At 48.3% G+C, this 112,418-nt stretch carries 114 protein-coding genes, 1 riboswitch and 1 other annotated feature; of the genes, 29 read left to right on the top strand and 85 right to left on the bottom strand.

Annotation, left to right across the window (positions count from 1 at the left end; genetic code table 11):
* Positions 1-247: 247 nt before the first annotated feature.
* Positions 248-943 carry a metal-dependent hydrolase gene (locus tag AB1L17_RS21630; RefSeq protein ID WP_412847069.1) on the bottom strand — a complete coding sequence of 232 codons (696 nt, stop codon included), beginning with the start codon at positions 941-943 and terminating at the stop codon, positions 248-250.
* Between the two features lie 134 nt (positions 944-1,077).
* Positions 1,078-1,272, bottom strand: a complete 195-nt coding sequence (locus AB1L17_RS21625) for a hypothetical protein (RefSeq protein WP_412847070.1) — start codon at positions 1,270-1,272, stop codon at positions 1,078-1,080.
* Between the two features lie 284 nt (positions 1,273-1,556).
* Here AB1L17_RS21625 and AB1L17_RS21620 point away from each other — a divergent pair, with 284 nt between their 5' ends.
* The 6 genes from AB1L17_RS21620 (at position 1,557) to AB1L17_RS21595 (ending at position 6,211) form a co-directional block, all read left to right on the top strand.
* Positions 1,557-2,144: a MerR family transcriptional regulator gene (locus AB1L17_RS21620; RefSeq protein ID WP_412847071.1), complete on the top strand. Its 588-nt coding sequence runs from the start codon at positions 1,557-1,559 to the stop codon at positions 2,142-2,144.
* A gap of 256 nt (positions 2,145-2,400) precedes the next feature.
* The gene (locus AB1L17_RS21615) at positions 2,401-3,414 is read left to right on the top strand and encodes a helical backbone metal receptor (protein WP_412847072.1); all 1,014 of its coding nucleotides are present in this window, start codon (positions 2,401-2,403) and stop codon (positions 3,412-3,414) included.
* A 12-nt stretch (positions 3,415-3,426) separates the two neighbouring features.
* Positions 3,427-4,422, top strand: coding sequence for a FecCD family ABC transporter permease (locus AB1L17_RS21610; RefSeq protein WP_412847074.1), 996 nt, complete (start codon positions 3,427-3,429; stop codon positions 4,420-4,422).
* Between the two features lies 1 nt (position 4,423).
* The gene (locus AB1L17_RS21605) at positions 4,424-5,224 is read left to right on the top strand and encodes an ABC transporter ATP-binding protein (RefSeq protein WP_412847075.1); all 801 of its coding nucleotides are present in this window, start codon (positions 4,424-4,426) and stop codon (positions 5,222-5,224) included.
* Positions 5,221-5,724, top strand: a complete 504-nt coding sequence (locus AB1L17_RS21600) for a HugZ family pyridoxamine 5'-phosphate oxidase (RefSeq protein ID WP_412847076.1) — start codon at positions 5,221-5,223, stop codon at positions 5,722-5,724. Before AB1L17_RS21605 ends, AB1L17_RS21600 begins: the two co-directional genes overlap by 4 nt.
* Positions 5,725-5,740: 16 nt before the next feature.
* A complete protein-coding gene (locus tag AB1L17_RS21595; protein ID WP_412847077.1) occupies positions 5,741-6,211 on the top strand; it encodes a DinB family protein in 471 nt (156 codons plus the stop codon).
* Positions 6,212-6,289: 78 nt separating this feature from the next.
* On the opposite strand, the gene AB1L17_RS21590 is transcribed toward AB1L17_RS21595, so the two are convergent.
* The 7 genes from AB1L17_RS21590 to AB1L17_RS21560 all read right to left on the bottom strand — a co-directional run bounded on the left by AB1L17_RS21590 (position 6,290) and on the right by AB1L17_RS21560 (position 14,202).
* A complete protein-coding gene (locus tag AB1L17_RS21590; protein ID WP_412847078.1) occupies positions 6,290-7,474 on the bottom strand; it encodes a M20 family metallopeptidase in 1,185 nt (394 codons plus the stop codon).
* A gap of 51 nt (positions 7,475-7,525) precedes the next feature.
* Complete coding sequence (locus AB1L17_RS21585; protein ID WP_412847079.1) at positions 7,526-8,749, bottom strand: Zn-dependent hydrolase; 1,224 nt, start codon at positions 8,747-8,749, stop codon at positions 7,526-7,528.
* Positions 8,750-8,850: 101 nt separating this feature from the next.
* Positions 8,851-9,807, bottom strand: a complete 957-nt coding sequence (locus AB1L17_RS21580) for an aminoglycoside phosphotransferase family protein (RefSeq protein ID WP_412847080.1) — start codon at positions 9,805-9,807, stop codon at positions 8,851-8,853.
* A 138-nt stretch (positions 9,808-9,945) separates the two neighbouring features.
* Positions 9,946-11,532 carry a M4 family metallopeptidase gene (locus AB1L17_RS21575; protein ID WP_412847081.1) on the bottom strand — a complete coding sequence of 529 codons (1,587 nt, stop codon included), beginning with the start codon at positions 11,530-11,532 and terminating at the stop codon, positions 9,946-9,948.
* Between the two features lie 157 nt (positions 11,533-11,689).
* The gene (locus AB1L17_RS21570) at positions 11,690-13,012 is read right to left on the bottom strand and encodes a helix-turn-helix domain-containing protein (protein WP_412847082.1); all 1,323 of its coding nucleotides are present in this window, start codon (positions 13,010-13,012) and stop codon (positions 11,690-11,692) included.
* A gap of 45 nt (positions 13,013-13,057) precedes the next feature.
* Entirely contained in the window at positions 13,058-13,594 is a 537-nt protein-coding gene (locus AB1L17_RS21565) for an HXXEE domain-containing protein (protein ID WP_412847083.1), read from the bottom strand.
* A 17-nt stretch (positions 13,595-13,611) separates the two neighbouring features.
* A complete protein-coding gene (locus AB1L17_RS21560) occupies positions 13,612-14,202 on the bottom strand; it encodes a TetR/AcrR family transcriptional regulator (protein WP_412847084.1) in 591 nt (196 codons plus the stop codon).
* A gap of 131 nt (positions 14,203-14,333) precedes the next feature.
* Positions 14,334-14,619: a binding site (T-box leader), on the top strand.
* 138 nt (positions 14,620-14,757) lie between these two features.
* On the opposite strand from AB1L17_RS21560, the gene trpS reads away from it, so the two are divergent.
* Complete coding sequence (gene trpS, locus AB1L17_RS21555) at positions 14,758-15,744, top strand: tryptophan--tRNA ligase (protein WP_412847085.1); 987 nt, start codon at positions 14,758-14,760, stop codon at positions 15,742-15,744.
* An 81-nt stretch (positions 15,745-15,825) separates the two neighbouring features.
* Here the strand turns inward: trpS and AB1L17_RS21550 are convergent, their stop codons facing one another.
* From AB1L17_RS21550 to AB1L17_RS21535, 4 genes are all read right to left on the bottom strand, one after another.
* Entirely contained in the window at positions 15,826-21,303 is a 5,478-nt protein-coding gene (locus tag AB1L17_RS21550; protein ID WP_412847086.1) for a DUF8508 domain-containing protein, read from the bottom strand.
* Between the two features lie 173 nt (positions 21,304-21,476).
* Positions 21,477-22,157, bottom strand: coding sequence for a queuosine precursor transporter (locus tag AB1L17_RS21545; protein WP_412847087.1), 681 nt, complete (start codon positions 22,155-22,157; stop codon positions 21,477-21,479).
* Between the two features lie 91 nt (positions 22,158-22,248).
* Positions 22,249-22,875: a Crp/Fnr family transcriptional regulator gene (locus tag AB1L17_RS21540; RefSeq protein WP_412847088.1), complete on the bottom strand. Its 627-nt coding sequence runs from the start codon at positions 22,873-22,875 to the stop codon at positions 22,249-22,251.
* A 140-nt stretch (positions 22,876-23,015) separates the two neighbouring features.
* Positions 23,016-23,543, bottom strand: a complete 528-nt coding sequence (locus AB1L17_RS21535) for an HPP family protein (protein ID WP_412847089.1) — start codon at positions 23,541-23,543, stop codon at positions 23,016-23,018.
* A gap of 137 nt (positions 23,544-23,680) precedes the next feature.
* On the opposite strand from AB1L17_RS21535, the gene AB1L17_RS21530 reads away from it, so the two are divergent.
* From AB1L17_RS21530 to AB1L17_RS21520, 3 genes are all read left to right on the top strand, one after another.
* The gene (locus tag AB1L17_RS21530; RefSeq protein WP_412847090.1) at positions 23,681-24,637 is read left to right on the top strand and encodes a GntR family transcriptional regulator; all 957 of its coding nucleotides are present in this window, start codon (positions 23,681-23,683) and stop codon (positions 24,635-24,637) included.
* A gap of 161 nt (positions 24,638-24,798) precedes the next feature.
* A complete protein-coding gene (locus AB1L17_RS21525; RefSeq protein ID WP_412847091.1) occupies positions 24,799-25,860 on the top strand; it encodes a YybI family spore inner coat protein in 1,062 nt (353 codons plus the stop codon).
* Positions 25,861-26,129: 269 nt separating this feature from the next.
* On the top strand, positions 26,130-27,131 hold the full coding sequence (locus AB1L17_RS21520) for a phosphotransferase enzyme family protein (RefSeq protein WP_412847092.1): 1,002 nt from the start codon (positions 26,130-26,132) through the stop codon (positions 27,129-27,131).
* A gap of 67 nt (positions 27,132-27,198) precedes the next feature.
* On the opposite strand, the gene AB1L17_RS21515 is transcribed toward AB1L17_RS21520, so the two are convergent.
* Entirely contained in the window at positions 27,199-27,588 is a 390-nt protein-coding gene (locus AB1L17_RS21515; RefSeq protein ID WP_412847093.1) for a VOC family protein, read from the bottom strand.
* Positions 27,589-27,698: 110 nt separating this feature from the next.
* Positions 27,699-28,979 carry an NCS2 family permease gene (locus AB1L17_RS21510; protein WP_412847182.1) on the bottom strand — a complete coding sequence of 427 codons (1,281 nt, stop codon included), beginning with the start codon at positions 28,977-28,979 and terminating at the stop codon, positions 27,699-27,701.
* Between the two features lie 167 nt (positions 28,980-29,146).
* On the opposite strand from AB1L17_RS21510, the gene AB1L17_RS21505 reads away from it, so the two are divergent.
* The 3 genes from AB1L17_RS21505 to AB1L17_RS21495 all read left to right on the top strand — a co-directional run bounded on the left by AB1L17_RS21505 (position 29,147) and on the right by AB1L17_RS21495 (position 32,255).
* Entirely contained in the window at positions 29,147-30,016 is an 870-nt protein-coding gene (locus AB1L17_RS21505) for a LysR family transcriptional regulator (protein WP_412847094.1), read from the top strand.
* A 93-nt stretch (positions 30,017-30,109) separates the two neighbouring features.
* A complete protein-coding gene (locus AB1L17_RS21500; protein ID WP_412847095.1) occupies positions 30,110-31,633 on the top strand; it encodes a glycine betaine uptake BCCT transporter in 1,524 nt (507 codons plus the stop codon).
* Between the two features lie 91 nt (positions 31,634-31,724).
* A complete protein-coding gene (locus AB1L17_RS21495) occupies positions 31,725-32,255 on the top strand; it encodes a hypothetical protein (RefSeq protein WP_412847096.1) in 531 nt (176 codons plus the stop codon).
* Positions 32,256-32,286: 31 nt separating this feature from the next.
* On the opposite strand, the gene AB1L17_RS21490 is transcribed toward AB1L17_RS21495, so the two are convergent.
* From AB1L17_RS21490 to AB1L17_RS21405, 18 genes are all read right to left on the bottom strand, one after another.
* Positions 32,287-32,739, bottom strand: coding sequence for a 2-thiouracil desulfurase family protein (locus AB1L17_RS21490; RefSeq protein ID WP_412847097.1), 453 nt, complete (start codon positions 32,737-32,739; stop codon positions 32,287-32,289).
* Between the two features lie 24 nt (positions 32,740-32,763).
* Positions 32,764-33,702, bottom strand: coding sequence for a type I pantothenate kinase (coaA, locus tag AB1L17_RS21485; protein ID WP_412847098.1), 939 nt, complete (start codon positions 33,700-33,702; stop codon positions 32,764-32,766).
* Between the two features lie 191 nt (positions 33,703-33,893).
* A complete protein-coding gene (locus tag AB1L17_RS21480; RefSeq protein WP_412847099.1) occupies positions 33,894-34,346 on the bottom strand; it encodes a Dps family protein in 453 nt (150 codons plus the stop codon).
* 88 nt (positions 34,347-34,434) lie between these two features.
* Positions 34,435-34,881 (bottom strand): SUKH-3 domain-containing protein, encoded by a 447-nt coding sequence (locus AB1L17_RS21475; protein ID WP_412847100.1) that lies wholly within the window; start codon positions 34,879-34,881, stop codon positions 34,435-34,437.
* Positions 34,882-34,922: 41 nt separating this feature from the next.
* The gene (locus AB1L17_RS21470) at positions 34,923-35,504 is read right to left on the bottom strand and encodes a suppressor of fused domain protein (protein ID WP_412847101.1); all 582 of its coding nucleotides are present in this window, start codon (positions 35,502-35,504) and stop codon (positions 34,923-34,925) included.
* A 60-nt stretch (positions 35,505-35,564) separates the two neighbouring features.
* Positions 35,565-35,981 (bottom strand): hypothetical protein, encoded by a 417-nt coding sequence (locus AB1L17_RS21465; protein WP_412847102.1) that lies wholly within the window; start codon positions 35,979-35,981, stop codon positions 35,565-35,567.
* Between the two features lie 104 nt (positions 35,982-36,085).
* Positions 36,086-36,880, bottom strand: coding sequence for an Imm47 family immunity protein (imm47, locus tag AB1L17_RS21460; RefSeq protein WP_412847103.1), 795 nt, complete (start codon positions 36,878-36,880; stop codon positions 36,086-36,088).
* A gap of 71 nt (positions 36,881-36,951) precedes the next feature.
* Entirely contained in the window at positions 36,952-37,476 is a 525-nt protein-coding gene (locus tag AB1L17_RS21455; protein ID WP_412847104.1) for a hypothetical protein, read from the bottom strand.
* 214 nt (positions 37,477-37,690) lie between these two features.
* Positions 37,691-38,011 carry a hypothetical protein gene (locus tag AB1L17_RS21450; protein WP_412847105.1) on the bottom strand — a complete coding sequence of 107 codons (321 nt, stop codon included), beginning with the start codon at positions 38,009-38,011 and terminating at the stop codon, positions 37,691-37,693.
* Positions 38,012-38,134: 123 nt separating this feature from the next.
* Positions 38,135-39,028, bottom strand: a complete 894-nt coding sequence (locus tag AB1L17_RS21445; protein ID WP_412847106.1) for a nucleotidyl transferase AbiEii/AbiGii toxin family protein — start codon at positions 39,026-39,028, stop codon at positions 38,135-38,137.
* Between the two features lie 21 nt (positions 39,029-39,049).
* On the bottom strand, positions 39,050-39,634 hold the full coding sequence (locus AB1L17_RS21440) for a hypothetical protein (RefSeq protein ID WP_412847107.1): 585 nt from the start codon (positions 39,632-39,634) through the stop codon (positions 39,050-39,052).
* A gap of 433 nt (positions 39,635-40,067) precedes the next feature.
* Positions 40,068-40,691 carry a hypothetical protein gene (locus tag AB1L17_RS21435; RefSeq protein ID WP_412847109.1) on the bottom strand — a complete coding sequence of 208 codons (624 nt, stop codon included), beginning with the start codon at positions 40,689-40,691 and terminating at the stop codon, positions 40,068-40,070.
* Between the two features lie 128 nt (positions 40,692-40,819).
* Entirely contained in the window at positions 40,820-41,146 is a 327-nt protein-coding gene (cdiI, locus tag AB1L17_RS21430; protein ID WP_412847110.1) for a ribonuclease toxin immunity protein CdiI, read from the bottom strand.
* The gene (locus AB1L17_RS21425) at positions 41,146-41,580 is read right to left on the bottom strand and encodes a hypothetical protein (RefSeq protein ID WP_412847111.1); all 435 of its coding nucleotides are present in this window, start codon (positions 41,578-41,580) and stop codon (positions 41,146-41,148) included. The genes cdiI and AB1L17_RS21425 overlap by 1 nt, the downstream gene beginning before the upstream one ends.
* Positions 41,581-41,600: 20 nt before the next feature.
* Positions 41,601-41,756 carry a hypothetical protein gene (locus AB1L17_RS21420; protein ID WP_412847112.1) on the bottom strand — a complete coding sequence of 52 codons (156 nt, stop codon included), beginning with the start codon at positions 41,754-41,756 and terminating at the stop codon, positions 41,601-41,603.
* Between the two features lie 80 nt (positions 41,757-41,836).
* Positions 41,837-44,563 (bottom strand): S-layer homology domain-containing protein, encoded by a 2,727-nt coding sequence (locus tag AB1L17_RS21415; RefSeq protein WP_412847113.1) that lies wholly within the window; start codon positions 44,561-44,563, stop codon positions 41,837-41,839.
* Between the two features lie 179 nt (positions 44,564-44,742).
* A complete protein-coding gene (locus AB1L17_RS21410) occupies positions 44,743-46,551 on the bottom strand; it encodes a response regulator (protein ID WP_412847115.1) in 1,809 nt (602 codons plus the stop codon).
* A 4-nt stretch (positions 46,552-46,555) separates the two neighbouring features.
* Complete coding sequence (locus AB1L17_RS21405) at positions 46,556-47,143, bottom strand: sensor domain-containing protein (RefSeq protein ID WP_412847117.1); 588 nt, start codon at positions 47,141-47,143, stop codon at positions 46,556-46,558.
* A gap of 269 nt (positions 47,144-47,412) precedes the next feature.
* Between AB1L17_RS21405 and AB1L17_RS21400 the strand changes: the two genes are divergently transcribed.
* The gene (locus AB1L17_RS21400; protein WP_412847118.1) at positions 47,413-47,565 is read left to right on the top strand and encodes a hypothetical protein; all 153 of its coding nucleotides are present in this window, start codon (positions 47,413-47,415) and stop codon (positions 47,563-47,565) included.
* A 147-nt stretch (positions 47,566-47,712) separates the two neighbouring features.
* On the opposite strand, the gene AB1L17_RS21395 is transcribed toward AB1L17_RS21400, so the two are convergent.
* From AB1L17_RS21395 to AB1L17_RS21380, 4 genes are read right to left on the bottom strand one after another with little or no spacing between them, the layout of a single operon-like run.
* Positions 47,713-48,642, bottom strand: coding sequence for a S66 peptidase family protein (locus tag AB1L17_RS21395; protein ID WP_412847119.1), 930 nt, complete (start codon positions 48,640-48,642; stop codon positions 47,713-47,715).
* A gap of 49 nt (positions 48,643-48,691) precedes the next feature.
* The gene (locus AB1L17_RS21390; protein ID WP_412847120.1) at positions 48,692-50,059 is read right to left on the bottom strand and encodes a sigma-54 interaction domain-containing protein; all 1,368 of its coding nucleotides are present in this window, start codon (positions 50,057-50,059) and stop codon (positions 48,692-48,694) included.
* Positions 50,046-50,813 carry a response regulator gene (locus AB1L17_RS21385; protein ID WP_412847121.1) on the bottom strand — a complete coding sequence of 256 codons (768 nt, stop codon included), beginning with the start codon at positions 50,811-50,813 and terminating at the stop codon, positions 50,046-50,048. Before AB1L17_RS21385 ends, AB1L17_RS21390 begins: the two co-directional genes overlap by 14 nt.
* Positions 50,737-52,371 (bottom strand): ATP-binding protein, encoded by a 1,635-nt coding sequence (locus AB1L17_RS21380; RefSeq protein WP_412847183.1) that lies wholly within the window; start codon positions 52,369-52,371, stop codon positions 50,737-50,739. The genes AB1L17_RS21385 and AB1L17_RS21380 overlap by 77 nt, the downstream gene beginning before the upstream one ends.
* A 92-nt stretch (positions 52,372-52,463) precedes the next feature.
* On the opposite strand from AB1L17_RS21380, the gene AB1L17_RS21375 reads away from it, so the two are divergent.
* Positions 52,464-53,513, top strand: coding sequence for a DctP family TRAP transporter solute-binding subunit (locus AB1L17_RS21375; RefSeq protein ID WP_412847122.1), 1,050 nt, complete (start codon positions 52,464-52,466; stop codon positions 53,511-53,513).
* A gap of 5 nt (positions 53,514-53,518) precedes the next feature.
* Here AB1L17_RS21375 and AB1L17_RS21370 read toward each other — a convergent pair whose 3' ends face one another.
* The 3 genes from AB1L17_RS21370 to AB1L17_RS21360 all read right to left on the bottom strand — a co-directional run bounded on the left by AB1L17_RS21370 (position 53,519) and on the right by AB1L17_RS21360 (position 56,580).
* Positions 53,519-54,973, bottom strand: coding sequence for a HAMP domain-containing sensor histidine kinase (locus AB1L17_RS21370; protein ID WP_412847123.1), 1,455 nt, complete (start codon positions 54,971-54,973; stop codon positions 53,519-53,521).
* Positions 54,939-55,628: a response regulator transcription factor gene (locus AB1L17_RS21365; protein ID WP_412847124.1), complete on the bottom strand. Its 690-nt coding sequence runs from the start codon at positions 55,626-55,628 to the stop codon at positions 54,939-54,941. The genes AB1L17_RS21370 and AB1L17_RS21365 overlap by 35 nt, the downstream gene beginning before the upstream one ends.
* 214 nt (positions 55,629-55,842) lie before the next feature.
* On the bottom strand, positions 55,843-56,580 hold the full coding sequence (locus AB1L17_RS21360; RefSeq protein WP_412847125.1) for a stalk domain-containing protein: 738 nt from the start codon (positions 56,578-56,580) through the stop codon (positions 55,843-55,845).
* Between the two features lie 247 nt (positions 56,581-56,827).
* Here AB1L17_RS21360 and AB1L17_RS21355 point away from each other — a divergent pair, with 247 nt between their 5' ends.
* A complete protein-coding gene (locus AB1L17_RS21355; RefSeq protein ID WP_412847126.1) occupies positions 56,828-58,120 on the top strand; it encodes a dicarboxylate/amino acid:cation symporter in 1,293 nt (430 codons plus the stop codon).
* Between the two features lie 56 nt (positions 58,121-58,176).
* On the opposite strand, the gene AB1L17_RS21350 is transcribed toward AB1L17_RS21355, so the two are convergent.
* Complete coding sequence (locus tag AB1L17_RS21350) at positions 58,177-58,431, bottom strand: hypothetical protein (RefSeq protein ID WP_412847127.1); 255 nt, start codon at positions 58,429-58,431, stop codon at positions 58,177-58,179.
* A gap of 329 nt (positions 58,432-58,760) precedes the next feature.
* Between AB1L17_RS21350 and AB1L17_RS21345 the strand changes: the two genes are divergently transcribed.
* Both AB1L17_RS21345 and AB1L17_RS21340 read left to right on the top strand, forming a co-directional pair.
* Positions 58,761-59,258 (top strand): cation:proton antiporter regulatory subunit, encoded by a 498-nt coding sequence (locus AB1L17_RS21345; RefSeq protein WP_069846275.1) that lies wholly within the window; start codon positions 58,761-58,763, stop codon positions 59,256-59,258.
* A 2-nt stretch (positions 59,259-59,260) separates the two neighbouring features.
* The gene (locus AB1L17_RS21340; RefSeq protein ID WP_412847128.1) at positions 59,261-60,493 is read left to right on the top strand and encodes a cation:proton antiporter; all 1,233 of its coding nucleotides are present in this window, start codon (positions 59,261-59,263) and stop codon (positions 60,491-60,493) included.
* A gap of 48 nt (positions 60,494-60,541) precedes the next feature.
* Here the strand turns inward: AB1L17_RS21340 and AB1L17_RS21335 are convergent, their stop codons facing one another.
* Together AB1L17_RS21335 and AB1L17_RS21330 are read right to left on the bottom strand one after the other, a co-directional pair.
* A complete protein-coding gene (locus AB1L17_RS21335; RefSeq protein ID WP_412847130.1) occupies positions 60,542-61,096 on the bottom strand; it encodes a peroxiredoxin family protein in 555 nt (184 codons plus the stop codon).
* Complete coding sequence (locus tag AB1L17_RS21330) at positions 61,083-61,775, bottom strand: hypothetical protein (protein ID WP_412847131.1); 693 nt, start codon at positions 61,773-61,775, stop codon at positions 61,083-61,085. Before AB1L17_RS21330 ends, AB1L17_RS21335 begins: the two co-directional genes overlap by 14 nt.
* A gap of 92 nt (positions 61,776-61,867) precedes the next feature.
* Between AB1L17_RS21330 and AB1L17_RS21325 the strand changes: the two genes are divergently transcribed.
* The gene (locus tag AB1L17_RS21325; RefSeq protein WP_412847132.1) at positions 61,868-62,650 is read left to right on the top strand and encodes a GNAT family N-acetyltransferase; all 783 of its coding nucleotides are present in this window, start codon (positions 61,868-61,870) and stop codon (positions 62,648-62,650) included.
* Positions 62,651-62,671: 21 nt separating this feature from the next.
* Here the strand turns inward: AB1L17_RS21325 and AB1L17_RS21320 are convergent, their stop codons facing one another.
* From AB1L17_RS21320 to cobO, 20 genes are read right to left on the bottom strand one after another with little or no spacing between them, the layout of a single operon-like run.
* The gene (locus tag AB1L17_RS21320) at positions 62,672-63,334 is read right to left on the bottom strand and encodes a precorrin-2 dehydrogenase/sirohydrochlorin ferrochelatase family protein (RefSeq protein ID WP_412847133.1); all 663 of its coding nucleotides are present in this window, start codon (positions 63,332-63,334) and stop codon (positions 62,672-62,674) included.
* 27 nt (positions 63,335-63,361) lie between these two features.
* The gene (gene cobA, locus AB1L17_RS21315) at positions 63,362-64,141 is read right to left on the bottom strand and encodes a uroporphyrinogen-III C-methyltransferase (RefSeq protein ID WP_412847134.1); all 780 of its coding nucleotides are present in this window, start codon (positions 64,139-64,141) and stop codon (positions 63,362-63,364) included.
* Positions 64,138-65,178 (bottom strand): nicotinate-nucleotide--dimethylbenzimidazole phosphoribosyltransferase, encoded by a 1,041-nt coding sequence (gene cobT, locus AB1L17_RS21310; protein WP_412847135.1) that lies wholly within the window; start codon positions 65,176-65,178, stop codon positions 64,138-64,140. Before cobT ends, cobA begins: the two co-directional genes overlap by 4 nt.
* Complete coding sequence (locus AB1L17_RS21305) at positions 65,178-66,695, bottom strand: cobyric acid synthase (RefSeq protein WP_412847137.1); 1,518 nt, start codon at positions 66,693-66,695, stop codon at positions 65,178-65,180. Before AB1L17_RS21305 ends, cobT begins: the two co-directional genes overlap by 1 nt.
* Positions 66,688-68,064, bottom strand: coding sequence for a cobyrinic acid a,c-diamide synthase CobB (locus AB1L17_RS21300; protein WP_412847138.1), 1,377 nt, complete (start codon positions 68,062-68,064; stop codon positions 66,688-66,690). Before AB1L17_RS21300 ends, AB1L17_RS21305 begins: the two co-directional genes overlap by 8 nt.
* Positions 68,061-69,206 carry a cobalt-precorrin 5A hydrolase gene (locus AB1L17_RS21295; RefSeq protein WP_412847139.1) on the bottom strand — a complete coding sequence of 382 codons (1,146 nt, stop codon included), beginning with the start codon at positions 69,204-69,206 and terminating at the stop codon, positions 68,061-68,063. Before AB1L17_RS21295 ends, AB1L17_RS21300 begins: the two co-directional genes overlap by 4 nt.
* A complete protein-coding gene (gene cobM / locus AB1L17_RS21290) occupies positions 69,206-69,985 on the bottom strand; it encodes a precorrin-4 C(11)-methyltransferase (RefSeq protein WP_412847140.1) in 780 nt (259 codons plus the stop codon). Before cobM ends, AB1L17_RS21295 begins: the two co-directional genes overlap by 1 nt.
* Positions 69,985-70,695, bottom strand: coding sequence for a precorrin-2 C(20)-methyltransferase (cobI, locus tag AB1L17_RS21285; RefSeq protein ID WP_412847141.1), 711 nt, complete (start codon positions 70,693-70,695; stop codon positions 69,985-69,987). Before cobI ends, cobM begins: the two co-directional genes overlap by 1 nt.
* Complete coding sequence (gene cbiE / locus AB1L17_RS21280) at positions 70,692-71,918, bottom strand: precorrin-6y C5,15-methyltransferase (decarboxylating) subunit CbiE (RefSeq protein WP_412847143.1); 1,227 nt, start codon at positions 71,916-71,918, stop codon at positions 70,692-70,694. The genes cobI and cbiE overlap by 4 nt, the downstream gene beginning before the upstream one ends.
* Positions 71,881-73,017, bottom strand: coding sequence for a cobalt-precorrin-5B (C(1))-methyltransferase (locus AB1L17_RS21275; protein ID WP_412847184.1), 1,137 nt, complete (start codon positions 73,015-73,017; stop codon positions 71,881-71,883). The genes cbiE and AB1L17_RS21275 overlap by 38 nt, the downstream gene beginning before the upstream one ends.
* A 4-nt stretch (positions 73,018-73,021) precedes the next feature.
* Positions 73,022-73,672 carry a precorrin-8X methylmutase gene (locus AB1L17_RS21270; protein ID WP_412847144.1) on the bottom strand — a complete coding sequence of 217 codons (651 nt, stop codon included), beginning with the start codon at positions 73,670-73,672 and terminating at the stop codon, positions 73,022-73,024.
* Positions 73,673-73,674: 2 nt separating this feature from the next.
* Positions 73,675-74,448, bottom strand: a complete 774-nt coding sequence (cobK, locus tag AB1L17_RS21265; RefSeq protein ID WP_412847145.1) for a precorrin-6A reductase — start codon at positions 74,446-74,448, stop codon at positions 73,675-73,677.
* 12 nt (positions 74,449-74,460) lie between these two features.
* Positions 74,461-75,399, bottom strand: a complete 939-nt coding sequence (locus tag AB1L17_RS21260) for a sirohydrochlorin chelatase (protein WP_412847146.1) — start codon at positions 75,397-75,399, stop codon at positions 74,461-74,463.
* 36 nt (positions 75,400-75,435) lie between these two features.
* The gene (cobJ, locus tag AB1L17_RS21255; RefSeq protein WP_412847147.1) at positions 75,436-77,199 is read right to left on the bottom strand and encodes a precorrin-3B C(17)-methyltransferase; all 1,764 of its coding nucleotides are present in this window, start codon (positions 77,197-77,199) and stop codon (positions 75,436-75,438) included.
* A gap of 29 nt (positions 77,200-77,228) precedes the next feature.
* Positions 77,229-78,179 carry an adenosylcobinamide-phosphate synthase CbiB gene (gene cbiB, locus AB1L17_RS21250; RefSeq protein WP_412847148.1) on the bottom strand — a complete coding sequence of 317 codons (951 nt, stop codon included), beginning with the start codon at positions 78,177-78,179 and terminating at the stop codon, positions 77,229-77,231.
* Complete coding sequence (locus tag AB1L17_RS21245) at positions 78,176-78,799, bottom strand: histidine phosphatase family protein (protein WP_412847149.1); 624 nt, start codon at positions 78,797-78,799, stop codon at positions 78,176-78,178. Before AB1L17_RS21245 ends, cbiB begins: the two co-directional genes overlap by 4 nt.
* Positions 78,796-79,536, bottom strand: a complete 741-nt coding sequence (gene cobS / locus AB1L17_RS21240) for an adenosylcobinamide-GDP ribazoletransferase (RefSeq protein WP_412847150.1) — start codon at positions 79,534-79,536, stop codon at positions 78,796-78,798. The genes AB1L17_RS21245 and cobS overlap by 4 nt, the downstream gene beginning before the upstream one ends.
* Positions 79,533-80,072: a bifunctional adenosylcobinamide kinase/adenosylcobinamide-phosphate guanylyltransferase gene (cobU, locus tag AB1L17_RS21235; RefSeq protein ID WP_412847151.1), complete on the bottom strand. Its 540-nt coding sequence runs from the start codon at positions 80,070-80,072 to the stop codon at positions 79,533-79,535. Before cobU ends, cobS begins: the two co-directional genes overlap by 4 nt.
* Positions 80,069-81,184: a threonine-phosphate decarboxylase CobD gene (gene cobD / locus AB1L17_RS21230; protein ID WP_412847152.1), complete on the bottom strand. Its 1,116-nt coding sequence runs from the start codon at positions 81,182-81,184 to the stop codon at positions 80,069-80,071. The genes cobU and cobD overlap by 4 nt, the downstream gene beginning before the upstream one ends.
* On the bottom strand, positions 81,181-81,729 hold the full coding sequence (gene cobO, locus AB1L17_RS21225) for a cob(I)yrinic acid a,c-diamide adenosyltransferase (protein WP_412847153.1): 549 nt from the start codon (positions 81,727-81,729) through the stop codon (positions 81,181-81,183). Before cobO ends, cobD begins: the two co-directional genes overlap by 4 nt.
* Positions 81,730-81,895: 166 nt before the next feature.
* Positions 81,896-82,111, bottom strand: a riboswitch (cobalamin riboswitch).
* Between the two features lie 200 nt (positions 82,112-82,311).
* Between cobO and AB1L17_RS21220 the strand changes: the two genes are divergently transcribed.
* On the top strand, positions 82,312-83,004 hold the full coding sequence (locus AB1L17_RS21220) for a M15 family metallopeptidase (protein ID WP_412847154.1): 693 nt from the start codon (positions 82,312-82,314) through the stop codon (positions 83,002-83,004).
* 70 nt (positions 83,005-83,074) lie between these two features.
* Here the strand turns inward: AB1L17_RS21220 and AB1L17_RS21215 are convergent, their stop codons facing one another.
* Positions 83,075-85,162: a TerD family protein gene (locus AB1L17_RS21215; protein ID WP_412847155.1), complete on the bottom strand. Its 2,088-nt coding sequence runs from the start codon at positions 85,160-85,162 to the stop codon at positions 83,075-83,077.
* Positions 85,163-85,442: 280 nt separating this feature from the next.
* Between AB1L17_RS21215 and AB1L17_RS21210 the strand changes: the two genes are divergently transcribed.
* Positions 85,443-86,300: a hypothetical protein gene (locus AB1L17_RS21210; protein ID WP_412847156.1), complete on the top strand. Its 858-nt coding sequence runs from the start codon at positions 85,443-85,445 to the stop codon at positions 86,298-86,300.
* A 75-nt stretch (positions 86,301-86,375) separates the two neighbouring features.
* Entirely contained in the window at positions 86,376-86,906 is a 531-nt protein-coding gene (locus AB1L17_RS21205; RefSeq protein ID WP_412847157.1) for a peroxiredoxin, read from the top strand.
* Between the two features lie 179 nt (positions 86,907-87,085).
* On the opposite strand, the gene AB1L17_RS21200 is transcribed toward AB1L17_RS21205, so the two are convergent.
* The gene (locus tag AB1L17_RS21200; RefSeq protein ID WP_412847158.1) at positions 87,086-88,660 is read right to left on the bottom strand and encodes a glutamate synthase-related protein; all 1,575 of its coding nucleotides are present in this window, start codon (positions 88,658-88,660) and stop codon (positions 87,086-87,088) included.
* Positions 88,661-88,733: 73 nt separating this feature from the next.
* Complete coding sequence (locus AB1L17_RS21195) at positions 88,734-89,045, bottom strand: hypothetical protein (protein WP_412847159.1); 312 nt, start codon at positions 89,043-89,045, stop codon at positions 88,734-88,736.
* 368 nt (positions 89,046-89,413) lie between these two features.
* On the opposite strand from AB1L17_RS21195, the gene AB1L17_RS21190 reads away from it, so the two are divergent.
* Genes AB1L17_RS21190 through AB1L17_RS21175 form a run of 4 tightly spaced genes read left to right on the top strand, consistent with a single transcriptional unit; the run spans position 89,414 to position 92,838 of the window.
* Positions 89,414-90,706: a right-handed parallel beta-helix repeat-containing protein gene (locus AB1L17_RS21190; RefSeq protein WP_412847186.1), complete on the top strand. Its 1,293-nt coding sequence runs from the start codon at positions 89,414-89,416 to the stop codon at positions 90,704-90,706.
* A complete protein-coding gene (locus AB1L17_RS21185) occupies positions 90,703-91,284 on the top strand; it encodes a nitrous oxide reductase accessory protein NosL (RefSeq protein ID WP_412847160.1) in 582 nt (193 codons plus the stop codon). The genes AB1L17_RS21190 and AB1L17_RS21185 overlap by 4 nt, the downstream gene beginning before the upstream one ends.
* A gap of 17 nt (positions 91,285-91,301) precedes the next feature.
* Positions 91,302-92,108 carry an ABC transporter permease gene (locus AB1L17_RS21180; protein WP_106841432.1) on the top strand — a complete coding sequence of 269 codons (807 nt, stop codon included), beginning with the start codon at positions 91,302-91,304 and terminating at the stop codon, positions 92,106-92,108.
* Positions 92,109-92,112: 4 nt separating this feature from the next.
* Positions 92,113-92,838: an ABC transporter ATP-binding protein gene (locus AB1L17_RS21175; RefSeq protein ID WP_412847161.1), complete on the top strand. Its 726-nt coding sequence runs from the start codon at positions 92,113-92,115 to the stop codon at positions 92,836-92,838.
* Positions 92,839-92,883: 45 nt separating this feature from the next.
* Here the strand turns inward: AB1L17_RS21175 and AB1L17_RS21170 are convergent, their stop codons facing one another.
* The 7 genes from AB1L17_RS21170 to AB1L17_RS21140 all read right to left on the bottom strand — a co-directional run bounded on the left by AB1L17_RS21170 (position 92,884) and on the right by AB1L17_RS21140 (position 98,993).
* Positions 92,884-93,801, bottom strand: coding sequence for a response regulator (locus tag AB1L17_RS21170; RefSeq protein ID WP_412847162.1), 918 nt, complete (start codon positions 93,799-93,801; stop codon positions 92,884-92,886).
* A gap of 3 nt (positions 93,802-93,804) precedes the next feature.
* The gene (locus AB1L17_RS21165) at positions 93,805-95,073 is read right to left on the bottom strand and encodes an ATP-binding protein (protein WP_412847187.1); all 1,269 of its coding nucleotides are present in this window, start codon (positions 95,071-95,073) and stop codon (positions 93,805-93,807) included.
* Between the two features lie 76 nt (positions 95,074-95,149).
* On the bottom strand, positions 95,150-95,800 hold the full coding sequence (locus AB1L17_RS21160) for an amino acid ABC transporter permease (protein ID WP_412847163.1): 651 nt from the start codon (positions 95,798-95,800) through the stop codon (positions 95,150-95,152).
* Positions 95,801-95,815: 15 nt separating this feature from the next.
* Positions 95,816-96,469, bottom strand: coding sequence for an amino acid ABC transporter permease (locus tag AB1L17_RS21155; protein ID WP_412847164.1), 654 nt, complete (start codon positions 96,467-96,469; stop codon positions 95,816-95,818).
* An 84-nt stretch (positions 96,470-96,553) separates the two neighbouring features.
* Positions 96,554-97,396, bottom strand: coding sequence for a transporter substrate-binding domain-containing protein (locus AB1L17_RS21150; RefSeq protein WP_412847165.1), 843 nt, complete (start codon positions 97,394-97,396; stop codon positions 96,554-96,556).
* A 33-nt stretch (positions 97,397-97,429) separates the two neighbouring features.
* Positions 97,430-98,158, bottom strand: coding sequence for an amino acid ABC transporter ATP-binding protein (locus tag AB1L17_RS21145; protein WP_412847166.1), 729 nt, complete (start codon positions 98,156-98,158; stop codon positions 97,430-97,432).
* Between the two features lie 316 nt (positions 98,159-98,474).
* On the bottom strand, positions 98,475-98,993 hold the full coding sequence (locus tag AB1L17_RS21140) for a DUF2179 domain-containing protein (RefSeq protein WP_412847167.1): 519 nt from the start codon (positions 98,991-98,993) through the stop codon (positions 98,475-98,477).
* Between the two features lie 456 nt (positions 98,994-99,449).
* Between AB1L17_RS21140 and AB1L17_RS21135 the strand changes: the two genes are divergently transcribed.
* Complete coding sequence (locus tag AB1L17_RS21135) at positions 99,450-99,968, top strand: DUF3231 family protein (protein WP_412847188.1); 519 nt, start codon at positions 99,450-99,452, stop codon at positions 99,966-99,968.
* Between the two features lie 184 nt (positions 99,969-100,152).
* Here AB1L17_RS21135 and AB1L17_RS21130 read toward each other — a convergent pair whose 3' ends face one another.
* The 11 genes from AB1L17_RS21130 to AB1L17_RS21080 form a co-directional block, all read right to left on the bottom strand.
* Positions 100,153-101,079 (bottom strand): ADP-ribosylglycohydrolase family protein, encoded by a 927-nt coding sequence (locus tag AB1L17_RS21130; RefSeq protein WP_412847168.1) that lies wholly within the window; start codon positions 101,077-101,079, stop codon positions 100,153-100,155.
* 37 nt (positions 101,080-101,116) lie between these two features.
* Positions 101,117-101,314, bottom strand: coding sequence for a hypothetical protein (locus AB1L17_RS21125; RefSeq protein WP_412847169.1), 198 nt, complete (start codon positions 101,312-101,314; stop codon positions 101,117-101,119).
* A 96-nt stretch (positions 101,315-101,410) separates the two neighbouring features.
* Positions 101,411-101,701, bottom strand: coding sequence for a DUF3817 domain-containing protein (locus tag AB1L17_RS21120; RefSeq protein WP_412847170.1), 291 nt, complete (start codon positions 101,699-101,701; stop codon positions 101,411-101,413).
* A gap of 185 nt (positions 101,702-101,886) precedes the next feature.
* Positions 101,887-102,414, bottom strand: coding sequence for a PadR family transcriptional regulator (locus AB1L17_RS21115; RefSeq protein ID WP_412847171.1), 528 nt, complete (start codon positions 102,412-102,414; stop codon positions 101,887-101,889).
* Positions 102,415-102,426: 12 nt separating this feature from the next.
* The gene (locus AB1L17_RS21110) at positions 102,427-103,950 is read right to left on the bottom strand and encodes an MDR family MFS transporter (RefSeq protein WP_412847172.1); all 1,524 of its coding nucleotides are present in this window, start codon (positions 103,948-103,950) and stop codon (positions 102,427-102,429) included.
* 137 nt (positions 103,951-104,087) lie between these two features.
* Positions 104,088-104,729 (bottom strand): hypothetical protein, encoded by a 642-nt coding sequence (locus AB1L17_RS21105; RefSeq protein ID WP_412847173.1) that lies wholly within the window; start codon positions 104,727-104,729, stop codon positions 104,088-104,090.
* A 204-nt stretch (positions 104,730-104,933) separates the two neighbouring features.
* On the bottom strand, positions 104,934-105,617 hold the full coding sequence (locus AB1L17_RS21100) for an FHA domain-containing protein (protein ID WP_412847174.1): 684 nt from the start codon (positions 105,615-105,617) through the stop codon (positions 104,934-104,936).
* A 25-nt stretch (positions 105,618-105,642) separates the two neighbouring features.
* Positions 105,643-106,557: a BBI family class A beta-lactamase gene (gene blaBBI / locus AB1L17_RS21095; RefSeq protein ID WP_412847175.1), complete on the bottom strand. Its 915-nt coding sequence runs from the start codon at positions 106,555-106,557 to the stop codon at positions 105,643-105,645.
* Between the two features lie 233 nt (positions 106,558-106,790).
* Positions 106,791-107,189, bottom strand: coding sequence for a penicillinase repressor BlaI (gene blaI / locus AB1L17_RS21090; protein ID WP_412847176.1), 399 nt, complete (start codon positions 107,187-107,189; stop codon positions 106,791-106,793).
* Positions 107,190-107,232: 43 nt separating this feature from the next.
* Complete coding sequence (locus AB1L17_RS21085) at positions 107,233-109,002, bottom strand: BlaR1 family beta-lactam sensor/signal transducer (protein ID WP_412847177.1); 1,770 nt, start codon at positions 109,000-109,002, stop codon at positions 107,233-107,235.
* Positions 109,003-109,249: 247 nt separating this feature from the next.
* Positions 109,250-109,819: an FAD-dependent oxidoreductase gene (locus AB1L17_RS21080; RefSeq protein WP_412847178.1), complete on the bottom strand. Its 570-nt coding sequence runs from the start codon at positions 109,817-109,819 to the stop codon at positions 109,250-109,252.
* Positions 109,820-110,121: 302 nt separating this feature from the next.
* On the opposite strand from AB1L17_RS21080, the gene AB1L17_RS21075 reads away from it, so the two are divergent.
* Together AB1L17_RS21075 and AB1L17_RS21070 are read left to right on the top strand one after the other, a co-directional pair.
* Positions 110,122-111,000 (top strand): YpjP family protein, encoded by an 879-nt coding sequence (locus tag AB1L17_RS21075; RefSeq protein WP_412847179.1) that lies wholly within the window; start codon positions 110,122-110,124, stop codon positions 110,998-111,000.
* Between the two features lie 41 nt (positions 111,001-111,041).
* Complete coding sequence (locus AB1L17_RS21070; RefSeq protein ID WP_412847180.1) at positions 111,042-111,578, top strand: hypothetical protein; 537 nt, start codon at positions 111,042-111,044, stop codon at positions 111,576-111,578.
* Between the two features lie 54 nt (positions 111,579-111,632).
* Here the strand turns inward: AB1L17_RS21070 and AB1L17_RS21065 are convergent, their stop codons facing one another.
* Positions 111,633-112,163 carry a GNAT family N-acetyltransferase gene (locus tag AB1L17_RS21065; protein WP_412847181.1) on the bottom strand — a complete coding sequence of 177 codons (531 nt, stop codon included), beginning with the start codon at positions 112,161-112,163 and terminating at the stop codon, positions 111,633-111,635.
* Between the last annotated feature and the right edge of the window lie 255 nt (positions 112,164-112,418).

Here is a 112,418-nt window from a genome sequence, read left to right as displayed (position 1 = left end):
TTTATCTTAACATATATAAACCAAAAAATAATCCGGAAAACCTTGACGGAGTATTAGCTGGTTTTGCGTTTCCCCGCGAATCCCTTCGGAGCGGACAGTCCAATCCTCCCCGTGGGACGGAGCACTGAGCCTAGTCTGGAAATATTCTTCTCCCCACCGCAGCCACATAACAGAAACCACAATAAAAAAACCGCTAATCTTAACATCCGAAGATTAGCGGTGAAGATTAGCGGTCTTATGTATAGAGTTATGGCAAACGCAATGTCTCCCCTGGCTTCAATGCTTTGCCTCTGATGTCTTTCTCAGCCAGCTCGGCTACGAACGCTTCCCCATCCTGTTTGATCGGTGGGAACGTATCGTAATGAATCGGGACGACAAAATCTGCTTGCACCCACTCGGCAGCTACGAGCGCATCCTCTGGGCCCATTGTGAACACATCTCCGATCGGCAGGAACGCCAGATCGATATCATGACATTCTCCGATCAACTTCATGTCCCCGAACAATCCCGTATCCCCTGCGTGATAAATCGTTTTTCCACCCAGCTCGATAACGAAGCCGCCTGGCATACCCATGTACACGATTTGTTGCTCTTCATCCAGCACGACACCGGAGCTGTGGAACGCCTGTGTCATTTTTACCTTTCCGAATGGCAGCTTTACTGAGCCTCCCAGATTCATCGAGATGGTCTTCACTCCCTGCCACCCTAAATAGGTAGCCAGTTCATGGGTTGCAACGATGGTCGCATCGTTTTGCTTGGCCAACTCCACTGCATCGAGAATATGATCTTGGTGCCCGTGTGTCAGAAGGATGTACTGGACAGAGATGTCTTCCAGTTTGGTTGCTGCCACTGGGCTTCCAGAAATAAATGGATCAATCATGATCGAATGCCCTTCACTCGTTACCTGCACAGAAGAATGTCCGTGAAAACGGATATCTACCATAGTGGTACCCCCTCTTTTCCCAACGTTTTTTCATACCCTTCCATGTTACCATGCCGTGGGGTACAAAGAATAGGAAAGGCCGTCGATCACTCGACAGCCTCAAGAAATAACTCCTGCATTTCTACAGCCAATTGTTAGCAATCACCGTCATGTTCTGTAACGGCAACGATTTTCGAATTCCGAATAATGGTACGGTTGTTACCATTATGTTCACGCAGAATAATGGTGGACGATTTTACGTCTATCAATCTGCCGAAAAAAGTACCGTCCACAGTTTCAACCTTAACATTTTTACCTTCGAACTTTCTCACCTGGTCTCTGAATGCCATGGTCAATCCCTCCTTCTCTTGCATCCTATGTACATTTGGCATAGCCCTAATGAGCAAATGCGGAGTCAACGAGAAAATGTACTTGTACCCTTCCGTCATTTGTCCCCATGAACCTCGCGTTCTTCTCACCAACTTTGTCGTCTGATGGCAAAATCACGTCGAACTACCGTGCCCATTACGAACACTGTGAGATTTTGTCGCACGATTCCAAAAGGAAATCCATTTTCGCGTACAGAAACGGTATAGGAAGAGATGAGCGGACTTTTACAGAGGAGGGATATCCAATGGGTGAGGTTATCGAGTTATTGGCACGAGAAAGAACGTACAGTGGCAAAGACGTTGCGGGGCTGTTAGGAATTGGGGCAAGCACCTTGCGCAAGTGGAGCATGCTCTTGGAACAGCACGGCTACTGGTTTTTGCGGGATAGTCAGAATCGTCGGGAGTACAGACAGGTAGATATCGCGTGCCTTCAGCGGTTTTATAGCTTAACGAAGGATCAACTCATTCCCCAAGATGAGGCTGCCAGGATGGTTGCTACTCAAAGTTCGCCTGAGCCTGCCCGCAAGGAGACGGCCGTTGCCGTTGCATTCCCCCCTGTTTCACCACCAGCAATGAATAACGCTGCCATAGAAGAACTGGATGAGAAGCTGCATGTGCTGGCTGCCCATGTCCAGCAACAGGACGCCGCGTACTTAGCGCTGTTAGCACGTGTAGAAAAGCAGGAGACTTACATTACCAACAACCTGAAGGAACGTGACCGCCGCTTGACCAAAGCGATGAATGATATTATGGACGCCAAGATCGAGCTGGCCAAAATCAGGGACGCCGAACGAAAAACATCCATTTGGCAAAAGCTGTTTCGGATACACTAGTAGGATTTTCCATTCCCCCTTATCTGCCCGGGCGTCACGAACTCCCGATCCAGTGGCACCGGGCAGCCTTCGTTTAGGTCAGGGCCGCTTTCCTCCCCCAATGTGAATCTACTTTTTTTATTTTTCCGCTATATTCCTCCTGTTTTCGTCATATTTTCTATTCAAAATTCTTATTGATAATAGTAATCATTCTCTATATAATCATCCCAAAAGAGATTGATTCTCATTATCATACATATTCAGGAGGCTACTCACTTTGAAACACGCAGGATGGAAAACCGGGATGATTGCTTTGCTACTGACAAGCGTGGTCGGTTGCAGCAATTCTGCGTCCCCCGACCAAGCAGCCACACAACAATCCAGCACCACACAACAACAGACCACTAACACTCAGTCGGACTCGTCGACATCAAGCCAACAAGCCGCTAATACAATCAGCGTAGATGAAAAAAAAGCAGCACAACTCCTGGCCCAATTTAAAAATCACCCCACCAAAGTCGTGACCGTATCCGTAGCCATTACCGAGATATTGAACGAGCTGGGTGTCACTCCGGTTGGCGTACCGACGACGAGCAGCAAGCTGCCAGCAGCTCTCGACAATGTTCCACGGATCGGTACTTCTCACCAGCCTGATCTGGAGCAAGTCGCCAAGCTGCAGCCTGACGTCATTCTCGGTCCTACCTCGATCAAAGCGAGCATTGATAAAAAATTCAAGCCCGCCTCACTACCTACCGCGTACTTGCCCGTAGACTCACTCGATGAGCTCAAGCTGTCTACTGTCGTACTCGGACGTCTGTTCAAGCAGGAAGAAAAGGCGACGGCATTTCTCCAATCCATCGCGGATAAAGAAAAAACGATCATCGAAGGGATCAAAGGGAAAACCGCACCCAAAGTATTGTTCTTGTTCGGATCAGCTGAGGCCCTTATGGTCATGAATGAAAATACGTTTGTCGGTAGTCTCGCCCGCAATCTCGGAGCATCCAACGTCGCCGCTGACGTTCTGCATCAAACCGAAACATATGTACCGCTTAACATGGAATCGATTGTTGCTGCCAATCCTGATGTCATTTTACTAGTAGCGCATGGCGATCCAAGCGCGGTTACCAAAAAATTCGAAGAAGACGTGAAGAAAAACGGCGCTTGGGAAAAAATGAACGCATTCAAAAACGGCAAAATGAAGGCGCTCGATTACAGTACATTCGGGATCGCCTCTCTCGTAAAAGCACCGACCGCCTACGAAGAGCTCGCACAAATCCTGTATAACGAATAAGGAGTTTTTCCAGTGACCCCGAACATTCAGAACAGGAAGGCAGCTCTCTTGATGGCAGCTTGCATCATGCTGGCTGTAGCTGTACTGCTCTCCATTGGTCTGGGGAGCGTGCGCCTCTCTCTTTCCGAAACGATTGAGACAGTACTCGGGAACGGCGATGCCGCCAGTCAAACCATTCTGTGGGATATCCGGATTCCGCGTGTACTTCTCGCGCTTTTGATCGGAGCCAATCTCGCAGCTTCCGGTGCCCTGCTACAAGCTGTCATGCAAAACCCACTTGCCGATCCTGGCCTAACAGGCGTATCCAGCGGAGCAGCTGTAACGGTGTTGTTCATCATGCTGGTCATGCCTGACTATTCTTACTTGATCCCACTGGCTGCCATCATCGGCGGAGGCGTAGCAGCTGGCATGGTCTATTCCATGGCTTGGAAAAAGCAAGGCGGCTTAACACCCGTACGTATCATTTTATCTGGCGTGGCCGTCAATGCTGTCTTTGGCGGAGCAATTGGATTATTGTCCATATTGTACAGCGACAAGCTGCCGGGAGCACTGCAATGGATGAATGGCAGTCTGTCCGGTAAGGGCATGGGCGATGTCTTGGTAATGCTCCCCTACTCCATCGTCGGGTGGATTGCCGCTCTGTTATCGATCAGGCAAGCCAACATTTTACGCCTCGGAGAACAAGTCGCTCATAATTTAGGGCAAAACTTGCATCGACTGCGCCTCTCCCTTTCTATTATCGCGGTCTATCTGGCAGCCGTTTCCGTATCGACTGTCGGTCTTGTTGGATTTATCGGACTGGTCGTGCCGCATATGTCCCGCATGCTCGTCGGCTCTGATTATCGTCTGAGCTTGCCGTTTGGCCTCGTACTTGGCTCACTTGTATTGCTTGTTGCCGATACGTTTGGCAGAACGGCATTCGCTCCTTTGGAGATTCCTGCCGGGATTGTCATGGCAATCGTGGGAGGCCCTTATTTCCTTTACTTGATGCGAAAAGGGGGCTTGTGACATGCTACAGGTACAATCGTTGAAAATCAGCTACGGCCCAAAGACAATCGTCCATGACTTTTCCCTCGATATCCTAGAAGGTGAGGTTGTTTCGATTATCGGGCCAAACGGTTCAGGAAAATCGTCGATCCTCAAAGCCATTTCACGGCTGATCCCTTGTGAGGGCGGCCGCGTCTGTATTGCCGATCAAGATCTGAACAGCCTGAGTATGAAGCAAGTCTCTCGCATCATGTGCATGCTCTGTCAGTCCAACTCGTGCCCGTCAGACATAACCGTAGGAGAACTCGTCGGATATGGTCGCGTTCCCCATAAAAAATGGTATGAGCGATTGAGTGGCGAAGACTTTGAGATCGTCACATGGGCTCTGGAACAAACCGGTATGCTAAGCTACAAGGATCGCTACCTCGTCTCTCTGTCTGGCGGGGAAGCACAGCGCGCCTGGATCGCGATGGCTTTGGCTCAACGGCCGAAAATTTTGTTGCTCGATGAGCCGACTACGTATTTGGACATCGCCCATCAACTGGATGTTCTTGAACTGGTACGCAAGCTGAATCGGGATTTGAAGCTGACGGTTGTTATGGTGCTGCATGATTTGAACCACGCCAGCGCCTACAGCGATAAAATTTGTGTGATCAAAGACGGAAGTATGCGTGTTTTTGGAAAACCTCAAGATGTGCTTACGATGGAGCTGATTCGCAGCGTGTACGGTGTCGAAACCGAAATTCAGTACACACCAGACAGCGCCAGCCCCAGGATTCACATTCTGAAAAAAGCAAACAAAACAAGTGAGGTGCTCGTATGAAAGCGATGGATAAGGAAGCAATGAAGTCCCAGTACCAATCGTTTGCTGCGAACATGAAAACACTCATGTTAAGCACAGTCGACGAGCATGGAAAACCGTTTCTCTCCTATGCACCGTTCGTCAAATACGATGGAAAGTTCTACATCTACATTAGTAAAATTGCGAATCACTATCGCTACATGGAAGAAAATCCGGCAGTCGATGTCATGCTCATTGAAGACGAGTCGAAATCAACCAATCTATTCGCTCGGCAGCGCGCCCGTTTCGTGTGTTCGGCCCAGAATCTGGGTAATGCAGGTTACGATGAGATCTTTGAGCTGTTTGCACAGGTATTTGGAAAAAGCATGATGGATATGCTGCGCGGCCTTGATTTTTCCTTGTTCGAATTGACGCCGTCAGAGGGACGCTATGTAGCTGGCTTCGGTCAGGCTTATGACATCGACCTGACAGCCGATAAATTTGTCCATGTCAACCGAGATGGTCACACATCCAAAAAATAACGGAGGGACTTTATTCATGACCTATTCAACAGCATTGACGCTCTGGCTCACTATCCAGGAGCGGTTTCACAAAACGGCGAAAAGCTTGCCCGAACAAGATTTGAGTCTGAGCCTGGGCACAGCCTCCATCGGGTACATGCTGCGCCACAACGCCGAGGTCGAGTACATGTTTGCCGAATGGTTTTTCGGTCGGAGAATCCCGGCAGACGTGGAGCTTTTGACGAAAAACGGTCCTGTCGGCACCAAAGTTTCTTTTACAAATCTGCAAGAGCTCGCTGATTTCATGACCGCTTCCAACCAGTACTTGATCGATGCCATGCGTGATTTGCCACAGGAAGCGTGGCATACGCCTGTCGAGACGCCTTTGGGCTCTTCTACTCCATTAGAGGCATTGGGTCGCCTCATGTATCACACAGGCATTCATGCCGGACAAATTTCTCAAATCCAAAAAGCCTTTCAAAACAAAGAAAAAGAGCTCACACATTGAGCCGAAACTAGTGGTTACGCACACAAAAAGAGCTTCCCGTCTTCGGACAGGAAGCTCTTTAGCATGTATGCTCACTCGTTACATCACGATTTTTCTTGCCGCATTCACGAACATTTTCACGCCGACTTCGAGTGCATCCTCGTCAATCGTAAAGCGTGGATGGTGGTGTGGATACGTGATACCTTTTTCTTTGTTACCGGCAGCGACGTAGAAGAAGCAGCCTGGCGCTTTTTGCTGGAAGGCAGAGAAATCCTCGCCACCCATAGTTGGACGCATATGCTCCACCCATTCTGCTCCCAGCGATTCTACGACGACCTCTTCCATCAATTTCGTTACATCGGCATCGTTAATGACGGGACGATAGCCGAATTCGTACTTGAATTGGTATTCCGCACCGTGCGCTTCCGTAATGCCTTTGATCACGCGCTCCATCAGTCCTGGAACAGACTCGCGCAGATCTTTGTCAAAGCTGCGGACAGTCCCGCATATCTCTACGGTCCCTGGAATGACATTGTGTGTCGTCCCGCCCACAAATTGTGTGACAGAAAGAACCAGATTATCGAGTGGATCGGCATTGCGGGATACGACGTGCTGGAGATTGGTAACCACTTGTGCCGCAATCGCGATGCTATCGATCGTTTCATGCGGGAGGGCCGCATGTCCGCCTTTTCCAAGAACGGTGATCCAGAACGTATCAGGAGCTGCCATCATTGGACCTGGGCAGATACCCACTGTCCCTAACTCCATGGTCGCCCACAGATGCGTACCAATGACCATGTCTACGTCGTCCATGACGCCTGCCTGTACCATTTCCTCTGCACCGCCGGGGAATACTTCCTCCGCGTGTTGAAAAAGAAAACGAACCTCTCCCTTGATCTGGTCCTTCATCCCGGACAGCAGCTTTGCCGTACCTAGCAGCATGGAAGTATGCCCGTCGTGTCCGCACGCATGCATGACTCCAGGATTTTTGGATACGAATTCGAATGTGTTCTCTTCGGTAATCGGCAATGCGTCCATGTCTGCGCGCATAGCGAGCACTTTTCCGGGCTCGGAGCCGATCAGTCTGGCCATCACACTGTTTTTCGTCGGTCTCGTTACTTCCAGATTGCCAAAGGTAAGCAGTGTCTCGTATACAAACTGTGCTGTTTTTTCTTCATGAAAGGATAATTCAGGATTCTCGTGCAAATACCGTCTCCATGCGACTACCTGATCCTTGATTTCTTCGACTGCCTTATTAAGCGTTACCACTGCTGTTGCTGTCATCGCCGCTCTCCTCCTGATTTACGTGGCTCCCCCACTTACTAACTCTTATGCCTATTTCGCCAATGATAAGACGGTGCGGTACAGTACTTGCGCTCCGTTCGCACAATCCTCTTTTGTCGTGAACTCTGCCGGGTTGTGGCTAATGCCATCCTTGGAACGAGCGAAGATCATTCCAACCGGGCAAAGATCAACCAGCTGCATGCAATCATGCCCTGCGCCACTCGGCAGTCTAAATGCCTCCAAGCCTTCTGCCTCGCACGCTTCTGCTACAGCGTTCTGGATATCGTCCGAGCATACAGCAGGAGCTATGCGTTGCAGCAGCTCTACTTTCAATGTCACGTTACGTTCAGCGCAGATGGATTTTGCCCGATCGTAGATGCGCTGTTCGACTTCATCGCGGATCGCTTCGTCGACATCACGCAAGTCGAGCGAAAACTCGACTCGCCCCGGAATGACATTCACTCCGCCAGGAAACGCTTGCAGCCTGCCGACCGTCCCTACACTGGTTCCCGTACGTCCCGCTTCTTCCTCGATGACAAGCATCACCTGAGCGGCTGCTGCCATCGGATCACGGCGCAAATTCATCGGCGTTGCCCCGGCATGACCGGCTTCTCCCTCCAGCACGAAGTTCAACCAGAGTGGACCCGCCACTCCTGTCACGATTCCGACCGATAGCCCACGACTCTCCAGTACCTTGCCCTGCTCAATATGTAGTTCTACATACGCCTTCACACTGCCGGGAGTTCTCGCTGCAAGACTGGTGCTGTCCGGATCTATGCCGCTTTGGCGCATCGCTTCGGCAATCGTGACCCCATTCTTGTCCGCTTGTTCCAGCTCTTCACGCTTGATCAGACCCGCGATGCCGCGACTGCCGATCATCCCGTAACCAAAACGCGTTCCTTCTTCATCCGTGAACGCGATGACTTCAATCGGATGCTCTGTTTCGATCCCCTGCTCCTGCATCGTCTGTAAAATTTCTACGCCTGCCAGTACGCCAAGCGGCCCGTCATAATCGCCGCCATTTGGTACGGAGTCGATATGCGAGCCAACCAAAACGACTGGAGCAGCAGGATTTTTCCCATCTTTTCGCCCAATCAGGTTCCCGACCGCATCTTCGCGAACACAGAGACCTGCCTCCTTCATAAAACCTGCAACGAGGTCTTTTGCCGCTCGTTCTTCAGGCGTAAACGACAGCCGTGTAATACCGCCTGCCTCTTGCTTTCCAATGTTGCCAAGCTGTTCCAAGCGATCCCACAATCGATCCGAATTGATCATGACGCGCCACTCCTCCTTCTATGCAGAGCCAATAACGGTTGATTTACGGTTATGTCCTTAATTATATAATAGTCTGTCTATTTTGAAAAGACGAATGTCCATTACCCTACATCCTGTACCTCCATTTCTTTCAATTCTTTCTTTAGATAGCCTATTGTCTCTAGCCGATCTTGTTCCTCTTGCTCGTCAAACAAGAGTTGCTCTAGCAGTTCACCTATATCTTCCAAAGTACGTCGGGTCTGATAGAACGCTAACGCTGTTGGATTGATCTCGTAATTTGCATGTGTTTCCCGATAGATAGCCATAAACTCCTCAAAATAAGGCATATCTACCAAAAACATAAGATTTGCTTCTACCGGGGCCAGCTTCAAGCCTTCCCAATCAATGAGAATGAGTCGCTGATCGGATTGCATCATATTCCAGTTATGAAGATCGGTGTGGCAGAGTCTCATTTTGATCTCACTGCCTCGTAATTGCTCTGCAATCATCTCCAAATGACAGATGCGGTCAGCCAGTCTTTTTACATTTAGTCTCACGATTTCATTCACATCTTCAGGAAGACGGTGGATATCTTCCTTCAGCATTGTTCTTAATGGTTCAGCAAATGGAAGGCTGAAATCTTCCTTGATCGCCTCTGTATTTAGCGGGATTTCTTCCCCGTAAAGATGCAGCTCCGATACGATTGCTGAAAGCTGACGAATTTGCATCGTATCTAGCTCTTGGTTCCCGATCGTTTTCCCTTCCATGTATTCAAAGAGCTGATAGATACCCATATCATCTTCATGCTTATACGCTGCGTTTCTTGTCAGAAGCGGAACTGGAATTTTGCCTTGTAGTCTAGTATGGCGTGAAAGCCACTGGATAATAGGAACATACTTGTCGATCAGCGCTGTCCACTTGGGCGTAGATGCTCTACTTTTTTCATAGACCTTCAAGAAATAGGAGTCTTGGTCGCTGATGACTTTATAAGCAAGCGCGGACCATCCCCCCTGCTGAGGGATAACATCAGTAGCATCTACATCATAGTGGTGTCTTAAGAGGGTTTTGAATTGATCCATGAGGTTCTCCTTTCCTAGTCATTCACACACGTGATTAATTACCACCAACATACAAAAAATTGCCTTGCCCCACAATAGGAGCAAAGCAATTTTTCAAATAGTATGACAAATATTTCGGATGACGAAATAGATTATTGATTATTGCACGCCAATTGCATCATAAGCATCGGTCACAGACTGAACCTGCTGGGAATTAGCTCCGAACAGCACTGTCGCGGATTGAATTGCTGCTTGTCGCATAGCGGAGAAGTTAGAGTTTGGATTGAGGTAGTTTGTAAGCGCGTAGTAATAGATTTTTGCCGTGTCATTGCGGCCGATACCTGTGACAGATACACCATGGTGTGAGCCACCCTCTGCGAGGAGATATGCGGCTTTGTTGTTGATTCCGCTGTTAATGTGTACGCCACCGTTGTCATTTGGCCCTGTGTATCGATCGCTGTAGTGGTCGGGATCGCCAGCCACTGTCGGATCTTCGAGAGAGCGCAGTGCATCTCCAGGCGTTCCTGGTGTGTATACATCTTCGCCCATCAGCCAATCATCGTTGTCAATCATTGCCCCGAAGATGTCAGACATGGATTCATTTAACGCACCGGACTCGTTTTGATAGATTAGATTGGCTGTTTTTTCTGTAACGGCATGTGTCAGCTCATGAGCGACGACATCCAGGCCAGCAGACAGTGGACGGAATACGCTTCCATCTCCATCCCCGTACACCATTTGCACACCGTTCCAGAATGCATTGTTGTAGTTGCTGCCGTAATGGACAGTAGAAATTATTTTTGCACCCTTGTTGTCAAAGCTGTTGCGGTTATGTGCGCTTTTGAAGTAATCGTAGGTTGTCTGTGCATAGGCATGTGCGTCAACGAGTGCTCCATCTGTCCAATTGTTATCCGTGTCAGCGCCAAGAGTGCCAGGGAGGGTGTATCTGTTGCGTGCATTGTACGTCTCAATTCCTTTTCCGCGCGTCGTATCTTTCGCCGTATAGTTGGTATTGCTTACTTTCGTTACTTCAAAAGACTTGGAGTCACCCAGTACACCCGTACCTGTTCCTGTAATTTCTTTGAGCATATTGTATTTGTTGATTACATCACCAGAATGTGCATCGATGAAATACTTCCAACGACCTGGTACTGGATCGAGGAAATTCAGTTCCACTTCGTACGCCAAATACGATTCATCTTCGTGGATGTAGACGTAGAGATTTCCTTTTGGCTTCACCTCGAACTTCTCTACTTCTTCGTCGATCTCATCCTCCAAATCCTTGATAGCCTCTTTGACTGCCTTATCTGCCTTGAGCTTTGGCTTTTTCGTCAGCTTCTCATTGTCTGACAGGTCAGGCGCGTAGTTTCCGAGGAAGGCCGTTACGTTTCCATCCTCATTTACGTGAATGGTCTGCTGATAACCATAGACCGGGATGCCCTCGTACATTTCTTGTACGCGGTAGTGAGTCATGTCTGTCTTTCTGTTTTTCACTTCATCAAGCACTTTAAAGTGGTCTCTCACATCTCCATCAATGCGGAAGGAATCTTGGTACTGCTCCAGGAATCCCCAAACTTTGTCTTCGCCATCCAGATCCTCTGCCTCGAACTCTTCTCCGATAAATTCGGGGGTATCCCACTCAGCACTGTAGACGATGCTTTCGGATTCAGCCTGCGCAGCCAGCGGCAGGAAGGTGGACGTACCCAATGCGAAGCTGAGTGTTACTGCAAAAACAGATTTTTTCATGCTTTCTAATTCCTCCTTGGTAAAAAATGGTTTTTATGTAAGTTCATAGTTGTTTATATTTCTTATTATTTGTTATTTATTTGAATTTGAGAACTATTTTTTAACGACAAAAAAATCATTTCCCGAAAGAAATGATTAATTGGTAAATTTATTACATTCATGGTTGCCATACGATCCGATACACCTTGCGTGGTCTGCCCCGCGGGTGCGGGTTCTCTTCCCTGATCACCTGTGCGAGTCCCTTTGACTCTAGTTCAATCAGGATGCGTCTGGCACTTCTCGGCAAAATTTGCAGATGGGAAGCCAATTCGTGGGCATGAATTTCTTGTGAGCCCCGCTTTTTCAGGATGGAGTCGAGCTTTGCCAGCGTCATGACACTGAGTGAGGTCAGCTGGCTGAGCGCTTGCAGCTTCTCTGAGTCGTACCGATACGTGAGCTGTTCGTCGCGTCCGAGCGGCCCTACAATGCTTTTGTCGTCAAAAAAGACCATCCAGTTGCCTGTCCCGCGCTCTTTGGCGTGCAACAGAGCCGCGCCACCATGGATTTCCGCTTCATAGGCGGTCTTGCCGATCCCGATTCCGCACGTCACCAGGTCAGCGCGAATGCCGAACATCCCTTCCAAATCGGGCATAGTCGCATAGTCGCGAGTCACTTCCTGCAGATTTCCCCGCGTAGTAAAAATGACGTAGCGTCCGGGACCTGCTGTTTTTAACGAGCCTTGCAAATGCTTCGCGTAGCGCAACAGCTTTTCCATCGTCTTGATCTCGGCATTCTGCCATTCATCCGTGGAAAAGTTGCCACGAGCAAGCTCGCGAAACGGATCGATCTCCATCATTTGCACGGCGATTTGGGTATCTTTGAAATGGAGCATTTCATGCGTTCGCAGTAGCATGTGAATGACAGCTAGCACTCCTGCACGAGTCGGCACGATCCGATGTACAGGGACACCTCGACGCGTCAGCTCCACATCCGCCGTCCGCAAACAGGTGACTGCTGCCTTCGTCTTCCCTTCCTTCCAGAGCTGCTCATGGTAATCCGCCAGTTCCTCCGCTGATATGGCTCCTTCATAGTACTTGAGCCATTTGTAGCCACCCGCGATTCCCGCTTCGTCCAGAAAATGCTCCAGTTCTTCTGGCGAAAAAGTATCAAAGCTCACCTCATCAACCCGGATTCCCAGCTGATGGGACAAATGGAGCAAGGTTCTGTACAAGCTCGCGCCGAGATGAGGCACGTAAGCCATCGGCACCTGGACCTTGCCTGATTCGCTAGCCATAGCGTAAGGGACCTGACCGGAGAAAAGCCACATATCCACCTCGTCCACATGTGGCAGAAGCAAATCGATTATCTCTTCTTCTCGCCAATATACGATGGGCACATATTCGATTTCGGGAAACTCTCGCATGACTGATTCGATGATGGCAAGTGAATCATCCGCGCCTATGACGCCTAGTCGCAGCTTCAACAAAACTCCCTCTTTCACACCAATCTCTTCCTACTAGGATAGCATACTCACACTCTCTTTTTCTCATCGGGGGATCAGTTTACCTGCTGCCTCTCCAATCCGATGGGCCATGTACAAAACAGGGATGATCAACAAGCTGTAGGGCAACGTGCTCCAAATCATCGGCCACGTAACCAGCCCTGCCTCAAGCAAGCGAAAATAAGTATACAAACTATAGGGCAAAACAAGCGCTACTGCCGTCACCACTCCAGGTGTATACGTGCGAAGGACAACTGTATGACCGACATGCATGAAGACATGAAGAAACATGACGTGCAGACAGACCAGAAAAAACGGGAGATACGTTCCCGTCGAGAATGTTGTGACAGTCAGGATGACAGCCGCTGATAAAACAGCAAAAATACAAGAGACAGCGACGGCAAATTGCGCCGTGTTCATCGCAAACGAAGGCTCCATCAGCTTCATAAGCCGTGCTGGTACGGTCTGTCTGATCAACTCTTTCTTCGCTCGCACCCAGCCTTCTACCATCACGATCTCCTCAAAATCATGAAACATGAAAACCACTAAAAACAGCCATATCAGATGTGACAGCTCCAGCATGCTGCACCCTCCTCCTCCTATTCGTTTGACTGCAAAATTCCAAATGCCAAAAAAGATACCGCGGCGTCCGCAAGCTGCTCCGCTGTTTTTTCGCCCGTCAGCAAATACCGCGACGTCAGACGGTCTACCACCGCTATCATTGCTTCTGCCGCCACCTCCACAGACAAGTCTGTACGAACGTGACCAGCAGCCTGATTTTGCCGCAGATTGACTGCGACCATAGAAGCCAGCTTGCGATACAGCGCTTCGCCCTCTTCTGCCTGATACAGCACGATCCGGGTCAAGTCAGGCTGTTCTTGAAAAAACCGGAACAAGGAGAGAAGGTTTTCCCGTACCTGTCCAAAGACGTTTCCCGTCGTTAAGGCCGTCACCTTTTGACCACTGTCCGCCAGTTCTTGCAGCCTGGCAACAAACGTGCTTGTCAGCTGCTGATACAAGCCTTCCTTGCTATCGAAATACTGGTAAAAGGAAGCCTGTGTCAAGCCTGCTGCGCTCACGATGTCACTCACCCGCGTGCGATGAAAGCCTTTCTCTGCGAATTCAGAAGCTGCCGCCGTAAGTAGCCGACTGCGACTCAGCTCTCCTTTTGACAATTTGCTACTGGTCATCATTTCACCCCGAAAGTAACTCTATAGTTATATAACTACTGAGTTACTTTTACAACTTTTGGATTTTCTTGTCAATACCTACTTGCTTTTCTGTTCCACTCTATGTAAAATGTTTGCTCAAAGGGTATCATTTGATGGCAATGAGGAAGAAGAGTAGTCATTTTTCGAGACTTCAGAGAGCTGATGGTTGGTGCGAATCAGTGTTAAGGGAATGATGAATGGGCTTCCGAGCTCCAAACCGAACCCGCTCTTATGGCGGCAGTAGGCTTTGGCGTTACGTCCGTACGTTACAATGGACACCGTATCTACACCGCTTATGCACGCTATTGCGGACGGTACGGAATAAAGAGATTTTGCGCAAGAAATCGTTCTTGCGTGAAATAACAAGGGTGGCACCACGGTTCATTCGTCCCTGTCCAGGGCGGATGGACCTTTTTGTATTTTAAAGCGGATGTTCAAAAAATCGACTTTTGATCACGAAGTAGTCCTGAAAAGTCGACTTTTTGAACTCAACTTTTTAAACTCGCATCTAACATTGAAAGGAGCAACCTTCTCATGAAAACCATTTTTTCCGGCATTCAACCGAGCGGCATCCTGACACTCGGCAACTACTTGGGCGCGATGAAGCACTTCGTTCCGCTTCAAGATCAGTTCAACTGCTTTTACTGCATCGTAGACCAACACGCGATCACCGTACCACAGGAGCCTGCTGTCCTGCGCGAAAACATTCGTCGTCTCGCGGCTCTCTATTTGTCGGTTGGCCTCGATCCGAACAAAATGACATTGTTCGTCCAATCCGAAGTACCTGCCCATGCCAAGCTCGGCTGGATTATGCTGTGTACCTCCTACTTAGGCGAATTGGAGCGTATGACCCAATTCAAGGACAAATCCGATGGTCGCGGCGAATCCATTCCAGGCGGTCTCTTGGCTTATCCTCCATTGATGGCTGCAGATATTTTGCTGTATGGCACTGATTTCGTCCCTGTGGGCGAGGACCAGAAGCAGCACCTGGAGCTGACTCGTGATTTAGCCACTCGTTTTAACAACCGTTATGGCGACATTTTCACCATTCCAGAGGTTCGCCTGCCGGAGACTGGCGCACGTATCATGTCTCTTGCTGAAGGCACCAAGAAAATGAGCAAATCCGATCCAAACCAAGGCGCATTCATCTCCATGCTGGATGATGCGGACACCATCACGAAAAAAATCAAGCGCGCGCAAACGGATTCCGACAGCGTTGTGCGTTATGACAAAGCAGAAAAGCCTGCGGTGTCCAACCTCATGACCATCTACTCACTCTGCTCCGGCAAAACGCTGGAAGAGATCGAGGCGATGTACGAGGGCAAGGGCTACGGCGCATTCAAAACCGAGCTGGCTGAGGTCGTTGTAGAAACACTGCGTCCGATTCAAGAACGCTTCGAGCAGCTGTTCCACTCCTCCGAGCTGGATGATATCCTGACTGCCGGGGCAGAGAAAGCGAATAAAGTCGCGAATGAAATGCTGCATAAAGTTGAAAAAGCGATGGGTATGGCACGTATTTAATCTATTGCCAAAACAAAAAACGGGCTGGGGAGCTTCTCCCAACCCGTTTTTCACATGTACCGTGTCTAGATCCTACTTGAATTAGTCTTTTGTGACAAAAACGCTCACCTTTGCCGTTTTACCGCCATACGTGATTGTAATAGTCACTTTGGTTCGTGGCTCTGCGTCATCGGAGACGAAGACACGTCCTGTCTCGTCTACCTCTACCTGTTCAGGCTTACTCGATTCATACTCGATTCCTTCTGCTTGGGTAACGTCTTCGGTAGTCCCATCTTCGAATTTAGCCTGAACCTCGAGCTCATCATCCTCTCCCTGCTCCAGCCTTAGTGATTTCGGTTTGACCTCGATTGATTTAACCGCTGCATTCCCAGCATCACCGACAACATAGGAATCCGCTGCGTATACGGTAAAGGTCGCCAGCTTTTCTTCTTTTGTCACCTTGATCAGCTTGCCTTTTCCCCCTGTAACTGGTTTCCACGAGTTGCCTCGGTACGAGTAGACCTGCAGCTTCTCACTTGCTCCATCAGCAATCGGCAGACCGAGCGTAAAGCCCGTTTTTCCTAGGCTATTCAGCTTCTTATCATTGTTCCACGCTTTCAATTGATAAGCTTCCCCTGGATTCGGCACGCCTTTATAGCCGTCCCCTTTTACTTCGTTCAGTGAGAGAGCGAACTGTTTTGCACGCTCATCAACAAAGTAGTCACCGGGCACTTCTACCCATGCTCCGTCTGATAACGTTAACCGAATCCCTACCTCTTTTTTCTTCAGCAACTCTACTAGCTTCTGATCCAAAATCACCGTTGGGTCATCGGATTCCTTCTTGTGAGAACGTGCTTCCTTCGAGCCATGATCGCTTTTTTCTATTTGTATGAATAGCACCGGGGAGAAGCCGACCTTTTCTTTCACTGGCTCGATCGCTTCCATGAATTCACCAAGTATGTGAAGTAATTCTTCCACTTGCTCATCTGATGATTTGATCTCATCTCCATCATCGATGACTACTGTGCCCGCCTCTTTCAAAAGTGCTTCTGCCAATAAACGGACATGCTTGGCTACATCCTTAGACATATCTTCTTCATCGAGCTGCTCCAGTGTCGTTTTCGCCAAACTGGTCAATGAAGCAAGTCCCAAACGGGCAAGCTCCTCATCCTTGATTCCGTCCTTCACAAGAGGATCAAACGCTTCTTCCAAAAAGCTCTTGATTACATCGTTTAGCGTCTCTTCGCTAATGGCATCTTCCTCGGTCTGCTCGGCTACCGCTGCGAGTACGGTCGTGATCGTATGCGAAACCGTTTCCCATTTCTCAGCTGATGTCCATTGTTCCGACTCGAGCAATTTTTCAAGACTGCTGAGCACCTGACCTACCTGGTCCAGAATGATTTTCTCTTCGGTACTTGATGAGATGATCTGTTCTGCTTGTTTGTTTAACTGTCGTTGTGTGTCTGGGGTTGGGGTTGGTATCGTCTCCGGCTTAGCTGGAACCTGTGCGGTCAATACTTGGGTCACTGCTGTCGATTGATCTGATGTGCGCGTGATCTCCAGAATCAGGTCTACATTCGTCTGACGTTGGGGCGGTGTAATCTTGCCGTCCAATGCGATGACATCTCGATCACTGGACGACTTGATCGCAATGGTGAAGCCTGTAGGTACTTCTGGCAGCGTCAAGCGTGTAGCACCTGCTGTTGGCTGTGCGAGCTGCGTGATGCTTTCTGCCACCGCTTGTGCTGTTTTTTCCGGCTCGCCCCGATCCTTCAGGTCTAACTGCACAAGGACAGGGTTATGATCGCTTACACGTCCCTCGCTCTCGGTCAACCCTGCGTTGATGTGGACGATATCGACCTTTGTGTCATCCTCCAGATGGTTGCTGACCAAGATTTGATCCAAGACTTGTGAGTTCCCTTGGTACACATACGTATACTGCTGCCCCTTCGGCAGTTTCTCCACCATATTGATCAAAACGCCATCTGCCAAAGTCTGCACCGGATTGGAAAACGGAAAATCGTTGAGATCGCCCAGCACGACGACATTTGCTTTCGCTTCCGCCGCATGGATGTCTTTCACAAAGTCATTCAAGACACGGGCTATTTTCATTCGTTGGACCTCGCTCACCAGCTGTGGCGGCTGATCTTTTCCAAACAGCGCTTGATCTCCACCCTTGGAATTGAAATGGTTGGCGATCACAATGACAGGCTCTCCCTGGAAAATAAACTCCGCTGCCAGCGGCTTACGGCTCGAAGCAAACGCCTCGTTGGTTGGATCAACCCGTCCCGGATTGTGCGAGAGATGCGCTACGCCATCTCGTGTCTCGATTTGCACCGAATCAGTTGCGCCTCCCGCCGTTCCTTCTGCCAGCTGTACCCGATCTGGGTTGTAGAAGAAGCCGACACGAATGTTACCTCCTGACTGTCCGCCATCTTGACCGTTTTCTGGCGCGATGTCGGTGTATCGATAGGTAGGGCCATTTTTATTTTCAATGGCTTTGATCAATGCGTCCGCTGACTGAGTAGCATCCGTTTCCCCGTCATTCGTCGGACCATTGTTGTCCTGCATTTCCACCACACCAATAATATCTGGCCCCTTCATGTTTTCCACGATTGTCTCTGCGATGCGAGAGATTTTGGCGGAATCGGTCTTGGCAGAGAAATTCTCGATGTTGTACGTTGCGATCGTCAGCTTGTCCTCTTTTGGAGAAATACTGGTCACTGGCGGCTCATAATGGCTTGCCTGAACGGTAAAAGGACTCGTATGGAACAGCTTGTAATTCGCAAAGCTGTAGTCAATGATGCCTACCAGCGGTCCATCAAATTTGTCGCCGACTTTCACCTCTCCGGTAATCGATTCGAGTTTGTCCGATACCGTGATACGTTCTGGGTGAAAATTATCGGCTTCCAGCAACACACCGCCGGCTGGGGTACGCGGCTGATTCGGATGGGCTTGATCATCCATGACGACAAATTCCGTTGCGGGTGGATTGGTAAACTTCTTGATTTCGCCGACCACGATCGGATTGTTGATTTGCACCAGCATACCCTCGAGACTCTCCCAGAAATCAATGCCATCTTGATCTGGATCGAATTTGCCCAGACTGTCGTTGTCGATGATGCCTTTTGGATATTCATAGTTGTCTTTGCCCAGGATGAGTGGGTCAGGCAGTGATTGGCCGGGCTTGGTGATGGTGTACGAGGTCGCATCAATTTGCGTCTGGGTGAGGTCTGTTCCCGCCCTGCTCGATTGTACGTACTCCTTGACGATGCCAGTTACAGCTACTTCATCGCCCGGATTGACCGCTGCTTTTGGCTCGTATACGTAAATACCTTCAGAGGTAAAAGGATCTGCATCCGGAATCGGGTCTTGCATATAAAAGCCTTGTACGCCGCTGTTTCCTCTAACGATAGCCGTTACGATTCCTGGTACACCTGTTACCGTTCCATCTGCCATCGCTGATCGGTGCGATGTGCCTTGAATGTCATGAATGCGGACATTATCCTTTTGGATGATATAACGGTATGTCGCTACATTGCTGTCTGTATAGCCATCCTTAACCGCTATGGCTGAAAGGGTCGTATCCACATCAATCTGGATCGGTCCCGTGTACGTCGTGCTTTCTCTGCTCGGTGTCAAACCATCTGTCGTATAGTAGATCACGGCATCAGCCATCGTCGTTGAGAGTGTCACTTTTGTTCCCTGTGTCACCGTAGGACCTGCTGGGCTCGCTGTGACCATCGGAACTTTATACTCGTCCTCTACGAGATCAGCCTCTGTCCGCGGCACCAGCTTGTAAACATTGCGATCATAATTCACCACGCCTGTAATAGCCACATAGCTTTTGCTTATTGGGAGAGGAAGCGTGGCAGCAGGACGAGACACAAACGTACCGTGCTGATCCTCCAGAGTATAGTTACCGCTCGATACTGATTTGACAGTTACCACCTTCACCGTCACCAGCTTGCCTTCCAGAGCCTCCCCTGTTGCCGCGGCAAAATCAGTGGAAGTCACGATTTGCGGGCTAGGCACTCCTGCTTGCTTTTGCACGATTTCTACTTGATCGGTGAGCGCTTCGAGCTGTGCCAATCCGAAATAGTCACTCATTTTTCCGGTAGCACGAATCTTGTCTCCCACTTCTATTTTGCCAGTCAATGCTGGCGCGCGAAGCACGAGCCCTGCGGTATCATCTTGGAAATACACGTTGTTTTGACCGCCCGCCTCAAACATCGCCGTCACGGTTCCGACGACGCTCACGTTTGTTCCTACCGGTGCGGTTCTTGCTTCGGCAATGGTAGTCGAGCCTACCTCTGACTTGGTAACGCTGACTCCCGGGCTCTCAAACGACTTGCCGTATTCCCCAGCTGTTTGCTGCGTGACGAGAATATGATCCAGCTGGTCGATGTTTGAAATCGTAAAAGAAAATGAGCCATCGGCCTGTGCCGTTCCTGTTTCTTTGTTACTGAGCATGAGTGGTTGTTTTTGCGGATCATATGCGCGCAGTATCGCTTTTCCTGCTGCTGCACCTGCTTCCCCTCGCAGCTCACCCACACCGTTCACTGCTTGCAGACTGACCCTTTCCTGCACCAAGGCTGAACTGACTACCGCTGGTCTCAGCTCAATACTGGCGCTCTCCTTCTTACTCGCTTCCGTTGCTGTGAGATAGACTCCCTGTGCATTTGGATCAGGATTCGCAAAAGTCAGCTCGACCTGCCCACTGGCATCCGAATCTTGCTGTGTCAAAGGTGTTTCGCTACCTGATCCTGTAGGCTGACTGGCATAAACCTTAATGGTTCGCCCCGGACCGACGTAGCCGCGAATGGTTGCTTGGATAGGATCGGTATGATCAAAGATAAGTTCAGTAGGGTTCAGCTTGTCGGTCACGTCTGTTGATAGCGGCGGTTCAACGGGGCTTTGCGTGTTTTTCGGAGTTGGTGCCCCTGTAATAAAATCGTCGCCGTTGTTATTCGTATCCCAGCCATTTCCTCCATTTGGTACCATACCGCTGGCGTCGCTTATGCGTTGGGCGCTGGTCGAGTTTGAAGTAGCTGGTGCAGGTGAAGAACCCTCATGTGTAGTCGCTCCACCGTAACCGACCATATCTACAACACCTGATTGAGAGGATACATCCGTCCCAGTTAAGGACGTAGTATGGCTGACCAGTGCGACCTTTCCTTGTGTTCCTGACATTGCAAGCGTTCCAGTGGCTTCAGGAGCAGGGAGGTCTGCTACACCACCCGTTCCTGCTGCCTGCTGGATCAAGTAAAACCCGTAAGGAGCTATGCTTCCTGTCAAATTCGTCTGGTTCCAGCTGGTTCCCGTAGCAGAAGCATACTGCACAGACCACCCACCAAGCGAAACAGCAGTATCTGTCGGGTTGTACAGTTCAATGAAATCATTTTTGAAATGGGCGCCAGAATTTCCCCCACCTCCATAGACCTCACTGATGACCACATGATCCGCCCGCGCGGCTTTTACCTGCGGCACCCACCCAGTCGGTAAAACAGCTCCCATCGAGACCGCAGCAATTAGCGCCAGCTTAGGCAATCGGGAAGAGCTCACTCTTTTTTTCAGCATCCTCGCATCATTCCTCCTCACTATCATTCGGAAGTAGCTTCTTAGAAAATCGTAACCGTATAATCTGAACATTATGTAGATTTGCTGTAAAGTTTGTATAATCCTTCTAAACTTAATACAACAAAAACCGCCAAGATCCATCGTCCTTGGCGGTTTTTCTGTGATTTTGTCAGTTAGCTTTCGTCTACTTTCATACTGCGTGCGATATAAAGAACCGGCGTCGAAGCAGCCGATACGACAAACTTGATCAGGTAAGTAGTCAACAGGATTTGCCACCATACGTCCATCGGGAATTCTCCCAAAAAGGCAATCGTACAGAAGGTAACCGAGTCGAGCAATTGGCTGAAGAGCGTGCTTCCATTATTGCGAATCCAGAGCTGATTTGGGCCCGGGCATTTTTTCTTCAACCATGAATAGATTTTCACGTCGACAAATTGGCTGACGAAATACGCACATAGACTACCCAACGCCACTCTTGGCATCAAGCCGAATATCGTCTCCAACGATCCTTGGGCAATGTCCGTTTCCTGTGGTTCAAAAACAAGTACGAGCTGCATGATAATCGTTGCCGCAATTAAAGTAAAGAAGCCGAACCATACTGCTTTTTTCGCTTCTCTTTCTCCATACTTCTCGTTCAACAGATCGCTCACCAAATAAATAGAAGCATAAATCGTATTGCCGAGCGTCATGACCAGACCGAACATCTCGATTGTTTTGACCACCTGGATGTTAGCCAGTACAGTGGCCATCCCGATCCACGCGTACAGCCCCATTCTGCCGAAAAAACGGTAGCAGAGCAGGAACAGTCCGAAATTCACCAGAGCAAAAATCACTCCGATCCAAAGATTAAACATATAAGTTCCTCCTAGTTTTGATAACGCGGGAGTTTACGAACCGCGGCCCTTTTTAGGCATTCAATCATTTTACTTGGATTCTCTTATTTTATCAACATTTTCCCGCCACCATTCTCGATGCATGCACAGCAATCGACATTCGTGACACCAACACAATTCCCTCTTCTACCAAGCTCGCCAATGCCAATGAAACCGTTTCTCTGGTCGCCCCCACCATGTTGGCAATCTCCTGATGAGACAGAGATAAGGTCAATTTCCAAAAAGGCTCTTCTACCTCTCCAAATCGCCGACATAACTGAACCAGCAGATGCAGCACCCTCTCCCTAACCGAATCCAGAGCCAGCTTCTCCATCCTCTCCTCTTGTTCTCCCAACCGTTTGGACAACTGGTACATCACTTCTTTCAAGCTCGGTGGACATGCTTGCAGCAGTTCTTCCATCCGATTGGCACTCCAGTGAGTCAGGATTGTTTTTTGCATCGCTTCAATATAGACAGCCCGTGCCCCCAGCGCCATCTCACAGGTCTCACCGAAAACGGCTCCGGGTCCCAGCAATCCAACCGTAAATGCTTTTCCATGCTCGTTCAGTCGAGATAGACGTATGAGTCCTTTTTGGATGAAGAAGACGCCTTTTCTGGTGTCATTCGGAGTCTTGAAGACCGTTTTCTTGGCTAAGACGATTTGCTCACCTGTTTGATCAGGTTCGATCCATTCCTTCATGATAAATCACCCACCATTTTTAAATACCTAGTTACCTATACTTTTATGTATTTAAGTCTTTTTGTCAATCAGTCTCCATTCGTTTTAGCCAAAGAAAAGACCCCCTTTATAAAAGGCGGCCATTATTCACCGTGATGCTCCTACACCCAAAACACAGGATACGCACGTTTCTTATGCATGTTATTGACGAACAGAGCAACCAGCACAACTACGATCGCCCCTATGAGTACCGGAGACAGTAAAAACTCCCACCCCCTGCCGTCCATCACAATCACGATCGGATTGGCACCCGCAGGAGGATGTGTCGTCTTCGTCACATGCATGACGACAATCGCCAGACCAACACTAACAGCTACTACCCAGAGCTGCGATCCTCCTATTTGATAAAGGACAACGCCGACCAAGCTCGTGAAAAAATGTCCCCCGATGATATTGCGCGGCTGAGACAACGGAGAATCCCACGCCACAAAAGCGAGCACACAGCTTGCTCCGAATGAAGCCATCAACCAGACAGCTGTAGTTAATTCCGTCAGCATGCCTAGTACTCCTATCGTTACCAATCCTCCTAGCCCACCAATCAAGGCAACAGAGCCAGATATTTTCAAGGGCGTTCTGCTTCTCCCCTTCATTTTGGCTACAAATCCCTTCAGGCTCCATCCATCGTTCATGACGCCACCTCCTACGCACATGGTAGCAAGTAGCCCTTCCTCGTTCTGTATGTTATCTAACAAAAACATAAATAATAGCTAGTTACCTAGATATTTAGTAAAATGAACACAAACACCTGACAGTGAGGCGAATATCCATGACTCAATCGCTTGTACAGCTAAACGCCGATTTTCCAATCCCTATTCATGTGCAAATAAAAGAACAATTGAAGCTTCTCATTGGCTTGGGCCATCTCCAACCGGGTGAAATGCTTCCACCGGCTGCACAATTAGCAGATCAACTGCAAGTAAATCGCAACACCATTAACACTGTATACACCCAACTACGTGATGAAGGGCTCGTCCACATGCAAAAAGGCCGTGGTACTTCTATCGCAGACAAACCTGCTATTTCTGCCTTTCGCATGCGCCAGCAATCGCTTTACGACCACGCCAAAACAATGATGACAGAAGCACAGCACCTACCCTTTTCGCTGGATGAGCTCATGCTTGCAGCCATTGCTTACCAGCATTTGTTTCTTTCCCAGTCCACGAAAGAAGCTCGCTGGCTGTTGGTGGAATGTCACGAGCATGATCATCCCTTTTATCGTACGAAAATCGAAGAGATTATCGGCCATCCCATTCAGGTTGCCTATCTTGAATATGATCAAGAGATCCTGTCCGCCATACAAGAGGCCGATCAAATTGTCACCACTGTCAACCATGCCGATGAAGTAAAAGAATGGGCTGCTCGTTATAACAAATCAGTCCTCATCATAGGAGCAAATGCCCAGATGAGCACGCTTCTGGAGATCGCTCGCCTGGAGTCTGGCAGTGCGGTTGGGTTTGTTTGTCTGGGAAAAAAGGGCGGGGAATGGATGGCTAAGCGTGTACAAGAAGCAGGGATCGGACAAATTCAACATATGATCGCAGGAGTCGCTGATGAACACTCCCTGCAGCAAATCATCCACGATTCGGACTTGCTATATGCTTCTGCTGCGGTATACGATCAACTGCTCGCGTTGGCTCCAAATAAAACCCGTCTCTATCCCATGCAGCTGGAGCAAAGCAGCGAGGCTCTACTAAAAGAAGCGAGCCATATCTTCGTGTCCTAACATTTTCCTGTTACTGTTTTGTAGGATTTATGTCGTAGGTCTGTAACCATTCCTTCCTCTCTATCGTACATAATGAATGTGTAGCAAGGACAAGCACAAGATACAGTACACTACACATTACATCATGAGCAGTCAGCAAGACTGGGGAGGAGATTCATCACATGAAACACTTGCACAAACTCGTAACCGGAACCGTACTTACTTCCGTACTTTTCACCGGAGGATATGCACTGACAGCAGATGCGAGCAATACGAGTGCTACCACAAAAGGTTTGCAAGAGATCACGAAAAAAACCGCAGACGTAACGGGTGACAAGAATGCGGACACAATTGTTCTGTACGGTAAAAAAGAGAAAAACAGCCCATTCGTAAAAGACCTTACCATTAAAGTAACAGATGGCAAAACGAAGAAATCTCTCAACATCGACGTGAAGGAAGACGGCTACGAGCCGAAGCTCTCCGTACAAGATTTTACTTACGATAAAAAAGGCGAAATCATGGTTACTGCAAGCACTGGCGGAAGCGGCGGCTACACAACCAACCAAATTTTCACCGTCAAAGATGGAAAAGCGAAAGATCTCAGCCTGCCAGGTCTGGATAAAGACAAGTCCGGTGTAGTCGGCGGTGGCTTCGTGGAACTGAAACCAATCGACCTGAACAAAAATGGCCTCTACGTGCTGGAAGGCACAGAGCGTCTGACTGGTGATTACAATGCAGACGTTCGCGGCTACCTCAAATCCAAATGGAAATGGAATCAATCCAAATGGGAATTGATGAGCGCCAACTTCGAACCAACTGCTAAGGATATCAACGTGTATGAAGATATGTTCAAGAGCAAAGACTCTGCCTTTGCTTTCAAAGGACCCAAATCCTGGAATGGCAACATCATCGTAGAAGAATTGACTGGCGCTGATGCAAAGAAATATATGCCAGAAGCGAAAAGTGTAACTCAATTCATCTTCAATGCCAAGAAAGAAGACGACCGTTACCCAGTATTAACAATCACTGCATTTGACAAAAACGATTGGAAAAAACTGAACAACCCGGATGAGCCACCAGTAGGCGATGTTATCGCACAAAACGCAGCGACGAATACTGTATATGTAGCGAGCATGCCACAGGATAGCGTATTTGACCCAGCAACTGAACAAGGGAAGAAATTCCAGTCCCTCGTAATGAATTTGGACCAAGTGAAAAAAGCGTTTGTTTTCGTAGCTCGCTAATTGAATTGATGCTATAAGTTAAGCCCCTTTGCCTCCAAAAATGGCAAGGGGGATTTTTGGTATTATTTTCTTTTTATTCCAAATACGTTATACTGATCGAAGTCTATTAAGAAAGGGAGTGGCAAAATGGAATTTACTCTTACCGTTACACTCGTAGCCCCTCGCTCTTGCATGTGGAGACGGACGAAGTAGGTAAGTTGTGAGGGGACGATGCTGTAATGCTGGCATGACAAAAGTCATGACCTTATTACGAAAAGAGGATCGTACCCATGATGAGATTAAGCACGATGCAAAAGGTAGTAGCGACTGTCGATGAAGAATGGAAAAGCCCGCTAGCCGAGCAGATTATGGAACGCTGGGCTCACGACGAAGACTCGATCTATTACTATCGCTCCAGCGCCAACTTCGTATTCATTTTTGAAGTCGATGGACAATCGCATTTTTTGCGGTTTAACGATGCAAGCGAAAGAACCGCGGAGAGTATAGAAGCTGAGCTGCAAATCTTGCAATATCTGCGAGACAAGTCCGTTCATACCGCCCAACCGGTTCTATCCGTGAACAATCGGTATGTAGAGACGGTGGAAACAGATATCGGAACGTTTCATGCTGTCGTTTTCCAAGGACTTTCAGGCGAACACGCTGAAATGGAAGAGCTCTCGGAAGAGCAGTACATGCAGTGGGGACGCACGCTCGGGCAATTACATGCGAGCTTGCAGGACATACCGGAGCACCTTCGTGCCGAGCGTCACAATTGGAAGGACCAGCTGGACTTTGCCAAAACGATGATGACAGATGACGAGCCTTTTGCGCAAAAAGAATGGGAAGCCGTGATGAAATGGGCTGATGAACTGGCTGCATCCCCTCAAAACTACGGGATCATTCATTACGATTTCGAGCTGGATAATCTATGCTGGGACAACGGACTAGCCAGCGTCCTCGATTTCGATGATTGCGTAAATCATTGGTATCTCGCAGATATCGCCTATGCGCTCCGCCAATTTTCCGAGTATGCGGTCGATCTGGAGAATGCCGATATTCAGGCTTTTCTCAAAGGATACTCCGAAGCATATCCATTAGACATGAATGACCTGCCGCAGCTGAATGGATTCTTGCGGATGCATAATCTGGTGATGTTCGCCAAGCTACTGCGAACAGTTGATATCCCAGAAAACCCAGACTATCCTGAATGGCTTACAGACCTCCGAACGGATTTGTTAGGCTATCTGGAAGAGTACCGGGAAGCATTTGAAAAGCGTGCTTCTGAAAAATAAGTTGCTCTGATGCAAGAAGGACACCCTTGCCGTAAAAAAGCGAGGAGTGTCCTTCTTCTCTTGTAGGCTACCTACCCGCAAATCTCTTCAGCTTCTCCTCTTTTTCCACTTCATCCAAGTACTCGAACAATCCAATACGATTTCCCCAAGGATCGGCAAACGTCCCCCACTTGACTGGAACTTCTTCTCGCTGGAATATTTCAAACGGCTCGATATTCAGCTCGTTCATCAGCCTTTCTCTTTCTGCCTCTATATTGATCACCGCAAATCGTACAGGACCGCTTCCTTCTGCGGGCGTCCCCTCTGCCAGCTGCAGCCAGCATCCAGGCAATACCTCCCACTCGGCAAAGCCTTCATGGGGAACAAAATCAGGCTCTCTTTGCAGGAAGCTTCGGTACCACGCTTGTCCTTTTACAAAATCAGAAGTGCGTAATTGAAACGTCATCTCGTGGATCATGGAAAAGCCTCCTGTTTATTCTGATCCATCCATTATTTCACAATCGGTACATTGCTTGCTACAGAATAGTAACAAAAAAATCCCCCGACCAAGGTCGAGGGAATGATTGGCTACGCAAAGATCGGCAGCATGAGATTCAGCAAGAACAATCCAGCGATGACATACATGAGCGCAGGCACTTCACGTCGCTTGCCCAATGCGAGCTTCATGAGCGGATACGCGACGAAGCCAAAGGCGATTCCATCTACAATACTGTAGGACAACGGGATAATCGCGATAATCAAAAAGGCAGGGAAGCCTTCCGAGAAGTCCTTCAAATTGATGTTCTGCACATTTTGCAGCATCAGTGCACCAATGATGATGAGCACCGGAGCGATTGCTCCATCCGGAATCATTTTGATAACCGGAAGCAAGCCAAGCGAGAGCAGGAACAATGTACCTGTTACAAGCGAGGTCAACCCCGTACGGCCTCCTGCCGCGATTCCAGCCGCTGTCTCCACCGTAGATACTGTCGGGCTGGTTCCCATAATACCGGAGATCGCAGCAGACAACGCATTGGCTTGCAGCGAGCGACGGAACTTTTGCGGCTGCCCAATCATCGAGGTATGACCATGAATCAAACCAATGTTTTCAAAGACGATGACCATCGCCAATGAGAAGGTCGCGATCCAAAATGGCAATGCCCATATTGCTGAAAAGGAAAGGCCAGCAAAGACGCTTCCGTAATCCGCGAACGAAAACGACCCTCCCCCTCCTGGCTCGACAATCCCGAACAAAAAGCCAAGTCCTGTACCAGCCGCGATTCCGATTAAAAAGTTACCAGGCACATTGCGAACGAACAAAATCAACGTAACAATCAAGGTGATCAGAGTGACGATCACATGCGGGCTGGACAAGTCTCCCAACGCCACAAACGTAGACGGATTCATGACGATCAGCCCGCCCTTTTGCAGCCCGATGAAGGTCAAGAACAACCCGATCCCTACCGTAATCGCTTCTTTTAGCGAAGTAGGAATGGCATTGGATAATATCGTCGCCGCGCGCGTAAAGGCGATGACTGTAAAAATCAGACCGGAAACAAAAACAGCAGCCAGAGCTTCCTGCCAAGTAAGGCCCATCGATTGGCATAATGTATACGTAAAGAGTGCATTAATCCCCATGCCGGGAACCAGAATAATCGGTGCATTCGCCCAAAAGGCCATGAGAAGTGACCCAATGAATGCCGTCAAAACAGTTGCCAGAATGCCTGCTTCCATCGGAATTCCAGCATCATTTAATATCGAAGCGTTTACGGCAACAATGTAGACAATGGTGACAAAGCCAATAAATCCGGCGATGATTTCCCTTTGAAACGTCGTGTCGTAAGCGCGCAAGTGAAAAAGTTTTTCCATCCACGTACGCACGTATTTTCCCTTCTTTCCTTCGTGTCTTTTCCTTGAAGTGAAGTTTCACAGAAAACATGCTATCATAGCGTCATCAATATGAAAAATATCCATAAAATCTAACTTTCATATCGTTTTCATATGGAACAACATACTGAGGAAAGAAGGCATCCAGCGTGGATATTCGGCAGTTGCGTTACTTTATCGCCATAGCAGAGGAAGGCCAAATCACAGGAGCCGCGAAAAGACTGAATATGGCACAGCCGCCTCTCAGTCAGCAGCTAAAGCAAATGGAGGATGAACTCGGCGTTATCCTCATTGAGCGCTCCGGTAAACGGATGGAGCTGACAGAAGCAGGGCATACCCTTTACAGGCAAGCACTCAACATCGTCCATCAAATGGAGGAGGCTCTCTCCGAGGTCAAAGAAACAGGGGAAGGCATTCGCGGGACGCTATCCATCGGGGTCAGTGCGTTGTCAGCCTATCGCCTGCCCGAACAAATTCGTCTGTTTCAGCAAAAATACCCACTCATTACCTATAAAATCTGGAAGGGCGACACTCAGCTACTCAATCAATGGCTGGAGCGCAGAACCATCGAGGTCGCCATCGTTCGCCTCCCCCACTCCTTGAACAACTGCACCATGATTCCGTTGGAAGAAGAGGATTTTGTACTCATCGTTCCTGCCAGCTCCCCCTATGCCGATCGCACAGAAATCCATATGCGTGAGATCGCACAGCTCCCGCTCATCATGCCGAGCACCCCGGGATTGGGCATCTACGACTTGATTATCAAAGAATTTTCCCGTCTTGGGGTCGAGCCGCATGTCATCTGCGAATGCCCGGACATCTCGCTGATCGTAAGCATGGTTGCCTCCTCGGTCGGTTCCTCCATCGTCCCGATTTCAGCTTGGGCGACCCATCAAAGCGAGCAAATTCGCGGGATTCGGCTCGCGGGAACTTCTATTTACTCTTCCGCTGCCGTCGTCTGGCAGTCTGGTCGCCATCTGTCCAAAGCAGCGAATCGGTTTATCGAGATGTTTTCATAATCACTTGATTCCCTCATGACCCATGGAATAATCTTGGAAATCCCGCGGGATGATAAACTATTACCATTTCTTGTAGATCCCGGGAGGATAAAGATGACTTTCCTGATATCCTTGGCGATTGTATTTGTCATTGTGCTGTTCGGCGCCATTTCTCCGGAGCTTTTTGCCTCTGTGGCATCCCAAGTACTGAAAGTGACTACGACGAATTTTGGCTGGTTTTATTTGATCGTGACATTCGGATTTCTGATCTTTGGCGTATTCCTTGCTTTTAGCAGATACGGGCAAATTCCATTGGGGAGTGACGATGACGAACCGGAATATTCGCTGCCTACCTGGTTTGCCATGCTGTTTTCTGCCGGGATGGGGATTGGTCTTGTCTTTTGGGGAGTAGCGGAGCCAGTCTCCCATTACTTTTCTCCGCCAGCGGGCGTGACGGGACAAACGACAGAAGCTGCACAGACGGCGCTGCGCTATGCGTTTTTTCATTGGGGGCTGCATCCGTGGGGAATCTATGCTCTTATCGCTCTTGCCCTTGCGTATTTTCAGTTTCGCAAAGGGACGAAGGGCTTGATCTCCTCCACCTTTGGTCCGCTGCTCGGTGAACGCATTCACGGTCCCATTGGGAAAGCAATCGATATTTTGGCTGTCATTGCCACGGCATTCGGTGTCGCTACCTCACTAGGCCTGGGAACCCTGCAAATTAACGGAGGCTTGTCTCATCTGTTTGGCCTGCCCTCCACCACCACCGTCCAAATTGTCATCATTTCCATCATTACGGTACTGTTTCTGCTCTCTGCTACGACAGGGCTAGACAGAGGTATCAAGTACTTGAGCAATACAAATCTCGTGTTGGCCATGCTGCTTCTCATGCTGACGCTCGTATTGGGACCGACCTCGTTTATTTTTGACGCTTTTACGAGCACGCTTGGCAGCTATTTGAACAATCTCATCTCGATGAGCTTGCGGCTTACTCCGTTTACCCAAGGGACATGGGTAGCGAATTGGACGCTGTTTTACTGGTCGTGGTGGATTGCCTGGGCGCCATTCGTCGGCATGTTTATCGCACGCGTCTCCAAAGGACGCACGATCAAGGAATTCGTCATTTGCGTGATGCTCGTTCCCAGTCTGTTGAGCTTTATTTGGTTTTCCGTATTTGGCGGGACTGCGCTTCATCTCGAAATATTTGATCAAGCCCCCATTGGCGCCGCCGTTCAACAGGACATCTCTACTGCCCTGTTCCTCGCGCTGGAGCAGCTGCCGATGGGATACATTCTGGCTGTCGTTGCGATATTGTTGATCATCACGTTTTTTATCACGTCGGCGGATTCGGCTATTTTCGTGCTGGGCATGCTGTCTTCCGATGGCAACCTGAACCCGTCGAATCGGGTAAAAATCACTTGGGGCGTCCTCCAGTCGGCTATCGCGATCGTTCTTTTGTTAAGCGGCGGCTTGGAAGGTCTGCAGACAGCCTCCATCGTAGCGGCGTTGCCTTTTACCGTCATCATGGTGCTGATGTGCTTCTCCCTCGTCATGGCACTGCAGGAAGAGGACCGGATCGCGAAGAGGAAACGGAAGGAGCAGCAGAAGAAGCTGGAGAGGTTGTTGAAGGAGTTGTGAAATGTTAAAGATCCTTCCAAGAAGCATTTCGCTTCGTGAAGGGTCTTTCTTTATGGTATCATATGGTAAAAATCCCAAAGGATCTGATTACATGGAACTAGATCGTTCTTTCCGAGACAAGGTTGTACCGATACCTTACTGGAAATTAACGATTGTCTTCATCCTGTTCATTGCCTCTTTTATCATCTGGAATGTATGGGAAGCTCATAATCGTCTCTACACAGACAATCTGTACATGAAACGGTCCATTTTTACAGGCGTTATGTTTCAATTGGAACTTCTCGAGGAGCCAAACGGGGACAGAATAGAATTGTACAGCTTTGTAACCTCAGATGCTCGTGTAGATCGCCAACAAATGCAAAAAGACAACCAACTCGAGTTCTCATTACTGGAGAGTAAAATCAATTTGCTCGTTAAGGAGGAGCGAAACGTCGTATTTTATTTCCTTTTTTTGTTGTACACACTGTCCGTTTGGTATCTACTACGAAAACTACTTAGTGGCGGCGGCCTTCATGCCCTCGTATTTTTTTTATGTGTTTTCTTTAGCGTTTCTCTCTTGCGTTCGTGGGTCAAATTACAGCGGTCACTAGAAGACATCACCTATTATATAAGCAGACTGTAAAAGGGGACGCCATCATTAGCGTCCCCCTTCATTATTCATTTGCTGTTGTCGACTCAGATGTTACCTCAATCCCATTTCGGCGAAACAGTGCCGCCGTCAGACCTACTCCCGGCACTTTTTTCCCGGAAAAGCTGCCATCGTATACATGGGAGCTTCCACAGGACGGGCTGTTTTCTTTTAAGATGGCCGATGTGGCTCCTACCGTTTTCGCCAGCTTCAGCGCCTGGTTCGCCCCCATCAAAAATTCCTCGGTGACATCGCGACCTGTGTTGTCAATGATGCGTGCTCTACCATCCAGGACATCTTCTCCAGTCCCACCGATGATTTCTGCTGGTGGTCGTGGTGTTGGCAAGCCTCCCAGCTGTTCAGGACAGACGGGAATGGCCTTTCCTTCCCGGAGCAATTGCGTAAGCTCCTGATCCAAGCATGATTTCTGATCGTAGCGGCATTCACAGCCGATCAAACAGGCACTGATCACTTTCATGACAACCGTCCCCCATCTTTTTATCTACAGCTTACGCAGCTTCACGCTTTGCACCCTATGATCCTGCCCTTTGTCCAATATCAATTGGGCGCGAACACGCGTCGGCAAAATGTTTTGGCGCAAATTAGCTCCGTTAATCTCAGTCCAAATGCCAGTCGCCACCTCTGTCGCTTCCTCGTCAGACAGACTCGCGTAACGCTTGAAGTACGAGGATGGATCGGAGAAGGCCGTCTGGCGCAGCAGCTTGAACCGCTCTACATACCATTGCAGGATGTGCTTCTCTTCTGCGTGCACGTAAATCGTGAAGTCAAAGAAATCCGAGACGATGACCTCGGAGATGCGTGTGTCATTCTCGTCACCTTTTGGTGGTTGCAGCACATTCAAGCCTTCGACAATCAAAATGTCAGGCTGTCTAACTGTTTGCCATTCATCTGGCACGATGTCATACACGAGATGGGAGTAGACAGGTGCTTTCACTTCAGGCAAGCCAGATTTCACATCAGATAAAAAATTGATAAAACGGCGCAAATCATAGCTCTCCGGGAATCCCTTGCGCTTCATTATTCCACGTTCTTCTAGAACCCTGTTCGGGTACAGGAACCCATCTGTCGTTACCAGATCGACCTTCGGATGATTCGGCCATCGTGACAACAGCGTCTGCAAAATGCGAGCTGTTGTGCTTTTGCCTACAGCCACACTACCCGCGATTCCAATAATAAACGGTACCTTGCCATCCTGGTTCCCTAAAAAAGTGTGTGTCGCCTGGTACAGCTCCTGCGTGCCTCCGACATACAAATTCAGCAGACGGGACAACGGCAGGTAAATGTCGGCGACTTCTGTCATAGACATTTTCTCGTTCAAGCCTTGCAAAAGAGAAAGCTCGTTATCAGATATAGTCAGCGGCGTGGAAGCCCTTAACGCACTCCACTGCTCGCGATTAAATGTAGTATAGGGTGATGCCATGGGAATGTACATCCTTTCCATCATGAAAGTGCTTTCTTTATTTCATCACAAAGTTAGTTTACACCAGCATGTCATTCTTGGGAACAAGGGGGTTGTCCCAAAAAAGGCCAGCCCTGCACTTTTGCGTACATGAATGGATAAAAAAAAGCTGACACCCCATGGCATCAGCTTTGCTTGTAATCGTGATTTTGTTATTTTCCCAAGTGAGCTTGCAGCATCCACACATGCTTTTGCAAGCTGTCCATGATCCCTAGAAACATGTCGCCAGTCGCTTCATCGTCCCCTGCTTCAGCAGCTGTAATCCCCTCTTGCAGTTCTTTAATCAGGAGAGTGAAATCACTCACGACTGCCTCCACCATCTGATCCGCAGACTCTCCACCCGTCGCTTCCTTAATGGAAGCCTGCTCCATACAGGCCTTCAACGTCGAGACAGGCTTGCCTCCAATCGTTAACAGCCGCTCCGCTAGCTCATCCACGTTCTTAGCTGCCTCTGTATAGAGCTCCTCGAATTTTTCATGCAGGGTAAAAAAGTTCGGGCCTTTCACAAACCAATGAAAGTGATGCAGCTTCATGTACAGCACAGACCAGTTGGCAACCTGTTTATTTAAGACATCGGTTACGGGCCGACTCATCGTCATACTCATCCGGACGCTCCACCTCTCATGGTATAGATATAGCGTTTGTAGTATGTGGTGAATGGCGTGTTCCTATTCTTGTGCTATTTATTTTACGTTACTTCATTTTCTCTACAGGGAGAACGAAGCAGAGCGCATCTAAAGCTTCATATATGTCGTTCCCATACTTCACCATACAGTAACCCATCTCTCCAAAAACTTTTCCTGATTCCGACATGAACAACATCATGTATTCATTACTGGCTTGACCAATCGCAATAACAGGCTCATTAATGCGCTTTTCGATCTCCAGAAAATCTTCTATTTCATAGTAATCCCCGTAAGCTTCTTCTGGGTTGAAATGAAAAGAATCACTGTCCCCATTTGGGCGCTTGAATCTGCAAGTAAGTCCGCTAAATTCTTTTAAGGCATCACGTACACAGGGAAAAACCTGATAACCTTTTGCTTCCAAAAAATCGATGGTCGACTGTATATGAACACTTCGCCCAGGATGCCAGCCTGATTCCGTCAAGATTTGTAACGTCTGTTTAGATAATAGACCCAAAGATCCACCCCCCTAAAAAAATGATCACTTTCGGATATGGTTCACGTTTTTATTATACATTTTCTCCCAACACAAAATGGATCGACTTCATTCATTTCGAGTAAATCCTCCAATTTCTCCGTCCCGTATTGTATCAGGTAGTCGTATTCGGCTTGCGAGATAAAGAATGCTAGTAGGACCTTGCCGCCTTTCTTTTCACTTCCTGTACAAACATGGCTGTATTCTACAGGGAAAGCAAACGGCTCCGTAAAGTAAATGGCATGTTTATGATATTTTTCAACGAAGGACTTATCAAATCGTTCAATCCCTCTAATGGCAGTTCCTCGCCCTATTTCTAATGCATTCTCTACACAAAAAAATAAAGCATTGGCAAGAATATACCCCGTATTGCCAAAGGCTTCATCCACAACCATTGAAATTTCTACAAGACCTTGTAGTCTGTCTTCATAATGACTCAATCCAAGCGTATTAAAGACGAGGCAATCTTGAAATACATTTTCGTATTTCAAAATTTGTAATTTTGGATTGTCATCGCTACTTTTATATATTTCTAGGTCGACTGGTTCACCTACGTATTTGCTATAGTGGTCGTAATACAGCTCTCCATATGAGGGAATGTTCATTCGTCATTTCTCCATCCTATTGCTTAGTTGCTATATAGAGCCGTTCAATCAAGGTGATAACTAGCCATGTATTTTCTCAAGAAAATCCTCTAATACTCTTTTGGTCGCGACGCCAGCTGTGGGAAGCAATTCATTTACCCGTTCGACAATGGCAGGATTGTCGCGTATCATTTGTTTCCCGTCCCGAGTCGTATAGCTTCTCAACGTATCTACACAGATCACGAAAAGCTCTTCATCTTCCGTATTCAGCAAGGATAATAAAATATTCAGTTCATGCTCGTTACAAGAACTGTCCATGCAGTACGCGAGTTTTTGCTGCCATAGTAACGGTTTCGTCAGCACATGACTGGACAGGTCCTCCCAATCCTTTTCGGTGAACTTCGCTAATATGTCAGACGCTATTATGCAGCCATCATCATACCAATAATCGACGGTATTTTGGCAGCCTGTTATGAAATCATCCAATTCTTTGTACAAGCTGGTCACCCCACTTCTATGTTCAGGTTTATTTTCATGTCTTCCATATACACTTCCAGCTCTTTCCTTTCTTTTGATCGCTTTCTCAATTTCCACCTCAAAAATTATAGTGGATGACCGTAAAAATACTTTTGACCTCGCTCCCACTTTTTGTTAGCAAGACCTTTCACATAGCTTATATAGTCTTTATAGTTATCTGCTGTGATCACAGTGTGGTAGTCCCCTGGTACTTTTTCACCTGACCAAATCGACAGTAAGGATGGAATGGTTCCCATTCGGAGCTGTTGTCCATAGTTGGCAGCGATAAACACCCTTTCCATCAGTATTTTTGTCAGGTCCCCAGGAAAGGCCAATTTTTGATAATAGTAATATTTCTTTGGATCGCAATTTTCCATGAAATCTATGTAATACTCGCCAATCTCATCTACTGTCGCCTTGTCACCCAGGTGTTCTTTGAAATTTATAAAGAAGTCAATCGAATCTCTGATCATTGCTGAAGTGTCACGAATAGTGTCCCACTCTTCCAGCAAGGCCATCAAATATGGAATGACTTCAAGTGAAAGTGTAGTAACGGCCTCAGACGCAAAGGTATCCACTGCCGCTTTGTTTCCTTCTCCTAAGAAAAGAAGATGATTGGTATCCCTCAAATCTTCATGTGTTGAAATGGAGCAAAACACTCTGATACACCCATTTAGCAAAGCCTCGTCATTCGTGTGATTCATGAGTTGAATAAGCAGTCGTTTTTGCGTAAAATCCCCTAATTTGAAAAGTTCAATCAGATGAAATAAGGCTTCGTGCTCTGTCGTTGCGCGTAAGAGGTTTTCATTTATAGCAGATGTGCTAGAAGACAATGCTTCTCCAAACCAAATGTTGTTTGAAATACCAGCGCTTTGTTTCATTCTCTATTCACCGTCCTCATTCCATTCCTGTGAGCGTAATTGTTTGCCTTGTTCGTGTTCGCTCACAGATTTTAATTGACCACTCCCGTACCATATGGTTCTTGTCCCAACTCCATGCCAAAATCAATTTCAGCTCTATTACTATGAAACTCAACCCAATTGTTTAAAACAAAGGCCGCACTGCCACAGCTAAAACTTTTGTCGTGATCATATCTTAACTTACCGCCTTTTTCGAAAAATTGAATGATCGGTTCATATATTTGTTGCCCGTTTAATGCTTTAGGATTACTTATTTCCATTAGGTAGACTAGCTCCAGATAGTTTTTGCATATTTTATAATGAATAGGATTACGAATATCCGGGGTATTTTTCTCTGCCACATTTTTAGCTTCTTCGACGAAACTCTTATCTTCAAACGTTAGAACATCCAGCGGACTCCCCAGTGGACTTTGCTTGGACAAATGAGCTTTGAAGAAACATGCTAATCTTCTCAAATATTCAGCAACTAATGCAGAATGAGATTCGTTCGGTTTGATCTCCATGTTCCAGTTAATGTCATTTAAACGTTGTACAGCAATGTCAAAAGCTGCCCCCATACGCATTACTCCTCTTGTTTACCAACCAAGCTTTTCAATGTAGAACGATTGAACCCCTCAAGGGTAGGGTTCATTCTGCATAGCCTCAGGATCTATTTCTTCAAATATTGCCCTTACTTCTGTTCCATACGCATTGCATTCTTCTACGCTTTTCAGATTGTACTGTTTGGCGACTTGAATAAAAATCACTTGGAACAAGAAAAAGGTTCTCAAATCACGATTTAGTAAAGCTAGATGATGTTCTGCTTCTTTTATTACCCTGCCATTGCCTGAATAAATGTAAATGGCCTGGCTCGTATAAGGATGTGGCTTTAAAAATGCCTATTTGAATGTACGTTTCGTTGGAAACTTCATGCGTTTTAAAATCTCCAATGTCAAAGAACTCAAAGCCGAGAAAATGGTGTGGAATGCCGTGCTTACTCATCAAGATGGCATTATCCTCTGTAAAACCTTGTCTCATTAAAGCTGGATAATTGTATTGCCAATAATCACCTGATTGTAGTAGCGAAATCAAATCATTTTCTAGCCGGATCATCTTGCCAATTTTCCTTTCTTCCCTATTAAGAAAAGCTCATTCCTCCTAGCATCGCAGATGGAATAAGCTTTGTATGATTCGTACTTTTAGCAGTCTCTCTCGGCTGTTTTATACGTCATCCTATTATCTATCCTTCGGTGTAGGACTCGGTAAATTTTCAAACGCATCCCCATTAATACCCGCAAAATCCATTCTTCTACGCAAATCACTCACAAACTTTGTAAAATACAATTCACGGTCCATCCCACGCGCGTATTCACTTAGCTCGTAATCATATTTTAAGGAAGGGTAGATGTGATATAAATCGTCGACAAGCACCTTTTTTATATCCGCTTTTTTCACAGATGGATCGATGCTGCATTCGTTCACGAGAGCCTGTAATGTTACCTGAAGTGCCTCATTATCATAGGACGGGTGTTCTACTAAATATTTTAAATCATACAGATCTTTAAACCTCGGCCTCACAATGGTTTGATGCAGCTTCCAAGCAATCTGGATCGGAAGTGGTACGGTGTATGGAACAAGAAAGCTATCTCCAAAGACAGGCTGGTACTCTAAAGGAACCGGATCTGCTTCCATATCTAAATGAAACGAAATATCCAACTGCAGCTCGCTATAGTCATCTGCTTTTCTCGGTTGGCCTTTGAAATAGTAGGCAAGATCCGTATTGATCGTCGGAAAATCATCTGCCATTGCATAATCGATACATCTCCAAAATGCATTCTCTCGAAAACTTCTAAACACCACGCCGTCGTTCAGCTCTATTTCGGTTACTTGAATCATCCAGTTTGTAAATACTTCATGTGCATGTTCGACGTCCCTGATCTTCCCCGCATACAATAAGTCGATATCATCCGCGTCCCGAATCTCTCGGTTGTCCAAATATTGTCTGATTAGAAGGCTGCCTTTTAATACAAATGGCATATCCACAAGAGCAATTCTTCTCAGCAGTGCTTCTAACACAACGAGTTCTTTTACCTCGTATTTCAACTCTACTACATCATCATACGTAATCATCTTGATCCTCCATAAAACGATTTAAGAAATCCAGCCGCTGTCCAATTCTTCTCTGCTGTCATAAATGCAGAGTTCATATTGTTCTTTCATTAGCTCTATTTGATTTGCTTGCAAAATGGTATGTATCGTTTCTACTCGATCGTAAAACTGCTTCGCGCTTTCATATTCTCTCACAGTGATAAATCTCACTTTTCCATTCGCATTCAAAGAGTTTCTCGATATATGTCCGCCATGACCCTCACATAAATTTCTTAACCTGGCGACATCATCGACCTGTACTTTTCCATGCCATTCGAAGTAAGGCTTAGAATTCTTGATGATTGGCTGGTGAAAGTACTTTTCTTCCTTTGGCGAAATCTCTACTTTTTTTCTGACGATGGTAAAACCGTTGTTTTGAAACGTAGCTGCAATCTTTTCCATCTCTTTATTCGCTTCATGAAAATCTGTTCTTCGGATAACGCCTGTGATCATCGGTTGATTGATGTAATTTCCTTGATCCAAAACGATCAAAACCGGCTTTACTTGCTCCAATTGGCACAGATCGATAAAAGCTGCCTTTTCATCAAGCTGTAGATCGTTGAAGGTAATGTGAAATTCAAATTCCATCGACGCACTCCCTAACTTTCTTTGTATTGCACAAGCAATTTATTTCCTTTTCTTCCTTTTTGTATCGACATATCTGATCTATTACTTAACCGTTTCGTTACAAAATAAAAAAGTAGAGATACGCTGAGAATCATTTCTCAACACATCTCTACTCTATATGAGTGCGAATTGCTAACCATTTAGCTTGGTGGTTGCTGATAAGTCCAGAGAGTGTACTTTTACTGACCAATGCCCCAAGATTTCATCGAGTTTTAAAGCCTAATTCCTGACCTTTGAGCCTAAAGAGCTTTGACACGTGAGTTCTGAAAGCTGAGCTCTCATCTTTGACCTTTCATCCGCAAATGCTCCAAATAATTTTAGGATGAGCCTAGTTGACCCACTAGGCAAGGGACTCTCGTTTATCAGCTATTCAAATGGTTAGCAATTCACACGGTTAATCTACAAGGTTAATTTTTGTAATCGTATTGGATTCACTTAAGATGAAATCAACTTCACACTCAAACTCATCGATTTCTTTACTAAGCGTATCCATTTTCTCTTTCAACTTCAATGGGTCTACGAGCTTCGCTTCATTTTGTTCTTTAAACGGTTTGGAGATCGCCTCCATTTCCGTATCCTTCACCTTGGAGTCCTTTCCAAAGTTCGCTTCGAGCAGCTTTTCCAATCGTAGCTGTACTTCTTCATTTTTCGATTCAACCTGCGTGACAGCATGGGTGTAATCTCTTCTCATTTTCTCCAGCAGTAGTTTTTCATACTGAATGGACGTTTTACGCTCGATGGCTTCTGCCACTGTCATTTTCTTGCCGCTAATGGTGACCATCGTCCTTGCGTTGGATTCGACGATCAGTGACTTAATTTTTTGTCTTCTTTTTATTAAATCAACGACGGATTGGTAGTTGCGCTCTGTCGTTTCCACATACAGTTCTGTTGACGTATAACCCGTTACTGGCTTAGGTCCAATTGCTGAAGACATGAAAGTCGTTTCATTGATGCCTTTTTGGATTCTTTTATCGAGTAGTTTTAATTCTGCCAGACCTCTCGTGATCGTCATTTCCATCGTGTCATTCCTCCTCGTGGAGTTTGGATAGAATTGTTTATGTATGTGCGGGTTCTAATTGAAAGTTTACTATACAACTATTTGAAAATAGCTGTCAAATCGGTAATCTTACTATCGCAATATCATCCTTATAGCACTTCTTTGACCTTTATCATTAATGAATGTACGATTTCTTTGTTTTGAGAATTCTCGATAAGGTATTCATTACAAATCTCCACCAAGCAGCTATAAAATTTAGAACTATCCATATGGATTTCCATATACTCATATGTTCGTAAAAAGATAATGATCCCATCCTGCAAAGAATCATCCCCGTCGGAATGATCAGGAAGTTCATATCCCATCATATGATCCTGCCAAGGGTCACCACTTGATAAATGTTTCAATACCTCAATGAGTTCACCTTTTAAAAAAGAAAAGTAGTCTTGGATAATTGGCGTTTCATTTGCTAGCATCAGTCGTTCACCCTCAAACAATGCAATTCACCACCTAGTTTAGCATCTTTAAGGATCTCTCTTATAAAAGGCGTTACAGAAAAGCAATTATCCAAATCATTCTCATCCAACATCGCCCAATAATTAATTGTATTTTTATGTATCCGAATGTCTTGAAGGAGATGATACCTGATGGAACTAGCCCAACTCTCCTCATCCTTTCTTTCTCCTATCGCATCATCGTATGAAGAAATAATAACGATCATGAAAGCAAACTTTTCCTCCGTATCTAGTTCTATGCTTTCATATGCGACTAAGAATTCAGCTACTCTTGAGGAATCGGACACTTCATACTCCCAATCTTGCGAAAATTCATTAGGCGCCGGTAATTTGATTTTTTTTACGAGACCTTCAATAGCACTCCTCGTAACATATTTAGGATTTGTATTCTCCATGTCTTATTTCTCCTCTTATTCTAAGGCCCGAACTGACCAGCCGTACAGCCTTGTACATTCTTCGAGAAGTTTTCGTAAAACCTGACTGCACCCGTTAATTGTCCGTAGAACTCGTATTGATCTTTGTAATTTTGGGCAATGAGTAGTGCTTGTTTTTCGGTTAGGTTTGGGGGCATTTCCGTTCTCCTTAAAGAAAAGGCTCATTCCTCCTCATCATTCAAGTTGGAATAAGCCTCTAGCAAATTATTGTCAGGTATCAAAGCTGCAAATATAGTCGATATAGCATTCGGGCAGCTTCCCCGCGAGTGACAGCCTCGCGAGCTCTAATCTGTTTATTAGCGGGAACATCGATCAACCGCTGTTTCACAGCCAAAGCCATTGTTGGTTTCGCCCAATCGGATATCGTATGCTGGTCTGTGAATTGACCCAAGTAGTCATTCGTATTGGAAGGGTAGAAATAATTTTTCTTCTCGTGTAATGCTCTTGCGCCAATGGCAGCCATTTCTTCCCGGGATATCGTATGATCTGGCCTAAACGTGCCGTCCGGATAACCTTTGACGATGTCCTTTTTCTCAGATGAAGCGATAAATGGAACATGCCATTGCGGTGAATTCACATCTGAAAAGCTCTCCGTCGCCGTTTCATCCAAAGCGTAAAAAGCTCTTACCAGCATGGCCGTGAACTCTGCACGGGTGAGCGGTGAATCAGGCTCAAAGTTGCCATTGTCGTTCCCGGTTACGATTCCTTTCGATCCCAGAAATTGTACGGCTTGCTTTAACTCAGGATCCTGATTGTCAACATCAGGGAACGATTTTGTATTATCGCCCAAGAAATATGTTCCAGAACGATTGATCTCCGATTCCATGCCGTTATTGTACGGATTGAACTTTCCTCCGATAGGCTGCGATATTTTCCCATTCGAATAGAACACGCTCTGATGTGTCGCGTCCGCCTGATTGGCAGGCAGAATGAGCCGGACGTTACTTGATACGCGCGACAGCTCCTGCCCTTGTTCATCCAAAAATTGCACGTGATATCCGCCGTTATTGTTTTCGAACAGGCGAATCACGATAACCGGGAGCGAATCGAACAGGTGGTTTACGGTCGAAAGATTCAGCATGATTTTCGCATCCCCCGCATGAACGGTAAGATAGTCGATATCCTTGCGACCAGTTAAGCTATCTTTATGCAGCTTGACTGTAAAACCTTTTTGATCTGGCAAAAACAAAATTTCCCCATTTACGACTAACTCTCTGGCAAGACCAATACTGTTTTCTGATAGTGTCTGCTGCACCGTTGTCTTCGCTTTTCGCGCATTGTCGGCAACACGGTTCATCAGCTCAGGGGTGATGACGAGTTCGCCATTTACAAGCTCTGGCTCTTCACTACTTGCGGCTGTAATTACAAGCTCTCCTGCTTGAGTCAATCCCTCCACAACAAACGGAAGCTGTCTATCAGCGACAGGAACCGATTGGACCGCAGTGTAAAATGTCTCAGACAATATGCTGCTGTCTACCACATAGAGCAAAAAGTATGCGGTCGAGTCGGGATAACCCGCTCTGCTTGCCGTTGCCCGCACAATGGTCTGCCCGGGTTTGTTTGCTTTTACGACCTGTGTGCCATTCACATTCGATAAAGTAGCTATGCTCGGATCGTCAATGGTATAAGTCATTTTCGTCCCAGGAAGTAAATGATTGACCGCAATGGACTGTTTGGCGCCAGGTTGCAGCATCGTGATATATGGATAGAGACTGATTTGCGGTGAAGTTCGTATCACAGGCTTGGCTTTAGTTCCAGAGCTAGAGCCAGTGCCAGTGCCTGTTGGCTTGTTCGCTGACACAGGGCGATCTACAGTTGGTTTGTCTGTTTTCCCTGGTCGATTATGAGCTGCCGTTTCTTCCGTGAAAACAACCAGCTTTGGCATGGATATCGAATCTTCCCAAGCCCACAGAGTCTGATCCTCTTTTAATACATAGTAATATCTTTCTTTTGAAAAAAAATCTCGATGGTGTATCGAAGCAATGTCCGTAAGCTCTGGGAAAACTTTATCGTTTTCCACTGACCACAGCTGATCGTCCTCTCGGAAGGCATACGCTTCGTCGATATTCCGATCTCGAATGTTGTTGAAATGAACCATCGTTCGCGCATCCTTTGCTGCATGTAAATATAAGGGATACTTTTTCGCGTCAGTTGTTGACCAAGACAAGACAGTGCCATCCTTCTTGTATGCATAGCTGGTAGACATGCCTGGCTCGATTTTAACGATCGCTTCAAATCCCTTCATCTGCTCAGGGCTTTTTTTAGAGCGGTTCTTCGGCAGATACATATTTGCATTCCATCTCCATACCGAACCGTCTCTTTTCACAGCGAAACCAACGCCTCTACCCATTCCTATGGATACGACATTATCTAGCAGCTTTGTTCGGACTGGAACGGGTGAGACACCCTTAGACGTGCCTACCTCACTTCCCAAGCTCCAAACAGAACCATCTGATTTCAATACGAACAAGACCTTGTAGGAACCGCTATAATGGGTGACAAGTGATGTTACATTGTTCAAGTCTTTGATCTGTCTCGGAACAGTATCCGGACTCGTTGCGAGAGTCGTGACGGGCTCTGCGTCCCAATACCAGACGGTTCCGTCTTTTTTTAGCGCAGCGTAGTTACTAATATGATTGCCGGTAGCTACCTTCCTTTTGATCGTCATCTCCTTCACATTCTGCAAACCCGGAATTTGCGCCAGCTTGGCTTTGTAGAATGGATCGGAAGAACTGAGTGGATAGCCATGGATGTACCAAGTCCATACGGTTCCATCTTTTTTTGACAGTAGCACATTATCGTTTAAGATGTGGTAATCCTCTCCGATACGTGTATATTGCTGTTCGTATACGGTTGTTGTATCGTTCCCTTTGGCTTGAATCATATGAGGTTGGGCCGTCAGGATTAGCATAACGCTTAGCACTGCTGCCATGAATCGTTTCATTGTCGAAAACTCCTTGCTCTGTCTTCTTCTAGATACCATAATCTGGACTAAACTTTATATTAACAGAACAAGAAATATTTACAATAAACTAGTTATGAGCGTTACGTGAATGGATTACACTTGATTTCTTACTTGAGCAAAGCAAAAAGCCAGGTTCTCTCTCCCTGGCTCTCATGCGTTTACAGAAGTCCTTCCATTTGCCCTTTTTGTACCGCTTCATCCCGATTCCGTACACCGAGCTTGTCATACAGCGCAGACGCATAGTTACGCACTGTTCCGTCTGATAAATACAGCTTGGCCGCGATCGTTTTATAGCGCATGCCTTGGGATAGCATCTGCAAAATCTCTCGCTCCCGCTTCGTTAAATCATAATAGCTCTCGTCTTTGCCGCTTATTTTCCGTGCATCGCGCAAATCTTCCTGTTCGTTTACGGACTGAGCATCCAGCATTTTATGAAACAAGTCATGTGCAATCATCGTACCTCCGCGATGGACGAGGCGAATCGTTTCCGCAAGCTCACGTGATTCAATCGATTTCAAGACATAGCCGTCGGCACCACTGCGCATGATCTCCTTGGCTTTTTCCGTATCCTGAAACGTTGACAAGACAAGGACACGAATACCGGGCCATTTTTCCTTGATTCGTTTTGTTGCCATGATCCCGTCCATATTGGGCATCTCCAAGTCCATCAGCACCAGGTCTGGTTCCAGCTCCTCGCACAGCTCCACAGCCTGCGCCCCATCCTCGGCCATTCCGACTACTCGCAGATCCCGCTGTCCCTCGATTATGGAACGCAAGCTTTCCCGAATAAACGAATGATCATCTACGATAAACAAACGAATGATTTCGTCGGTGCTCTCTACCAGCCTCGGCACGAAACAAGTAATGAGCGTTCCTTCTCCCCGCTCTGAGTATACGGATACTCTTCCTTGCAAATGGGCTGCCCGCTCTTTCATCGTCGTGATCCCGAAGCCATCCTTCCAATTTTCCACCCCGTGACCGTTATCCTGTACCTCCAGCCTCGTCTGTTGCGGCTCAAAATGCAGAGAAACGACAATGTCCGTAGCCTGTCCATGGCGTACCGCATTAGTTAAAGACTCCTGCAAACAGCGAAACAAGGTCATTTTCACCTGCTTGCCAACAGGATACTCTTCTCCAATCTCACGAAACCGTACATTCACCTTTGCATGTGTCTGAAACTCCTCCGCAAGATGCCTCAGCGTATGAACCAAGGGAAGCGTCTCTTGCGGTGACCCCATCTGGTGCAAATACCCCCTCACTTCCTTCATGCCATTTCGTGCAAGCTGTAAGAGGGCATCGAGCTTTTCCGTCCCTTCCCGCGACACCACATCATGACGCAAGGTTTCCATCCCCATGATGAGCGAGACATAGGAATGACCTAGCGTATCATGCAGATCCTTGGAAAGCCGGTCTCGCTCCTCTAGCAGCGTCACTCTCTCTATTTGGGTCAGATACTGCTCTAGCACGCTATTTTGCTTGCGAATCATTTCATTTTGCCGATGATTGACGATGAGCAAGTGAAAGGCAAACCCTATCACATAAGCTAGGGCGACTTCAGGAAAAATCTTAATCTCTTCAATTCCCTGCGAAGAAAGCATCATCAGTAGTGGAAATCCCACAATTGTAATAGGAGCTGTCCAGCGATACGCTTTCTCTGCACTATTGGCAGCAATCAAAAAAGCAGGCGTCATAAAAGTAAGGTACGCCTCCGGAAATAATGACGCAAGATAAAGAGATAATCCGCCGAATAAGAGCATTTCTGCAATCAAGTAGTAACGATAGCTCAGCATTAAACAAATCCATGGGACAGAAAAAGTAATAACTTGCCATAAAATTAAAATCGATAAGGGCAGCGTGAGATAATCCGCCAATTGTATCGTCGTAAAGGTAATTGAAATGCAACTGAGCAGACGTAAAATGAGCATCACCCAGTCGTACCAGGCCCATCGTTTTACAATATCTAACAATTTATCATCCCCTAATTGCTTTGAACATCAAGCGCGTGTACCCACCAATTAACTGTACCAGTCCATTCCCGAGCTTGAAGCACCCGATCATGAGTATGAATCCCAAGCTCATAACTTGCAATGCCTTCAAGTCTGAATCCACCAAGATCCCGAAAAAATGTAGCTCGATATAAGGATAGAGCAACGGTAAGAACGCAATCAAAATCGGTCCAACGTAAATGAGCACTCCGATCACCAGGCAAATGCATCCTAGGACAAATTTTTGCATCAGCCAATAAACCGATATCCAATTTCTTCCATTTATTAATTCCGCTTTTGCCTGCACCCATTGAGTTCCCTCTGTTCTTTTTCTCGTTGCCAACGGTTCTATCGAAATATCGGTATAAATCTTCGTCTGAATCCGTTCATGCTGGACAAAGATTTGGGTTGAACGCAACACATTGGTGAGCAATGGGATTCCTACCAAGGTAAATGACAATGCCAAACCAAGCACGATACTGACCAGGTAAAAACAAAAATAAAACACACCCGAGACAAATGTATACAGCAAAAAGATAACATTTTGAACGTTACGGATGAAGTCACTTTTCATCTGAGCACCTCTCTCTATCTCTCCCTTTTCCGACACCCTGATGACGGTCTGCCCTTACCGTAATCCGCTGCGTGTCACATGTGCCAGTGCCAAAATGTCATATGACAGGCAAAGTCATGTCAGTGATGACAAGAAGTAAGCGTTCATCCCCGGAGTCGGTGCGCCAAGACTTGTTATCAAAAACCAAAAGGAGAACCAGTTTTTTCCTCTTTTTGGAATAAAGCAGGGGCTTGTTGTATACCCTACTCCTTTGAGGGAGGTGACTGGTCGTGGAAAATAGCGATAAACAAAGGGGTCAAGCTGAGCAAAAAGCTTCAAGTGACTTGAATGAGAAGGAAATCGAGCTTCAGCATCAATATCAAATGTTCCCTACCCCGGATGAAAAACGTGCTTCACAAGTGATTACCGAGTTGAAGGATTAGTAACGACAAAGAAAAGAAGAATTAGGAAATTCTCTCCCCCCACCTGAAGGCTGTCAAGAAATTCGACAGCTTTTCTTCGTCCAGCAAAAAGGCTCCCACCAACCACTGCAATGGTTGGGGAAGCCTTCTTGAAATAAATCACATTCTCTATATGGTTACACTTTCTTCGATAACCAGTTCACCGTTTGACGCATCGAGACTGGCCTCTACGCCCATCGGGAGAGCGATGTTGCACGCGCCATGCCCGATCTGTATGTTCCAGATGGTCGGCTTTCCGTACGGTACGACGATATTTTGAAACACATCCCAGACAGAGAAGCCCTCGCGCTTTTTCGGCTCACAGTCGGTCCATGTCCCTATGACGACGCCCTCACAATCATCAAACAAGCCACCTAGGGCAAGCTGTGTCAGCATGCGATCAATCCGGTACGGCTCTTCGTCAATGTCCTCCAGAAACAACAGCTTGCCTCTCGTATCCAACTGGTAGGGCGTCCCCATCAAGGCGGAGACAAGAGCGAGATTCCCGCCGACTACCGGACCAGATGCCTGGCCTTCGACGAGACATACGATTTCTTCCCCTGGCGGATTAATGATCGCTCCCAGAGGCTCCGGGCGAGTCATGGCGCGCAGCAAATATTGCTTGGACCAGTCATCCAGTCCATGGGCGATGTCTGAGGTTGCCATCGGGCCGTGAAGAGTAGCCAGATTCGCACGCTGTCCGAAAACGGTATGCAGCGCCGTGATGTCGCTATAGCCGATAAACAGCTTCGGGTTTTGTGCGATAAGATCGTAGTCGAGCTGAGACAAAATTTGTGGTGCGCCGTACCCGCCTCGCATGCACATAATCCCGTCCACTTCCTCGTCGACGAACATCGCATTCAGCTCAGCAGCCCGTTGCTCCGGGGTTCCCGCCAAATACCCGCCGTACGATTGTCGGCACGTATCCGAGATTTTCACCTTGTATCCCAATCCCTGCAGCTCAGCAATTGCCTTGTTCAGCACTTCTTCTGTAGCAGGACTAGAGGTTGCCACTACTCCGATTGTATCTCCAGCTCGCAATGCTTTCCCTTTGTTCATCTGTCCAGTCGCCTCCTACGGTTTCTCTCCCCATTATCGTACATCTGCGTCAAATGGTGCATAGCCATTTTCGCAGCTTGCGACTCGCGGACGGCTGGCTGATTCCGAGCGCTTCCGCTACCTTTGTCGTCGTTTTATGCTGTTCATAGGCCCTGTGCACGAGCTGGCGCTCCACCTCGTCCATTGCCTCCTGCATCGCCATCACCCGATCCACCTTGATCCCTTTGTGCTCGCTATTCTCCTGGTTATAAATATAGCGCGGGATTTGCGCAGGTGTAATGAGAACATCATGGGATGTGACGACGAGCCGCTCTACCACATTTTCCAGCTCCCGCACATTACCCGGCCAATCGTACTCGCTGAGGATGCGGTAGCAGGCATCGGAGAGCTCTCTTTCCAGACAATACTTTTGCGAAAAGACATTGAGAAAGTAATGAACAAGTACAGGAATCTCTTCCTGCCGTTCGCGCAGCGGCGGAATCTCCAATGGGACGACGTGAATGCGATAGTACAAATCCTCGCGAAACCTACCTTCCTTGACCATTTGCCGCAGGTTTTTATTCGTGGCTGTGATCAGCTTTACATCTACCTTTCGCGAAACAGAGCTGCCTACAGGCGTAATCGTTTTTTCTTGCAGCACATTCAACAGCTTCACTTGCAAGGAAAGAGACATTTCCCCGATCTCGTCCAAAAACAGCGTGCCACCATTTGCTTTTTCAATCAAACCGGCCTTGCCATCCTTGTCCGCTCCTGTAAAAGCACCCTTTTCGTAACCAAACAGCTCTGACTCCAGCAAGGTCTCGGGAATGGCTCCACAGTTGATGTGCACGAACGGCTTGTCGACCCGCGGGCTGCATTCATGAATGTATTTTGCCAGCACGCCTTTTCCGACACCTGATTCTCCCAGCAGGATCATGGATGATTCTACCTGCGACAGCTTTTTGGCCATCATGGCGACCTGCTCCATAGACTGACTGCGGTAGATCAAGCAGGTCCCTCCTTTTTGTCTGCTGTTCTCCTTGGTCATCTCGCTCTGCAAGATCGTGCCGACGTACTTGACCTCATTTAGCTCCTGCTGTAGCTGCTCCTGGCTGGTAATATCAATCGAGGTATTGACCACTCCGCTAAAATTCCCGTCCTGATCCCAAATCGGCGTACCTTCCACAAACAGCTTGCGATTTTTTCGGGTGGTTTGAATCGTGTGCACCTTTTTCTTGTCACGAATGACCCGCATCGTGATCGTCGGCGCAAAATAACCGAGATGATAAAACTCCTCGATTGGCTTGCCCATCATCTCCACCGGATCAATTCCGAAAAATTCCTCGTAGCGTCCCGAGCAATACAAGGTTCTGCCCTCTGCGTCTGTCACGTGCACGATATCAAACAGCGAGCCTAACAACGCTTCATAATCGAGCATGGCGCTCTCTACCTCCCGTGCCTCCCGTATCTTGTGGAGTGACACGCACATAGCGATTCGTCGGCCTGCCTACTCCGCCATAGCTGACATCCATCCTGACACTCCCGCATTTCTCCAGATAGTCCAAATACCGTCTGGCGGTCACTCTCGCGATTCCTACACGTTCTGCTACATCATCAGCCGATAGAGGCTGACTCTCCTTCTCGATTTGACGAATGATTTGCTCCATGGTGACAGCGTGCAGTCCTTTTGGCAGCACTGCCCTGCCTTGATTGGCATCGGGCTGCTCCTTTTCCGGGGTCGGTTCGGCGCTTCTGCGGAATAACAGCTGATCAACCTCATCCTGAGAGGCGGTGCCTTCGCAATCAATCCGCTGGCGAAACTCCCGATAGTTTTCCAGGGACTTCCTGATCCGTTCGAACTGAAACGGCTTGATAATATAGTCCATCGCACCATTGCGCAGCATCGATTGGATCGTGGTCTTGTCCTTTGCAGCCGTCACGACGATAACATCAACAGCTTGTTTGGCAGCGCGCAGCTCCATCAGCGCCTTCACCCCGTCCTGGATCGGCATGAAAATATCAATGATGATCAAATCAGGAGCGAGCTCATTCGCCAGCTTGAGTCCGTCCGCTCCATTGGCCGCAATTCCTACGACGACAAAGCCCGGGACGCGCTCAACGAACTGCTTGTTGATCTCCTGCACCATCGGATCGTCTTCCATGATCAGTACGCGAATGATTTCCTTCTCCATGACTCTCCACCTCCCCCATCGGAAATGTAATCAGAAAGCTGGCCCCTTGCCCGCGTTCTGAATGACAAACCAGCTCGCCTCTCCCTTTATTGACCAATTGATGCACCAGATGCAGACCAAGTCCACGGTGCACACGTTCTTTCGTCGAGAATCCCCGTTCGAGCATGTGCTGGCGTATTTCTTCGTCCATCCCGATTCCGTTGTCCTCCACCAGGATGGAGCAGATATCTTCGTCTTGTTCGATACTGATCATGATTTCTTTATCCTCACGTTCGATTCGCTCCAGTGAATCAAAGGCATTTTCGATCAAGTTCCCCAAAATGAGCACGAAATTATGATGATCCATGTAAGGTGGAAACCTCTCCAAATGACTCATGCGATCAATGACGACGCGAATGCCCAGCTCTCTCCCTCGACTTACTTTGCCGATCAACAGCCCTGACAGGTTCTCATCCATGATGCGTGTCGTCAAAAAGGAGGTGAGCTCCTCCTGCTGCTCGTTGACTTCGAACAAATAGGTGAGCGCCTTTTCATGCTGCTGGAGCTGGAGCAAGCCTGCGATGGTATGCAAATGATTCATGTGCTCATGATTTTGTACCCGCAGCGCACCGACGAATTCTTTTACCCCCGTCAGCTCCTCCGCCATTCTCGCCACTTCGGTTCTGTCCTGAAAAATCGCGATCGCGCCTACGACCTTTTCTTCGACCTTGATCAGAAAACGGTTGGACCAGAGCAGCGTATTGCCAACATGAATTTCTGTGTTGGTAAAATTCTGGCGAAGCTCCAGCACTTCTGGTAATCTGGTGTCGTGCAGGACAGATCGGATGTACTTGCCCAGCACTTCTCCTTCGATGCCAAAAATTTGCTTCGCCCGATCGTTAAAAATCGTGATTCGCTCCCGATTGTCAATCGAGATGACGCCCTCATGCATGGCATGGAAGGTCGCTGTTCGCTCTACCAATATTCGCGAGATTTCGTCCGGCTCCAAATCAAGCATTTGCTTTTTCATATGGCGAGCCAGCTGATAAGAGCCCCACACTCCGAACAATAGGGAGAAGAAAAACGTCAGCGCGATATTCTTTCGCTCACTGTACAAGATCCCCCAAACATCAGGCATCACACGTCCGACCAGTACGACACCCACCTGCTGATGCTGGTCATCCATGATCGGCACGTAGGCGCGCAGAGCCGGCCCCATCTCTCCTATTACCTTTTGAAAATAGGAGTGCTCGGCATAAGCCTCATCAACCGCAGGGTCCATAAACACCGTACCGATCCGCTCATCTAGCGGGTCTGCGTAGCGGACACGCTCCATATTCAGCACGACGATATACGTCACATCGTTGACGACGCGCAGATTGCGTGCTGTCGGATGGATGACCTTCCACCCGTCTGGTTCCTGAATACTTTTTTGTACACTCGGAATCGTCGCAACCGTACGAGCTGTCGTCATGAGCCGCTGTCCCAATTGGGCTTCCGTTATCCGGATAATCCCTCCAGCCATGATCAAATTTCCGATGATTAAGGAAAAAAGAACGATTCCGACGGAGAGCAGCATAATCTTCCATTTGATCGTTAGGCGTTTGAACAGGTCCGCTCTTTCCTTTCTCGTGGGATTGCAAATCAATTCAAGGTAAGAAGGTGTTGAAAATGAAATCGTTGGTAACCAGTACATTGATTGTCCTGCTCGGACTTGTGAGCGCTGTCATGATTGGCTTCGGACCAGATCTTCTGAAGGAAAACAGAGGACACGACGAAGAACAAGCAGGGCTATCCAATCGAATGATCATCAAGTTCAGCCACGTGATCGCGGAAAACACGCCAAAGGGTCTGACCATCGAGCGTTTCTCGCAGCTCGTAAAGGAAAAGACACAAGGACGCGTAGAGGTACAGGTCTTTCCCAACAGCATCCTTCACACCGAGAAAACCGAGATGACCGCCTTGCAAAACGGCGAGATTCAGATGATCGCACCTGCATTCTCCTATCTGTCTAACACCATCCCCGAGTGGGCTGTCCTTGATCTGCCCTATTTGTTTCGGTCTCAGGAGGACGTAGAAACGGTTTTCAATGGCGAAATCGGTCAGATGCTATTCGATAAGCTAGAAGATTCTGATATGAAAGGGTTAGCCTTCTGGGCAAGCGGCTTCAAGCAAGTGACAGCCAATCGCCCCTTGATCATGCCTTCCGATTTTGCCGGTCAACGTCTGCGCATCATTCCAGGCAACGTGATCGAAGCTCAATTTCACACACTCCAGGCGATCCCTGTGGGCTCTTCCTTCAATGAATTATACAGCATGCTCGCTACCGGAAAAGTAGACGGCGAAGAAAATACGATCTCCAATGTGTACACCAAACGACTCTACCAAGTACAGAAGCACATGACGATCAGCAATCACAGCTACCTGGGCTATGCTGTCGTGATTAATAAAACGTTTTGGAACAATCTCCCCGCCGATATTCAGCAGGCGATAACGGAAGCCATGCAGGAAGCGACTGCCTACAATAATCAACTGGCTGTTTCGATGAATGACAAGCAATTGCGCTTGCTGCAAGATAATGGAGGAATGCACATCCACATGCAGACGCCAGAGGAACGTGCCGCTTGGATCGCTGCGTTGCAGCCTGTGTACGATCAATTCGCTCCGAGTATCGGAGAACCACTCATGAAGAAAATCAGAGAGCTCCACCAACGCCGGTGAAGCTCTCAAGCAATTTCCTCGTTCTGCTCTTTGCGCATGGGCAAAATGAGCGTAAAAACTGATCCCTCAGGAGAGCTTTTTCTGAGGACGAGATCTCCGCCAAGCGCTTTTGCCATCATACGAGAATAGGACAACCCCAAGCCGAGTCCACGTACTTTGTCTTTTTTATTGCTTCCCCGAAAAAAGCGCTCAAACACAAGAGACTGCTCCTGCGCGGGTATCCCTTGTCCATTATCCTTGACATCAATACGTAAATCATGAGTTGTTTCGTAGAGGAAAAGCTCTATTTTCCCATCATCCCCCACAGCCTGTCTCGCGTTGTTCAATAGGTTAATCAAGATTTGCTGGACACGACCCGGATCGACGAATATCGTCGTCTGCTTTTCCAGAACGCCAACCGTAAACGAAACAGAACCGAGATCATGGACAATCCGCCATTGCGAGGCGATTTCCCGAATCAGCTTGTTCACATTTTGCTCTTCCTGACAGACGGTAATGGCTCCTACGGCAAATGAATTGAAGTCTAGCAAATCCTCTACCATTTTTTGCAGGCGCTTCGTTTCCTTCAAGCAGATTTCCAGAAACTCCTTCTGCTCTTCTCCAGAAACCACCTCGTCGTTAATCGCCTGGATTAATCCGCTAATAGACGTAACGGGGGTTTTCAGCTCGTGTGTCACACCAGCCAAAAGCTCTGTGCGCATGCTCTCTAGCTGCCGGAGACGGTCGGCCATTTCCGCGAACGTATACACCAGCTCATGAATTTCCTTTTCCTTGATCGTTTTGTAGATCAGGACGTCGTAGTTACCTTCCACGATCTGACGCGCGGACATCACCACATTTTGAATCGGTTCAGACAGCCGTCGCGCATGAAAATAAATAACCGCCCAGCCAAGCACGCCCAAACTACCAAGCATGATGACTAAATACTGGATTTGTTCCTTCCCTACCTTGATATCCGTCTCTGGGAACAGCAGGATGACTTTTCCAATGACATTGCCATTGTATTCCAAATATTTCCTAACCACATACAACGTCTCACCTGACGGGTGCTTCACTTTGTCCATTGTATCTGCTTGCTTAAGCAACCCCGGTGCTGCTTGCTGCAAGGAAGGCGGCAGACTGCCAGGCCGCTTGTAAACGACCTCTCCCTCTGCGTCTCTGATGAATAAGATCAAGTTGCGATCGACACCCATGAACTTGCGTCGATTATCCAATACTTGATGCATTTTCTCTCCAACCAGTATATTTCCGTCATCATCGACGACCCGATCAGCCACTTCTTCTGCAAAAAGCCGGGTCACTTCAATTTGCTTTTCGATGGCGGCGTATTTGATCCAATAGGCAGAGACAGCCCCAATGATCAACAACCCGACAACCAGAGTGAGCAGATAGCGTGTCGTCCAATACCGGAGGAGCGATACGGGCTCATTGTTTTTTGTAAACACAGAATTGATACCCAACCCCTCTTTGTGTCTTGATCTCGCCTTCCTGAACTGGCCAATTCTCCAACGTCTTTCTGACACGCTTGATCGCCAGGTCTACGGCACGGTCACTTCCCCCATAGTCCATTCCCCATACCTGTTCAATCAATTGCTCGCGTGTAAAAGTCTGATTCGGATTTTGTGCCAAAAAAAGCAGCAAGGACAAGTCGCGTGGGTGAAACGACAGTTCGAGACCGTGCAGCGTCACATGATGGGACTGAAAGTTTATTTTCAAGCTTCCGAATAGTCGGGTCTCCTGGTCTTTCACCAAGATAACGGAACGGCGCAGCACCGCATTGACGCGAGCGACCACTTCGTCCGCGACAAAAGGCTTCGTTATGTAGTCATCTGCTCCTTGATTAAGTCCTTTCAGCTTTTGATCTGTCTGCCCGAGCGCTGTCATGATGATGACCGGACAGGAGCTCTTCTCACGAATGTACTGAAGAATCTCCCAGCCATTACGTTCAGGGAGCATGACATCCAACAGAACGAGATCTGGCTTTTTCTCATCAAAAAGCTGGATCGCCTCAATTCCATCGTTCGCTTGCCAGACCTCATACCCTGCCTTTTGCAAGTAAGCCTTCAGCACGCGTGATATCACCAGTTCATCTTCTACCAACAAAATGCTTTTCATATCTTCCCTACCCGATTCACAGACATATGATCATTCCTATTCGCGAATTCTCGCATGATCCCTCTATACTCTACGTACTCCTATTCTATCAGTTTACAGCTTCAAATAAAAAAATGCCTTTGCTGATTTTGGAAAATAGGAAAAAAGCCTTGCATCCTATAAAAGGAGCAAGGCTTTTTGTGTGAAAAACGTCCCCACTTTGCGGGATATTTAATTAGATTTCGTCACCTTCAAAGAAGATTTCTTCATCGCTTGCGTCAGCAGAGAAATCGTGCAGGTTGTCGTCATCCTCGTCGACGATTTCACCATCGATGTCAGCATCATCGAACTCTTCCCAAATATCTTTTACGACATCTTCAACGAGTTCTTCGAAATCGGAATCATCCATCTCATCGTACTCGTCTTGGAAATCATCCAGGTCAACCTGAATTTCTACATCGATATCATCTTCGTCGCCACTCAGCGTGAACTTCCACTCGATATCTTTGAAGTCATCGTAGTCCTTATCGAGTTGATCTTCCAGATCGTCCAGGTCATCTTGGATATCATCGTCATCGTCTTTGCTGCTCTTGCTGTTTTTCAAAGTAGTGATCTCTTTGTTCAGGCTGTCAATTGTTCCTTGCAAGCTTCTGATTTGAGCATCACGTGCAGCCAACTCGTTTGCATGCTGGGAGTTAGGCTTATCTTTTACCGTGATGGTGTACTTCGTGCCATCCCATGCTACGTCCTTGCTGAACACGTCTGCCATCATACGAAGTGGAATGTAAGTCGTTCCGTTTACGATGAATGGTTCGATATTAGTTGGAACAGCTGCGCCATTATAAATAACTTTAATGTTGTTGTACTTAGCTTGCAGATTCTTAGTTCCAGTCGCTGCTTGAGAGCTTGTTGGAATAAGTGTGGTAGTCAGAACCAACGCTGAGGCAATCGCCAGATATTGCTTCTTGAACATTGAAAATCCTCCATTCTCCCGGTTGTCTATTTCTTTCGTGTCACTATGTACATCTTCTACTTTACCTACCGTTCATGTCGAGAGTATGTCAACAATCGATTTTTTCCTTTCCAATTTGAGGGGATTTCTGTGACCAAAAGGACCAAAACAACCAATATGACCGTATCATTTTCAATTATTCGCCCAATTTATACAATGCGAAATAGATGAATAAAGCGTTTACAAAATGGGAGAAGGAGTGTATGCCATGAGGATCAACTTTAAAAACCTGACTGTACAGGTCGTTATTGCCATCATTCTCGGTATTCTTGTTGGTCATTTTGCCCCTAAATTTGGCGCAGAGCTAAAGGTGTTGGCCGATATTTTTGTCAAATTGATCAAAATGGTCATCCCACCGATTGTCTTCTTCACTGTCGTGAATGGAATCGCCAGCATGGGGGACATGAAAAAGGTCGGAAAGATCGGCGGCAAAGCGCTGCTCTATTTCGAAATCGTTACAACAATCGCATTGGCAATCGGACTAATCGTGGTCAACCTGATCAAGCCGGGTGTAGGCTTTGACAAATCGGGGCTGACCAGTGGTGATGTCTCCAAGTACACAGAGGCTGCCGCCCAGAGCAATAACGGCTTTATCGATTTTATTACGGGGATCATCCCGGAAAACGTAGTCGGGGCGATGGCAAGAGGCGAGCTGCTGCCCATTCTGTTCTTCGCTGTCCTGTTCGGTCTCTCGCTCGCTGCCATGGGTCCAGCCTCGCAGCCCGTCATCAAGCTGTTTGACAAGCTGACACACGGATTTTTCGGTGTCGTGAATATGATCATGAAGGTTTCGCCTTTCGCTGCGTTTGGTGCAATGGCCTACACAATCGGCAAGTTCGGCATTGGCTCGTTGACCAGACTCGGCCTCTTGATGACCGCTGTCTATGTCACCATGTTTTTGTTCATCATTCTCATACTTGGCGGGATCGCTCGCTACTACAAATTCAGCATATTCTCGTTCATCAGATATATTCGAGAGGAAATCCTGCTCGTTCTCGGCACATCCTCCTCGGAGTCTGCCCTTCCTAGAATGATGGATCGGCTGGAGAAGTACGGCTGCTCCAAATCCGTTGTCGGTCTGGTCGTTCCGACAGGCTACTCGTTTAACCTGGACGGCACCTCGATTTATTTATCCATGGCGGCGATCTTTATCGCCCAGGCTTATGGAATCGAGCTCAGCTTCTGGGAACAGCTCACTCTTTTAGGAATCCTGATGATTACGTCAAAAGGGGCAGCTGGTGTCACGGGTTCCGGGTTCATTACGCTCGCAGCTACCTTGGCAGCCTTCCCCATCATCCCGGTCGAAGGCATTGCACTGCTCCTCGGTGTTGACCGTTTTATGTCTGAAGCGCGTGCCATTACGAATCTGATCGGAAATGGCGTAGCTGCTGTCGTCATCGCCAAGCATGAGAACGAGTTCCATCCGGGAGGCATTCAGCAGACGGATGAAACAGCCATCGAGCCGAATAATGATTCGGAAGCAAAGCCAATCACGGCCTAGTCCATTCACCATGTAAAGAAGAGGTTCTCTTTGTTGAGAGAGAACCTCTTTTTGCTTTAGTCATTGGGCCATGTCTTGCGAAGCTCCTGCTCAAATTGGCGCAGGTGATTAATTCGCTTCTGTGCTGCCTGATACTCCTCCTGCCAGCCCTCTTTCTCGCGCTCTCTGATCAGCTCCGCTTTTTTCTCCAGCTCCCTTACCTCATTTCGCAATGCGATCACGATATCCAATAGCTCATCCATATCCATGGAACGCATGTCTTGAATAAAGGCCCATTCTGCTTCCGTTAATCGATACTGTTTGTTCGCCACGTTTCATCATCCTTAAAATAACCTCTATCGAGACCAATTTCTAGAGGAGCGACCTCGTTTTAGAGGAAAGTTAATATTCCTATCCGCTTATAAGTGTGTCATTTTTAAATAAAATTGTTTCATTTTGAAGAAAAATGACGTCATTTCGTGTATAATAATTGATATAGGTATGTATGTCGACAATAATCCGCAGACAGGGGGCATCTTTACTAAAATATCATCGGAATGGATATAATTCCAAATAATTATTGACGACTTGTTGCTCATTTCTGGAAAAAAAGAGCAGCTATCTATGCAAATACAGTGTTTTGCGCGAAGGAGGATCTTACATGTTCTCTATCAGAGAATCCGATTTACCAGGAATCGGCAGGAAGTACCAGGTCGAAACCAGAAGTGGCGACAAGCTGGTTATCGTCATTCACGATGACGGCCGCCGGGAAATGTATCACTTTGACCGTGATGACATGGACGAAACCATCTCCATGGTTACACTTGACGATGATGAGGCAAGACAAATTGCTGCGATCGTAGGCGGCTTGACGTACAAACCATCTGCGCTGGAAACAGTCGAGGTTGCGTTAGACAAACTCATGATTGAGTGGTACAAGATTGAATCCAACGCTCCTGCCATCGGCAAGACGATTGGGGAACTCAACATTCGTCAAGAAACAGGCGCAACGATCATCGCTGTCATTGAGAAAGACCATAAACAAACGATTAATCCCGGCCCCGAGTATGTCCTTTGTACAGGATCTACGTTGGTCGTTGCAGGTGAACGGAAGCAGGTGAAGGCTCTCAAGACTATTCTCAGCAACGGAGGTGAGTGATATTGGAGCACGTTGTTTTTGAAGTCGGTCTTGCCCTCGCACTCATAGCACTTGCGGGGTTCCTCTCTATAAAGTTAAAATTCTCCATTGTACCCTTCTACATTCTGGTCGGGATGATCGTGGGTCCACACGCTCCCGACTTAGGACTGTTTGATCTTCGCTTTATTGAAAGCGCCCCGCTCATCGAATTCATGGGCCGAATTGGCGTACTCTTCCTGTTGTTTTACCTCGGACTGGAGTTTTCAGTTGGCCGCCTGATCAAAGCTGGTAAATCGATTGCCGTAGGCGGTACCATCTACATCGTCATTAACTTTACCCTCGGCCTTGTATTTGGTTGGGTCGCTGGCTTTCCACTCAAAGAAATTTTGATTATCGCCGGTATTACTACTATTTCCTCCAGCGCCATTGTGGCAAAAGTACTGGTGGATCTCAAACGTACAGCAAATCGCGAAACAGAGATGATCCTGGGGATCATCATGTTCGAAGACATATTCTTGGCCGTCTATATATCGATTGTGTCCGGCTTGGTGTTAAGCGGTGCAACCTCTCTTGCTGGCGTACTCTCCTCGGCACTAATCGCACTGGGCTACATGCTCCTGCTCATTATCGTAGGACGCAAGCTTGTACCTTTCCTGAATCGTGCATTGAACATCAAATCAAACGAAGTGTTTATGATTACGGTGTTTGCCGCTCTGTTTTTGATTGCGGGTTTTTCCGAAACGATCCATGTTGCCGAAGCCATCGGAGCATTGCTCGTAGGTCTCGTCTTGGCAGAAACACAACACATGAAGCGCATCGAGCACCTCATCCTGCCGTTTCGTGACTTCTTCGGAGCCATGTTCTTCTTCAGCTTCGGTTTGACCATTGATCCATTGGAGCTGGGTGGAGCCGTATGGTTGTCCATTGCTGCAGTTGCCATCACGCTTTTCGGTAACGTCGTCGCCGGACTTTTGGCTGGACGCAGTGCAGGACTGTCTCCTAAGGCTTCAACCAACATTGGACTGACCATCGTATCTCGCGGTGAGTTCTCCATCATCATGGCTAATCTCGGAAAAGCGGGCGCACTCATGGAAATTTTGCAACCATTTGCTGCACTTTATGTTCTGATCCTCGCCATTTTAGGTCCGTTGTTGACTAAGGAATCCAAGCATATTTACAAGCTGCTCAATGCGGTATTTCGTTTGGATCGAAAGACAGCAGTTACCGAGCCAGAAAACAAAACTGGCACCGGATAAGCCTGTAGCTATTGCGACCGACAGCATACTTTTCCTGCTGTCGGTTTTTTATTTTATCGCAGACAGCATGTTCTCCATCAGTTCCTCACTCATCGGACCGATGTATTTATTCTGGACGACACCGTTTGAATCAATGATATAGCTGGTCGGAATCGAAATGGCTTTGTACACATTCGCCACTTCTTTATCAGGATCGAGCAAGATCGGGAAGGTAATGCCGTACAACTTCACAAAAGCCTCCACGGCCTCCGGGCTCGTTTCCGTATCAGTCAAATTGACCCCGAGAATGACTACGCCACTCTCCTTGTTCTCCTCATAGTAGCGCTGCATGTCCGGCATTTCTGCGCGGCAAGGAGGACACCACGTCGCCCACAGGTTCAGAATGACTTTTTTCCCCCGCAAATCGGACAGCTTTACCGTACCGCCTCCTAGCTGTTGCAGCTCAAAATCCGGAGCGACATTTCCTTTCTCAATGCCGATCTGTCCGTTGCTCTGCTCGCCAGATGAGATTGGCTCCTGCGTGTTCAGGAATTGTGTTTCAAAAATGCCCCATCCCAACAGCCCTACGAGTACGACGATCGCCAACACATTATGATGCTTCATCTGTCGTACCTCCTATCGGATTCACTCGTCTGGACAAAAAGAGCAGCAAGAGAGCGAATGCATAGTAAATGAGCTGCTCTCCAGATAGTCCTGCGAACACGATCTCCCGCGTCGCAACAAAAAACTGTACATAAACCTGGCTGATGGCAAACCACATCACGAGCGGAAGCCATGCTGCCAGATGAACGAGTCGTTCCTTTGCACGGCCAAGCCACCAAAGAAATAAGACGCATATCACAACCTGCTGCACGTGATACCACATGCTGCTCTGTTCCAATACGACCGTAAGCAGATGATAAACCCCTGTCGCAGCGAGAAAGCCAGTAGCCATTGCCAAAGCGACGAAATGAACAGGAATCGCTTTTTGGCGTACCGTCTTGGTGAGGTACACGGCGACGGCCACTACTGCCAGCATCGCACCGTTTTCTCCCCCGGAAAAATACAGAATGGATGAGGGATTTTCCACCACTTTCGAAAAATGAAACAGAACGTAGCTGAACTTCCAAACAAGAAATCCCAGCACCAGTGCATTACTCAACAGCTCAATAATGGCTGATCTCGTTTCTCTGTTATGTTTAAGCTGAGCGGAAATAGCCACAAAGCCAAGCGATAGCGAAACAATGACCGCCAGCATGCTCATTTTCAATAGAAAGGGGCCGATTTGAAAAGCATCTGACATTTCCGTTTCCTCCTTTAGGAAAATGTCTTACTCTATAGGAAGACAAGTATCCATACCATCTATCAACATATCAGGAAATGGGGAATAAAGGAATGCTCACGAATATTTTAACTTTGCAGGAGCGCTATGCCCTGGCTTTTTCTACGCGAACGGAGCAGCCTAACGTGCACGTATACCGCGATGAATCGGTCCCGGACATGTATAGCCATAATTATACGGAAATTATGTCCGTTCCCAGTCAAGAATGGGTGCGAGCTTATATCGAACAAGAGCTTCGTCATGCCAAAGAGCAACAGCTTGGTCATTTGAAGCTGGAACTGCATCCGTCTCTTCCGTTTTCAGAAGAGCTGAAATCTTTTGCGACTCAACTCGGGTTTGAAGTGAACACGATGCTGTACATGCTTGCTCCTCTGGAGGTTGCCGATAAAATGGCGCAGAATCCAGTATGCTCCGTTTTAAGAGGGGATTCAACTGACGTCATGGAAGCAGGCATAAACTGCCTGATTGCCAGTGATTCCGTCATGATCAACCCTGATTTTGCCGTCCGTAAAGCAAACCGCAAAAGAGAGATTTATTCGACAGGTGAGATCATACCGTATGTGTGCTATGTCGATCAAGAGCCGGTCGGCGCATGTGAATGGCATCTTCACAAGGAGCTCGTTCGCATGGAGGAATTCTTCATTCTCGAAGCTTGGCAGCGGAAGGGATTGGGCACGGAACTGATTCGGGTCATGATGCAGGATGCGAAAAAACGAGGCGCTACCCATATGTATTTAACAACGTACGCAGATGATACGCCGCAGGAAATGTACCGCAAGCTCGGGTTTCAGGAAGTCGCGAGGCATTTGGAAATGACGTGGTTGAAGAAGAGCTAAAAAAAGCTCTCACCAAGTAGCTTAGTGAGAGCCTTCCTTCTTTTCGTATTGCTCGAATGTATTGGCCAGAAGCGCTTCTGCCTCCTGATCCCTTCGCTCGGCTTCGCCGCTTTTTGTCCAGTGCAAAAAGCGGTCATCCAAAAGCTCCGCCAAGATCAACCTTTTGTCCGATTCACTTACTTCTAGCGAAAGTACTCGTCTTCTCATTCTTCCGAGAAAAAGCGTGTAGTCCTCGTATTCCGGTCCCACCCATTCTTCGAGCTGGCGGCGCATTTTCTTCGCCAAACCCGGATTGTTTCCACCCGTTGATATGGCAATCTGCAAGTCTCCGCGCGAAACGACAGAGGGAACGGTAAAAGAACAGAGATCCGGGCGATCCACGATATTGATCCACTGATGCGGACTGCACGCTTCGTAAACGGCAAGATTGACAGCGGGATCACCCGTCGCGGCGATGATAAGATCAGCCTCTCTTACATCCTGTGGGGAAAAGGGGCGAAGTGCTACCATCAGCTTCTTAGCGTGCGCCCATTCAAGGATGATTGCCGTACAGGAGGGACTCACAACGGTGACATCTGCACCAGCGGCAAGCAGGCTGCCGATTTTGCGCTCGGCTACCTGCCCGCCACCAACCACCAGGCAACGCTTGTTTTGTAGATTAACCATCATGGGATAGTGCGTCACCAGTGTACCCTCCTCGGCTTTCTATCGTTACAATTGCTCCATCGCAAGCGTAGCTTCAAACCAGTTGATCTTCTCCCGCATCTTCACGACATCTCCAACCAGTATGATAGCTGGATTCGTGATGTGACTGTTCTCAGCCAAGCGGTCCTCGATATCAGCCAAAGTACCCGTTATGACGGCTTGCTGTGGAAGCGTCCCCCAAGAAATAACAGCCACTGGCGTATGCGGATCACGACCGTGCTTGATTAGTTGGGTGCGAATCAACGGCAGATTGGCTACTCCCATGTAAAAAGCTACCGTATCGATGCCATTCGCGAGAGCACGCCATTTTTCCACAGCCAGCTCCGGCTTGTCTTCGCGCAAATGTCCCGTCACTACTGCAAATGACGAGCCGTGATCGCGGTGTGTCACCGGAATACCTGCGTACGCCGAGGCTGCAATTCCTGCTGTTACTCCCGGCACGATTTCAAAGGCAATTCCCCGCTCAGCCAAATGCTGCGCTTCTTCTCCCGCACGCCCAAACACACAAGGATCGCCGCCTTTTAGTCGAACGACGACTTTTCCTTCCAACGCCTTTTCCGCCAACAGCTCGTTGATGGATTCCTGCCTCATCGTGTGATGATCCGGCAGCTTGCCGCAGTAGATACGCTCTGCTGTTTCAGGGGCGTATTCCAGCAGGGCAGGGTTTGCCAATCGGTCGTACACAACTACCTCTGCCTTTTGCAGGCACTCCATTCCTTTGACAGTAATGAGCTTCGGATCGCCAGGGCCAGCACCTACGAGATAGACTTTCCCCACGCCGCTCATCGATCACTTACTCCTGCGGATGCAAATGTCGCCATCTCACGAACCATCCGTGTCGCAGCCTCGACGATTGGAAACGCCAACGCCGCACCGCTGCCTTCACCAAGACGCAAATTCAGTTGGAGCAAAGGCTCCTTGCCAATCGCACGGAGGACAAAATCATGACCCGGCTCTTCAGAACGGTGACCCGCGATCAAATAATCAGCAACGTTTGCCTCAATCCGCACCGCAAGCAGAGCCGCCACCGTCGCGATAAAGCCGTCCAATAGCACAGGAACGCGGCGAGAGGCCGCTCCGAGAATCGCGCCAGCCATCGCGCCGATTTCCAGTCCTCCGACCTTTGCCAATACGTCCAGCGGATTGCTTGCATCCGGTTGATGCAGGGCAAGTACTTCACGAACAACCGCCTTTTTACGCTGCCAGCCTGCGTCGTCCAGACCTGTTCCTCGTCCGACGATTTGATCAGGGTCAGCTCCGGTCAAGGCTGACAGGATCGCACTGCTTGCGGTCGTGTTGCCAATACCTACTTCACCCACGATCAGTACTTTGGCGCCTTCCTCGATAATTGCTTCAGCCATTTCGATGCCTACTGCGAGAGTGCGCTGTGCTTCTTCCACCGACATCGCTGCTTCCTTCAGCATATTACCAGAGCCTGCTCTGATTCGTTTGTTGTAAACGCCCGGTGCATCTACTTCTTCCGCAACGCCGACATCGACGATTTTTTGAATGGCTCCGATTTGACGTGCAAACACATTAATTCCTGCACCGCCATGAACCATATTCAGCACCATTTGCGCTGTCACTTCCTGCGGATAGGCAGAGACACCTTCCCGTGCCACACCGTGATCGGCCGCAAAAACAAGCACGCCCGGCGGTGTCACAACAGGCATCGTCTCACCTGTCATCCCAGCAAGCTCAATAGCCAATTGTTCCAGGCGTCCAAGGCTGCCAAGCGGCTTGGTCAACTGATCCACATGCTGTCTCGTTTGCTCACTTGCTTCCTGATTTCGTGGCTCAATCGCCGGATAAATGACTGACATTACACTTGCACCTCTTTTTCTTGAAAAGCCTTCATGTACTCTTCGATCGTATCCAACTTCACGTGGCGACGAACGGTATCTGCCAACAGATCGTATCCTTGCTCACGAAGAGCGACGAAGGATGGGCGATCCATAATCGGTGGCAGACCTTTTTTCTCCCGGATGGTATTGAGCAACAATGTTCGGAAGTCGTCATTGTGGAACAGACCATGAAAATACGTCCCGATCAGTTGCTGCTCCTCCTGACAATAGCCTTCTGTACGCTCCTCCATCTGGATAAACGGAAATGCATGATTCTTATAGACGGATTGCCCCATGTGAATCTCGTAGCCTTCCACTGTAAGCTTTTCGTTCGCAAAAACAGCTTCGCCCCGGGACAATACGGTCGTCTTCTTTTTCTCCATCGTCGTTATCATCGGGATGAGTCCCAGCCCATCCAGCTGCTGCAATGGTGACTCGACCCCAGCCGGATCGTGAATGGACTCGCCCAGCATCTGATAACCCCCGCATAAGCCGACGATGTATGTCTTGCCTTTATGATGCAGGTCTTTCACGGCATCAGCAAGACCAGTATCTCGTAAGAACTGCAAATCTTCCAGTGTATTCTTGCTGCCAGGCAATACGATCAGTTCGGGTTCACCCAGCTCTTCCACTCTTGTCACAAAGCGCATGCGGCAATCTGGCTCTACAAAGAACGGGTCCACATCCGTGAAATTGGAAATTCGCGGATAGCGCAAAACAGCGATATCAATCTCTCGCGGCGTATCTCGCTGACCCTGATAACGGTGCAAAATCAGCGAATCCTCTGCATCGATCCACAAGTCTGGAATAAATGGCACAACGCCAAGAACCGGCTTGCCCGTATATTCCTCGAACCAGTCCAGCCCCGGCTGCAAAAGGGACAGGTCTCCGCGAAAACGATTGATGATAACGCCGATCACGCGGTCCCGATCTTCTGGCTCGAGCAGCTGGAGGGTACCGACCAAGCTGGCAAACACACCCCCGCGCTCGATGTCTGCCACCAAAATAACGGGCGCATTCGTGAGACGGGCGACCCTCATATTAACGAGCTCGCGGTCATTCAGATTGACCTCTGCCGGACTGCCAGCTCCTTCGATGACGACCCGCTCATAGGTGCTGGCGAGTCGTTGATACGCTTCCTCAATGACCCGCAAGCCCTCATAATAAAATTCCGTACGATAGGCCATGGCTTTCATGTTGCCATATGGCTCGCCGTTGACAACAATTTGCGATTCGGAATCTCGCGTTGGTTTGATCAAAATGGGGTTCATGTCTGTCGTCGCCAAAATTCCCGCTGCTTCCGCCTGAACGCCCTGTGCCCGGCCAATTTCTTTTCCATCCAGCGTCACGTAAGAGTTCAACGCCATATTTTGCGATTTGAACGGAGCTGTCTTGTAGCCATCCTGGGCAAAAATCCGGCACAGCGCTGTTGCAATCGCACTTTTTCCTGCATCCGAGCTGGTACCTTGCACCATCAATGGAAGGGTCTTAGGCACGCTCGGCCACCTCCGCGCATAGGTTCAGCCAACGTTCGACCAGGTCAGGATTGGAGCCGAAATGCAAGTGAGTATAGCCTGCGACCAGATTATCGTGGGCATAGCCCTCCGGCTTCGTACCGCGTAATCCTTTTGTTTCGTAGGCTGCTGGCAATTCTTGATCTGAAGCATATGTAGAGTAATGGAATTCGTGGCCTTTAGCCTGCTCATCTGCGCCAATCAAGAAATTGCCTTCCTTGCCACGCACTTCCCGATAGCCTAAGGCCGCCAGCTTTTTCTGCATTGTCACCTTGCCCGGGATGAGTCCCACCATCGGATAGCTGTCGCCATCAGTCGTCACGATTGCCTCCGTCAAAAACATGTAGCCGCCGCACTCAGCCAAGGTAGGCAAGCCTTTTGTAATTGCAGATCGAATCGATTGCTTCACCGCTTCATTTTGCGATAGCTCTGCGGCAAATTCCTCTGGGAAGCCTCCCCCGATGTACAGACCGTCTGCATCCTCAGGTACTTTCTCCCCTGACAGCGGTGAAAAGAACGCCAGCTTCGCGCCATATGCTTGAAGCAGCTCCAAATTTTCCGGATAGTAAAAATGAAATGCCGGGTCCTTCGCTACAGCAATCGTGACATTGGCAGATGCTTTTCGCGGCGCAAACAGCTTGGGTTCTGCTTGCAGCGGCTCTGCCTTTGCCAGTTCCCAGATTTGTTCCAAATCCACGGTCTCCGCAATCAGATCAGCCAGCTTATCAAACAAAGGTGTCAGTTCTCCACGCTCCACAGATGGCACCAATCCGAGATGACGCTCTGGTATTTCCAGCTCGTTCTCCCGTTTTAAGTAGCCCACAACCGGAATCCCGCACTCCTGCTCGATCGCTGCCTTCACGATTTTGTGATGGCCTTCACTGCCGACCTTGTTCGCGATCACACCGACGATTCTCGCCTGTGGATTGAGCAGTTGAAAGCCTTTGACAATCGCAGCCGCACTGCGCGCCATGCTCTGGCAATTGACCACCAGCAGAACCGGAGAGCCAGTCAGAATGCTGATTTCGGCCGTGCTGCCTTTATCGCTAGTCGCTTCCTTGCCATCGTACATGCCCATGACGCCCTCGATAATCGAGATGTCTGCACCCTCGCTGCCGCGGACAAAAATCTCCTTCACGATCTCGTGCTCCAGCATAAAGCTGTCCAGATTACGCGAAGCTCTGCCCGTCACAGCTGTATGATACGTCGGATCGATATAGTCAGGTCCGCACTTGAAGCCCTGTACGGTATGCCCTTTTCGTTTCAGAGCAGCCATCAGTCCGATGGTAACGGTTGTCTTACCCGCTCCGCTGCCAGTTCCTGCAATCACAATACGGCGGCTGTCCGTCATGCGCGCTCCTCCTCGTGATAGGGCATCAATCCGACCGAAATGGTGGCATTGCCCGACTTCTTCTTGGTCAAAACGAGTTCGCCCACGCCAGCGTACAGCTTCGCAGCAGGCTCGCTTACTCCGTAAGCTCCGGTGAATTTGAAGACGGTATCGGACGGATCGCTGATTTCGACCTTGTTTAACTCTTCAGGCGAATACCAGACGAATGGCCAACCGTATTTTTCGCAAACGGCGATTAGACCCGCTTCATCTTTTTTCAGCTCGATGGTCGCCAGTGCTTTTACACTCTTGATCGAGAATTGCAGTTCATCCAGCGTTTCCTTGATGACTGCCTCGATCTCCTCTGCGGAGGTTCCCCGGTTGCAGCCCATCCCCAATACGATGACCTTCGGACGATAAAGGACGCCATTGTCCAAAATCGGTTGTTCCTCCGGTGTAAGCAAGCGATGCGATACGACGAGGGCGGCTTGTGGCTTGGCAGCTTGCGCCTCTGCGATTGTCGCGTATTCCTGAATAGACGGCGGCATCGGTGTGTCATGCATCCACCAGTCGCGTTCCCCGGATTCATTGATGACCGCTACGCGTTCCTCATTTACGACAGAAGCACTGACAGGCGTCAGCTTATCAGCACAATCCCACTCCCAGCCAAACCGTCTGCCGAACAGATCGACGGGAATCGTCTTTTGTACGTCAGACGCTGTCGTGATGATCGGTCGAGCACCCATGACTGCCGCGACCTCGCGCGCCAGCTCATTGGCACCGCCCAAATGACCGGACAACACACTGATGACATTCTCCCCACGGTCATCAACGACGACGACACCCGGGTCTTTCTTTTTATCTTCGAGCAGCGGTGCGATCATCCGAATAACCGCACCCAGTGAAATAATGATGATCAAGCCTTTGTAAGCAGGCCAGAGAGCGGGAAACAGCATCCGTACGCTGTTTGAAAACAGCTGGATGCCGCGTGCTTCCTCATCTCCACGCTCGAACTTGCTCATGTAGTACAGGTCTGTCCCAGGGAATTTCTGCGCCAAATCACGCGCCATTTCTACGCCGTGCTTTGTGATGGCAACAATGGCATAGTCTCCGCGCTGCTCGATAGGAGGGATTTCTCCTTCAATCAGTTCGATGATCTTCATTATTCCTTCACACCTTTTCTGAAACCGTGCGTAAAGGTTTTATCGTAAAGCTTGGAACGGTATTGCTCGCTCTTGTCGTGGATGTTCGGGTCCAATGCCCAGCCAGCCAAAATCATTGCGTGTTTGCGGATGCCGTTTTTACCCATGTCTTCGTCCAAATTTTTCAGCGTGGTACGAACGATCAACTGATCCGGCCAGCTTGCGCGTTGAACGACTGCCACTGGCGTATCCTCGCTCCAGCCAGCTTCGATCAGCTCACGAACTACTTTTTTCGTCAAAGTCGCACTCAGGTACAGGGCCAATGTGCAATGATGCTCAGCGAGTGCACGCAGCTTTTCTCTTTCTGGTACGGGTGTGCGACCTTCCGCGCGAGTGAGGATAATCGTCTGTGTCAGATCTGGAATCGTCAGCTCGGCACCTACTGCCGCCGCCGCCGCAAATACGGAGCTCACACCTGGAACGATCTCTACCTCGATGCCTTTTTCTTTTAACAGTGCAATCTGCTCCATGATCGCGCCATAAATGGAAGGATCACCTGTATGCAGGCGTACCACTGTTTTTCCGCTGCTAATCCGGTCTACCAGCTGCTCTACCATTTCTTCCAATGCCATCCCTGAGCTTTGCAGCACTTCCGCATTCGGATTGCCGAGCGCAACCAAGTCCTCGTTTACTAGAGAATCGGTATACATAATGACATCTGCCTTTTGCAGCAGCTTCAAGCCTTTTACCGTAATCAAATCAGGGTCGCCGGGACCCGCTCCCACTATGTACAGTTTCATTACTTTTTCACCACCATCAGTGTAAGATAGCTAAGCTCTGCCCGCTCCAATTCACGCATATCGGTCCAAACCATTTCCTCGGAGGAAGTAACCTTGGTCGCTACCGCTGCCTTTTCGGCAAGACCCATTTCTTTCAGCAATCCAATAATCATTGGCAGTACTTTCGCTACCTTCAGGAACACGACGGTATCGTGGTTCTCAAGTGCTTTGCGCATGGCTTCCTTGTCTTCCGTTGCCGGGATGATTCCGATCTGCTCGTCGCCATCCGCCAGTGGCAGATTGAACCTTGAAGCTGCTCCCAAAAACGATGAGACGCCTGGCACCGACACGATTGGCACTTCCGGGTGCTCCTCCTGCATGACTCGCATCATGTGGATAAACGTGCTGTAAAACATCGGGTCGCCTTCCGTTACAAAAGCGACGTCCTTGCCTTCAGACAGACGCTCCCAAACGATCTCCACCGTGTTGTTCCACTCGCGCTCCAAAATTTCTTTGTCCCGTGTCATCGGGAATACGAGTCCGAGCATTTCTTTATCAGGTGATTGCACATACAGCTCCGCGATTTGATGCGCGTAGCTTTTGCTGCCCATCCGTTTTTTCGGGTAAGCAATCACTGGCGATTGCTGCAACAGGCGAAATGCCTTTACCGTAATCAATTCAGGGTCGCCGGGACCTACTCCCAATCCGTATAATGTTCCGATCTTGCTCACTTGCTGTCTCCTCCTTGTGCTGCCTGTTTGGCCCAGGCTGTAATGATGTAGATCGGATTCAATGCTTCAAAGCGCGTCAGGGACAAAATCGGCTTGCTGCGCGATAGCTGTGCTAATGTCACCGATGTCTCGAATCCTTCCTGCGCGAATGCTTGTGTCGCCTCGTATAATGTCTCAATGGTCGCTGCATTTACCACAATCCGGCCATTCGGGCGCAGTCGAGTGCAGCAGATGTTCAACAGCTCGCGCAATTCTCCGCCACTGCCTCCGATAAATACGGCATCCGGGTCCGGGAACTGATCGAGGCCATGTGGTGCGCGCGCATTGATCACAGTCAAATCCGTGCGAAACTTCGCCATGTTCTGGCGGCAGTTTTCCAGATCGTCCGCGTTCTTTTCTACCCCGTACACTTCACCTTCACGCGCGATTCGTGCCGCTTCGATGGCGACAGAGCCTGTGCAGGTGCCGATGTCCCAGACGGTGCTTTTGGCGTGCAATTGCAGCTGTGCGATGCTTAAAATGCGCACTTCTTTTTTCGTAATGAGTCCCTTGTCCGGCTTGCGCTGGGAAAACTCTTCATCTGCGATTCCAAACGGCCATACCGGGCTAGGACGGCGTTTTTTCAATATCACGACATTCAGATCAGAGAAGATACCATCAGCCATTTCCTCAAGGGAATACCAGCCAGTTCGTTCCTCGTCACTGCCGAGATTTTCCGCTACGAACGCATCGTACTCGTTCATTTGAAATGAAAGGAGGTACTTCGCAATCGCTGCCGGATTGTTTTCCCGATCTGTCAGGAGCGCAACCTTTTCCTTGCCGTCAATCCGCTGTGCCAGACCTTTGATACTGCGTCCGTGTACGCTGGCAAGCGTCGCATCCTGCCATGCTTCACCCATTTTGGCAAAAGCGAGCTGAATGGAGCTTAGGTGCGGATAAATCTCTACGTTCAGCTTTTTGGCAAGCAAGCTGCCGATTCCGTAAAAGAGCGGGTCGCCTGACGCCAGAATGACTGTCTTGCGCGTCTCTGTTCGCAGCTCCTCCACCATCGCGGTCAGTCCGCCTTTTAGTACCCGCTTCTCCCCTGTGTACTCCGGGAAAAAGCTGAGGTGCCGTTCTCCACCGACCAGCAGTTCACTTTCTTCTATCCAACTCCGGTACAACGGCAGCAGGCTCTGCTGTCCGTCATCTCCGATTCCAATTACTTTCATCGCCTGTGTCATTGATCGTCACCCTTCCCAACAGGGACCCTTTCATTGTGATGATGATGGTTTCGACCTCGATGCCGCCGCCCACTTCCTTTAAGGCAGCGCGACAGCAGTTCTCGCACATAATCTCGAAAAAGGCGGGCGTATCCACCATCATATCGCCTACCTGCGAAGCGGTATTGGCTCCCAGTATTTCATCAATTCGCTCTTGGCTGGCCCCCGCGTCTGCTGCCATTTGAGCAAGGAAACCGAAGTCAACCGGGGCACTTTTGGAATGAACCATCATGACGCCCTGTGCTACCTTGGAAAACTTGCCCATCATCCCAACCAAGGTCACCTTGCGCATGCCCTTGTTCTTGCACTGCTTGAGGGAAAAGCCGACGAAATCGCCCATCTCGACGAATGCTTCTTCTGACAGCTCCGGGTAAGTAGCGATCCCGTAAGACTCGCTCTTGCCCCCTGTCGACAGCACAATATGGTCGCAGGCGGCTTCCTTGGCGACATTGACCGCTTGGGCCACGCTCGCCTTGTAGGCAGAAGTGGAAAACGGCACCACGATTCCGCGCGTCCCCAAAATGGAGATGCCACCGAGTATGCCGAGTCGTCCATTCAATGTTTTTTTGGCGATTTCCTCGCCCGCAGGCACGGAGATGACGATTTTGATCCCGCGCTGGGTTCCGTACTCATCCAGAACCGCCTGTGCGGTTTCCCTGATCATTTTGCGCGGGACTGGATTGATTGCTGCCTCCCCAATCGGAACGGGCAACCCTGGCTTGGTCACCCGTCCCACACCGAGTCCGCCATCTAAAATGATGCCCGGCTCATCCGACCATTCCACGGTGGAGAGGATGAGTGCACCATGTGTCGCGTCCGGGTCGTCGCCCCCATCCTTGATCGTGCTTGCTGTCGCCCTCTCCAATGAAAATTCGCAGCTCTCCATCTGAAAGGTTACGTCCTCGCCGATCGGCAGGCGAATCGTCGCTTCGCTTTGCTTCTCCTGAGTTATCAGCGCGATCAAAGCAGCCTTGGTCGTCGCCGTTGCGCATGATCCCGTCGTATATCCGTGGCGGAGGGGTTTTACCTCTTTTTCGTCCGTTGCTGCATTGGCCGCCATCTGCTTAGCCCAACCGTTCCGCCATGATCGAAATGGCATTCAATGCTGCAACTGTTACCGGGCTTCCGCCTTTACGTCCCATATTCGTGATGAATGGGATATCGAGCTTCGCCAGCTCTTCCTTGGATTCTGCCGCAGATACGAAGCCCACTGGCATCCCGATCACGAGACCTGGCTTCGCTTCGCCTTCCTTCACCATACGGATCAGCTCCAGGAGTGCTGTCGGTGCGTTTCCGATACAAAAGATTCCACCATCTGCTTCCTTGATCGCTTTGCGCATGGAAATGATCGCGCGGGTCGTGTTCAGGCGCTTCGCCTCTTCCATGACATCGCGGTCAGAGATGTACACCTTCACTTGTCCGCCGAATTTTTCAATGCGGTTTTTGCTGATGCCGACTTGCACCATTTGTACGTCTGCTACGACGATTTTGCCGCTACGAATTGCCTCGATGCCCGATTTTACTGCGTCCGGGTGGAAAACAAGGCTGCGTCCGAGATCAAAGTCTGCGGATGCGTGGATGACGCGTTGCACAACAGGGTACTGTTCTTCTGTAAAAGGATGCTCTCCCAGCTCATCGGTAATGATTTGGAAGCTCAAGTCCTCGATCTCCTGCGGTTGTACGGTCATTGGTTTAAATTCCGTTTTAAAATCCATGGTTAGTTTCCTCCAGTCACTTGTTTGAGTTCATTTAGAACGCTGTTGTAATCGGAAAACTTCGTTCCGTAATCGATCTTCGGACGACCGATGACGATTGTTTCGATGCCCATTTCCAGAGCTGCTTCGACCTTTTCGTCAAAAGCGCCTACCTTGCCGCTTTCCTTCGTAATCATCAGCGTGACACCATAATGATCGTAGAGCGCTTTGTTCAGCTCCTTGGAAAAAGGACCTTGCATCGCGACGATGTTTTTTTGCTCGACACCGAGCTCTTCGCATTTTTGCATATTGTCAAGGCGTGGTAGCATGCGTGCGACCAGCGTCGTATCCGGTAGGCCCAACAGTCGATCCGTGAACGTTTTCAACGTCTTGCTGCCTGTCGTCAGCATGATCACGCCGCGCTTGTCTGCCGCCAGCTCAGCCGCTTGTACGTAATCCTCCACTACAATCAGCTTCTCACTGCCAGGTGAGGAGAGGCTTTCGCGCTCGTAGCGAATGTAGGGGACTCCCGCGCCCTGTGCGCCTGCCATGGCGTTTTTGGAGGCTTCCTCTGCGAAGGGATGACTCGCGTCGACCACGCATTGCACGGATCTCTCTTGGATCAGCTGCTGAATATCTTCGGCGGTCAGGCGTCCGACCTGGACAGGCACACCCGCCTCCTCCATGCTTTTCGCAGCATTGTCAGTGACAACCGTCGTCAACAGCTCGTAGCCCTTGTCCTTGATATGCAAAGCCAACTCGCGCGCGTCGCTCGTTCCAGCCAGTACCAGAATCATGCTGTGTCCCTCCTACTTGGTAACGTGGTCGTGCTTGTGATCATGCTTGTGGTCATGGTCGTGATCATGCTCATGATTGTGGTCGTGGTCGTGATCGTGTTCGTGATGATGATGATGGTGATGTCCATGGTGGTGATGGTGATGATCGATGTGCTCCATCGCTGCCAGCCTGTACTGACAGGTATCACAGTTCAGCTTCACTTCACCCTCCAACGCTTCCACGACACGATCCTTTAACACTTCTTTCAACAACGGATGAAAGCCAAAGTACTCGGCCATTTCGAACTGGGCTTCTGGATATTGCTCGCGGAACTTCTCCAGCTGGTCGCTCATCCGTTTGATCAACACACCCGTGAACAGGAAGTACGGCAAGAGAACGATGCGCTTCGCCCCCAGCTTCAGACAACGTTCAACGCCCTCGTCGTACAATGGATACGTCACGCCCATGAAGGCAGTCTCTACCCACTTGGCTTTGTAACGCTCCCAGAACAGTCGGGACATTTTGTAAATATCGCTGTTCGCATCTGCATCGCTGCTGCCGCGTCCGATTACGAGTACAGCCAAATCATCATGGTCTTCCCCGGAGGCAAAGCCTGCCTCTTCCATGCGAGCGCTCAAAATATTGATAACTTCGTCGTGAATGCCGATCGGGCGGCCGTAGATGAACTGAACGTGTGGGTGCAGCTCCTTCGCCTCGTCGATTGCGGCTGGAATATGGATTTTCGCGTGTCCAGCAGAGAACAGGATGATTGGAATCACCGCTACACGGGTCGCTCCCCTAGCCACGCATGTATTCAAGCCTTGCAGCATGTCAGGTCGGGCAAACTCCAGAAAGCATGTCTCGATGATCGGTACATCCAAGTCCGGTGTAAGCGTCGCTACAAACTGGCGAATCTCTTCATTGCCTTCCGGGTCCTTGCTTCCATGACCTACAAATAATACTGCGTCCATTTTATGTCCCCCTCGTTTTTATTCGGTGTTCTTGTATCAATCTCCGCATGCAGCGTTCTCGATTTCAGCTTTTGCTGGCTCGTACCATGCGTAGCCTTCCAGCTCGCCTACACGCTGGAAAAACTTATGAAAACGCTCATTCGGAAATGCTTCTTTTTTGAATCGGTTCACGATTCGCTCCACGAGTGGAACAATCTCTTCTTTTTCGATGCCTTCTGCTACCGGAATACCGGAGTGTGCATTGCGACCCACTGTCTTCGCTCCCAGGAACAGATCGAACTTCCCTTTGCGGAACACGATCCCGATATCCTCTTGAACCGCCCCGTAGCACGCCATCCCGCAGCCGTTGAAGCCGATCTTCAGTTCTTTGGGCATTTCTTTTCCGCCCAGCTTTTGGTGCAGCTCGTCGGCATAAGGGATACTGTCTTTTTTCTCGCCGTCGCAGAAATCGCACGCTTTTACCTGCAAAACGTCTCCAATCGGGCTGAGAATCAATCCAAGCTCACGCAAGCGGCTTGTGATGCTGTCAGGGTTGGAAGTTGGCACGCGCAAAATCATTTGGTGGTGTGGGGTGTACTCGATCTCGCCTTTTTCGCCAGCCACTTCGGCAATCGCCATCATTTGCTGCGGCGTGATTTTTTTATTGGCGACACCCGGGCTTACTGCGCATTCAAAAATCATCTCTGGCGTAAATGTCGAAACCGGACGTTGTACTTGACCAGTAGCTGGCTTGGTCTCAATGCCTTTTGCTGTATTGATCGCAGTCAGCGCTTCCATCGCCCATGCGAATGGAGCTTTTGGCGCCTCTGTCTCTGCTTCATTAACAGGCGGCGCTTCCAGTACAGCCGTACCAGTCGCAGCACGATTTACTGGTTCAGTAGCACTCAATCTGTCCTCGGTTACTGCAATGGGGCTTTCTGTTTTAGGAGCAGCTGGTGCTGCCGGAGTGGATGCCAGGCTCTCTCCTGATGCTTCCAGTGACCAAGGCTCGTTTTCCACACGCAGACGCTGATGCGGCTTCAGTGGCTGCTCATCTGCAGACAGCGTGTATTTGCGCTGGTAGCCGCGCGGCGTAATCATTTTGCCATCGTAAACAAACGTCGAAGTATTACCGACAATAACAGTAGTCAACATGCCGATGTCATGCTCCAGCATTTGCGCCAAGGTCGTCACCACAACCGTTTCGCGCTCACGATAAGCACTTTTCACAATACCGACTGGCGTATCTGGTGAGCGGTACTGCAAAAGAATGCGTTGCGCTTCGACAATCTGGCGGGTACGTCGTCCGCTGCGCGGGTTGTACAACGCGATAACAAAGTCAGCCATCCCTGCTGCATCAATCCGTTTGGCAATCAGCTCCCACGGCGTCAAGTGATCACTCAGGCTGATCGTGCATGCGTCGTGCATGATAGGCGCACCGAGGATGGCCCCACAGGAATTGATCGCCGAGATGCCCGGAACGATTTCGATTGGGACGCCGGTTGCTTCTGTCCAGCCTTTTTCCACCAACACCTCGTATACGAGACCTGCCATCCCGTAAACACCTGAGTCTCCACTGGAAATGACCGCTACCTTTTTGCCTTCCTCTTCCGCCTGGCGCACAGCTTCCCGTGCACGCGTCACTTCTTCCGTCATCCCTGTGCTGACGATTTCCTGATTCGTCAAAAGTCCGCGGATCAAATCTACGTAGGTGGAATAGCCGATAATCACATCGGACTCCTGCAGCGCTTCCCGCGCCCGCTTGGTGATATGTTCAAAACTTCCTGGACCAAACCCGATCACAAACAACTTGCCGCTCATAAGGCCCCTCCCCTTTTCGGTTTCATTTTTTATAGGAAAATCGCAATCATCACGCTAACGAGCAGACATAGGAGCGAGACGAGATACATCAAACGAATCGTCGCGACAATATCACTTGCCTGCAATGGTCGCTTCGCATCTCCCATTTTTGCCCGATTCGACGCAACCCCTTGGTAATAATTCAGTCCTCCGAGCTGCACGCCCAATGCACCAGCGACTCCCGCTTCCGGCAAACCGCTGTTTGGACTCGGATGCAGGTGCGCATCTCTTCTGATCATCGCCCAGCACTGCTTCCAGTCCAATCTCTGCAGCCAGCTTGCAGCAACGAGCAGCAGGGCAGTCAAACGGGCGGGTATGTAATTCAGTACATCGTCAAAGCGGGCAGATGCCCAACCGAGATTGTTGTACTTCTTGTTTTTATAGCCAACCATGGAGTCGAGTGTATTCGCGGCACGATACGCCATTGCCAGTGGTGCTCCCCCGATCGCTGCATAAATCAATGGTGAGACGATCGCATCGACGATGTTTTCTGCCACGGTTTCCACTGCTCCCCGACATACTTCCGATTCATCCAGTCGCTCTGTATCGCGTCCGACTACCATGGACAAGGAGCGTCTCGCCGCTTCCATATCACCAGCCACAAGATGACGGGCAATCTCCATCCCGGCATCAGCCAAGCCTTTTGTCGCTATGGTCGTAGAAATCAACCAGGCACCCAAGACCCACGAGATTGCCGGATGGATAAAAGAGACTCCCCATAGCAGCAGCCAAACGACAGCGTAACTGCCGCAAACGATCACGAGCGGGAACAAGACTCCTACCAGCTTCAACTGCGACTCCTCTTTGACAACGGAACGAATTACCCGCTCCAATCGAGTAATCCACCAGCCCATGATGACCACCGGATGCGGCAAACTGCGAGGGTCTCCCACCACTCGATCAATCAAGTAGGCTGCACATAATATCCATACTTCTGTCATGTTGTCCCTCTCTTACTCGTCAGGGGCTGTCGTATCCATTTCTCCCCCAACCACTGTGCAACCAGCGCTTCCCCATGCTTTACGCCATCGACCTGCCAATATTGTTCAGGGGCGTTTTGCAAGTAGGCCGCCTGGAACCAGCGGATCACCCCTCCATGTGCGATGAGTACGACTGTATCGGATGCCCTCTTTGTACGCCATTCTTCCAAATGTGAACGGAGCCAGCCATCCACACGCTTCCCCAGCTCTTCGAGACTCTCTCCTTGTGGAGGTCGATTTTGGAAGGGATCGTCATACCATCTCGTGGCTCGCACCGGGTCCGCCTGCATGAGCTCGTCGTAGGTCATCAGCTCCCACACGCCAAAAGACAGCTCTCGCAATGCAGGAACCTGAATGATCGGCAGCTTCCATGCAGCAGCAAGTGGTTCGGCAGTCTGGATGCATCTAAGCAGGTCGCTGGCGTAGATCGCAACCGGTCGCCCGATGAGCGTCGATAATTCCGTCGCCAAATCCCCCGCCTGCAGATGCCCACGTTCATTCAAAGGAACGTCGCTATGCCCCAAATATCGGTGCTCACGATTGCAGTCCGTCTCCCCGTGGCGTATCCATACCAGCCTCATAGCCACCAGCTCCCGACTAGCACAAGCAGGAAGACGGCTTCACTGCTTTCGATAACAGCGCCGTAGCAGTCTCCATTTAATCCGCCCAGTTTTTTTGCAACCGAGCGTGAAAACAACATGGCGAACAAAAATGACAGCAAGATGGCTGTGATGACCTGCAAGCCCCCGAGAAACCAGCCTGCCCCAAACAAGACCGTATAGCTTGCGATGATAGAGGAAACAGAAAGTCCTGCACTGATGCCTTTTCCTATCCCTTTATCTTCCGAAAGATATGGCCAGAGCTTGATTGACAAAAGCACATGTGTCCGCGCTGCTACAGGTGCCACAATCAAAAAGCTTCCCCAGCCCGGATGCGCCAGCTCTGCTACTGCTCCTGCCTTGATCAACAAAAGCATGATCGCGGCCAGAACACCCATCGCTCCTACGCGGCTATCCTTCATGATCTCGATTACCCGCTCTCTTGGTCTGGCGCTGCCAAGACCATCCGCCAGGTCCATCCACCCATCCAAATGAAGACCACCTGTCACGTAGACCCATGCGACCAGCGTCAAAACAGCGGCGAGCCAAGGGCTAAACAGCCACAATCCTGCCTGATGCACACCCCATAGCAATAAACCAATGACTAAGCCGACTGCGGGATACCAGTTGACACTTTTTCTCCACGCCTCATCGGAAGGACGAAGCCACGGGACCGGGATACGGGTGAAAAACGAGATCGCGTGTAAAAATGCATTCATCCTTTGATCCTCCATGGTATCCCCGACAAAACTGTATAGACGGTGTCCGCTTGTCGCGCACTCTTCTGATTGACATCCCCCAGCACATCCGCGAACCATCTGCCCAAGCGACTCAAGGCTACACCGCCCAATCCGACTTCGCTTGTAACCGCAATTACTTTTTGTGGAGAATTATGCACGAGGGACAGCCATGCCTCTGCTTCCTGCAGCAATGCTTGCGTGTGTGAATCACTTCTCCATTCCGACCCCTCCACACTCATCAAGCGATTACTCACCCAAGTAGAAAGGCAATCGATCAATACCACATCATACTGTTCACTGAATGCGTGATAATCGGTCAATCGCTCTTTGACCTCTACACAGCCCCATTCCAGTGGACGACGCACCTGATGCTGCTCGATTCTATGCCTCATTTCATCATCCCATGCCTGACCTGTCGCCACGTACAGAACGCGATTGCTCAGCGAATTCGCAAGCTCTTCCGCGAATCGGCTCTTTCCTGAACGGACACCGCCAGTTACCAGCACCAAACTCATCGCTGTTCACTTCCTTCCGCATGGACCTCGCTAAGAGCTGCTAGCAGTCGCTCATTTTCTGCCCGACCACGTACTGCGATTCTCACATCATGAGCTGTCAAACCAGGATACATAGCGCAGTTGCGGATCAGAACGCCTTTTTTTCCAAGCCGTGCCTGTAATTGTTCCGCTGGCAATGATTCAGGCGAGCGAAGCAGCAAAAAGTTTGCCTCTCCTGGCCATACCCTCCAGCCCAGTTCACTGCGGATGAAATTGATTAGATACGTACGTTCTTCTTTTATGAGGCTGCGGGTCTGTTCCTCATAAGCTTGCTCTTGCAGGCACAGCTCTCCAGCCAGCAGGGCCAATGTATTCACGCTCCAGCTCACTTGCTTCTCGCGCATTTTCGCAATGACTTGCGGGTGCGCAATCGCATAGCCCAGACGCAATCCCGGAATCGCGTACATTTTCGTCATCGAACGCATCAAAATCACGCGGGGAAAGCGAGCAAGCTGCGTCGCCAATGTATACTGCCGCTCTTCCTCCACAAAATCGAGGAAAGCCTCATCCACGATGAGCCACGTATTGGTCTCTTTCGTCCATTCCGCCATTTGGAGCAGCTCATCCGGCTGGTACAGGATTCCCGTTGGATTGTTCGGTGACCCGACAAATACGAGGTCAGCCTGTGCAAAAAGAGCATGTAGCTCTACAGGATCAGGCTTGTAGCCTTGCTCTTCCTTCCCGAAGCAGCCAATGACACGGGCACCAAACTGCTCGGAAAGTTGCGCGTATTCCGAAAAGCAAGGATAGACTACGCCAACTGTTTGTGGCTGAAGCCCGAGAATCGCTAATGCCATCGCCTCAGCTGCTCCATTGGCAGGCAACAACCATTCTTCCGACATCTGCAGCCGATTCGCCAATGCACGGCGAAACACACGATGTCCAGGGTCTGGGTAATGCGCTACAGCAGCCAGCGAAGCCAGCAGCATCTCACGGACGCTTGCTGGCATCCCCAGCGGGTTAATATTGGCACTGTAATCCAGAAACTGACCGGGATCTACACCAAAGCGCTGCGCTGCTGTCAGCACATCTCCACCATGACCATACGTTTCAATTACCCCTGTGCTTTTCAAAACTCTACCCCCAGCACAGCCGGAATCCCTTCATCGTAGTAATGCTTGATCGGCTTCATTTCTGTTACCAGATCGGCTATATCCAAGATCTCCTGCTTCGCTGCCCTTCCCGTAATCACGAGATGGATATGGCTTGGCCTGTTTTGAATCGCTTCCAAAACATCGGTCAATGGCAGCACATCATCAATCGGAAAACGGTCAATGGCCAATGCGTTATTCAGCTCATCGAGAATGACGACATCGTACTCGCCGGAAGAGAGCCTTTCGCTCGCAAAAGCCCACGCTTCCTTCAGTGCCTGACGATGCTCCTCCGGTGTCTTCGTCCACGTGAAGCCGACGCCTTTTTGCACAATTTCGATCCCCAATTTATCAAAAACAATCTTTTCTCCGTATGTACGATCTGGCGACTTGATGAACTGAACCATCAGCACCTTTTTCCCACGGCCGGTCGCCCGTACAGCCAAACCGACTGCAGCTGTCGTTTTCCCTTTGCCGTCTCCCGTGTATACGAGAGTTAAGCCTCGTTTTTTATCGTTTTTATCCATCTTGACCACCTCAAAAAGTGACGTATTTTACTCCGATGTTTCCTCCAAATACTTTCCGAAGCCAACAAAAAAAGCGCCCTGTTTCCCCCAGTACATAAGGAAAAACAAAGCGCGGATAGCTGAAAAGCAACAATCCTCACCTCTTCCTTTGACCCGAAGGAAATCAGTGTAAACATAAAAACAGGCAGGTCTCCTGGCTTGAGGATCATCACTCTTCTTCTCCTTCCCGCTCCCGGATGGGCAGTGGATGGCATGATGCCTTGAAGAACAGCTACTCTCTTACAGTGGCGGGACCGCGTTGGCTTTTCACCAATCTTCCCTTTTAACCTTGCTCCTGCGAATCGGCTTCGCAAAAACAAGGACCTGTTTCTCTTTCATATGTAAATGTCATTCGTTTCATTGACAAGCACTTGCTTTAATAATAGCAAAAGCTCCCCAGTATTCCTAGCAAAAGCTGCCGATTCGTCGCAGGTCTCTATTTGCAGAAAATTAAGTATCCTTGCGTTTACTTACCTTTCGATTTTCGTTACCATATGTGATGTGCAAAATGATTTGCAAAACGTTCGAAGGCGGTGAGTAGTTATGTCCTTCCCTCCGATTCCAAAGATACCAGACACGGTCCTGCCAAGCCCACTGCCGATCAAAGAATGCGGTGAACCGATGATTTCACTCTCGTCACTTTCGGCCCAAATCTCCGTTTACCCCGTCTACTACCATGAGGGCTATGCCGGGGCGCAGCCAGAAGCCTTTTTACGAGAAGGCGCAGCACACAGGCTCGCCATGGCAGCCGCGCAACTGCCTGAAGGCTACAAGCTAGTCGTGTTGGACGGTTGGCGCTCGTTCGAGGTACAAGCATCGTTGTATGAACGATTTCGTGAAGCCTTGTTTTTACAAGGCTGGCAGGAAGGGCCCGCACTCACGGAAGAATTGAGCAAATTCGTCGCTCTCCCGACAACAGACCTCTCCAAACCGTCTCCTCACCTATCTGGTGGCGCAATCGACCTGACTATCGCAGGACCTGATGGCTGGCTGGAGATGGGGACAGACTTCGATGATTTCAGTGAATTGGCTTCCACTCGCCACTATGAAGAGCTCGCACAGCCTGCGCCAAAAGACATCGAGATACGAGACAATCGCCGACTGCTCTATCATTTGATGACTGCTGCTGGATTCGTCAACTATCCGAAAGAATGGTGGCATTTCGAGTACGGCACACGTACCTGGGCAAAAAACACACAGCAGGAACCAATCTATGGCGGGGTTATGTCGATGTAAGAAGTAGCATCCATGAAAAAGACCGTCAGCATTTACTGCCTGACGGTCTTACTTATTTGTTACGATCCAATCACTGCATAAAATCCGCCATGATCATCTCCGTATCAAACGGCGTAATTCCCTCTTCCAAGGAAAATACCGTATCTGCCTCGTCAGCTCCCTCAGTCAGCGTCCCTCTCGCCTGAGCATGTAGCATGAACAACTCATGTAGAGTCGGCTTCACCAACGAGGTGAGAGCCCTCCCCATCAGCTCCACCCCACCGGCATTGGACTCCACATTGTTAGCAAAACGCGGATCGGAATTCAGGGAGATATCGGTCCAAATCACTTTTCGCTCCACAAGATCAAGAATGACCGGGATACATATCCGCGTGTTTGCGGCGAGGTCAATCTTGTCCTGTACGGTCTGCGGCTCAAAAATTTCCCCTGTCTGTGGCGCCGAACGAATCATCCAGCCCGCGTAGCATTCCGGCAAGTCGCAATAAGGCTGACTCGTAAACGAGTACAGGTTCATGACGACATATCGACCGCCATAGCGGATGACAGAATCAATGTCGATGTCGATAAATTCGCACGCACCCTTGGGGGCCTGTACAATGTCCCCGCTATGACACGCTTGATACTGGTCCGAACGCAGATTGGTATAGGAAATATGCTCCATGTATTTCCAATCCTCGTTATAGAGCACGGCAGACAAATCAATATCGACTCTGCCTGTAGGGACATCGTTGACTACCCCTTCCCTCCACCACAGGAAAAAGCGTATGGTCCCTCCATCTGGAATCGACAGCCTGGAGCCACGAGCAATCGTGCGCAATGCTTTGCTCGCGGATCGCATAGAAAACGGAACGAGATGCTCCTGTAGTCGCGGATCGATATAGACGTTACCCAGCGACGGCAATTGGGCAAAACGATTCAACAAGGAGGTCCGGCAAATGTCAGCCGCTTCCCATCTGATCTCCTCCTGCAGTTTTGGCAATCGATTGTCGATCGCCTGCACTTTAGCCACCTGCCCTTTAGGGAAAAAGGTCCGCCACGCCCCGTAGCTATCCCTTTTCTCGAAGTGATTCATCACTTGCAAAAGGACAGGGGTCGATACTCCCGACGCTACCCTTTCGAAGGTTGCGAGCACTGTTCTTCCCTGCTCGGATAACCGCAACAAATGATCCAAGCGACGGGCAAATTCCCCCGGACGCTGTTCGAGCAGCTTGATCGCCGCTTTCACATCTCTTCCTGCCAATGCCTGCTCCACTTGGCTATTGAACGTCTCGAACTTATGATTGTTGCGCAAAATATCAAATGCTTCTGCCGTTTTCGGGTAGCGATCCTTGTATTCAAACGGATGCAAGATTTCCCCGAGACGAATCCATCTGTTTTTGTAACGATTCATGTCTTCTACGATATTCGAGTTGGCTTCCAGCAGGCGGAGGAGCAGTCTTCTTTCCGAGCGTTTGAACTTGCGAAATTTCGCAGGCGTGGCCAAGCTCACATCCCCGTCAGACAGCGCCACTGCCAGACGCAATACATCTGTCGCAGTCTTGCAGTGTTGGTCAAAAAAAGTAGAAGGAAGCTTGTCATACTTGAGCAAAAGACTTGCGGCGATCGCGACGTTTTCCTTTTGGGGAATCTCTCTCGGTAGAGCTTCGGCTATGTGTTCATACCCCTGAATCAAACCTTCCAAATCTTCTCTGTCAGTAGCAGATAGGGAGCTATTGGCACGCAGCAGGTTCATCCCTAGCTGAAGCAGTTCTTCGTCTGTGCCTAGATGGATCAGCTTCAGGCGGGATTCTCTCAGTAAAGGCAATCGTTTTTTTACTTCGTGCACAGGAAGGTCCAGCGTCAAATAATGAATGATCGCATTTACAAACAACTCACCATCGCTAGCCTCCATGACTTGCTTAGGAAAATTCGGATACATCGGCTTGTACTGTCGGGATGCCCCGATCTTTACTTTGAGCACAGCTACCACGTCCGAATAGAGCGCGAAAAACTCTCCCTCCGACAGCGTCCGGATTTTTTCCAGCAATTCTAGTGAAAAGGTATACCCCAAGCTCTCAATATTGCGCAAACCGGCAGCTAAATAAGAGACAGGCAGTTCATGCTGCCCCTGTTGTACGACGATTTTATTTTTCCTGCGAAGGTAGATTTGATTTTTCATCGGCATCGTAAAAAAATCAGGAAAGGAGTACCCCTAATGTGGAACTACACCATTAGCTCAGAAGGAAGGAGTACGATAGCCTGATTTTTTATTCCTTTTTGTAATTTTTATCCATTTTACTTCAAGATTTCCATACCGTAAAGCTCCTCCGCACGTATTACTCTCAAATCAGTCTATAGACCCATCTCGATTTCAATCTGCTGCCGGTTAAAACGTATTTCTTCTCCCTGTAAAGTAAAAACCAGCATACCAAAACTTTACAGGAGGGTGTAACTTCTTTATGAATCAATCTGTTGCTGGTAGTCATACAGGCCCACCTTTATTTCAGGGCGAGAAATGGTTAGTGTATACCGGGCTGCTTGGATTTTTGCTTGCTGTCATATGCGCGATCTGGGTCATGCTCTACGGAGGACCCGTAGCTCCTTATGGCGATGTTTCGAAAGCGTTTTCCTTCAATGCTGCGCTCGGCATATTTTTATTGTCGACAGCTGCAATCATTCCATTTTCAGGTATGGGGACGATAAGCCGTGCCTTCTTTCGCTGGTCGTATATCGCGCTCGCTCTCTATTCTTACGCAGCAGAAACGGTACAAAATTTTCGTGGTGTGGACCCCAGGTTCGTCAAAAATGGCGCCCCCTTTGACGAAGCCGTAAGTTTTATTTTTACGTTTGTCGCACTTCTTCTTGTCCTTTTTTATGTATTTTTAGCGGCCCAATACTTTCGCAGGAAATCTTATTCCCTGAACCCGGAGCTGGTAGTGAGCATTCGTTATGCGATGATCGCAGTTATGCTCTCCTTTGTAGCAGGTATTTGGATTTCTTTTAACGATGGTCGTGTAGTCGGACTGCAAGGAAATATTATCTGGCTTCACGGTCTTGGTTTTCACGCTCTGCAAGCTGTACCTTTTGTCGCTTGGTTAGCGCGACGAAAAAAACATGCCCGCTTCATCCATGTAACAGGCATCGCCTATTTGCTCGGATTAGCAGTCATTGGCTGGCAAACCTATCTCGGTCGTGCTGTTTTGGAGTTGTCCGTATTTCCGATTCTCGCCGCCTGTTGCTTTCTCATCGCCTTCATTCCTGTCGTGTTCTTACTCCTGCAAAAGGATCATGTAAACAGTTACGATATTCAGAACTGATTGATTCTCCCTATCATTCGTGTTACTTTGATACCAGAACCTGACATACGGTATCAGAAACGAGGAGATCGCTCTATGACAGCACGTATTGGACTTCCTGCACCCGATTTTACGATGGACACCGTTACATTTGACAACGGATTTCCCCTACCGAAGAGCTTGGTAGACTATCGCGGCAAATGGCTTCTTTTGTTCTTTTACCCATTTGACTTTTCCAAAGTATGCCCAACCGAAATTCTCAGCCTCAACCGCCGGATCAAGGAGTTCGCGGATCTGAATGTGGAAGTGCTTGGCATTAGCGGCGACAGCATCCACACACACAAAGCCTGGATGAGATCGAGCGACGGCATCGGCCCACTCTCCTTCCCGCTCGCTTCTGATTACAGCAAAGAAGCGACCATTGCCTACGGCGTACTGGACGAAGCAACTAAAGCTCCACTGCGCGGCAGCTTCATCATCGATCCAGAAGGCATCCTGCAATACGCAGTCATCTCCAACGCCAAGGTTGGCAGAAGCGTTGATGAGACACTCCGTGTAATCGAAGCTCTGCAATCAGGCGGATTGTGCCCCATGGACTGGAAGCCTGGGCAAACCACGATATCCTAATCGATAGATAAACAAAGGCCGCATGATCGCTTTCACAGGATCATACGGCCTTCTTTCATTGTGGAATAGGCATAAAAAAATCAGGAAAGCAGTACCCCTAAAATCAGAGTTGGTTAGAAGGAAGGTGTACTATAGCCTGATTCATTCATAATACCATTATTTATCTTCTTTGTAAATACTTATCTGGACACGACCGGGTAAGGAAACAAGTCAACCACACGCATGGTCTCCCCGCTTTCGTTCGTAAACACGACATGCTCTCGCCTAAGCTCAGTCGGACTTTCCAGACCACATGCGGCCGCCAGCGAGAACAAGCCTTCTCTCAGCTGTAAAATATAGTTCATGACACGCCACTGCTTTTCTGCCGGCACCAACGCCTCCTGGTACTTGGAATCCGTCGTAGTGACCCCTGTCGGACATTTACCCGTATGACATTGCATCGCCATAATGCAGCCAGTTGCAATCATGAAGCCGCGCGCAGAGTTGACGCAATCCGCTCCCAATGCCATCGCGATGGCTACTTTGTCAGGAGTCACGAGCTTACCGGAAGCAAAAATTTTGATGCGGTCCCGTACACCGTATTTCCTCATCGTATCGTCGAGAATGATGAGCGCGGCGAAGAGCGGCAAGCCCATACCGTCCGCCATCGCCTTGAACATCGCACCGGAACCGCCCTCTGAGCCATCTACCGTAATGAAATCCGGGAAAATGGACAGCTCCAGCATACTCTCAAAAAACGGCTCTAACCGCTTCGGATCGCCAACGACGATTTTCACACCAACTGGCTTGCCTCCCGCTTCTTGCAAGCTGGCGATGAATCGCAATGCTTCCTCGGGATTGGTAAGAAACTCGAAGCGGTTCGGTGAATTGACGGTTTGTCCCACCGGTACCAGCCTTGCCGCCGCTACTCTTTCCGTAACCTTGGAGCCTTCGAGGTGACCTCCTCGAATTTTCGCCCCTTGATGAAATTTCAGCTCGAACGCCTTGATGTTCGAGATGCTTGCCTTTTTCTTGTATTCTTCGATCGAAAACTTACCCTTGTCATCACGGAAGCCAAACATTCCAGGCCCAATTTGCGAAATGATATCTACGCCTGTCGAGAGGTGGACTTCTGCGACGCCACCCTCTCCTGTATTGATCCAAGAGCCGCCTGCCATATGCGCCCCATGCCCGGTGGACAAAATATAATTCTCTCCGACTGCACCGAAGGACGTCGCTGAAGCACCAAACATTCCTTTCAACCGCCAAGGCTGCCTCCTGTTTTCTCCCACAACAATGACATCCTCGTCATGCAACAACCACGGCTTTACCTCTTGTTCCTCGATAAGTTTTTCCCTTCTCGTGAACAATCCTTCATGGGTAATCTCGTATTTTCTGCCGGGGACGACGTTTTCATTATCAATCCGCAGCTCACTCGTCAGCTTCGGGAACATCGCATTGGACAAATAGAAGCCGGGCTTCTCATAATCACGTTTGCCTCCGAACGAGATCAGGTCCGTCCGGTATTTCGCCGCATACATGAGACCGACGAAGTCAGCTCGGGAGAACGGTCTACCGTCTGTATCGTCATCAAACCAATACTGACGAAGTTCAGGCCCGAGCTTTTCCAGCAAATAGCGCATCCACCCCAAAAACGGATGAGACCGAATAATGGAGTGCTTCGGCTGTTTGGACAGGACATACATGTAACCGAAAAAAACGAGTGGTGGCAAAAGAAGAATGAAGATGATGACGTACAACAGAGTAGGTACCACTTGTGCTTACCCTCCCCAAACACAATATTCTAGTAAATCATGTCAAGGATAGGATGCAACAAGTTCCCTGTTTTTAATCGTATTTCTCATCTTCCTCCCGTATTTGCCCATCCACGATCAATTCCAGCTCTGTTTCAAAATTCAACACGATCTCCACGGGCAGCTGCTCTGCCACCTCCGCCATGTCCGGAAGAAGCAGTGCATCCTCTACTGTATTGGGCTTCGTCTCCAATTGATCGTACCACTCGCGGATTTGCTCCATCATGCGGTAAAACGATGCCTCAAACTGATTCGCATCGTCCTCTGCGTCGTCTTCGTGGCTCTTTTTCATCCGTTCCCAATACTCTAATGTCGTCCGCAGTGCCTTCTCTATATTTACATCCATTTATCGTCTCTCCTTTTCGTCTCTTCCTTCTCACTCCTTTAGTATGACCGCTTTGGTTACACAATTCCAGCGCAGACGTAAGCCTCTGGTTCTCTTCCATTTTTGATAATCGTTGCGTTTTTTGACACGTTTTATAGCCCGATTGAGTCATACGAAAATGGAAAGAGACTGTTATCCTGAATGTAGCTAGCAGCCGGATGTCCGGCTATAACAAGAGAGCTCTCTAGTGGAATAGGGGAGGATGCACCCTGTCTTTGAGATGGAACAATCGAAAAATATTTCTCCCGCTACTTTTTGCGTCCGTACTGAGTATCGCCGCACTTGAACTGCCCTTCGCAGCAAAAGCAACGCTTGCGGATTCTGACTCCCTGCAGGCGATGATTGATCAAGCACGTCCGAATGATACCATTACCATCCCGGAAGGCTTGTACAAGGGACCCATACGAATTACGAAGCCTCTTCAATTGGTAGCCGGTGGTCAGGTGAAGGTAATCAATCCGACCGAGGAGGAGGCAACGCTCACGATTGAAAGCGACAATGTGAGCGTGCAAGGAATCCATATCGTGGACAAACGAATCAACAGTGAAGTTGCCGCTCTTGTCATCCGTGGCGACCAAAACTTCCTGGAGAACGTACTCGTTGAAACGAAAGGGATCGGCATTCAATTACGGCAAGCAGACTACAATACGCTGCATAACGTTCAAGTCATCGGAAAAATCAAAGGCGATGGCAGCCCAACGACCAGTACTGGACATAATCACGGTGCACAGCCCGAAGTAAAGCCAAAGCAAACAGAAAAAGCGATAAGAGGTAACGGAATCGACCTGTTTGAATCGGATCATAACCGCTTCATTAAAAATCAGGTGACGAATGTCGCAGATGGATTTTACATCGAGAACAGTGATCAAAACCATCTGGAACAAAATCTGGTGACGAAATCGCGTTACGGCTATCACTTCATGGGCACCTCTGATACGACCGTCATCAACAACATTGGAATGGAAAACGTAACGGGTTCCCAACTGATGGAATCACGCAATCTGACGGTTACCGGGAATCAATTTTTGAAGCAGCAAAAAAATCCTGGATCACAAGGAATTCTGCTGATTACCGTGCAAGATACGCTTTTGGAAAACAACACGATTGAGGGCAACCGCGTAGGACTGTATTTAGAGCAATCATCCGGAATTACGGTCAAAAACAATTTACTCAGTCTCAACTTTATCGGCATGCAGTTTTTGGCCTCATCTGACAACGTATTAACCGACAACCAATTTGTCTCCAACGTCATCCAAGCGCAAGCCCAGGATAGTCAGAACAATAATTTAAACAAAAACTACTGGGACAATTTGCAAGGACTTGATGTGAACGGGGATTCCCGCAGTGATTTGCCGTACGAGATGAATCCTTTTTATCTGGGTTTGACCGATGCGGTTCCAGCCTACCAGCTATTTTTCCAAGCCCCGGGATTCGTGTTTCTGGAAGGCTTGTTTACAAGTGGCGCCGGCTCAGCAATCAAAGACGCAACTCCTTTGATGCTGCCTTCGGACACCGTGCTGATTGAATCCGGGAAAACGAGCGGTTGGGGTGCAGGCATTCTTGGACTTATCTTGTTAATAGCAAGCTGTTCAATCATTTATCTAGGAGTGAAAAAATCATGAACAAAATGAAAAAATGGTACACAACAATCGGCGCAATCATCGGCATCAGCCTGCTTATGGTCGGCTGCGGCAGCGAAGAGCCAAAGCCTGTAGATATCGCGGAAGGCGTAGACAAATGCGACCTTTGCAAGATGCATGTCCCTAACGATCACAATGCAACTGAAATCGTCTTAAAAGATGGAAAAGCACTGAAGTTCGATGACCTCGGCTGCATGCACAACTGGACGAAAGAGAATGGAACCGATAACGTGGCGGTACAATTTGTCCGCGATTACTACACAGCAGAATGGACAAAAGCAGAGCAAGCTACCTACGCTTATGACAAAGACTTCAAAACTCCGATGACGTATGGCATCTATTCCTTCAAAGAGAAATCTGGTGCAGACAGCTTCGTTGCTGAACAAAAGAAAGGCCTCGTCATGAGTGCGGAAGAGTTGAAAAATCATAGCTGGGAAAACAGCATGAGCAAGCACATGAACAAAGAAGGTCACTCTTCTGAGGGGCAACATAACGGCGGTCATGAAAGCAAACCAGCCGATCATGGAAGCAACAGTACTACTCCAACCACACACAACTAACAGAGGAAGTGGAGTCTTTGCACATCAACCTGATTGCCAAACGAGAAGTGAAGGTAGGCTTCCGCAATCCATGGTCCTACTCGTTTATGGCTCTGTTCTCCCTGTTTAGTTTGGGACTCTTGATCATCCAATCACAGTCCTACATGAAGGGTTATACGTATACGACTGGTACCATGCTGAATCTGATTTTGTACTTGCTGCCACTCATGACAATGCTTCTCTCCTCTTTTTCCTTGACGGCGGAAAAGGAAGAGGGAAGCTGGCAGCTCCTCTCCACCTACGCCATGACAACCTCCTCGTTCTTGTTGGGGAAATACTTGGGACAAGCACTCGTGTTAATCGCGATCGTCAGCTTCGGGTACGGGTTGTCAGGTGTGGCTGGCATGCTGTTAGGAAAAAGCTTTGCATTTTCAACACTCTTGTTTTTGCTCGCCTTTTCCATCTGCCTCATCCTGTTATTTTTGGGTATTGCCATGCTGATTGGCGCCATCAGTAAAAACCGCTGGCAAGCTTTGACGATGGGTGTCAGCATCTGGTTCTTCTACATTCTGGCATGGCCTACTCTGCTCATCTCTGTGCTCAGCTTTGTCCCATATACATGGATCAAGCCTCTGCTTCAGCTCGCAACGTTTCTCAACCCAGCGGAGTTTGTACGCATCTTTTCTGTTGCCAGATTAGGCGGAGGCTCGATCTTTGGTCCTGAATACTACAAATGGGTGTACTGGGCTGATTCTCCTCTTGGTGATCTCATCTTCGTTGCACTCAGTCTGCTCTGGATCAGTGCGACCCTGTTCATAGCCATCCGGGTATGGGAAAGAAGGTAATGCGATGAATACGTTAGGACTTACCATCGATCAGGTCACCAAGGAAATCAATAGAAAAACAATTGTCCACCCATTCAGTATGAACATCGAGCCCGGTCAGGTGGTCGCCTTATGCGGCGGTAACGGTGCAGGGAAAAGTACGATCCTGCGGATGCTGGTCGGTATTCTCCCGCCTTCTTCGGGCACGATTCAGCTAAACGGGTTAAACTGGAACGATAATCGCGTGGAGTATCTTCAGGAAATCGGCTACATGCCGGATCACTTCACATTTTCTGCCGGACTTACTGCCAAAGAAACGCTCGAATTTTACGCTTCCCTGCGCAATCGCACGGCAGAAGAGGCGGATCGACTGCTGAAAATGGTGGGATTGCACGAAGTGAGAAACAAACGTGTGTCTCAGTTCTCCAAAGGTATGCAACAGCGCCTCTTGTTCGCCCAAGCGATATTGGCAAAGCCTGCACTCGTCGTCCTCGATGAACCGACCAACGGACTCGATCCGTATTGGATGGACGCCTTTGTGGATCTCGTTCGCGAAGTAAAGCTCGCGGGTCAATCCGTCCTCTTTACGACGCACCAGCTGCAGGTAGCAGATGCGGTAGCGGATCGGGCGATTTTTCTGATGAACGGGAAAATCGTACGTGACCAAACGATACAGGAGTACCAGCAGCAGTATGGGGCAATTGGTTTGTACGGTGCCTTCTCCGAGCTGGTGAATCAAGCAAAAGCTTGAATAAAAAAACGCGGGAGCTTTGCATGCCTCCCGCGTTTTTGCTATTTATAACGTCTTTGCTTCCATATAAAAAACAGATAAAAACTTTTTCACGCTAATTCGGCACTTCGTCGTTTTTTCGCCAGCCTCAAGCTCTTGCATCCGTTGGCGAATTTCTTGGAAATCGAACAGTCTTGGTGCGAAGTGTTCAAAGGTAGGATTGGCGTAGTCGGTCAACCCCAGTGAGGACAGATGCGTAAAGGCTTGCAGTACCATCCGGCGAATCCGTTGTTCCATGGCACGCACCTCCTTGGTGATTCCATGCTCATCCAAGCTGGCGTGCATCTTCAACAAAATTTGTGTGTACAGCTCCTTGAGCTGCAATTCGTGCAGCTTGTCTCCCTGACGCTCATCCTGTACGAGCCATTCCATAATCAATAAGAGATCGGGAGCACCCGCTTCACTCGCGATTCCTAGCTGCAACAGCAGCTTTCTCGCCTTTTGGGCTAGACTGTCCTGATCGGACGACTGACTCTTCAAGCCACTCGTATGCGGTTCTTTTGCTTTGACATCCAGAATTTGCAGCGATTTGCGAATGGTTTGCAGGGACGCTTCCAGTGACAAGTAATCAGACACTCGCTTGAGCACGGCCATGACTTCCAGGCGGTTGATCGGCTTTTGAATAAAGGTATCAATCCCCTGCAAATAAGCCTCCCCGATCATTTCCTTGTTTTCCACCTGTGACACCATGATGAATCGGCCTGCAAAGCCATCTGCTTGCAGCTTTTTGATCGTTTGGATGCCATCGAGTCCCGGCATGAGCAAGTCGATCAAAATCACATCGACCCCATACAGTTGATCAATCGTGACGTGACTGCCATCACTAGCCTGGCCTACGATTTCACCGAGCCCACTGTCTTGGATAATCCGTTCGAGCATGCGGCGTACCACAGCATCATCTTCGATTAAAAAGAAACGTATCATCGGCTACACTCCCTCCTTTCCGAGTAATTGATCAGTCGGTATTTGTACCTCCAAGTGCGTCATCTGCTTTCGATCAGGCAAAATACGCAAGCTGCCTTGCAGACTTTGGACAATTCCACGAGCGTGCGTCAGTCCAATCCCGGTAGATGCATTCCCCTGTGCATCGTATTTCGTCGTATAGCCAGGCTGGAACACCCATTCTTGTTCCTCTTGCGGAATTCCGGGACCACTGTCGAGTACACCGAACACGAGATGCCGATCAATCAGCTTCACACTCAGCTCTATTTTGCCTGTAGTAGGAATCGCCTCTACTGCATTGGCTACCAGATTGTTCAACACAGAGAGCAACGCATAGATTTGGCTCGTCGACAGGTTGACGTTACAGCTCCACTCGATGTGTATATCTTTCCCCAGCATCTCCGCATACTTCTGATTCGCGCGTGCAACCAGCTCACACAGCTCTTTGATCGGCAGCTGTGGAGCAAGTCCCTCCTGATTAATCAGCTTCGAAATACCCGCCAGCATCCGCTGCGAATCTTTCTTCACCTCATGCACATTTTCGGCAATCGCCAAGGCCGTCGGAGATTCCGCATGATCCGAGGTGAGAAGACGCCTGTAGAGCTGATAGCTCTCTCTCGTGATTTCCTCCAAATGCGTCATCGATTTGCGCAAGTAAAAGGCTTCCTCATACAGCTCCGTATTGATCATCCGCAAACGCTCCAGCTCCTGCTGCCGTACCTCTCCCACAGCCCGCAGCTGCCTGATCGAAAAGCTGTTATACAAACCGACAGCAAAAAAGCTCCGCAGGACTCCAAAAAAGAGAAGCATTAAAAAGCTATGCCACGTAATCGGGGGAAAATCAGTGAAATACTGTCGGACCTGAATCTCCACCACATTGGAGACGAAATCGATGGATGCCCCTATGAACCCCAGCCATAGAGGAAATTCACGATATTTTCGCGCTCTCAGCAAATGAAACAGGATGGTAAAGCTGAAATAGTAAAAGGCCGATGGAAGGTGCGCAGCCACGCTCTCCCAATACGTCCGGTACTCAAAAAGGACATCCATTCCCACTCGAAATCCGAGGATAAACGTCCCTGTAAAAAAGCCTGTCAAAAGTACTGGCACGGATGAAAACCACAGCAAACCGAAAAAGAAAGCAGCAATGCCTAGCGAAAAGCGAAAAGACCCTCCTACGGGGTTTACCTTCATTTCGCCAAAGAAAGCAGTTGCCAGCATGATAATAATAAGGACCAAAAGGCGTTCGCGCATAGCTGCTCCTTTCATACGGAAAAAGATCTCCTATTCTTATTTTACAAAGAATCGGAGATCTGCAAAGATAGAACGATTAAGCATGCTTGTTTTCCAGTCGCTTGGAGACGACGGACAGCGCGTAGTTGACGACAAAGTACATGACCGCCACCATCAGGAAGGTCGGAATGACGTAGTTGACGTTGCGGCCGTTGATGATTTGCGCATGGTTCATCAGCTCCGGCAGAGCGATCACGACAGCAAGCGACGTATCCTTCAAGAGCGAAATGAATTGGCTGACAATTGGCGGAACCATGCGTCTGAGAGCCTGTGGAAGAACAACATGCCACAATGTCTGCACATAATTCAAACCAGAAGAACGTGCAGCTTCAATCTGCCCTTTTTCTACTGAATTTAAACCACTGCGCACGATTTCCGACAGCATTGCCGCTTCGAAAATAACCAACGCAAGAACAGCGGCCCAAAATTTGTCCAACTTAAACCCGACTTCAGGAAGAGCAAAATACGTAAAGAAAATAATCAACAAGAGCGGCAAATTACGAATCAGCTCTACAACTGTAGCGAGAGCTTGTGAGACTCCGGGTATTTTAGCGTAACGCAATACACCTACAACAATCGCGATGGAAAAGCTGAGGACAATCGATAGGAAAGCAACCTGTAGGGTGACCCAAAATCCTTCTAGCAGGAAGGTCAAATGACTGGGCGTATATGCTCCGATAAAGTCCATAATGTCCCCTCCTTCTTATCGGCTTCCAGCCAAGCGTCGCTCCAGGTATCCTACGAGCGCACTCAACGGAAGGGTCAGAATCAGATAGAAAACAGCTACAAAAATGTACACGTCAAAGGTAACAAACGTATCAGCGGAAATCAGGTCTCCGTAGTACATCAGATCAAGACCTGCAATGACACCTAATACCGAAGAGTTTTTTACGAGATTGATAAACTGGTTCCCCATCGGCGGAATCACGACTTTGATGGCTTGCGGCAAAATGATATAGCGCATCGTTTGCCCGTACGTCAATCCCGAGGAACGGGCCGCTTCTGTCTGGCCTTTCGGAATCGCTAGAATACCTGCTCTGATCGTTTCCGCAATAAAAGCAGCCGTATACACAGTCAAACCGAGTGTTCCTGCAATGAAAGGCTCGAGCACGATCCCTAGTGCCGGTAATCCCACGAAAAAGAGGAATACGACGAGAATCAGAGGGATATTACGCACGAACTCAACGTATGCCGTAGCAATCCACTTGAGCGGCCGAATCGGAGAAATCCGAAAGATCGCAAAGAGCGTCCCCATTACAAAGCTCCCCACGAGAGCGAGCAAGCTAGCCTGCAAAGTGTTCCAAAACCCTGCGAGATACGTATCCATGTGATCAAACAAGATAGAAAAATCAAGCATCTCTATTGCGCTCCCCCTTGGTCTTGCGGATATAAGGAATGAGCGGCAGAGTGAACCGCTCATCCATTATGGAGTCGAACCACATTAATTTTTAGGTTTTGTTCCGATCCATTTTTCGTAAATCTTGTCGTATTCGCCGTTTTCTTTCATTTCTTTCAGCAAATCGTTAACGGTTTTCACAAATTCAGCATCGCCTTTGCTGATCGCGATACCATATGGCTCTTCCGTGAAGGTTTCTTCTGTTACACGGAAGTTCGGATCTTGCTTCGCCATTCCGTACAAGAGAGCGTTATCAGTTGTCAGCGCGTCACCTTGACCAGCCTTGAGTGCTGTGAAGGCTTCCGCGTAGTTTTCGAATTCAAGTACTTCTAAATCAGGCGCACTCGCTCTGATATTTTTCGCAGAAGTAGATCCTTTTGCAGTCACGATCTTCATGCCTTTTTGCATGTCTTTCAGACCGTTGATCGAGCTGTCCTTTTTCACCAGAAGTGATTGTCCCGCCAGGAAGTACACATCAGAGAAGTCTACTTCTTTTTTACGTTCTTCTGTAATGGTCATTGTTGCGATGATTGCGTCAATTTCTCCGTTTTTCAGCATCGGAATACGTGTTTTCGAGGTTACTTCCTTCAGCTCGATTTTATTTTCGTCACCGAGCACTTTCTTCGCGATTGCTTTGGCGATATCGATATCGAAGCCTTCTACATTTCCGGTTGCCGGGTCTTTCAAGCCGAACAGGTTCAGGTCGTACTTAACTCCGACTACCAATTTGTCTCTTTCTTTGATTTTTGCCAATGTGCCTGCAGCTGGTGTGCCTTGTGCGCCGCCTTCTGCTGTACTACCCCCACCACAGCCTGCCAATGCTGTTGCGCTCAACATCAGTACGAGACCCATTCCTGTGACTTTCTTCCAAAGCTTGTTTGCTTTCATCTGAATACCCCTTTTCTCTATCGTTTTATGTTTTTAGTGATTCAAAATCCGACTCAGGAACAAACGCGCACGCTCTTCACGCGGACTCGCGAAAAACTCCTCTGGTGTAGAATCTTCAAGAATCGTGCCCTGATCCATAAACACGATGCGATCTGCCACTTCGCGGGCAAAGCCCATTTCGTGCGTCACGACCACCATCGTCATACCTTCCTTGGCCAGCTTCTTCATGACGTCGAGCACTTCGCCGATCGTCTCGGGGTCAAGTGCAGAGGTCGGTTCGTCAAACAGCATGATTTTTGGGCGCATGGCCAGTCCGCGTGCGATCGCTACGCGTTGCTGTTGACCGCCAGATAGCTGCGTTGGGAACATTTCTGCCTTCTCCGGAATCCCTACCTTTTCCAAGTAGTAGAGAGCAGTTTCCTCGGCTTCCTTCTGTGATACGCCCAGTACCTTCATCGGTGCCAGCGTAATGTTTTGCAGCACGGTCTTGTGCGGATATAGATTGAAGTGCTGGAACACCATGCCGATGTCCCGGCGCAGCTTGTTGATATCGGTATTTTTATCGTTCACTTTTACCCCGTCTACCACCAGTTCGCCGCTTGTAACCGTTTCCAATCTGTTGATGCAACGAACCATCGTGCTTTTACCCGATCCTGACGGGCCAATGACCACGACTACTTCTCCCTGGTTGATATGCAGGTTGATGTTCTTGAGGACATGAAAGCTTCCGTAATGTTTGTTTACTTGATGAAAACTAATCAACCTTAAATCCCCCCTTGCTCTATGTCTTATTTTGTATACTAATGTCGAACTACTCAAAACTACTGAAAAAGACAAAGAAAAGTTTTTCTGTTTATAATTTTCTAATAACACGCAATAAAAAAACGAAGTAAACCTACCAAGCGAATGGGAGCCAATATATCATGTATCGTGTAGCGACCGATTCCCCAACCGTTTCTAAAGAAATGCTGCTTCAAGCTGCGGAAGCAAGTCAGCAGTAACATGCGAAAAGCCAGCCCTCTCTTGCTATGTATTCGCAAAAGAGGGCTGGCTGCTTTTTTGTTATCGTCACAAGGGATTATCCCCGCAGGCGGTTCACCCAGAACCCGCCTTTCAAATGTTTCGGCTCAAAGGAGATTACGAATGCTTTTGGTGCAATTTCATGAATCAGGCTCCAAAGTTTTTTCTCGTTGCTGCGCTTGGTCAGCACCTGCATCATGAGACGGTGTCCGTCGCGCCCCTCTGCTACCCAGGAAGTAACACCGAAGCCGTGCTCGCGCAGCTTCACAGGAACCTCCAGATCGACAGAATCCACGACTACCTGTAGCGTGACATAGCCCAAGGCCAATTTTTCCTCGATCTTGCTGCCGATAAATACACCCATTCCCCAGCCAATACAGTACGCAGCCAAGTTGATCGGATTGTCCAGATTGTCCAGAACAATTTCTAACCCTTTCAAATACACGAATACTTCCACCATCGCCACAAGTGATGCCAACACCCGATAGCCCTTGATCACCATCAGTAGACGCAGCGTAAAAAACGAAACGTATAAAATGTTGATCCCGATGATGATCAAAACAAACGCCAAGCCCATTGCTCTCCTACCCCCACCCAGTCCGGGTTCATTTTGTAATCGAGATAATCATATAATTGAAGATATTTTTATTACAGCGGTAAAATTCGGGTATAGTAGAAAATTTCCCCTGTCTATCTTTTGCAAATGCCACCTGGACTTCCGCTATTTTAGCTGCACTCGGTTTGACCGTCATCGCTTACCTGATTGGCGATCAATTAATATGACGCGCGACCAAAAATACAATAGCCACGATTGCAGATGCAGTGATCGCTGCTTTTTATTTATGGGCAGTTGCTAGTTGGTTAGATTGGCCATTAAGTTTTGGGGAATATAATTCTCCTATCCCCTTTATGTTCCTTTTTCTTAAAGCGGATATATCCGGTCCCCCATGTAAACCTTATCTTTGGGTTACATCACAACGATAGGAGAACCCGAATGGATATCAAAACTCTGCTGAGTACCGGGAGGACGTTAATGGGTATATTATCAGGCAATCCGCAAAATGAACCCATGCATTATGGTGAAGTTTTTGGAGTATGGATGTATCTGGCAACAACAAAGGGCTTGATTGCTGCTTATCAAACAGCACTCAACCACACTGGTGATCATGATCTGAAAAGCTACATCGAAGACATTACGCGAAGCATGAAACAAGAAGTGGAACAACTGGAAGAGTTACTCAAAGCGAATGGGGTTGGATTGCCACCTACACCACCGGATCGCCCGGTAGCTAATCTGGAAAGCATTCCGGTCGGTGCTCGTCTTAATGACCCTGAGATCGCGACCGGTGTGTCAAGAGACATTGCAGCCGGCTTGCTTACTTGCAGTCAAATGATGGCTCAATCCATTCGAGAAGATATTGGAATGCTCTTTGGTCAGTACCATGTTGCAAAAGCCCAATTTGGCCTTAGATTGCTGCGCATTTTAAAAGAAAAGGGCTGGTTAGTTCCGCCGCCACTTCATATGCAAGCGCCAGAACTGGTACATGCCTAATCTTGGGGATAGGCACTACCTGATTGGTAGTGCTTATCGTTTTTCACCTGTTTTCGTCTGGGGGATACTCGATTGAAAAAACAATTACGATATTTATTATGACTTATTCGCACTTCTGCTAATTGGGATAGGATGGCTATTATACAGGCGAACAAAATCCAAATAAGCTATTCCAATCTGTGGATTAACGGGTAGCATGCTCGTACAATTTCTCAGCGTACTCCTCAATCAAATCACGCTTCGCCAATAGCCCTAGCATCTGCTGAGGCAAGCCCTCTACTCCGTAATAAGCACCTGCCAATTGACCGTAAACAGCGCCAGTGGTATCTGCATCATCACCAAGGTTTACGGCCAGGAACAGGCCTTCTTCAAAAGACTCACTAGTATGAAAAGCCCAGAGCGCTGCCTCCAGTGATTCCACCACATACCCTGACCCTTTGATTTCTTGCCGTGTTTTTTCTTTATAGGAACCATTGGCGACACGGGCAATCTCAGGATCAAGCGGTTGCTTCTCCCATAGCTGGGCAACAGGAGTGAACGACTCCGTGAGCAGCTTCTCTTTCGGAATACCTTGCAAGGCCCCCAACAGCAGCGCACCGAAAAACCGGCAGCCATCTATCGCTCTTGCAGTCGCGTGTGTTGTACGTGAGCTGCGAGCGCAATATTCAATGGCGAGCTCCGGTTGCTTTCCATAATAGAGTGCGACTGGTGCTAGCCTCATGATCGAGCCATTCCCTGCCGCCATCGGATGATCCACGCCACTAAACGGATTTTTTGTCTGCTCAAAACGCCACAGTGCTTCTTTCGTGATATTCCCGATATCGAAACAATGGTCCTTGCAGCTCATATACCCATTTCGAAACCAGGCTACATATCTGTTCATTTGATCAACCGGATCGAAGCCGTTCTTCGTAATCAAGCTCTCGGCCAAGCACAATGCCATCGACGTATCATCCGTCCATTCTCCTGGCGCTAAATCGAACGGTCCTCCCCCGACCATTTCCGTAAGTGGCTCGAAGGTCCCCGGTTTGCGAAATTCTAAAGTAGTGCCGAGTGCATCTCCAACAGCCAAACCTAACAAACTACCAGCATAGCGGTCACGCAGCTCCACACCTATCACACCTTTTTATCGGAATTATCTGTTCAAATTAGACAAAACATCTGGCAATCACATTTTGTCCGACGTACTGTTCGTTTAACTCATCCGTCGCAACCTTTTCTTCTGTGCTTGCTAGCGTGATAATCTGCGGAAGAACCAGCTTGAAACGGTCCTCCATCACGGTTTCGAGAACATAATGATCCTCTTCGTCCCACAAAAGAATTCCTGCTAAAATTCTGGTCTCCACACAGATCCCCTCCATTTTTTTCTCTTTTGAATATGTACGAAAGACGGGTACAATGACCCGCCTTCTAGTGCCTTACCTAATGTGTAATGTGAATACTTACTGCTCTTTTTTCAGACGTGCATCCAGAACAAAGTTGCCGAATGGCAGCAAGGATGCGATAAATGCTCCTATGACTTTCAGGAAGGACCATTTGTTTGTCATTGTAACATGGGCCAATGCCAAAATATACAGGACAAAAAACAATCCATGAAGCGAGCCGGCAATTTTTACTGCGGCTGGATAATCCCAAAAATACTTAAGTGGCATTGCAATTCCGAGAAGTACCAAATACGAGATACCTTCGATTAAACCGATGAGACGAAAGCGTCCGAGCGGGGAGTTCATCATGTGTGGGTACCATCCTTGCCTACGAATTAATACTATTATTAGAAAACTTGGCTACGCCACGCTTTTGGCGTGGACTTAGTTGCACTTATACTATTATCCTAGTAAATTTCTATACCTTATAAATAGTATAAACGAAAAACTATCGAAATGATGATAATAGTCTATTGTTCATAATATATTCAAAATCAACGGCCCCACGCCTCTTCGCGGATACGTTCCATCCACCGAAGCTCTGCATGCAAATGCTCGATCGCCCCGATGAGAATCATACCTGCTCCCCAGCTCAGCTTCCCCTTTTTTTGCTCCTGAATCGATTCCAAAAGCCCAGTTAATCGCTTGACCTCCTGAATGTTACCTTCAAGAGCCTCCTCCATTTTTTGTGGATCACCATACGAAGCAAACGTCAGTGCTGCGTAGATTGGATTGGTAAGCTGCATCGGCTTTTGCAGCTCCTGCAGGAGAAGCTGCTGGAATTGCTCCTCGCCTTTTGGGGTGATGCCATACATCGTCTTATCTGGGCGATTGGACTCACGAATAACTTCTTTGACCTCAATCATCCCGTTCTTCTCCAATTGGTCGAAAGCATAGTAGAGTGAGCCTTTGGCGTATTTGATGTAACAATCCATTCCCCTAGCCTTCACCTGCTGCTGAACCTCGTAAGGATGTTTCTCCCCTTCCATCAGCAACCCTAGCACAAGCAATTTTAGACTCATGACGATTCTCCTCTATCCGCGTTCCAGATTCGGTTTCGGTGTGGATGGCGATTTTGTCAGCGCCCGATCATCCCCCATCAGAAAAATGCACACGAGAGCAAGAACCGCAGGAACAAGCGCCCACATAAACGTATTCGCAATAGAAGAGGCGAGGATATCAATCATTTGATCCAAAACAGGGGCCGGAATGGATTCACGTGCTTCTGGCGTCAAAATCGCTCGCGGGTCCGTAATGGCATTCGTCATCCCTTGACCCCCGAAGGCAGATAGCATTCCGTTTTCAAACGAGTTTCGCTGCAAGATCCCAAACACCGTAATTCCCAGTGTCATCCCCAACGAACGGGAAAAGGAGTTCGTCGAGCTGGCCGATCCTCTTTGTCGCATGTCAAAGCCATGAATCGCAGAAATCCCCAGAGTGGAGAAAGAGAAGCCCACGCCAAACCCTGCAATCACCATGTAAAGTGTCACGATCGAGCGAGGAATATCAGGAGTCAGCGTACTCAAAAGGAAAATACCCGGTATGAAAAAGACCGCTGACAGAAGCATAATATTACGGAAGCTGGTCTTCGTCGTCAGAAAACCGCCGAGCTGGCTGCCAGCAACTGAACCGAGCATCATTGGAGTCAACAGCAATCCGGCATTCGTCGCCGATCCACCATATACACCTTGTATAAAGATCGGCAGGTATACTGTGGCAATAATGAAGGCAGCTCCGTACAGCAGAGCAATCGCATTCGTAGTGGCAAATAAACGCTTCTGAAACATCGAGAACGAAATAATCGGATCAGATGCCCGCTTCTCGACAAATAAAAAAATCACAAACAACAAGAGAAAGGAAGAAAACAAGCCAATAATCTGCACGGAATCCCACGCGAATTGATTACCGCCCAGCTCCAGAGCAAACATCAGGCTCACAACAGCACCGACAAGCGTAATCGCTCCCCACCAGTCAATACTCTGCTTGCGGTATTCGAGCGACTCCTTGTAATACATCGCGATAAACCAGAGAGACAAGGCACCAATCGGTACATTGATGTAAAAGATCCAATGCCAGCTGACATACTCGGTAATGTACGCTCCGAGCAACGGACCAAATACGCTGGACGTACCGAATACTGCTCCGAAAAGTCCGGTCATTTTTCCGCGCTTCTCAGGTGGGAATACATCAAAGATGATGGTGAAAGCAATCGGCATCAAAGCTCCGCCACCGATCCCCTGAATGGCGCGATAAATGCTCAGCTCGACAATGCTGTTCGCGGTTCCGCATAAAATGGACCCCACTAAAAATACGACCAGACCAAATATGTAGAAACGCTTTCGTCCATACATATCGGAGAGCTTACCAAAGATCGGCATCCCCGCCATCGTGGCAACCATATAAGCGGACGTCACCCAGACAAACTTGTCCATACCGCCCATCTCACCGACAATCGTTGCCATCGCCGTAGCGACAATGGTATTGTCCATGGAAGCCATCAGAAGACCAAGCAGCAGCCCCGCTACAACCAAATTCACTTTACTTTCTCTTGCTATCATTGCTTTGCCCTCCTCACAGGTCAAATCAAACTACTATACGTTATTATATTCAAATTTGACTAGTACCCTAAAAAAACTGCTCCCTTATTCCGGAGCAAAATTTTTTTCAACGCTCATTTACAGCTTACCTCTATGTATTATCGCCCGAACGGCGATGGCTGCTGGGCCTGATTGCCCTTCCACATCTTATATGCTGCTTCTGACATCGGTTCCACAGTCGGTTTAATCTCGCCTGTGAATGGATTCTTATCATACGGCATGTTAAACGTCCGTGTCCCGTCACTCTTGCGCATCAAGGAGCCATCCGACAGCCTTACCCAATTGCTGCCTGGTCCTCCATCGTCTACGACATAGAGGCCGTTATCATCCCATGCCGGATACGTTGGCTCATTATTCACTGGAGGACGTGCGGTCTGTTTCTTGACCGGTTTTGTTGCTGATTTCGTCTTTTGCGCATTCTTCTTTGGTTTTTTGCTTGATTTGGCAGCTGCTACCGCTTTTGGTTTCCCATCATTCTGCTGTGGCGTTGGCGCGGTTGCAGTTGTCGGTGCTGACGTTGCTATTGGCTTTTCAACCGGATAGGCGGAAACATTAGCGGCGCGCGGACCTTGATTGGCCAAATCCATGGCGGGCATTGCAGTACCTGCTTTTTGCGAGACAGATGCTGTTTTTGTATTTGTTCGTCCATCTGTTTTTACCGCGTGAATAAGCGTCGGCCACAAATAGGCGTTGAAGCCTAGTAAAGCCACCATCAAGACAATACCTACGATTTTTTTCATAATGAGGACCCCTATGACTGAATGATTAGAAAATAGAGCAAGACTTCTGGCCTATATCAAAAGTTTAGTCGATTGGAAGAAAAAAGAAAACACCTTCTTTCCATTTCTCAGGTGCTGTCGTCATTCATATGAGGTTACTTACAAAAACAAACACCTTCTCACGTTTGTCTTGAGAAGGTGTTTGTTTTGTCCCTTAATCAGGTTTCAAACATCTAACCGATACCCATATCGCGGAATCGTAGTAATTTGTTGCCCGTAGTGCCGAAGCTTTTTCCTTAATCGATATACGAGCGCATTGACTTCCACCCGCCCGACATCTGGAACATGCCCCTCATGCAGCAGTCGCTCTGGCCAAACTGTCAGCATAATTTCTTCAAAACTAACGGCCTTGTTCGCATTTTGGTATAAAAGCTTCAGCAAATCCATATCTTTTCCGGTCAAATGCAGTCTAGTCCCATCGAAACGAACTTCTCTTCTCTCCAGATGAATCTCCAATCCTGGCATAAGCGAAGCGTTCTTTGGCTGTGTGAAAGGGAGTTCACCAGTAGCCTCCAGTCTATTCACCTCTCGTAAAAAGACGAGCTCTGCCACACCTTTTGACAAGCTTATTCGATCGCCATGACGAAGAATGTGAGAGGAATGATAAACGGGCATCCCGTTTACCTCTGTGCCATGCTTGCTTTCCAGATCGATTATCTTGTAATCGTTCCCGATCTTTTGAAAGGCTGCATGCATTCTCGAAATGTACGGACTAGAAAATGTAATGTCCAGTTGACTACGAGTTCCCCTCCGCCCGATTGTACAACGATCCTTGGTGAGATACTTGCGCGTGGTAATTTGGTTGGGGTCCCCTTTTTTTACGAGTAAGTATGCACCGTTGTCTATCATGGTGATCACCTCACTTGTTGATCGATTACGGTTGTGCAGCCGTCAGCGCTTCAACAGCAACCTTGGTAGCTTCAGCAATGAGCGCATCATCATAAGTGGCGTCCTGCTGATCTCTACTAGACAACACGGCAATGACAATGGGCTTTTTATTCGGTGGCCATATGATGCCTATATCGTTTCGTGTTCCATAGCTTGCCGCTCCCGTCTTATCGCCGACCTTCCAGTCTTTGGGGACGCCCGCCCGGATCAGCTTGTCTCCCGTCGTGTTGCCTTGCAGCCACTCCGTAAGAATCTTTTGCTTATCAGACGACAGCACATCCCCTACCGTATAGGCTCTTAGGCTCGTTGCAAGTGCCTTAGGTGTGCTTGTATCACGAATATCTTCTGGCTTAGCCTCATTCAATTCCGTCTCGTAGCGCTCGGAAGTCGTCACACTATCACCAATCTGTCTCAGCGCTGATTCAAAGCCTTTAGGTCCACCCAATTCTTTGAACAAAAGGTTTCCCGCCGTGTTGTCACTATAGCGAATCGCAGCGTCCGCAACCTCGCGAAGCGTCATCCCTGTCGCTACATGTTTTTCTGTGATGGGTGAATAAGTAACGAGATCGTCCTTGGTGTAGGAGATCACTTTGTCGAGCTCTTCCAACGATTTCTGATGCAAGAGTGCACCTGCGGCTAAAGCCTTGTACGTAGAGGCAAAAGCGAACCGTTCATCGTGGCGATAAGCAACTGCCAAATTGGTGTCGGTGTCGATCGCATATACACCGAGTCTCGCATCAAACTTGTTTTCCAGCGCAGCGAACTTTTGATCCATTGCAGATGGAGGCGTTTCCGTTTTCGCGAGAGGTGTTTCTGTAGAAGAGCAACCGGTGAGTGTGATAAACGTGAGAAAAATCGTATTCATTGTAAATCTGAACAGTCTAGATTGATAATCTTTCATAGATGTCAAACCTCTTTCTAGGAAGATAATTAAGACTACATATGTAATATCGTACTACATTTGTAATCAACTGATTTCGCGATAATATTACACGCGTAATCCACTAGTGTCAATCTCCTTTTTCCTCAAAGGAAAAGCGCTACATCCATCTTTTTGAAAATAAAAAAACGCCCTTTTCAAGCAAACTGGATAACCGTAACTGGTTTTTCCAAGTCAGCTTGAAAGGGCGTACTCTATTTTTTTGGATGATCGGTCGCTGATTGTTTCGCATCCAATATGGAACGCAGCTCCTGAATTTCCTCGTCCGATAAGGATTCCTTCTGGATGAACTGAACCAGCATCGATTTTAGAGCCCCACTGTAAATCCGCTCCAGAAATGACTGTGCCTCGGCGTGCTGGCATTCATTTTGCGAGTACAATGGATAAAACGTATAGACTCTTTGGTTTTGATTGACTCCAACGGCATTTTTTTGAACCAAACGATTCAAAAGAGTACGTACTGTTTTTGGATTCCAATCCGTTTGACCCTGCAAGGAGGAAATAATTTCGTTGGCCGTCAGCGGCGACTTTTCCCATAGCACATTCATGACTCGCCATTCCGCTTCTGAAATACTTGGCATAGATGCAGACACTGAAGTCTCCCCCTTTCGATAATCATGACTGAAAGAGCAAAGGCTAGTAGAGACCTTTCGCTTTCAAAATAGACAAGGTTATTCCTGCTGCTGCAGATCCATTCGCGTCATCTTCGTTTTGTATATTTGTAGCAAAGAAGTAGGTGCCTTCCTCGTTCTCTACATACCCGATAAACCAACCGTTCACATCTTTTTGATTGACGGTGCCCGTACCTGTTTTCCCGGAAAGAATCGACCCCGCTTTTTCCGATAACCGGATGGACTTTTTCACCGTCTGGATATTTTTATCTTGAAAGCCAAACTGGTTCGTATAGAACGCTTTTAATAATTGTACCTGCTCCACCGGAGAAATCTTCAAGGAAGATTCTATCCAATATTGGCCGATTCCACCAGATGTATTGTAATTTCCGTAGTTCAATTGTTCCAGAAAAACTTGAATCATATCCGGTGAGATGCTCTTATCCACCTCTTTAAAATACCAGTTCGTGGAGTTTCGCATCGCTGTAAACAGATTTTGATCCCGGTTCCACTGCTCATACGGATAGCGGATTCCATCCCATTTTAACAGGGAATCTTCGCTCGTAATCACATTGGCCTCCAAACCAAACAAGGAGAGAAAAATCTTGTAGGTGGAGTTCGGTGAAACTCGTTGTGTACTTCCTGTTTTGTTGTAAATCTGATACTCGTCGGCTTTCAAATCATATAAAACAAAGCTACCTTCATAGCCACGGAAATAGTTGTCTAAATCCTCGTAAATGGTTCGATCATCTTGAAAATGATAGCGACTGCGATCGTCGGCTAAAGCGGAACCAACAAGAACCTGACTGGCAACCAATATGCCCACCATGGAAAAAATAACAGTACTTTTCAACTGCAACAGCTTTGATTCGGCCTTGTGGGATGCGATTTTCTCGATTCGTTTTTTTACTGCCTTCTTGGACCCGTTTAACTGATTGGCCAAAACGACATTTCCGGCTCGACTTTCTTTATCCAAAAACTTAATGATGGTATGACCGTACTCCACATAATTTCGCTTGTCTAAAACGTTCAGTACTGCGACGTCACAAGCAATTTCCCGGTCCACTCGCATTTCTCGAAAAGCCAGCCAAACCAACGGATGGAACCAATACACAAGCTGATAGACGACAGTCACATAGTTCATCACGATATCATGGTTTTTTTGGTGCATCAGTTCATGCAAGAAAATATGCTTCATTTCATTAGTCGACAGCCACTCGCCAAAATGACTGGGGAGAACAACATACGTCGTAAAAACACCAAACGTCATCGGAGATTTGACCAGCCTGGATTGTGCTAGTACGATGCGCCGCGTTAGTTTTACATCTTTCTTGCATTGTTCAAATAAATCGAGGATTTCTTGATTGGTGATCACAGATGCCGTTCGCTTGATCTGCCGGATATTTAACCAGGCTGATACCGTGAACAATGCACAAACGATCATGCCGACTACCCATATGCTCACGAAAATCGTAGACAAGGAGTCCGGTGTATAGCGACTTACCGACAACGTTAAATCCTGTACCCAATTCGCATTTTCAAACACAGGAGCTTGGGCAGCTAGCGTAGTACCGCCAGCTTCATTACGCTGATTCATGCCTGAAACGAACAGATTCCCAAAATCAAAAAAGTAATTCGGGATAAAAACTGGCGTCAAGGCGACCAGCAAGAGAAACCACAAATTGTACTGCCATCGAGCCGACAGCTGTGAGTGAAATAGTTTTCGAATCAAGAAAATAAGGGCGATCGTGCAGGAAGAAACGATCAAGGTTATTACCACATGATTGACGAGCATGCTCCCTGTCTCCCTCCCCTCTTACACAGGCTATCTAATAAAAATAGAATCCGTATCAATTCTTTAGAGCAACAGGAACGCTCTTCAACCTGACAGGATTCTTCTCTTCGCGTAGCACAATTAGCTTCATTATGTCAAAAACGAGATCACGATACAAGCGATTCATGTTGCCAAGAAGACTTTCATCAATCGGAAGAAAAAAGAAAACACCTTCTTTCAAATAGGAAGAAGGTGTGTCCAACCTGATTTAGTTCGTTTTCAAAACATCGTGATCGACGTAACGCTCGCCGTTCAATTCGCTGATGACATTGATGGCAACCTTGGCGCCATCTCCCGAAGTAATGATTGTATGTACGCTTACGCCTGCGCACGTGCCTGCTGCCCAAATCCCTTCGATGTTCGTCTTCCCTTGTGCATCGACATCGACAACGGTTTTGATCCGTGGCTCTGTACCTTCTTTGGTATTTACCCCAATCGCTTCTGCCAAAGTCACGAGCGCACCCGTAGCGAGAATGACATGTTTCGTCTCAAAGCTGCCTTTTTCCGCTGTCTCTACGAGTAAGCCCTGCTCCGTTTTGGTAATGTTGCTCACTTGATCGGCTACCAGCTCCGCACCGAATTTCGCTGCCTGCTGCTTGCCGATCTCAATGAGATCTGGACCTGAGATTTCCATGATGCCGTAATGATTTTCCATCCACGCGCGCTTGGTCATGCTTTTGTCATTATCAATCAACAACGTCTTCTTACCTGCTTTTGCAGCAAACAATGCCGCACTTCCTCCTGCCGGGCCTGCTCCAATAATCACGATATCAAACAAAGAAATCTCTCCCTTCCAAAATAACTTTTACAACATAATTATATACTATATTTTTTAAAATTTCACAACATATTTACTAGCTTTACCGTGAATTTATTTTCTTCCCCTTTGCTCTTTTACCATTCTTCTGGTGTTTGAAATTAATTTTTTCACCCCAAGATGCTTCTCTTTTTTAGCCTTGTTTAGAGCTCTAACACTTATACACACCATTAATGAAGCGGAATCTTCAAATAAACATTTGATATTTTCAAAAGTTTATATTATTGTATTATTTGGTAAATATTTCAAATGGGAGGATTAAAATGATTGACTTTATTAAAAAAGGAAAAAAACTTTTTCTAACCTCACTTGCCTCAATGATGTTATTCAGCACTACTCTTACATCTAGTTTTGCTGCAGAGACCGATATATTAACCAAATCATCAGTTAATGAAATGCTTCAATACGAATTTTCCAGTGAAGTAATGACAGATGACAAAGATAGACTTGAAAAATCACTTACCGATACTTTCGAAAATCTTGACATAGTTCTAATTGGTATGAAACATGATAAGGATCTTCGAGAGGCATTTTTAGAAAAAACTACACTGGAAGATGAAGTTAGGAGAGATTTAGAGGAATATCTTTCAAGTAGTCAAGATGATGAAGCAGAACTCAACAAATTAATTCAAGACGTAAAAGACCAGATAGTAGAGAATCATTCAGTATTACCTGAAATAACAGAGGTACTGCTATTGCAAAGCAACTCTAGCATTAAAAGCGAAGAAAAAGTTCAAGCTACAATATTACCAATTCTACTAAGATTTGCGCTTAAAGAAGCAGTTAAGAAAAAAATGGGGAAAAAAATACAAAGAATGGCCTATGACGAATTCGAGGAAAGAATAGAGTCAGAGATATGGGCAGAAGTTGAAGCGTTGCACCAACAATATGACGGTGATATTGATTATGAAGGCCCAGAATCAAAAAACGCTAGAAATGGAATTAACCAGGGAGAGAAGGTTTTCAATATTATTAACAAGAGAAACAATAAAGACTTATTGAGATTTCACATGAAAAGAGTGGACGACGGTAGAAGCATTGACTTCCATTGGCATAAAAGAGATGATAATTTTAAGTGGCATCATGGTCAGACTCAAATTACGAGAAATAATCAATTTCCAGATCATTGGGGAGAAGATTAATCTATAGGTAACCCAATTTTCTCTTCTGCATTAAGGAGTGAATGACAATCGAACTTCGAATAGGCTTTGTGATTGGCAACAAAATTGATTGCAACAAAGTACGGGAAATTTTATACGCCCATGAAAACAAACAAACTGCATCTTGCAGGGTTGTATTAGACTTTATGGAGATGGACCCAGAGATTTTCTTAAATTGTCCCTTTTCTTCCACAAGAGAAGTACTCATTAAAGATCACGCTCAGCTTGAAGCTGAACTTTCCCAATTGTACGATTTTGTATGGGTCGAAGTATTAGGGGGGATTGAGAGGCACGGACACCCTTGCGTTACTATCTCTGAAACAGAATATGAAGGTAAGCTAATCCATACGTTAGACAAGAGAATGTTCATCTTTTTACGAGATATCATCAGTGACGATCAGGGGATACAACTGCTTGAGAAAATTAACCATGTCCCAAAACCATTACAATGGCTCGTCCTACCAAAAAAAGACGGCAAAACTCCACCCCCAGCGTATATTCTTGACGAAATGGAACAATGGGTTCACAAGTTAATTGCATACGAGGTAGAAAATAAATAGGAAAGGGCTATCTCAAACGTCTTGTAAACTGACCGATGAGATAGCCCTCTACTTTTACGAGAATCGTGTAATCCAGAATCGTCGGATGACCAATCCATCCTCGTCTGTACATTCCGACTCAAAGACGCCCCCGTTCTTCCGAATCGTTTTTTCCGATGCAACATTATCATAATCGCAAATCACCAATACTTCGTTTATACCCAACTCAGTCGTGATACCTAAGGCTTGCGCTAAAATTTCCGTCGCATACCCTTTGCGTCTCTCGGACGGCCGGATACCATATCCGATGTGCCCACTGTATTTGCGTAACCGCTCGTTGAGACGGTGCCGAATATTGACCGCACCCACAATTCGTTTATCCCCTGTTACCAACCAATACGTCGAATGAGGAACCCAGCCATCCGGAAGGTTTTCTTCGATGTTCTCACTATCCAAAAATTCCAGGTACGCAGGAAAATCGTAAGGTTCTCGATCGACCACCCACGGAACGATCGGCTCCCCACTTTCTTTCCACTCTTCATAAAAGGCGATATACTCTGCTTGTAATTCTGCACAAGGCTTCGTTAAATAAAGCTGCCCACCCATCGACTCCACTCTCCTTTCATATATTTCTGTAAAATTCTTTCTATTATATCGGCAAGGAGTGAGAGTTACTAGCCCTTTTCCCCTTCTTGAATCACTTCCATTTTGATTACCAAAAGCAGCGTAGGAAGAAGCGCATTTCCAGTCCAAGCGCCTCTGGAGCCCGACCCAGCGTAGGAAAAAATGGCGGGGAATTTCAGCTTCACTGATATGAACGAGGACTGTCAATAGCATGACGGCCCCGTTTTTTCTTTATTC

This window comes from Brevibacillus jepli (genome assembly GCF_047229145.1).
Classification (GTDB): domain Bacteria; phylum Bacillota; class Bacilli; order Brevibacillales; family Brevibacillaceae; genus Brevibacillus.
The sequence above is the reverse complement of the archived record's forward strand: the minus strand, read 5'-3'. Positions and strand labels throughout refer to the sequence as shown.

What these genes read in the sequence shown, in the direction of transcription:
- AB1L17_RS21115 (WP_412847171.1), bottom strand. Translation starts at nt 102,414, where the DNA reads ATGAGTCTAAAATTGCTTGTGCTAGGGTTGCTGATGGAAGGGGAGAAA.
- AB1L17_RS21260 (WP_412847146.1), bottom strand. Translation starts at nt 75,399, where the DNA reads ATGGACGCAGTATTATTTGTAGGTCATGGAAGCAAGGACCCGGAAGGC.
- AB1L17_RS21300 (WP_412847138.1), bottom strand. Translation starts at nt 68,064, where the DNA reads ATGACGGACAGCCGCCGTATTGTGATTGCAGGAACTGGCAGCGGAGCG.
- AB1L17_RS21085 (WP_412847177.1), bottom strand. Translation starts at nt 109,002, where the DNA reads ATGCTCGTCAATCATGTGGTAATAACCTTGATCGTTTCTTCCTGCACG.
- coaA (WP_412847098.1), bottom strand. Translation starts at nt 33,702, where the DNA reads ATGGCATCACCCTATACTACATTTAATCGCGAGCAGTGGAGTGCGTTA.
- AB1L17_RS21175 (WP_412847161.1), top strand. Translation starts at nt 92,113, where the DNA reads ATGAATACGTTAGGACTTACCATCGATCAGGTCACCAAGGAAATCAAT.
- cobU (WP_412847151.1), bottom strand. Translation starts at nt 80,072, where the DNA reads ATGAGTTTGGTGCTGGTAACTGGCGGTGTCCGTTCAGGAAAGAGCCGA.
- AB1L17_RS21550 (WP_412847086.1), bottom strand. Translation starts at nt 21,303, where the DNA reads ATGCTGAAAAAAAGAGTGAGCTCTTCCCGATTGCCTAAGCTGGCGCTA.
- AB1L17_RS21425 (WP_412847111.1), bottom strand. Translation starts at nt 41,580, where the DNA reads ATGGAGAATACAAATCCTAAATATGTTACGAGGAGTGCTATTGAAGGT.
- AB1L17_RS21490 (WP_412847097.1), bottom strand. Translation starts at nt 32,739, where the DNA reads ATGAAAGTGATCAGTGCCTGTTTGATCGGCTGTGAATGCCGCTACGAT.
- AB1L17_RS21520 (WP_412847092.1), top strand. Translation starts at nt 26,130, where the DNA reads ATGATGAGATTAAGCACGATGCAAAAGGTAGTAGCGACTGTCGATGAA.
- cobT (WP_412847135.1), bottom strand. Translation starts at nt 65,178, where the DNA reads ATGTCAGTCATTTATCCGGCGATTGAGCCACGAAATCAGGAAGCAAGT.
- AB1L17_RS21160 (WP_412847163.1), bottom strand. Translation starts at nt 95,800, where the DNA reads ATGGACTTTATCGGAGCATATACGCCCAGTCATTTGACCTTCCTGCTA.
- cbiE (WP_412847143.1), bottom strand. Translation starts at nt 71,918, where the DNA reads ATGACACAGGCGATGAAAGTAATTGGAATCGGAGATGACGGACAGCAG.
- AB1L17_RS21330 (WP_412847131.1), bottom strand. Translation starts at nt 61,775, where the DNA reads ATGTCAGATGCTTTTCAAATCGGCCCCTTTCTATTGAAAATGAGCATG.
- AB1L17_RS21195 (WP_412847159.1), bottom strand. Translation starts at nt 89,045, where the DNA reads ATGGATGTAAATATAGAGAAGGCACTGCGGACGACATTAGAGTATTGG.
- AB1L17_RS21445 (WP_412847106.1), bottom strand. Translation starts at nt 39,028, where the DNA reads ATGATTACGTATGATGATGTAGTAGAGTTGAAATACGAGGTAAAAGAA.
- AB1L17_RS21510 (WP_412847182.1), bottom strand. Translation starts at nt 28,979, where the DNA reads ATGGAAAAACTTTTTCACTTGCGCGCTTACGACACGACGTTTCAAAGG.
- AB1L17_RS21625 (WP_412847070.1), bottom strand. Translation starts at nt 1,272, where the DNA reads ATGGCATTCAGAGACCAGGTGAGAAAGTTCGAAGGTAAAAATGTTAAG.
- AB1L17_RS21565 (WP_412847083.1), bottom strand. Translation starts at nt 13,594, where the DNA reads ATGCTGGAGCTGTCACATCTGATATGGCTGTTTTTAGTGGTTTTCATG.
- cobO (WP_412847153.1), bottom strand. Translation starts at nt 81,729, where the DNA reads ATGGATAAAAACGATAAAAAACGAGGCTTAACTCTCGTATACACGGGA.
- AB1L17_RS21605 (WP_412847075.1), top strand. Translation starts at nt 4,424, where the DNA reads ATGCTACAGGTACAATCGTTGAAAATCAGCTACGGCCCAAAGACAATC.
- AB1L17_RS21100 (WP_412847174.1), bottom strand. Translation starts at nt 105,617, where the DNA reads ATGATAGACAACGGTGCATACTTACTCGTAAAAAAAGGGGACCCCAAC.
- AB1L17_RS21275 (WP_412847184.1), bottom strand. Translation starts at nt 73,017, where the DNA reads ATGGCGGCCAATGCAGCAACGGACGAAAAAGAGGTAAAACCCCTCCGC.
- AB1L17_RS21450 (WP_412847105.1), bottom strand. Translation starts at nt 38,011, where the DNA reads ATGATCCGGCTAGAAAATGATTTGATTTCGCTACTACAATCAGGTGAT.
- cobK (WP_412847145.1), bottom strand. Translation starts at nt 74,448, where the DNA reads ATGATTCTGGTACTGGCTGGAACGAGCGACGCGCGCGAGTTGGCTTTG.
- blaBBI (WP_412847175.1), bottom strand. Translation starts at nt 106,557, where the DNA reads ATGAAAGATTATCAATCTAGACTGTTCAGATTTACAATGAATACGATT.
- AB1L17_RS21470 (WP_412847101.1), bottom strand. Translation starts at nt 35,504, where the DNA reads ATGAACATTCCCTCATATGGAGAGCTGTATTACGACCACTATAGCAAA.
- AB1L17_RS21420 (WP_412847112.1), bottom strand. Translation starts at nt 41,756, where the DNA reads ATGCCCCCAAACCTAACCGAAAAACAAGCACTACTCATTGCCCAAAAT.
- AB1L17_RS21535 (WP_412847089.1), bottom strand. Translation starts at nt 23,543, where the DNA reads ATGAACGATGGATGGAGCCTGAAGGGATTTGTAGCCAAAATGAAGGGG.
- AB1L17_RS21375 (WP_412847122.1), top strand. Translation starts at nt 52,464, where the DNA reads ATGAAATCGTTGGTAACCAGTACATTGATTGTCCTGCTCGGACTTGTG.
- AB1L17_RS21075 (WP_412847179.1), top strand. Translation starts at nt 110,122, where the DNA reads ATGATTGACTTTATTAAAAAAGGAAAAAAACTTTTTCTAACCTCACTT.
- AB1L17_RS21245 (WP_412847149.1), bottom strand. Translation starts at nt 78,799, where the DNA reads ATGAGGCTGGTATGGATACGCCACGGGGAGACGGACTGCAATCGTGAG.
- AB1L17_RS21385 (WP_412847121.1), bottom strand. Translation starts at nt 50,813, where the DNA reads ATGGAGAAGGAAATCATTCGCGTACTGATCATGGAAGACGATCCGATG.
- AB1L17_RS21395 (WP_412847119.1), bottom strand. Translation starts at nt 48,642, where the DNA reads ATGAACAAAGGGAAAGCATTGCGAGCTGGAGATACAATCGGAGTAGTG.
- AB1L17_RS21345 (WP_069846275.1), top strand. Translation starts at nt 58,761, where the DNA reads ATGTTCTCTATCAGAGAATCCGATTTACCAGGAATCGGCAGGAAGTAC.
- AB1L17_RS21580 (WP_412847080.1), bottom strand. Translation starts at nt 9,807, where the DNA reads ATGGATCAATTCAAAACCCTCTTAAGACACCACTATGATGTAGATGCT.
- AB1L17_RS21530 (WP_412847090.1), top strand. Translation starts at nt 23,681, where the DNA reads ATGACTCAATCGCTTGTACAGCTAAACGCCGATTTTCCAATCCCTATT.
- AB1L17_RS21335 (WP_412847130.1), bottom strand. Translation starts at nt 61,096, where the DNA reads ATGAAGCATCATAATGTGTTGGCGATCGTCGTACTCGTAGGGCTGTTG.
- AB1L17_RS21155 (WP_412847164.1), bottom strand. Translation starts at nt 96,469, where the DNA reads ATGCTTGATTTTTCTATCTTGTTTGATCACATGGATACGTATCTCGCA.
- AB1L17_RS21540 (WP_412847088.1), bottom strand. Translation starts at nt 22,875, where the DNA reads ATGAAGGAATGGATCGAACCTGATCAAACAGGTGAGCAAATCGTCTTA.
- imm47 (WP_412847103.1), bottom strand. Translation starts at nt 36,880, where the DNA reads ATGAAACAAAGCGCTGGTATTTCAAACAACATTTGGTTTGGAGAAGCA.
- cobA (WP_412847134.1), bottom strand. Translation starts at nt 64,141, where the DNA reads ATGAGCGGCGTGGGGAAAGTCTATCTCGTAGGTGCTGGCCCTGGCGAT.
- cdiI (WP_412847110.1), bottom strand. Translation starts at nt 41,146, where the DNA reads ATGCTAGCAAATGAAACGCCAATTATCCAAGACTACTTTTCTTTTTTA.
- trpS (WP_412847085.1), top strand. Translation starts at nt 14,758, where the DNA reads ATGAAAACCATTTTTTCCGGCATTCAACCGAGCGGCATCCTGACACTC.
- cobJ (WP_412847147.1), bottom strand. Translation starts at nt 77,199, where the DNA reads ATGAGCGGCAAGTTGTTTGTGATCGGGTTTGGTCCAGGAAGTTTTGAA.
- AB1L17_RS21440 (WP_412847107.1), bottom strand. Translation starts at nt 39,634, where the DNA reads ATGGAATTTGAATTTCACATTACCTTCAACGATCTACAGCTTGATGAA.
- AB1L17_RS21140 (WP_412847167.1), bottom strand. Translation starts at nt 98,993, where the DNA reads ATGGGCTTGGCGTTTGTTTTGATCATCATCGGGATCAACATTTTATAC.
- AB1L17_RS21390 (WP_412847120.1), bottom strand. Translation starts at nt 50,059, where the DNA reads ATGCTCGATTATGAAGCGTTGTTAGGCTCGCTGTTTGATATCGTGCAC.
- AB1L17_RS21135 (WP_412847188.1), top strand. Translation starts at nt 99,450, where the DNA reads ATGGGTATATTATCAGGCAATCCGCAAAATGAACCCATGCATTATGGT.
- AB1L17_RS21495 (WP_412847096.1), top strand. Translation starts at nt 31,725, where the DNA reads ATGGAACTAGATCGTTCTTTCCGAGACAAGGTTGTACCGATACCTTAC.
- AB1L17_RS21150 (WP_412847165.1), bottom strand. Translation starts at nt 97,396, where the DNA reads ATGAAAGCAAACAAGCTTTGGAAGAAAGTCACAGGAATGGGTCTCGTA.
- AB1L17_RS21105 (WP_412847173.1), bottom strand. Translation starts at nt 104,729, where the DNA reads ATGAAAAAAATCGTAGGTATTGTCTTGATGGTGGCTTTACTAGGCTTC.
- AB1L17_RS21500 (WP_412847095.1), top strand. Translation starts at nt 30,110, where the DNA reads ATGACTTTCCTGATATCCTTGGCGATTGTATTTGTCATTGTGCTGTTC.
- AB1L17_RS21560 (WP_412847084.1), bottom strand. Translation starts at nt 14,202, where the DNA reads ATGACCAGTAGCAAATTGTCAAAAGGAGAGCTGAGTCGCAGTCGGCTA.
- AB1L17_RS21435 (WP_412847109.1), bottom strand. Translation starts at nt 40,691, where the DNA reads ATGGAAATGACGATCACGAGAGGTCTGGCAGAATTAAAACTACTCGAT.
- AB1L17_RS21215 (WP_412847155.1), bottom strand. Translation starts at nt 85,162, where the DNA reads ATGAAAAATCAAATCTACCTTCGCAGGAAAAATAAAATCGTCGTACAA.
- AB1L17_RS21620 (WP_412847071.1), top strand. Translation starts at nt 1,557, where the DNA reads ATGGGTGAGGTTATCGAGTTATTGGCACGAGAAAGAACGTACAGTGGC.
- AB1L17_RS21630 (WP_412847069.1), bottom strand. Translation starts at nt 943, where the DNA reads ATGGTAGATATCCGTTTTCACGGACATTCTTCTGTGCAGGTAACGAGT.
- cobS (WP_412847150.1), bottom strand. Translation starts at nt 79,536, where the DNA reads ATGAATGCATTTTTACACGCGATCTCGTTTTTCACCCGTATCCCGGTC.
- AB1L17_RS21360 (WP_412847125.1), bottom strand. Translation starts at nt 56,580, where the DNA reads ATGTTCAAGAAGCAATATCTGGCGATTGCCTCAGCGTTGGTTCTGACT.
- AB1L17_RS21070 (WP_412847180.1), top strand. Translation starts at nt 111,042, where the DNA reads ATGACAATCGAACTTCGAATAGGCTTTGTGATTGGCAACAAAATTGAT.
- AB1L17_RS21110 (WP_412847172.1), bottom strand. Translation starts at nt 103,950, where the DNA reads ATGATAGCAAGAGAAAGTAAAGTGAATTTGGTTGTAGCGGGGCTGCTG.
- AB1L17_RS21590 (WP_412847078.1), bottom strand. Translation starts at nt 7,474, where the DNA reads ATGACAGCAACAGCAGTGGTAACGCTTAATAAGGCAGTCGAAGAAATC.
- cobM (WP_412847140.1), bottom strand. Translation starts at nt 69,985, where the DNA reads ATGAAACTGTACATAGTGGGAGCGGGTCCCGGCGACCCTGATTTGATT.
- AB1L17_RS21170 (WP_412847162.1), bottom strand. Translation starts at nt 93,801, where the DNA reads ATGATACGTTTCTTTTTAATCGAAGATGATGCTGTGGTACGCCGCATG.
- AB1L17_RS21415 (WP_412847113.1), bottom strand. Translation starts at nt 44,563, where the DNA reads ATGAAACGATTCATGGCAGCAGTGCTAAGCGTTATGCTAATCCTGACG.
- AB1L17_RS21220 (WP_412847154.1), top strand. Translation starts at nt 82,312, where the DNA reads ATGTCCTTCCCTCCGATTCCAAAGATACCAGACACGGTCCTGCCAAGC.
- AB1L17_RS21295 (WP_412847139.1), bottom strand. Translation starts at nt 69,206, where the DNA reads ATGAAGATCATCGAACTGATTGAAGGAGAAATCCCTCCTATCGAGCAG.
- AB1L17_RS21325 (WP_412847132.1), top strand. Translation starts at nt 61,868, where the DNA reads ATGCTCACGAATATTTTAACTTTGCAGGAGCGCTATGCCCTGGCTTTT.
- cbiB (WP_412847148.1), bottom strand. Translation starts at nt 78,179, where the DNA reads ATGACAGAAGTATGGATATTATGTGCAGCCTACTTGATTGATCGAGTG.
- AB1L17_RS21270 (WP_412847144.1), bottom strand. Translation starts at nt 73,672, where the DNA reads ATGGATTTTAAAACGGAATTTAAACCAATGACCGTACAACCGCAGGAG.
- AB1L17_RS21595 (WP_412847077.1), top strand. Translation starts at nt 5,741, where the DNA reads ATGACCTATTCAACAGCATTGACGCTCTGGCTCACTATCCAGGAGCGG.
- AB1L17_RS21355 (WP_412847126.1), top strand. Translation starts at nt 56,828, where the DNA reads ATGAGGATCAACTTTAAAAACCTGACTGTACAGGTCGTTATTGCCATC.
- AB1L17_RS21165 (WP_412847187.1), bottom strand. Translation starts at nt 95,073, where the DNA reads ATGCGCGAACGCCTTTTGGTCCTTATTATTATCATGCTGGCAACTGCT.
- AB1L17_RS21365 (WP_412847124.1), bottom strand. Translation starts at nt 55,628, where the DNA reads ATGAAAAGCATTTTGTTGGTAGAAGATGAACTGGTGATATCACGCGTG.
- AB1L17_RS21525 (WP_412847091.1), top strand. Translation starts at nt 24,799, where the DNA reads ATGAAACACTTGCACAAACTCGTAACCGGAACCGTACTTACTTCCGTA.
- AB1L17_RS21065 (WP_412847181.1), bottom strand. Translation starts at nt 112,163, where the DNA reads ATGGGTGGGCAGCTTTATTTAACGAAGCCTTGTGCAGAATTACAAGCA.
- AB1L17_RS21585 (WP_412847079.1), bottom strand. Translation starts at nt 8,749, where the DNA reads ATGATCAATTCGGATCGATTGTGGGATCGCTTGGAACAGCTTGGCAAC.
- AB1L17_RS21480 (WP_412847099.1), bottom strand. Translation starts at nt 34,346, where the DNA reads ATGAGTATGACGATGAGTCGGCCCGTAACCGATGTCTTAAATAAACAG.
- AB1L17_RS21545 (WP_412847087.1), bottom strand. Translation starts at nt 22,157, where the DNA reads ATGTTTAATCTTTGGATCGGAGTGATTTTTGCTCTGGTGAATTTCGGA.
- AB1L17_RS21210 (WP_412847156.1), top strand. Translation starts at nt 85,443, where the DNA reads ATGAATCAATCTGTTGCTGGTAGTCATACAGGCCCACCTTTATTTCAG.
- AB1L17_RS21405 (WP_412847117.1), bottom strand. Translation starts at nt 47,143, where the DNA reads ATGAAAAGTGACTTCATCCGTAACGTTCAAAATGTTATCTTTTTGCTG.
- AB1L17_RS21455 (WP_412847104.1), bottom strand. Translation starts at nt 37,476, where the DNA reads ATGGGGGCAGCTTTTGACATTGCTGTACAACGTTTAAATGACATTAAC.
- AB1L17_RS21575 (WP_412847081.1), bottom strand. Translation starts at nt 11,532, where the DNA reads ATGAAAAAATCTGTTTTTGCAGTAACACTCAGCTTCGCATTGGGTACG.
- AB1L17_RS21120 (WP_412847170.1), bottom strand. Translation starts at nt 101,701, where the DNA reads ATGATGAACTCCCCGCTCGGACGCTTTCGTCTCATCGGTTTAATCGAA.
- AB1L17_RS21205 (WP_412847157.1), top strand. Translation starts at nt 86,376, where the DNA reads ATGACAGCACGTATTGGACTTCCTGCACCCGATTTTACGATGGACACC.
- AB1L17_RS21185 (WP_412847160.1), top strand. Translation starts at nt 90,703, where the DNA reads ATGAACAAAATGAAAAAATGGTACACAACAATCGGCGCAATCATCGGC.
- AB1L17_RS21600 (WP_412847076.1), top strand. Translation starts at nt 5,221, where the DNA reads ATGAAAGCGATGGATAAGGAAGCAATGAAGTCCCAGTACCAATCGTTT.
- AB1L17_RS21380 (WP_412847183.1), bottom strand. Translation starts at nt 52,371, where the DNA reads ATGCTGCTCTCCGTCGGAATCGTTCTTTTTTCCTTAATCATCGGAAAT.
- AB1L17_RS21515 (WP_412847093.1), bottom strand. Translation starts at nt 27,588, where the DNA reads ATGATCCACGAGATGACGTTTCAATTACGCACTTCTGATTTTGTAAAA.